Origin of the sequence: Bacillus sp. SRB_331 (genome assembly GCF_003264175.1) — a bacterium.
Taxonomy (GTDB): Bacteria; Bacillota; Bacilli; order Bacillales; family Bacillaceae_G; genus Bacillus_A; species Bacillus_A mycoides.
The window spans coordinates 1-113,147 of sequence record NZ_NADV01000029.1; the positions used below are offsets into that span (position 1 = coordinate 1).

134 protein-coding genes and 4 pseudogenes are annotated in these 113,147 nt (G+C 34.0%); 103 read left to right on the plus strand and 35 right to left on the minus strand.

Translation table 11 applies throughout. The annotated features are described in order from the left end of the window. The first annotated feature begins 535 nt into the window (after positions 1–535). The 6 genes from B5P42_RS18310 (at position 536) to B5P42_RS18335 (ending at position 5,878) form a co-directional block, all read left to right on the plus strand. On the plus strand, positions 536–1,396 hold the full coding sequence (locus B5P42_RS18310; protein WP_113734846.1) for a DegV family protein: 861 nt from the start codon (positions 536–538) through the stop codon (positions 1,394–1,396). Between the two features lie 286 nt (positions 1,397–1,682). After that, positions 1,683–3,308 (plus strand): M3 family metallopeptidase, encoded by a 1,626-nt coding sequence (locus B5P42_RS18315; RefSeq protein WP_113734847.1) that lies wholly within the window; start codon positions 1,683–1,685, stop codon positions 3,306–3,308. A 13-nt stretch (positions 3,309–3,321) separates the two neighbouring features. Further along, complete coding sequence (locus B5P42_RS18320) at positions 3,322–4,023, plus strand: 5'-methylthioadenosine/adenosylhomocysteine nucleosidase (protein WP_113734848.1); 702 nt, start codon at positions 3,322–3,324, stop codon at positions 4,021–4,023. Positions 4,024–4,052: 29 nt separating this feature from the next. Next, positions 4,053–4,727: an HAD family hydrolase gene (locus B5P42_RS18325; protein ID WP_113734849.1), complete on the plus strand. Its 675-nt coding sequence runs from the start codon at positions 4,053–4,055 to the stop codon at positions 4,725–4,727. A 97-nt stretch (positions 4,728–4,824) separates the two neighbouring features. Then, entirely contained in the window at positions 4,825–5,283 is a 459-nt protein-coding gene (locus B5P42_RS18330; protein ID WP_113735051.1) for a GNAT family N-acetyltransferase, read from the plus strand. A 97-nt stretch (positions 5,284–5,380) separates the two neighbouring features. Then, a complete protein-coding gene (locus B5P42_RS18335) occupies positions 5,381–5,878 on the plus strand; it encodes a DinB family protein (RefSeq protein ID WP_113734850.1) in 498 nt (165 codons plus the stop codon). A 44-nt stretch (positions 5,879–5,922) separates the two neighbouring features. Here the strand turns inward: B5P42_RS18335 and B5P42_RS18340 are convergent, their stop codons facing one another. Further along, on the minus strand, positions 5,923–6,339 hold the full coding sequence (locus B5P42_RS18340; protein WP_113734851.1) for a hypothetical protein: 417 nt from the start codon (positions 6,337–6,339) through the stop codon (positions 5,923–5,925). A gap of 121 nt (positions 6,340–6,460) precedes the next feature. Here B5P42_RS18340 and B5P42_RS18345 point away from each other — a divergent pair, with 121 nt between their 5' ends. From B5P42_RS18345 to B5P42_RS18355, 3 genes are all read left to right on the plus strand, one after another. Continuing rightward, positions 6,461–7,108 carry a response regulator transcription factor gene (locus B5P42_RS18345; protein WP_113734852.1) on the plus strand — a complete coding sequence of 216 codons (648 nt, stop codon included), beginning with the start codon at positions 6,461–6,463 and terminating at the stop codon, positions 7,106–7,108. After that, positions 7,101–8,477 (plus strand): sensor histidine kinase, encoded by a 1,377-nt coding sequence (locus B5P42_RS18350; RefSeq protein WP_113734853.1) that lies wholly within the window; start codon positions 7,101–7,103, stop codon positions 8,475–8,477. Before B5P42_RS18345 ends, B5P42_RS18350 begins: the two co-directional genes overlap by 8 nt. 136 nt (positions 8,478–8,613) lie before the next feature. Then, positions 8,614–10,410 (plus strand): Xaa-Pro dipeptidyl-peptidase, encoded by a 1,797-nt coding sequence (locus tag B5P42_RS18355; RefSeq protein ID WP_113734854.1) that lies wholly within the window; start codon positions 8,614–8,616, stop codon positions 10,408–10,410. 78 nt (positions 10,411–10,488) lie between these two features. Here B5P42_RS18355 and B5P42_RS18360 read toward each other — a convergent pair whose 3' ends face one another. Further along, the gene (locus B5P42_RS18360; RefSeq protein WP_113734855.1) at positions 10,489–10,767 is read right to left on the minus strand and encodes a hypothetical protein; all 279 of its coding nucleotides are present in this window, start codon (positions 10,765–10,767) and stop codon (positions 10,489–10,491) included. A gap of 203 nt (positions 10,768–10,970) precedes the next feature. On the opposite strand from B5P42_RS18360, the gene B5P42_RS18365 reads away from it, so the two are divergent. From B5P42_RS18365 to B5P42_RS18400, 8 genes are all read left to right on the plus strand, one after another. Continuing rightward, positions 10,971–11,732, plus strand: a complete 762-nt coding sequence (locus B5P42_RS18365) for a class I SAM-dependent methyltransferase (RefSeq protein ID WP_113734856.1) — start codon at positions 10,971–10,973, stop codon at positions 11,730–11,732. Positions 11,733–11,844: 112 nt separating this feature from the next. Continuing rightward, the gene (locus B5P42_RS18370) at positions 11,845–12,405 is read left to right on the plus strand and encodes an AAA family ATPase (protein WP_044444592.1); all 561 of its coding nucleotides are present in this window, start codon (positions 11,845–11,847) and stop codon (positions 12,403–12,405) included. Between the two features lie 143 nt (positions 12,406–12,548). Beyond that, a complete protein-coding gene (locus B5P42_RS18375) occupies positions 12,549–12,812 on the plus strand; it encodes a hypothetical protein (RefSeq protein ID WP_113734857.1) in 264 nt (87 codons plus the stop codon). Positions 12,813–13,006: 194 nt separating this feature from the next. Next, complete coding sequence (locus B5P42_RS18380) at positions 13,007–13,222, plus strand: hypothetical protein (protein WP_113734858.1); 216 nt, start codon at positions 13,007–13,009, stop codon at positions 13,220–13,222. Between the two features lie 209 nt (positions 13,223–13,431). Next, complete coding sequence (locus tag B5P42_RS18385; RefSeq protein ID WP_113734859.1) at positions 13,432–13,932, plus strand: transglycosylase SLT domain-containing protein; 501 nt, start codon at positions 13,432–13,434, stop codon at positions 13,930–13,932. A gap of 166 nt (positions 13,933–14,098) precedes the next feature. Further along, the gene (locus tag B5P42_RS18390) at positions 14,099–14,329 is read left to right on the plus strand and encodes a hypothetical protein (protein WP_000789035.1); all 231 of its coding nucleotides are present in this window, start codon (positions 14,099–14,101) and stop codon (positions 14,327–14,329) included. Between the two features lie 383 nt (positions 14,330–14,712). Further along, complete coding sequence (locus B5P42_RS18395) at positions 14,713–15,204, plus strand: ankyrin repeat domain-containing protein (protein ID WP_113734860.1); 492 nt, start codon at positions 14,713–14,715, stop codon at positions 15,202–15,204. Continuing rightward, on the plus strand, positions 15,201–15,797 hold the full coding sequence (locus tag B5P42_RS18400) for a DJ-1/PfpI family protein (protein WP_113734861.1): 597 nt from the start codon (positions 15,201–15,203) through the stop codon (positions 15,795–15,797). Before B5P42_RS18395 ends, B5P42_RS18400 begins: the two co-directional genes overlap by 4 nt. Positions 15,798–15,845: 48 nt before the next feature. Here B5P42_RS18400 and B5P42_RS18405 read toward each other — a convergent pair whose 3' ends face one another. Beyond that, on the minus strand, positions 15,846–16,772 hold the full coding sequence (locus B5P42_RS18405; RefSeq protein ID WP_002127781.1) for an aldo/keto reductase: 927 nt from the start codon (positions 16,770–16,772) through the stop codon (positions 15,846–15,848). A gap of 288 nt (positions 16,773–17,060) precedes the next feature. On the opposite strand from B5P42_RS18405, the gene B5P42_RS18410 reads away from it, so the two are divergent. The 8 genes and pseudogenes from B5P42_RS18410 to dltD all read left to right on the plus strand — a co-directional run bounded on the left by B5P42_RS18410 (position 17,061) and on the right by dltD (position 24,004). Beyond that, on the plus strand, positions 17,061–17,417 hold the full coding sequence (locus B5P42_RS18410; protein ID WP_002085024.1) for an FtsB family cell division protein: 357 nt from the start codon (positions 17,061–17,063) through the stop codon (positions 17,415–17,417). Then, positions 17,356–17,632: pseudogene (locus tag B5P42_RS33415) on the plus strand (hypothetical protein). The gene B5P42_RS18410 and the pseudogene B5P42_RS33415 overlap by 62 nt, the downstream one beginning before the upstream one ends. Before the next feature lie 88 nt (positions 17,633–17,720). Beyond that, complete coding sequence (locus tag B5P42_RS18415) at positions 17,721–18,047, plus strand: DUF3870 domain-containing protein (RefSeq protein ID WP_002012954.1); 327 nt, start codon at positions 17,721–17,723, stop codon at positions 18,045–18,047. 104 nt (positions 18,048–18,151) lie between these two features. Continuing rightward, on the plus strand, positions 18,152–19,213 hold the full coding sequence (locus tag B5P42_RS18420; protein ID WP_181458810.1) for a dipeptide epimerase: 1,062 nt from the start codon (positions 18,152–18,154) through the stop codon (positions 19,211–19,213). A 39-nt stretch (positions 19,214–19,252) separates the two neighbouring features. Continuing rightward, positions 19,253–20,254, plus strand: coding sequence for a C40 family peptidase (locus B5P42_RS18425; RefSeq protein WP_113734863.1), 1,002 nt, complete (start codon positions 19,253–19,255; stop codon positions 20,252–20,254). A 20-nt stretch (positions 20,255–20,274) separates the two neighbouring features. Continuing rightward, a complete protein-coding gene (locus B5P42_RS18430) occupies positions 20,275–21,897 on the plus strand; it encodes a peptide ABC transporter substrate-binding protein (protein WP_113734864.1) in 1,623 nt (540 codons plus the stop codon). Between the two features lie 113 nt (positions 21,898–22,010). Further along, positions 22,011–22,553: a GNAT family N-acetyltransferase gene (locus B5P42_RS18435; protein ID WP_113734865.1), complete on the plus strand. Its 543-nt coding sequence runs from the start codon at positions 22,011–22,013 to the stop codon at positions 22,551–22,553. Positions 22,554–22,822: 269 nt separating this feature from the next. Next, positions 22,823–24,004 carry a D-alanyl-lipoteichoic acid biosynthesis protein DltD gene (gene dltD, locus B5P42_RS18440; RefSeq protein ID WP_113734866.1) on the plus strand — a complete coding sequence of 394 codons (1,182 nt, stop codon included), beginning with the start codon at positions 22,823–22,825 and terminating at the stop codon, positions 24,002–24,004. Positions 24,005–24,045: 41 nt separating this feature from the next. Here dltD and B5P42_RS18445 read toward each other — a convergent pair whose 3' ends face one another. Further along, positions 24,046–24,270 carry a hypothetical protein gene (locus B5P42_RS18445; protein WP_002032598.1) on the minus strand — a complete coding sequence of 75 codons (225 nt, stop codon included), beginning with the start codon at positions 24,268–24,270 and terminating at the stop codon, positions 24,046–24,048. Between the two features lie 150 nt (positions 24,271–24,420). On the opposite strand from B5P42_RS18445, the gene B5P42_RS18450 reads away from it, so the two are divergent. Then, positions 24,421–24,921: a DinB family protein gene (locus tag B5P42_RS18450; RefSeq protein ID WP_113734867.1), complete on the plus strand. Its 501-nt coding sequence runs from the start codon at positions 24,421–24,423 to the stop codon at positions 24,919–24,921. A 26-nt stretch (positions 24,922–24,947) separates the two neighbouring features. Here the strand turns inward: B5P42_RS18450 and uptA are convergent, their stop codons facing one another. Both uptA and B5P42_RS18460 read right to left on the minus strand, forming a co-directional pair. Then, complete coding sequence (uptA, locus tag B5P42_RS18455; protein ID WP_113734868.1) at positions 24,948–25,553, minus strand: undecaprenyl phosphate transporter UptA; 606 nt, start codon at positions 25,551–25,553, stop codon at positions 24,948–24,950. A gap of 345 nt (positions 25,554–25,898) precedes the next feature. Then, a complete protein-coding gene (locus B5P42_RS18460) occupies positions 25,899–26,663 on the minus strand; it encodes a DUF1836 domain-containing protein (protein WP_113710029.1) in 765 nt (254 codons plus the stop codon). 257 nt (positions 26,664–26,920) lie between these two features. On the opposite strand from B5P42_RS18460, the gene B5P42_RS18465 reads away from it, so the two are divergent. The 3 genes from B5P42_RS18465 to B5P42_RS18475 all read left to right on the plus strand — a co-directional run bounded on the left by B5P42_RS18465 (position 26,921) and on the right by B5P42_RS18475 (position 28,503). Beyond that, complete coding sequence (locus tag B5P42_RS18465) at positions 26,921–27,370, plus strand: hypothetical protein (protein ID WP_002032604.1); 450 nt, start codon at positions 26,921–26,923, stop codon at positions 27,368–27,370. Continuing rightward, positions 27,358–27,666, plus strand: coding sequence for a YxcD family protein (locus B5P42_RS18470; RefSeq protein WP_000447767.1), 309 nt, complete (start codon positions 27,358–27,360; stop codon positions 27,664–27,666). The genes B5P42_RS18465 and B5P42_RS18470 overlap by 13 nt, the downstream gene beginning before the upstream one ends. Positions 27,667–28,029: 363 nt before the next feature. Next, positions 28,030–28,503 carry a hypothetical protein gene (locus B5P42_RS18475; RefSeq protein WP_070143396.1) on the plus strand — a complete coding sequence of 158 codons (474 nt, stop codon included), beginning with the start codon at positions 28,030–28,032 and terminating at the stop codon, positions 28,501–28,503. 106 nt (positions 28,504–28,609) lie between these two features. Here the strand turns inward: B5P42_RS18475 and B5P42_RS18480 are convergent, their stop codons facing one another. The 4 genes from B5P42_RS18480 to B5P42_RS18495 form a co-directional block, all read right to left on the minus strand. Continuing rightward, positions 28,610–29,845 carry an NAD(P)/FAD-dependent oxidoreductase gene (locus tag B5P42_RS18480; protein WP_113734869.1) on the minus strand — a complete coding sequence of 412 codons (1,236 nt, stop codon included), beginning with the start codon at positions 29,843–29,845 and terminating at the stop codon, positions 28,610–28,612. Then, positions 29,842–30,174, minus strand: a complete 333-nt coding sequence (locus tag B5P42_RS18485) for a (2Fe-2S)-binding protein (RefSeq protein WP_113734870.1) — start codon at positions 30,172–30,174, stop codon at positions 29,842–29,844. The genes B5P42_RS18480 and B5P42_RS18485 overlap by 4 nt, the downstream gene beginning before the upstream one ends. After that, a complete protein-coding gene (locus B5P42_RS18490) occupies positions 30,171–30,443 on the minus strand; it encodes a (2Fe-2S)-binding protein (RefSeq protein WP_002012972.1) in 273 nt (90 codons plus the stop codon). Before B5P42_RS18490 ends, B5P42_RS18485 begins: the two co-directional genes overlap by 4 nt. A 73-nt stretch (positions 30,444–30,516) precedes the next feature. Further along, positions 30,517–32,178 carry a sigma-54 interaction domain-containing protein gene (locus B5P42_RS18495; RefSeq protein WP_113734871.1) on the minus strand — a complete coding sequence of 554 codons (1,662 nt, stop codon included), beginning with the start codon at positions 32,176–32,178 and terminating at the stop codon, positions 30,517–30,519. Positions 32,179–32,360: 182 nt separating this feature from the next. On the opposite strand from B5P42_RS18495, the gene B5P42_RS18500 reads away from it, so the two are divergent. From B5P42_RS18500 to B5P42_RS18530, 7 genes are all read left to right on the plus strand, one after another. Then, positions 32,361–33,536 carry an NAD(P)/FAD-dependent oxidoreductase gene (locus B5P42_RS18500; RefSeq protein WP_113734872.1) on the plus strand — a complete coding sequence of 392 codons (1,176 nt, stop codon included), beginning with the start codon at positions 32,361–32,363 and terminating at the stop codon, positions 33,534–33,536. Further along, complete coding sequence (locus tag B5P42_RS18505; protein ID WP_113734873.1) at positions 33,533–34,570, plus strand: proline racemase family protein; 1,038 nt, start codon at positions 33,533–33,535, stop codon at positions 34,568–34,570. Before B5P42_RS18500 ends, B5P42_RS18505 begins: the two co-directional genes overlap by 4 nt. Next, positions 34,567–35,508: a proline racemase family protein gene (locus tag B5P42_RS18510; RefSeq protein ID WP_113734874.1), complete on the plus strand. Its 942-nt coding sequence runs from the start codon at positions 34,567–34,569 to the stop codon at positions 35,506–35,508. The genes B5P42_RS18505 and B5P42_RS18510 overlap by 4 nt, the downstream gene beginning before the upstream one ends. 23 nt (positions 35,509–35,531) lie before the next feature. After that, a complete protein-coding gene (gene dapA, locus B5P42_RS18515) occupies positions 35,532–36,428 on the plus strand; it encodes a 4-hydroxy-tetrahydrodipicolinate synthase (RefSeq protein ID WP_113734875.1) in 897 nt (298 codons plus the stop codon). Positions 36,429–36,446: 18 nt separating this feature from the next. Then, the gene (locus B5P42_RS18520) at positions 36,447–37,931 is read left to right on the plus strand and encodes an aldehyde dehydrogenase family protein (RefSeq protein ID WP_061675061.1); all 1,485 of its coding nucleotides are present in this window, start codon (positions 36,447–36,449) and stop codon (positions 37,929–37,931) included. Between the two features lie 132 nt (positions 37,932–38,063). Next, on the plus strand, positions 38,064–39,554 hold the full coding sequence (locus B5P42_RS18525; RefSeq protein WP_002012982.1) for an alanine/glycine:cation symporter family protein: 1,491 nt from the start codon (positions 38,064–38,066) through the stop codon (positions 39,552–39,554). Positions 39,555–39,679: 125 nt separating this feature from the next. Then, positions 39,680–40,045, plus strand: a complete 366-nt coding sequence (locus B5P42_RS18530) for a carboxymuconolactone decarboxylase family protein (RefSeq protein ID WP_002085063.1) — start codon at positions 39,680–39,682, stop codon at positions 40,043–40,045. Positions 40,046–40,099: 54 nt separating this feature from the next. On the opposite strand, the gene B5P42_RS18535 is transcribed toward B5P42_RS18530, so the two are convergent. Continuing rightward, positions 40,100–40,372 (minus strand): P-loop NTPase family protein, encoded by a 273-nt coding sequence (locus B5P42_RS18535; RefSeq protein WP_002012986.1) that lies wholly within the window; start codon positions 40,370–40,372, stop codon positions 40,100–40,102. A gap of 91 nt (positions 40,373–40,463) precedes the next feature. Beyond that, positions 40,464–41,099 carry an HD domain-containing protein gene (locus tag B5P42_RS18540; RefSeq protein ID WP_113735052.1) on the minus strand — a complete coding sequence of 212 codons (636 nt, stop codon included), beginning with the start codon at positions 41,097–41,099 and terminating at the stop codon, positions 40,464–40,466. Between the two features lie 136 nt (positions 41,100–41,235). Here B5P42_RS18540 and B5P42_RS18545 point away from each other — a divergent pair, with 136 nt between their 5' ends. The 4 genes from B5P42_RS18545 to ppaC all read left to right on the plus strand — a co-directional run bounded on the left by B5P42_RS18545 (position 41,236) and on the right by ppaC (position 44,688). Further along, positions 41,236–41,739, plus strand: a complete 504-nt coding sequence (locus tag B5P42_RS18545; protein WP_113734876.1) for a GNAT family N-acetyltransferase — start codon at positions 41,236–41,238, stop codon at positions 41,737–41,739. A gap of 263 nt (positions 41,740–42,002) precedes the next feature. Further along, on the plus strand, positions 42,003–42,518 hold the full coding sequence (locus tag B5P42_RS18550) for a DinB family protein (RefSeq protein ID WP_113734877.1): 516 nt from the start codon (positions 42,003–42,005) through the stop codon (positions 42,516–42,518). A 423-nt stretch (positions 42,519–42,941) separates the two neighbouring features. Next, on the plus strand, positions 42,942–43,607 hold the full coding sequence (locus tag B5P42_RS18555) for a lytic polysaccharide monooxygenase (RefSeq protein ID WP_113734878.1): 666 nt from the start codon (positions 42,942–42,944) through the stop codon (positions 43,605–43,607). 151 nt (positions 43,608–43,758) lie between these two features. Then, complete coding sequence (gene ppaC / locus B5P42_RS18560) at positions 43,759–44,688, plus strand: manganese-dependent inorganic pyrophosphatase (RefSeq protein WP_113734879.1); 930 nt, start codon at positions 43,759–43,761, stop codon at positions 44,686–44,688. 131 nt (positions 44,689–44,819) lie between these two features. On the opposite strand, the gene B5P42_RS18565 is transcribed toward ppaC, so the two are convergent. Continuing rightward, a complete protein-coding gene (locus B5P42_RS18565) occupies positions 44,820–45,008 on the minus strand; it encodes a DUF4017 family protein (RefSeq protein WP_113734880.1) in 189 nt (62 codons plus the stop codon). 318 nt (positions 45,009–45,326) lie between these two features. Between B5P42_RS18565 and B5P42_RS18570 the strand changes: the two genes are divergently transcribed. Together B5P42_RS18570 and B5P42_RS18575 are read left to right on the plus strand one after the other, a co-directional pair. After that, positions 45,327–45,776 (plus strand): DUF6884 domain-containing protein, encoded by a 450-nt coding sequence (locus tag B5P42_RS18570; protein ID WP_113734881.1) that lies wholly within the window; start codon positions 45,327–45,329, stop codon positions 45,774–45,776. Positions 45,777–45,906: 130 nt separating this feature from the next. Beyond that, positions 45,907–46,092 carry a hypothetical protein gene (locus tag B5P42_RS18575; protein WP_113734882.1) on the plus strand — a complete coding sequence of 62 codons (186 nt, stop codon included), beginning with the start codon at positions 45,907–45,909 and terminating at the stop codon, positions 46,090–46,092. 53 nt (positions 46,093–46,145) lie between these two features. Here B5P42_RS18575 and B5P42_RS18580 read toward each other — a convergent pair whose 3' ends face one another. The 4 genes from B5P42_RS18580 to B5P42_RS32060 form a co-directional block, all read right to left on the minus strand. Beyond that, positions 46,146–46,598, minus strand: coding sequence for a hypothetical protein (locus B5P42_RS18580; RefSeq protein WP_113734883.1), 453 nt, complete (start codon positions 46,596–46,598; stop codon positions 46,146–46,148). Between the two features lie 136 nt (positions 46,599–46,734). Then, positions 46,735–47,091: a cytoplasmic protein gene (locus B5P42_RS18585; RefSeq protein WP_113734884.1), complete on the minus strand. Its 357-nt coding sequence runs from the start codon at positions 47,089–47,091 to the stop codon at positions 46,735–46,737. 129 nt (positions 47,092–47,220) lie between these two features. After that, positions 47,221–47,844 carry an acetylglutamate kinase gene (locus B5P42_RS18590; RefSeq protein WP_113734885.1) on the minus strand — a complete coding sequence of 208 codons (624 nt, stop codon included), beginning with the start codon at positions 47,842–47,844 and terminating at the stop codon, positions 47,221–47,223. 696 nt (positions 47,845–48,540) lie between these two features. Further along, positions 48,541–48,702, minus strand: a complete 162-nt coding sequence (locus B5P42_RS32060) for a hypothetical protein (RefSeq protein ID WP_087947399.1) — start codon at positions 48,700–48,702, stop codon at positions 48,541–48,543. Positions 48,703–49,018: 316 nt separating this feature from the next. Here B5P42_RS32060 and recQ point away from each other — a divergent pair, with 316 nt between their 5' ends. Continuing rightward, entirely contained in the window at positions 49,019–51,136 is a 2,118-nt protein-coding gene (recQ, locus tag B5P42_RS18595; protein WP_113734886.1) for a DNA helicase RecQ, read from the plus strand. Between the two features lie 25 nt (positions 51,137–51,161). Continuing rightward, entirely contained in the window at positions 51,162–51,545 is a 384-nt protein-coding gene (locus tag B5P42_RS18600) for a gamma-glutamylcyclotransferase family protein (protein ID WP_113734887.1), read from the plus strand. 144 nt (positions 51,546–51,689) lie between these two features. Here B5P42_RS18600 and B5P42_RS18605 read toward each other — a convergent pair. Next, positions 51,690–52,094: pseudogene (locus B5P42_RS18605) on the minus strand (IS6 family transposase); the annotation flags it as partial. Positions 52,095–52,192: 98 nt separating this feature from the next. On the opposite strand from B5P42_RS18605, the gene B5P42_RS18610 reads away from it, so the two are divergent. From B5P42_RS18610 to B5P42_RS18620, 3 genes are read left to right on the plus strand one after another with little or no spacing between them, the layout of a single operon-like run. Continuing rightward, positions 52,193–52,699, plus strand: coding sequence for an FMN-binding protein (locus B5P42_RS18610; RefSeq protein ID WP_113734888.1), 507 nt, complete (start codon positions 52,193–52,195; stop codon positions 52,697–52,699). Beyond that, positions 52,692–53,627 (plus strand): FAD:protein FMN transferase, encoded by a 936-nt coding sequence (locus B5P42_RS18615; protein WP_113734889.1) that lies wholly within the window; start codon positions 52,692–52,694, stop codon positions 53,625–53,627. The genes B5P42_RS18610 and B5P42_RS18615 overlap by 8 nt, the downstream gene beginning before the upstream one ends. Continuing rightward, positions 53,614–54,534 (plus strand): RnfABCDGE type electron transport complex subunit D, encoded by a 921-nt coding sequence (locus B5P42_RS18620; RefSeq protein WP_113734890.1) that lies wholly within the window; start codon positions 53,614–53,616, stop codon positions 54,532–54,534. The genes B5P42_RS18615 and B5P42_RS18620 overlap by 14 nt, the downstream gene beginning before the upstream one ends. 102 nt (positions 54,535–54,636) lie before the next feature. Here the strand turns inward: B5P42_RS18620 and B5P42_RS18625 are convergent, their stop codons facing one another. Next, complete coding sequence (locus tag B5P42_RS18625; RefSeq protein ID WP_113734891.1) at positions 54,637–55,893, minus strand: sensor histidine kinase; 1,257 nt, start codon at positions 55,891–55,893, stop codon at positions 54,637–54,639. Further along, positions 55,886–56,570: pseudogene (locus B5P42_RS18630) on the minus strand (response regulator transcription factor). Before B5P42_RS18630 ends, B5P42_RS18625 begins: the two are co-directional and overlap by 8 nt. Positions 56,571–57,065: 495 nt before the next feature. On the opposite strand from B5P42_RS18630, the gene B5P42_RS18635 reads away from it, so the two are divergent. The 10 genes and pseudogenes from B5P42_RS18635 to B5P42_RS32285 all read left to right on the plus strand — a co-directional run bounded on the left by B5P42_RS18635 (position 57,066) and on the right by B5P42_RS32285 (position 66,240). Further along, positions 57,066–57,653, plus strand: a complete 588-nt coding sequence (locus tag B5P42_RS18635) for a hypothetical protein (RefSeq protein WP_113734892.1) — start codon at positions 57,066–57,068, stop codon at positions 57,651–57,653. A 439-nt stretch (positions 57,654–58,092) separates the two neighbouring features. Continuing rightward, a complete protein-coding gene (locus B5P42_RS18640; protein ID WP_113734893.1) occupies positions 58,093–58,509 on the plus strand; it encodes a DUF1259 domain-containing protein in 417 nt (138 codons plus the stop codon). Between the two features lie 428 nt (positions 58,510–58,937). After that, positions 58,938–59,681: pseudogene (locus B5P42_RS18645) on the plus strand (class I SAM-dependent methyltransferase). 117 nt (positions 59,682–59,798) lie between these two features. Next, on the plus strand, positions 59,799–61,868 hold the full coding sequence (locus B5P42_RS18650; RefSeq protein WP_113734894.1) for a HelD family protein: 2,070 nt from the start codon (positions 59,799–59,801) through the stop codon (positions 61,866–61,868). An 86-nt stretch (positions 61,869–61,954) separates the two neighbouring features. Beyond that, on the plus strand, positions 61,955–62,287 hold the full coding sequence (locus B5P42_RS18655) for a DUF952 domain-containing protein (RefSeq protein ID WP_113734895.1): 333 nt from the start codon (positions 61,955–61,957) through the stop codon (positions 62,285–62,287). A 188-nt stretch (positions 62,288–62,475) separates the two neighbouring features. Further along, entirely contained in the window at positions 62,476–62,823 is a 348-nt protein-coding gene (locus B5P42_RS18660) for a PadR family transcriptional regulator (RefSeq protein WP_113734896.1), read from the plus strand. Further along, positions 62,810–63,817, plus strand: coding sequence for an HAAS signaling domain-containing protein (locus B5P42_RS18665; RefSeq protein ID WP_113734897.1), 1,008 nt, complete (start codon positions 62,810–62,812; stop codon positions 63,815–63,817). Before B5P42_RS18660 ends, B5P42_RS18665 begins: the two co-directional genes overlap by 14 nt. Positions 63,818–63,878: 61 nt before the next feature. Next, positions 63,879–64,391, plus strand: coding sequence for a GNAT family N-acetyltransferase (locus tag B5P42_RS18670; RefSeq protein ID WP_002147366.1), 513 nt, complete (start codon positions 63,879–63,881; stop codon positions 64,389–64,391). Between the two features lie 157 nt (positions 64,392–64,548). After that, a complete protein-coding gene (locus B5P42_RS18675; protein WP_088033576.1) occupies positions 64,549–65,334 on the plus strand; it encodes a serine hydrolase in 786 nt (261 codons plus the stop codon). A 780-nt stretch (positions 65,335–66,114) separates the two neighbouring features. Beyond that, a complete protein-coding gene (locus B5P42_RS32285; protein ID WP_258397517.1) occupies positions 66,115–66,240 on the plus strand; it encodes a hypothetical protein in 126 nt (41 codons plus the stop codon). Positions 66,241–66,388: 148 nt separating this feature from the next. On the opposite strand, the gene B5P42_RS18680 is transcribed toward B5P42_RS32285, so the two are convergent. Further along, positions 66,389–67,171, minus strand: a complete 783-nt coding sequence (locus B5P42_RS18680) for a collagen-like protein (RefSeq protein ID WP_113734898.1) — start codon at positions 67,169–67,171, stop codon at positions 66,389–66,391. Between the two features lie 298 nt (positions 67,172–67,469). Between B5P42_RS18680 and B5P42_RS18685 the strand changes: the two genes are divergently transcribed. The 9 genes from B5P42_RS18685 to B5P42_RS18725 all read left to right on the plus strand — a co-directional run bounded on the left by B5P42_RS18685 (position 67,470) and on the right by B5P42_RS18725 (position 73,282). Further along, positions 67,470–67,886 (plus strand): GNAT family N-acetyltransferase, encoded by a 417-nt coding sequence (locus B5P42_RS18685; protein WP_113734899.1) that lies wholly within the window; start codon positions 67,470–67,472, stop codon positions 67,884–67,886. A 35-nt stretch (positions 67,887–67,921) separates the two neighbouring features. Further along, positions 67,922–68,326 (plus strand): GNAT family N-acetyltransferase, encoded by a 405-nt coding sequence (locus tag B5P42_RS18690; RefSeq protein WP_113734900.1) that lies wholly within the window; start codon positions 67,922–67,924, stop codon positions 68,324–68,326. A 15-nt stretch (positions 68,327–68,341) separates the two neighbouring features. Next, positions 68,342–68,695 carry an MmcQ/YjbR family DNA-binding protein gene (locus tag B5P42_RS18695; protein WP_000994618.1) on the plus strand — a complete coding sequence of 118 codons (354 nt, stop codon included), beginning with the start codon at positions 68,342–68,344 and terminating at the stop codon, positions 68,693–68,695. Between the two features lie 92 nt (positions 68,696–68,787). Next, positions 68,788–69,174 (plus strand): ribosomal maturation YjgA family protein, encoded by a 387-nt coding sequence (locus tag B5P42_RS18700; protein ID WP_088033584.1) that lies wholly within the window; start codon positions 68,788–68,790, stop codon positions 69,172–69,174. A 26-nt stretch (positions 69,175–69,200) separates the two neighbouring features. Beyond that, entirely contained in the window at positions 69,201–70,124 is a 924-nt protein-coding gene (locus B5P42_RS18705) for a phosphotransferase enzyme family protein (protein WP_113734901.1), read from the plus strand. A 1-nt stretch (position 70,125) separates the two neighbouring features. Continuing rightward, positions 70,126–70,632, plus strand: a complete 507-nt coding sequence (locus tag B5P42_RS18710) for a DNA topology modulation protein (RefSeq protein WP_113734902.1) — start codon at positions 70,126–70,128, stop codon at positions 70,630–70,632. A gap of 59 nt (positions 70,633–70,691) precedes the next feature. Beyond that, the gene (locus B5P42_RS18715) at positions 70,692–71,369 is read left to right on the plus strand and encodes a formylglycine-generating enzyme family protein (protein ID WP_070139392.1); all 678 of its coding nucleotides are present in this window, start codon (positions 70,692–70,694) and stop codon (positions 71,367–71,369) included. Positions 71,370–71,444: 75 nt separating this feature from the next. Beyond that, on the plus strand, positions 71,445–72,647 hold the full coding sequence (locus tag B5P42_RS18720) for a macrolide family glycosyltransferase (protein WP_113734903.1): 1,203 nt from the start codon (positions 71,445–71,447) through the stop codon (positions 72,645–72,647). A gap of 104 nt (positions 72,648–72,751) precedes the next feature. Then, positions 72,752–73,282 (plus strand): phosphatase, encoded by a 531-nt coding sequence (locus B5P42_RS18725; protein ID WP_113734904.1) that lies wholly within the window; start codon positions 72,752–72,754, stop codon positions 73,280–73,282. A gap of 148 nt (positions 73,283–73,430) precedes the next feature. Here the strand turns inward: B5P42_RS18725 and B5P42_RS18730 are convergent, their stop codons facing one another. From B5P42_RS18730 to B5P42_RS18740, 3 genes are all read right to left on the minus strand, one after another. Then, entirely contained in the window at positions 73,431–73,865 is a 435-nt protein-coding gene (locus B5P42_RS18730) for a GNAT family N-acetyltransferase (protein WP_113734905.1), read from the minus strand. Positions 73,866–73,970: 105 nt separating this feature from the next. Further along, positions 73,971–74,633 carry a ribose 5-phosphate isomerase A gene (gene rpiA / locus B5P42_RS18735; RefSeq protein ID WP_002136714.1) on the minus strand — a complete coding sequence of 221 codons (663 nt, stop codon included), beginning with the start codon at positions 74,631–74,633 and terminating at the stop codon, positions 73,971–73,973. A 4-nt stretch (positions 74,634–74,637) separates the two neighbouring features. Then, on the minus strand, positions 74,638–74,958 hold the full coding sequence (locus B5P42_RS18740; RefSeq protein ID WP_001125405.1) for a 2Fe-2S iron-sulfur cluster-binding protein: 321 nt from the start codon (positions 74,956–74,958) through the stop codon (positions 74,638–74,640). A gap of 143 nt (positions 74,959–75,101) precedes the next feature. Here B5P42_RS18740 and B5P42_RS18745 point away from each other — a divergent pair, with 143 nt between their 5' ends. Both B5P42_RS18745 and clpP read left to right on the plus strand, forming a co-directional pair. Next, positions 75,102–75,788 (plus strand): RNA polymerase subunit sigma-70, encoded by a 687-nt coding sequence (locus B5P42_RS18745; protein ID WP_113734906.1) that lies wholly within the window; start codon positions 75,102–75,104, stop codon positions 75,786–75,788. A 20-nt stretch (positions 75,789–75,808) separates the two neighbouring features. Next, complete coding sequence (gene clpP / locus B5P42_RS18750) at positions 75,809–76,390, plus strand: ATP-dependent Clp endopeptidase proteolytic subunit ClpP (protein ID WP_113734907.1); 582 nt, start codon at positions 75,809–75,811, stop codon at positions 76,388–76,390. Between the two features lie 53 nt (positions 76,391–76,443). On the opposite strand, the gene B5P42_RS18755 is transcribed toward clpP, so the two are convergent. Next, the gene (locus B5P42_RS18755; protein WP_002085124.1) at positions 76,444–77,301 is read right to left on the minus strand and encodes a glycine betaine ABC transporter substrate-binding protein; all 858 of its coding nucleotides are present in this window, start codon (positions 77,299–77,301) and stop codon (positions 76,444–76,446) included. A gap of 173 nt (positions 77,302–77,474) precedes the next feature. Here B5P42_RS18755 and B5P42_RS18760 point away from each other — a divergent pair, with 173 nt between their 5' ends. Both B5P42_RS18760 and B5P42_RS18765 read left to right on the plus strand, forming a co-directional pair. After that, on the plus strand, positions 77,475–78,680 hold the full coding sequence (locus tag B5P42_RS18760; RefSeq protein WP_113734908.1) for a quaternary amine ABC transporter ATP-binding protein: 1,206 nt from the start codon (positions 77,475–77,477) through the stop codon (positions 78,678–78,680). Beyond that, a complete protein-coding gene (locus B5P42_RS18765) occupies positions 78,673–79,509 on the plus strand; it encodes an ABC transporter permease (protein WP_002127727.1) in 837 nt (278 codons plus the stop codon). The genes B5P42_RS18760 and B5P42_RS18765 overlap by 8 nt, the downstream gene beginning before the upstream one ends. 47 nt (positions 79,510–79,556) lie before the next feature. Here B5P42_RS18765 and B5P42_RS18770 read toward each other — a convergent pair whose 3' ends face one another. Continuing rightward, positions 79,557–79,784, minus strand: coding sequence for a hypothetical protein (locus B5P42_RS18770; RefSeq protein WP_113734909.1), 228 nt, complete (start codon positions 79,782–79,784; stop codon positions 79,557–79,559). A gap of 228 nt (positions 79,785–80,012) precedes the next feature. Here B5P42_RS18770 and B5P42_RS18775 point away from each other — a divergent pair, with 228 nt between their 5' ends. The 7 genes from B5P42_RS18775 (at position 80,013) to B5P42_RS18805 (ending at position 83,489) form a co-directional block, all read left to right on the plus strand. Further along, complete coding sequence (locus tag B5P42_RS18775; protein ID WP_088033600.1) at positions 80,013–80,186, plus strand: glycine zipper domain-containing protein; 174 nt, start codon at positions 80,013–80,015, stop codon at positions 80,184–80,186. Between the two features lie 100 nt (positions 80,187–80,286). Continuing rightward, positions 80,287–80,778 carry an HIT family protein gene (locus B5P42_RS18780; protein WP_113734910.1) on the plus strand — a complete coding sequence of 164 codons (492 nt, stop codon included), beginning with the start codon at positions 80,287–80,289 and terminating at the stop codon, positions 80,776–80,778. Beyond that, positions 80,756–81,586 (plus strand): PP2C family serine/threonine-protein phosphatase, encoded by an 831-nt coding sequence (locus B5P42_RS18785; protein ID WP_113734911.1) that lies wholly within the window; start codon positions 80,756–80,758, stop codon positions 81,584–81,586. Before B5P42_RS18780 ends, B5P42_RS18785 begins: the two co-directional genes overlap by 23 nt. A gap of 69 nt (positions 81,587–81,655) precedes the next feature. Next, positions 81,656–81,979 (plus strand): DUF4181 domain-containing protein, encoded by a 324-nt coding sequence (locus B5P42_RS18790; protein ID WP_088033605.1) that lies wholly within the window; start codon positions 81,656–81,658, stop codon positions 81,977–81,979. Positions 81,980–82,007: 28 nt separating this feature from the next. Continuing rightward, positions 82,008–82,448, plus strand: coding sequence for an NUDIX domain-containing protein (locus B5P42_RS18795; RefSeq protein WP_113734912.1), 441 nt, complete (start codon positions 82,008–82,010; stop codon positions 82,446–82,448). Positions 82,449–82,467: 19 nt separating this feature from the next. Continuing rightward, positions 82,468–82,848, plus strand: a complete 381-nt coding sequence (locus tag B5P42_RS18800) for a DUF4181 domain-containing protein (protein WP_088033609.1) — start codon at positions 82,468–82,470, stop codon at positions 82,846–82,848. 44 nt (positions 82,849–82,892) lie between these two features. Further along, entirely contained in the window at positions 82,893–83,489 is a 597-nt protein-coding gene (locus B5P42_RS18805) for a uridine kinase family protein (protein WP_113734913.1), read from the plus strand. A 35-nt stretch (positions 83,490–83,524) separates the two neighbouring features. Here B5P42_RS18805 and B5P42_RS18810 read toward each other — a convergent pair whose 3' ends face one another. Continuing rightward, positions 83,525–84,034 (minus strand): GrpB family protein, encoded by a 510-nt coding sequence (locus B5P42_RS18810; RefSeq protein ID WP_088033613.1) that lies wholly within the window; start codon positions 84,032–84,034, stop codon positions 83,525–83,527. 41 nt (positions 84,035–84,075) lie between these two features. Continuing rightward, the gene (locus B5P42_RS18815; protein WP_220089396.1) at positions 84,076–84,921 is read right to left on the minus strand and encodes an oxidoreductase; all 846 of its coding nucleotides are present in this window, start codon (positions 84,919–84,921) and stop codon (positions 84,076–84,078) included. Positions 84,922–85,138: 217 nt separating this feature from the next. On the opposite strand from B5P42_RS18815, the gene B5P42_RS18820 reads away from it, so the two are divergent. The 5 genes from B5P42_RS18820 (at position 85,139) to lpdA (ending at position 90,460) form a co-directional block, all read left to right on the plus strand. Further along, positions 85,139–85,618: a DinB family protein gene (locus B5P42_RS18820; protein ID WP_002085139.1), complete on the plus strand. Its 480-nt coding sequence runs from the start codon at positions 85,139–85,141 to the stop codon at positions 85,616–85,618. Positions 85,619–85,787: 169 nt separating this feature from the next. Beyond that, positions 85,788–86,786, plus strand: a complete 999-nt coding sequence (gene acoA, locus B5P42_RS18825; RefSeq protein WP_016091510.1) for an acetoin:2,6-dichlorophenolindophenol oxidoreductase subunit alpha — start codon at positions 85,788–85,790, stop codon at positions 86,784–86,786. 17 nt (positions 86,787–86,803) lie between these two features. Beyond that, entirely contained in the window at positions 86,804–87,838 is a 1,035-nt protein-coding gene (acoB, locus tag B5P42_RS18830) for an acetoin:2,6-dichlorophenolindophenol oxidoreductase subunit beta (RefSeq protein WP_002168235.1), read from the plus strand. 27 nt (positions 87,839–87,865) lie between these two features. Next, positions 87,866–89,065 carry a dihydrolipoamide acetyltransferase family protein gene (locus tag B5P42_RS18835; RefSeq protein WP_113734915.1) on the plus strand — a complete coding sequence of 400 codons (1,200 nt, stop codon included), beginning with the start codon at positions 87,866–87,868 and terminating at the stop codon, positions 89,063–89,065. A 15-nt stretch (positions 89,066–89,080) separates the two neighbouring features. Next, positions 89,081–90,460, plus strand: a complete 1,380-nt coding sequence (lpdA, locus tag B5P42_RS18840; RefSeq protein WP_113734916.1) for a dihydrolipoyl dehydrogenase — start codon at positions 89,081–89,083, stop codon at positions 90,458–90,460. Positions 90,461–90,628: 168 nt separating this feature from the next. Here the strand turns inward: lpdA and B5P42_RS18845 are convergent, their stop codons facing one another. Then, positions 90,629–91,222: a hypothetical protein gene (locus B5P42_RS18845; protein ID WP_085311497.1), complete on the minus strand. Its 594-nt coding sequence runs from the start codon at positions 91,220–91,222 to the stop codon at positions 90,629–90,631. 220 nt (positions 91,223–91,442) lie between these two features. On the opposite strand from B5P42_RS18845, the gene B5P42_RS18850 reads away from it, so the two are divergent. After that, the gene (locus tag B5P42_RS18850) at positions 91,443–92,099 is read left to right on the plus strand and encodes a DUF4085 family protein (protein WP_113734917.1); all 657 of its coding nucleotides are present in this window, start codon (positions 91,443–91,445) and stop codon (positions 92,097–92,099) included. A 49-nt stretch (positions 92,100–92,148) separates the two neighbouring features. Here B5P42_RS18850 and B5P42_RS18855 read toward each other — a convergent pair whose 3' ends face one another. Then, the gene (locus tag B5P42_RS18855; protein ID WP_060751402.1) at positions 92,149–92,640 is read right to left on the minus strand and encodes a hypothetical protein; all 492 of its coding nucleotides are present in this window, start codon (positions 92,638–92,640) and stop codon (positions 92,149–92,151) included. 251 nt (positions 92,641–92,891) lie between these two features. Here B5P42_RS18855 and B5P42_RS18860 point away from each other — a divergent pair, with 251 nt between their 5' ends. From B5P42_RS18860 to B5P42_RS18885, 6 genes are all read left to right on the plus strand, one after another. Next, positions 92,892–93,662 carry a DeoR/GlpR family DNA-binding transcription regulator gene (locus B5P42_RS18860; protein ID WP_113734918.1) on the plus strand — a complete coding sequence of 257 codons (771 nt, stop codon included), beginning with the start codon at positions 92,892–92,894 and terminating at the stop codon, positions 93,660–93,662. Between the two features lie 12 nt (positions 93,663–93,674). Continuing rightward, a complete protein-coding gene (locus B5P42_RS18865) occupies positions 93,675–94,271 on the plus strand; it encodes a GNAT family N-acetyltransferase (protein ID WP_113734919.1) in 597 nt (198 codons plus the stop codon). Continuing rightward, positions 94,244–94,582, plus strand: a complete 339-nt coding sequence (locus tag B5P42_RS18870; RefSeq protein WP_002127705.1) for an NIPSNAP family protein — start codon at positions 94,244–94,246, stop codon at positions 94,580–94,582. Before B5P42_RS18865 ends, B5P42_RS18870 begins: the two co-directional genes overlap by 28 nt. Before the next feature lie 314 nt (positions 94,583–94,896). After that, the gene (locus B5P42_RS18875; protein ID WP_113734920.1) at positions 94,897–96,747 is read left to right on the plus strand and encodes a sigma-54-dependent Fis family transcriptional regulator; all 1,851 of its coding nucleotides are present in this window, start codon (positions 94,897–94,899) and stop codon (positions 96,745–96,747) included. A 115-nt stretch (positions 96,748–96,862) separates the two neighbouring features. Further along, positions 96,863–97,108 (plus strand): DUF3977 family protein, encoded by a 246-nt coding sequence (locus tag B5P42_RS18880; RefSeq protein WP_000873838.1) that lies wholly within the window; start codon positions 96,863–96,865, stop codon positions 97,106–97,108. Between the two features lie 21 nt (positions 97,109–97,129). Continuing rightward, positions 97,130–97,369, plus strand: coding sequence for a DUF3953 domain-containing protein (locus B5P42_RS18885; protein WP_113734921.1), 240 nt, complete (start codon positions 97,130–97,132; stop codon positions 97,367–97,369). Positions 97,370–97,416: 47 nt separating this feature from the next. On the opposite strand, the gene B5P42_RS18890 is transcribed toward B5P42_RS18885, so the two are convergent. Then, positions 97,417–98,028, minus strand: a complete 612-nt coding sequence (locus B5P42_RS18890; RefSeq protein WP_016101297.1) for a TetR/AcrR family transcriptional regulator — start codon at positions 98,026–98,028, stop codon at positions 97,417–97,419. A 159-nt stretch (positions 98,029–98,187) separates the two neighbouring features. On the opposite strand from B5P42_RS18890, the gene kynU reads away from it, so the two are divergent. The 5 genes from kynU to B5P42_RS18915 all read left to right on the plus strand — a co-directional run bounded on the left by kynU (position 98,188) and on the right by B5P42_RS18915 (position 102,678). Then, positions 98,188–99,474: a kynureninase gene (kynU, locus tag B5P42_RS18895; RefSeq protein ID WP_107886815.1), complete on the plus strand. Its 1,287-nt coding sequence runs from the start codon at positions 98,188–98,190 to the stop codon at positions 99,472–99,474. Between the two features lie 2 nt (positions 99,475–99,476). Continuing rightward, positions 99,477–100,106: an arylformamidase gene (gene kynB, locus B5P42_RS18900; protein ID WP_113734922.1), complete on the plus strand. Its 630-nt coding sequence runs from the start codon at positions 99,477–99,479 to the stop codon at positions 100,104–100,106. Positions 100,107–100,139: 33 nt separating this feature from the next. Continuing rightward, a complete protein-coding gene (kynA, locus tag B5P42_RS18905; RefSeq protein ID WP_044444363.1) occupies positions 100,140–100,979 on the plus strand; it encodes a tryptophan 2,3-dioxygenase in 840 nt (279 codons plus the stop codon). Between the two features lie 125 nt (positions 100,980–101,104). After that, positions 101,105–102,022, plus strand: a complete 918-nt coding sequence (locus tag B5P42_RS18910) for a serine hydrolase domain-containing protein (protein WP_113734923.1) — start codon at positions 101,105–101,107, stop codon at positions 102,020–102,022. Between the two features lie 20 nt (positions 102,023–102,042). Beyond that, the gene (locus B5P42_RS18915; protein WP_113734924.1) at positions 102,043–102,678 is read left to right on the plus strand and encodes a Pr6Pr family membrane protein; all 636 of its coding nucleotides are present in this window, start codon (positions 102,043–102,045) and stop codon (positions 102,676–102,678) included. 55 nt (positions 102,679–102,733) lie between these two features. On the opposite strand, the gene B5P42_RS18920 is transcribed toward B5P42_RS18915, so the two are convergent. Beyond that, positions 102,734–103,066, minus strand: a complete 333-nt coding sequence (locus B5P42_RS18920; protein ID WP_113734925.1) for a DUF3889 domain-containing protein — start codon at positions 103,064–103,066, stop codon at positions 102,734–102,736. A 145-nt stretch (positions 103,067–103,211) separates the two neighbouring features. On the opposite strand from B5P42_RS18920, the gene sleB reads away from it, so the two are divergent. From sleB to B5P42_RS18950, 6 genes are all read left to right on the plus strand, one after another. Continuing rightward, positions 103,212–103,991 (plus strand): spore cortex-lytic enzyme, encoded by a 780-nt coding sequence (sleB, locus tag B5P42_RS18925; RefSeq protein WP_002013086.1) that lies wholly within the window; start codon positions 103,212–103,214, stop codon positions 103,989–103,991. Between the two features lie 15 nt (positions 103,992–104,006). Continuing rightward, entirely contained in the window at positions 104,007–105,347 is a 1,341-nt protein-coding gene (ypeB, locus tag B5P42_RS18930; protein WP_002032722.1) for a germination protein YpeB, read from the plus strand. Between the two features lie 26 nt (positions 105,348–105,373). After that, complete coding sequence (locus tag B5P42_RS18935) at positions 105,374–105,970, plus strand: YhcN/YlaJ family sporulation lipoprotein (RefSeq protein WP_002085166.1); 597 nt, start codon at positions 105,374–105,376, stop codon at positions 105,968–105,970. Positions 105,971–106,074: 104 nt separating this feature from the next. Further along, on the plus strand, positions 106,075–106,431 hold the full coding sequence (locus B5P42_RS18940) for a hypothetical protein (RefSeq protein ID WP_002165674.1): 357 nt from the start codon (positions 106,075–106,077) through the stop codon (positions 106,429–106,431). 27 nt (positions 106,432–106,458) lie between these two features. Further along, entirely contained in the window at positions 106,459–106,950 is a 492-nt protein-coding gene (locus tag B5P42_RS18945; RefSeq protein ID WP_113734926.1) for a GNAT family N-acetyltransferase, read from the plus strand. A gap of 172 nt (positions 106,951–107,122) precedes the next feature. Next, positions 107,123–107,659, plus strand: coding sequence for a DUF1697 domain-containing protein (locus B5P42_RS18950; protein WP_060751415.1), 537 nt, complete (start codon positions 107,123–107,125; stop codon positions 107,657–107,659). A gap of 41 nt (positions 107,660–107,700) precedes the next feature. On the opposite strand, the gene B5P42_RS18955 is transcribed toward B5P42_RS18950, so the two are convergent. After that, positions 107,701–108,105: a hypothetical protein gene (locus B5P42_RS18955; RefSeq protein WP_002168244.1), complete on the minus strand. Its 405-nt coding sequence runs from the start codon at positions 108,103–108,105 to the stop codon at positions 107,701–107,703. Positions 108,106–108,314: 209 nt separating this feature from the next. On the opposite strand from B5P42_RS18955, the gene B5P42_RS18960 reads away from it, so the two are divergent. After that, a complete protein-coding gene (locus B5P42_RS18960; protein ID WP_002013097.1) occupies positions 108,315–109,484 on the plus strand; it encodes a ParM/StbA family protein in 1,170 nt (389 codons plus the stop codon). A gap of 11 nt (positions 109,485–109,495) precedes the next feature. Further along, entirely contained in the window at positions 109,496–109,831 is a 336-nt protein-coding gene (locus tag B5P42_RS18965) for a hypothetical protein (RefSeq protein ID WP_002085171.1), read from the plus strand. 279 nt (positions 109,832–110,110) lie between these two features. On the opposite strand, the gene mleBCA is transcribed toward B5P42_RS18965, so the two are convergent. After that, complete coding sequence (gene mleBCA, locus B5P42_RS18970; protein ID WP_113734927.1) at positions 110,111–110,968, minus strand: BCA family alpha/beta fold macrolide esterase; 858 nt, start codon at positions 110,966–110,968, stop codon at positions 110,111–110,113. 236 nt (positions 110,969–111,204) lie between these two features. Between mleBCA and B5P42_RS18975 the strand changes: the two genes are divergently transcribed. Next, positions 111,205–112,131, plus strand: a complete 927-nt coding sequence (locus B5P42_RS18975; protein ID WP_113734928.1) for an NADP-dependent oxidoreductase — start codon at positions 111,205–111,207, stop codon at positions 112,129–112,131. A gap of 61 nt (positions 112,132–112,192) precedes the next feature. Here B5P42_RS18975 and B5P42_RS18980 read toward each other — a convergent pair whose 3' ends face one another. Continuing rightward, a complete protein-coding gene (locus tag B5P42_RS18980) occupies positions 112,193–112,897 on the minus strand; it encodes a class I SAM-dependent methyltransferase (RefSeq protein ID WP_113734929.1) in 705 nt (234 codons plus the stop codon). Positions 112,898–113,147 lie beyond the last annotated feature (250 nt).

A 113,147-nucleotide genomic window follows, 5' to 3' on the forward strand; every position in this document is an offset into this window, starting at 1 on the left:
ATGTTCAAATCCTTCTCCAAATTTTATTAGCTTTACTAGTAAAATTAAATATTCTATAAAATATTTAACCTGTTTTTTATATATGCTGCTTCTTAGTGATAAATATTCACTGTTTTAATTCTAGTACAGGCTATAAATATTAATCATAACTGGACTAATATTTAACATTGCCTAAATAATAATGTAAACAAACAATGTGATGGAAAATAAAGTTTGGTTATTTTTTTAAAAATTTAAAAGCCGTTTCCTTTATTGGATTGGGCTTTTAAATTTTAAATAGTATAAATTTGAAAAGAATATATTGAATTAAAAAATAAAATATATAAATGCAAAATAATCATAAAATCATTTGTGTTATAGAAAGAATAATAAATAGTTAAAATAGAATGATTTTTAGTAAAGGTTCAAGTTTTGAAGAATAGTGCATACAATATAAAGTGTTTTCCTTTCTTCATTTAAGTTTTACGTATATAATTTAAAAGTACTATTTTTATTTTATTTTTTTATATATTTATAACAGAATAGAGGTTTAAAAATGAGTGTTAAAATCATTACGGATAGTGCGGCGGATTTACCGGTAGAATTGCTGCAGGCATATGATATTGATTTAATTCCACTCCGTGTATATGATGAAGCAGAAACAGAGTATTTAGATGGGGTTACATTAAAATCAGTTACTTTATTGCAAAAAATGAGAGAAGGCGCTGTTTATAGAACGTCATTGCCTTCACTTGAAACTTTCCAAGAAAAATTTGTTTCTTATGCAAAAGAAGGTAATCCTTGTATATATTTAGCTTTCTCATCTGAACTGTCTGGTACATATCAATCGTCAGTTCTCATTAAAGAAGAAGTGAAAGAAACATACACTGATTTAGATTTAGAAATTATTGATACAAAATGTGCCTCACTCGGTCAAGGTATTGTCGTATTAGAAGCTGCAAAAATGGCAAAAGAGGGCGCATCAAAAGAAGAAATATTAAACCGTGTCGCTTTTCTAATGAACCATATGGAACATATCTTCACTGTAGCTGACTTGCAGTACCTAGTGAGAGGTGGGCGTTTAAGTAAAGTAGCTGGTTTTATCGGTGGTTTATTAAACATTAAGCCGATCTTAAATGTGGATGAAGGAAAACTTGTACCACTTGAAAAGGTAAGAGGGAAAAAGAAAGTATTAAGCCGAATTGTTGATATTATGGAAGAGCGCGGGAAAGACCTTAAAGGTCAAACAATCGGTATGACTCACGGTGATGATTTAGAAACTGCCGAAGCATTAAAAGCATTAATTACTGAAAGATTCGGCTGTGAAGTATTTATCGTAAATACAATTGGAGCAGCAATCGGAGCGCATACCGGACCAGGTGCGTTAACGTTGTTCTTCTTAAATGAAGTAGAGTAAAGGATTGATCTTTTGATCAATCCTTTTTTTATTCTATTATAATTGTTTTTTGCGAATGAAAAATATGTAAATTTATATTAGTTAGTAACCTATACGAACCTAGAAATTCCCTAGAAGAAGTAGTAATACTTACAACTTATATAAATAGGAGGAAATAGAAAATTGAAATATCAAATTACATTCATATAAGTTTGAATATTTCAAGATATTAAAATTTAGATAGTTAATATATAATAGTGAAGAGAGTGGTTTTTTGTAACTATTTGTAAAAAAAGGGGGGTGCAAAATGAATAAAATAATACAAGCCCAATCTCAATCTCAATGGGATTTGGACAGGCTATATCCTCAAGAACAAAACTTCAAGTTTTCTATAGAAACGATAGAAAGATTAAAAATTGAATATAAAACAAAAAAAGATACAGTAACTCTTTCACAACTTATTCAAGCTATCGAAAAGGCGGAATATTATTTGTATTGCCGTTCTACTGAAGAGGATGCACAACCTGAAAATGCTTTACTAAGTGTAAAAATAAATCAATTAAAGAAAGAAGTTCAGCTATTAATAGAAGCTAGTAAGCAACAAGATATTAATACTAATAATTTAAGTATTAAACTAATAGAAAATGAACTTAAAGCTTGGGAAGATATGTACATACAATTACGGAATAAATTAGAAATAACACATGATAAAGAGACTTTATCTTTTGGACAAGCGAATTATGTTGCGATGAATAGTGATGATCATAATGAAAGGTTAAAAGTATTCGATTCTCTTACAAATGCTTTGAATAAGGAAAAAGAAATCTTTGCTACTGTATTGAATCAAATAGGAAGATTACGTAACACAAAGAGTAATGAATTAGAAAGGAGAGCAGTTTTAACTCAATCCCTTCAAATGAATGGCATTTCAGAAGTTGTATTATCACAAATGTGGGATGCAACGGGATCTAAACTTGATAAGCTAGTAAGTGCTTTAAACGCGTATAAAAAAGGTAATGATTCAATTACATGGCATGAAATCATGACATTAAAAGAAAGTAATGAGACCGTTATTCCTTTTTCAGTAGGAGTACAAAACATATATGATGCATTTGAAAATATAGATGAAGAATTGGCAAAGTTCGCGCGGAATGCGATAGCGAATGGCTGGGTAGATGCTGAACCGAGAGATAATAAACCGCCGGGTGGATTTTGTGCTCCTTTTTTCAGTGAAAAAGAATCCCGTATTTCAATGCGTTATGATGGAACAATTGATAGTGTAAGAGTACTTGCTCATGAATTAGGACATGCTTGGCATTTTTATGTTATGAGTTTGGAACAATCTACTTCATTTTTAGATAATTATCTGCCAATGAGTACAGCAGAATCAGCGTCTATTTTCTTTGAGATGGTGCTTGTAGATCACTTAATAAAAACAGCAGAATGTACAGAGATGAAAAAGTCATTGCTTAGCTGGAAAATTAGAAATAGCTTTAATTATGTTATGGCAATTCGTGCATCGTTTCAGTTTGAGAAGAAGTTTTATGAAGAATGCAAGGAAGGTCCTTTAAGTGCTGATGAAATTGAGAAATTATCTATAGCCGCGCAAGAAAAGGCATACGGGAATGCACTAACAGAATATCAGCCGTTTGTTTGGATGAAATACGTTCAGTTTTATATAGAAGACGTTCCTTTTTACAATTATCCATACACATTTGGGTATTTAGCGAGTTTTAGTTTAATTGAAATAGCAAAGGAAAATAAAAATGCATTTCATTTGAGGTATAAAGAGTTTTTACGAGAAACAGGAAAGACCCCAGTTGAAGAATTGATGAAAAAACATTTTGATATTGATCTAACAGAGTATGAATTTTGGAATAAGGCTTTTATGCAAATTCATAAAGATATTGATGAATATTTGCAAATTAATTAAGGGGACTACATATATGAACAGAATCGGTATTATCGGAGCAATGCAAATTGAAATAGACTTACTTTTAGAAAAACTACATATAAAAGAGGAACATACTATTGCGGGAATACCTTTTTATAAAGGAAACTTCATGGATACAGAAATTATTATTACGCGATGTGGTGTAGGAAAGGTAAATGCCGCCGCATGTACACAAATTTTAATTAATAAATTTGATGTGAATTCTATCATTAATACAGGTGTTGCGGGTGGATTACATCCGGATGTGAAAATTGGCGATCTAGTTATTTCTACAAATGTTACGCATCATGATGTTAATAAAAATCAAATGAAGAATCTATTTCCGTTTCAAGAAGCGTTTCATGCAAGCGAGGGATTAAGAGATTTAGCCCGAAAAGCTGTTAATAGTAGTAGTTTAAATATTACTGTTCATGAAGGAAGAATCGTCAGCGGAGAATGCTTCGTCGAGGATTCAAAATTAAAGGAGCAATTAGTCACTGAATATGCACCTCATTGTACAGAAATGGAAGGAGCAGCAATTGGACATGTTGCTTATATAAATGACATACCGTTTCTCGTTTTGAGATGTATTTCTGACAGTGCAGATGATTTAGCGCAAGTTTCATATGATGATTTCGCGAAAACCGCAGCGAATTATTGTTCAGAAATTATTGTGGAGATGCTTAAAAATATTTCGAGTAAAGCTGTATTGTAGTTCATAAGTAAAGAATGGGAGAGAATATCATGTTACAAGCACTAATTTTCGATATGGATGGAACTTTATTTCAAACAGATAAAATTTTAGAGTTATCACTAGATGATACATTTGATCATTTACGGTCACTACAATTATGGGATACGATAACGCCAATTGATAAATATCGTGAAATTATGGGTGTACCTTTACCTAAAGTTTGGGAAGCTTTATTACCTAATCACTCTAATGAAGTAAGGGAACAAACAGATGCATATTTTTTAGAAAGACTAATTGAAAATATAAAGAGCGGAAATGGTACTTTATATCCGAATGTAAAGGAAGTTTTTAGTTTTATAAAAGAAAATAATTGTTCCATTTACATTGCTAGTAATGGTTTAACGGAATATTTACAGGCAATCGTATCTTATTATGATTTAGACCAATGGGTTACGGAAACATTCAGTATTGAACAAATACACTCGCTAAATAAAGGTGACTTAGTTAAAGGTATTTTGAAGAAGTATGATATAAAAGAGGCAGCGGTAGTTGGGGATCGTTTATCGGATATTAATGCGGCAAAAGATAATGGTTTAATTGCGATTGGATGTAATTTTGATTTTGCACAAGAAGATGAGCTTGCTCATGCTGATTTAGTAATTGATGATTTAATGGAACTGAAGGGGATATTACCAGAATTGAAGAATACGTACATAACAAAATGAATAAGTTCACATTCAAATGAATGCTCAGGATAATATATTCTTGGGCATTTTTATTTTTCAAAAAGATACATTTGGATAGAGAAAGTGGGAGATTAAGCTGGAAGATATACAAATAAAACAAATTGGAGATCCGCTAAAATATGAGGTCAATCACCTTGTCCAGGAAAGTAAAGAAGAAGGATTTAACTTCTTAATAAAACTAATAAATGAATATGAAAGTAAAAGAAATACATTTAGTAAAACAGGTGAATGTTTATATGGAATCTTTCGAGGGGATACGTTAATTGGAATCGGGGGATTAAATCAAGATCCGTATACGAAAGATAATAAGATTGGCCGATTAAGAAGGTTTTACATTGCAAAAGATTACCGGCGGAAAGGATTAGGAAGGTTACTGTTAGGGAGAATCTTAAGCGATGCAAAAATCTATTTTACTATTGTTGTCTTATATACAGATACAGAACAGGGGGATCAATTTTATACTTCGAGTGGATTTGCGAAAGGGAAAATGTATGTAGGAACAAGCCATTATCTAAACTTAGATAAAAGGATATAGTGAATTATTATTTGACCCCGAAGGGAACGTTTGTTCTGCATTATGCAGATTTATGGTATAATTTATTTGAATCTACTATTAGAATGGGGATTAGATGATGGGAGAAAATAAAATTATTAATGATTTTAAAGATTATTCAATATGGATAACCACATTGAAAGGTATGAATGACGAATTGTGGACAGCGCCAATATCAGAGGGGAAATGGGCTATTGGTGAGATTGTATCTCATATTATGAATTGGGATGACTATCTTTTACATGAGACATTATCATCAGTGAGAGATGGACAGGGAATGGAGTTCCCTGACTTTGATACATATAATAAACAAGCCTCTAATTATGCAAAATCAGGTATATCTAAGATAAAACTTCTTGAAGAAGCACAAGCTAAAAGAGATTTACTTGTTCAAGAGCTTAACCGACTGTCTATTGGAAAGCTAAAGGAACATTTAACTGCCAATGGAGTATCATATTGTCCTCATACTGGAATGCCGTACTCTCTAATATATATTATTAAAGAATTCGTAGATCACGATAACCATCACAAAAGGCAGATTATTAATTTTTTAAATGAAAATCAAGTTGTTAACTGATAAAGAAAGATCCCGCGAATGATACTTGCGGGATCTTTAATTAATTATAATTTAACATTCATTTGTTTCAATAAAGCTTTCGGATCACCTTTTACATAATAAAAATGTGGATTATTCTCATCATCGTAAAGCATAATGTAAGGTTTTTCGTTAAGTGGGAGAAGGATGAGTACTTCATCAATTGTTGTATGTAACCATTGATTTGTAATAGGAACAGGTTTCGATAATGGGATTTTTATCATATGTCCATCTTTCGGAACGACGTTTAAGTTTTTGAACGGGCCAGTAATGGATTTAGCATATTGAACAGCTTCTTTTTGAATAGCTGGATCTAAAGATTGTTTTTGAACGACCATTTCTTTTTTACAATCAAATACTTCAATTTGTTTATTTGTATTTGCGAACGCATTTGTTGATAATAAAAAGAAGAGAAGAGTAATGACTCCTATTTTTTTGAACATGAAACAACACCTCACACTTACTATACCCTCAAACGTTGTAAATATTTTTATGTCACATTGATGTAACAAAGAAGTTGTATGATAAAATTGATATTTGTTTATAAGTAACGGAGGAATTGTAATGAAAGTATTAATTGCGGATGATGAACAAGATATGCTGAAAATTTTAAAAGCGTATTTTGAAAAAGAAGGCTTCGAAGTTTTATTAGCAAAGGATGGAGAGGAAGCACTTCAAATATTTTATGATGAGAAAATTGACTTAGCTATTTTAGACTGGATGATGCCGAAAAGTAGTGGTATTACTGTCTGTCAGGAAATAAAAAAGAATTCGAGTGTAAAAGTATTAATGCTTACTGCGAAAAGTGAAAGTGAAGATGAATTAGCAGCTCTTCAAAGTGGGGCAGATGAGTATGTGAAAAAACCATTTCACCCAGGAGTGCTAATTACGCGAGCGAAAAAGCTTGTACAGCATGAAGATGTTATTCAAGTTCAAGATTTTAAAATAGATTTCACTAAAAATAAAGTATATAAAAACGAGAAAGAATTAGATATTACAAAGACAGAATTACAATTAATAAAATGTTTTTTAAATCATAAAGGCACGATTTTAACGCGGAAAAAGTTGTTAGATATCGTTTGGGGATTTGATTATTTTGGGGAAGAGCGAACGGTTGATACGCATGTAAGAAGGTTGCGTAAAAAAATAGGAGAAAATATTATAAAGACACATCGCGGTTTAGGATACAGTTTGGAGGAAGAGTGTGAATAAACTCGGTAAAAAGTTATTTTTCAGCATCTCTTTAACAGTCATCCTTATTTTTTCCATCTCTTTATTATTAATTAACTATTTTTTACCAAAATATAATGTGCACAAAACACGCGAAAGCTTAGAAGGCATTACAGCGCAAATCCAGTCAATACCGCGTAAAGAACTGGATGATGCTATAAATTATATTGAAAATGAAGGTAATGTTACGATTGCGTACACATCAATAAATAGTTCAGAAGATGCTATTAATGAAGAATTACGCATGCAACTTACAAAAAAGAGAGTTGCATTGAATAAACTTTGGATTACAAAAGAAGAAATTACGAAAGTGAAGAACCTCGGACAATCGAATAAAATATATGATCAAGAAAAGATAAAATCTAGTTTTTTTGCGAAATACATTGCGAAAGATGATATGTTGATTTTAGTAGGAGTTTCTATCGCACATTCAAATGAAGTAATTAAAACGCTTAACTCATTTTATTTATACATTTTGGGATTCTCACTATTTCTTATTATCGTGCTCGTCTGGATTTTTTCAAAAACAATCACTACACCACTGAATGAATTGAGTGATGTCGCAGAAGATATTTCACGTCTGAAATTTAAACGGACGAAAGTTAAAACGAATGATGAAATAGGTGATTTAGCAAATAGTATAAACATTATGAGTGATAAATTACATGAAGCACATCAAGATTTAACAGATCGAAATGACCACTTAAAACGATTTATGGGCGATGTAACTCATGAATTAAAAACACCAATCGCATTAGTAAAAGCATATTCTATGGGAATAAAAGACGGTTTAGATGATGGCACATATGTTGATACAATCATTAAACAAACAGATCAAATTTCAAATTTAATTGAAGAGTTATTGCGATTTTCTAAACTAGAAAGAGATATTTTACAAAAAGAAGAATTCCCTATTGAACCACTAGTACAAAGTATAATAGATAAGCATAAGATTGAACTGGAGTCGAAAGAACTCAAGTTGCAAGTGAACTATAGTGTTGGTGACACGATTGTTTATGCTGATTTAAATAAAATGAGAATGGTCTTTCAAAATTTAATTTCTAATGCGATAAAATATACAACGAATCAAAATATAAAAATCATATTAGAAGAGAAAAATGGCATTGTGTATTTTCAAATTCAAAATGGTATTGCTGCTGAGGGAATTAAAGAGATAGATAAAATTTGGGAGCCTTTTTACGTATTAGAGTCTTCTCGCAGTAAAGAAAAATCAGGTACTGGATTAGGATTAGCGATTGTAAAAAGTATATTAGAAAGACATGGTTTTGAATACGGAGTTTCGGCAGAAGATGGAGAAATACAATTTTATATGTATATAGATAGGAACTAATTGTTATTAGTTCCTTTTCTATTATCTTGAAAGATTCGAATGTTTTACAAATTTCTCAACTTTCTACGAAATATAAACTGAATTTTCTGCATTTTTAATGTATAGTAAAAGAAGGAATATATGGGGAGGGAAGGGCATGAAGAAAAAGAAAATAGCAATTACACTATCGACTATATTATCTTTAACCATTACTTCAGGAGTTTCTAGTATGACTGCACATGCAGAAAAAAATGAAGGGAGCTCCGTAAAAGACAAAAATGTTATGTTAAATGGTCAAATTTCAGAGGGTTTAATGTCAAATACGAAAATTGAATTAGAAAATGGGATGACGAAGCCAATCTATTCACTTGATGAAGCCATCGTAGAAAATCTATTTGTAGAGACAGAAGTTGATAGTGATCGTGATGGTAAAAAAGATCGTGTATCAGTAAAGGTTATGCGTCCAAAGACGAACTCAGATGTGAAAGTCCCCGTTATTTATGAAATGAGTCCATATCGATCAGGATTAAAAGATGTTCCTGTTTATAATGTTGATGAAGAATTGTATGCGTATGAAGGAAAACCGTATGGGGCAGTTAATCTTGGGTCGTATGGTAATTATTATGTTCCGAGAGGATATGCAGTTATTTTAGGCGAAAGTATCGGAACTGGAAAATCAGATGGATGTCCGACAACTGGAGATGAACAAGAAATACTAGGGACGAAGTCTGTCATTGATTGGGTCAATGGGCGTGCGAAAGCATATACAGAGGATGGTAAGGAAGTAAATGCAAATTGGTCTTCGGGAAATGTAGGAATGACAGGAGTTTCTTACAATGGTACGTTACCGAATGCTGTCGCAACGACAGGAGTGGAAGGGTTAAAAACAATTATTCCAATCGCAGCGATTAGTAGCTGGTATGATTATTATCGTGCAAATGGGGCGGTTATTGCGCCAGGTGGATATCAGGGAGAAGATACAGATAATATGGCAGAAGCAGTACTAACAAGAAAGAACCCTGAAGTTTGCGGGCAAATTATTAAAGAACTAACAGCTGGACAAGATCGTAAAACAGGCGATTATAACGATTTTTGGGATAAACGTAACTATGTAAAAGATGTTAAGAATGTGAAGGCTAGTGTGTTTGTTGTTCACGGTTTAAATGATTGGAATGTAAAAACGAAGCAGTTCGCACAGTGGTGGGAAGCTCTTGGCAAAAATAATGTTCCTCGTAAAATGTGGTTGCATCAAGGTGGACATGGCGGAACATCAAGTAATAACTGGCAACAAACGCAAAATAAATGGTTCGATTATTGGTTATATGGAATTGAAAATGGAATTATGACTGAACCGATGGTAGATGTACAACGTGAAAATAAATCGTGGCAAAAAATAAAAAATTGGCCAGATCCAGCAGCTGTACCATCAAAAGTCCGTATGTATTTAAGTAATAAAGCAGTCAATCTACCATTAAGTATGGGATCAGTAAACAATGTTTTCTCATTAGTAGATGATGCTAAAATAAAGTCAAATCAACTAGTAGAAAACCCTGAGTTAGAAATAGCGAATCGATTAGTATATACAATGCCTGTACTGCAAAAAGATATGCGAATAAGTGGTACGCCTAAAATTTCAATAACAGGAAATATTGATCGATCTGTTTCAAATTTAACAGCTTTACTCGTTGATTATGGCGGAGCGAGGCCTGAAATTGTAACGAGAGGTTGGATGGATCCGCAAAACTTAAATAGTATAGAAAATTCAACAGCGATTCAACCTGGTAAAGATTACACATTTACATGGGACATGCAGCCAGATGATTACGTATTTAAAGCAGGGCATCAAATGGGAATCGTTTTAATCGCAAGTGATTACGATTATACAATTAGACCGAAAGCAGGAACGAAGCTAACTGTGAAATTGAGTGAAGTGACATTGCCGATTGTGAAATAAATAGTTTTTGATAAAGAGCTTACTATAGTAAGCTCTTTAAATTTTGAAATAGAAATGCCTACAAACATAGGGAGTGTATTATGCATTTCTATTGGTAGATATAATAATGTTTACAACAAATAAAAAAATTGCATTAATGATTAAAAGGCCACTAAAGGTAAAAGCGGCAAAATCTCCAGCTAATCCATCTCCTACTTTTTCTCCAATTACGTGCATAGTGGCAAAGAAAACAATGGGGGAAGAAAGAATGAAAATACCACTGGCTATTTTCCATATTCGTTTATACTGCTTTGCTATAAAGAAAATTAGAACATTAATAGCGATAAGAAGAAAAAGAAATCCAATTAATGAATTCATCATATCCTCCTTTCAGTATAAGTCTGAATTTTGGTTTCTATATGTTCATTTTGAAGGGAATATTATACAATATGATTATATTCTATGGAAAGCGAGTGATATATTATGACAGTCAGCTCTTTCGAATTCTCATTAAAATTTGAGGTACGGAAAGATTAAGTAAATTAGAATCTTCCGTACACATAAAACGGAGGAGAAAATAAATGTTTAGTTTTTATAGTACACTTTGTACAGAACTATATGATTTTACAAAACCTGTCGGTTATTCTTTAAATGGTGATATTGAGTATTACCAAGAACGTTTAAATAATTGTGGGGGAAGAATTCTCGAAGCGGCAGTAGGATCAGGGCGTGTCATTATTCCACTTCTTGAAGTTGGATTTAAAGTTGATGGGATAGATTATTCACCTGAAATGCTAGATTCTTGCCGTAAGCGTTGTAAAGAGAGAGGCTTAAACCCTAATTTATACCAAGGAAGCTTACAACAATTTTCATTACCATATAAATATGAGGCGATAATAATTCCTACCGGATCCTTTTGTTTAATTGAAAATCGTGATGATTCTATAAACGCCTTGAAATGTTTTTATGAACATCTTAATCTAGGTGGTCGTTTAATTGTAGATCTTGCGCTTCCATATGACTGGAAGACGGGTGAGATTCATACATCGACTTTTTCCTTGCCAAGCGGGGACGGAATTACATTAGAAAATAAATCAATTGAAATAGATTGGCTTAACCAAGTAACTGTATCATATTTAAAATATGAAAAATGGAGTAAAGGACAGTTAGTACAAACTGAACTACAACGTTTTGCAATGCGGTGGTATGGAATAGAAGAGTTTAAACTCCTTTTAGAAAGTATAGGTTTCACTGACATTACTTGCTCTGCTGACTATGTTTATGAAAAGCAACCGTCAAATGCAGAACAAATTATTACTTTTGAAGCTGTACGAAAGGAATAATATAGGAATTATTCATGAAAATAAGGCAATCGACACAACATCGACTGCCTTATTTTCAATGTTAGGATATGTTTTATTTCATTGTTTATAGAGGAAAATCGGAGGAAAACAAATGAAATTCATCTTAATATTTGGCCCGCAAGCAGTCGGGAAAATGACAGTCGGACAAGAATTAGCGAAACTAACAGATTTGAAAATTTTTCATAATCACATGACCATTGATTTAGTAAGTCCATTTTTTGATTACAGTACAAAGGAAGCAAAAAGATTAGTAAGTTTGTTTCGTAATGAAATATTTGAAGAAGTGTCTAAAAGTGATTTATACGGAATGATTTTTACATATGTATGGGCATTTGACCTTCAATCGGATTGGGAGTACATAAACCATGTAGTAAGTATTTTTGAATCAAAAGGCGCAGCAGTATATTTTGTAGAGCTCGAGGCAGAATTAGATGAAAGATTAGAGCGGAATAAAAGTCCACATAGACTAGAGCATAAACCGAAAAAAAGAGACATTGAATGGTCTGAAAAAAATTTAAAAGAAACGATGAAAAAACATAGATTAAATTCATTTCATGATGAAATTGAAAAAGAAGAGTACATAAAAATTAATAATACTCATTTGAGTGCTAAAGAAGTAGCTGTAATGATTAAGGAAAAATTCCGATTGTAAAATACTTAAATACTGTTACGTTTTCATTGCCCAAGCATTCTCCTACTAACTACATATACTATTTATATTAAGGACGGTCACTAATTTATTGAGAAACCGTCATTTATATATAAATGACAACTTTGGAAGGAGGTAAGAAAAAATTGGAAAATGAACAGCCAGGAAGAATTGAAAATCAAGTGTATTCTAATCGAGTCGTAAGATCAGAATTTGATAAGCATTGGGAAACTTGTATTTCAAAAAGTGGTTATGTAATCTATGTAGCGACAAGTGATCATGCTGAAGTAATAGTTTTACTTTCAGATGGTTCAAGTAAATTATTAATCTTCGAAAAAGGCGGTAAAGTAATAGTAGGTGGTGGTGGAACAAGCCATTATAGTAAACCGCATATTGCAAAAAACATTTAATGTAAAAATGATAATCGAGAAGACGCTGGTAACCTTATAGTCTTTAATTTGTATATAGAGATGTTAATCATAAAGTAAGTTTTCGTTTTAGATTCTGGCGTTTTTTGTAACAAAAATAAGATAAAAAAGATCTTTAACGTATAAAGGTCTTTTTTGTTTTATTCACAAATAAAATTAATGGAGGTGAGCTAATAATGAAAAATAGTGGAGTAACCTATGTTCTTTCGGGAATTCTCCTATTCGGTCTTACATATATAACTTCCGCAATTTACGCGGGTTCATTAGAAATGTGGGATAGACCAAGCGGAAAATTCTTTACTGCATTTTATGAAATCCAAGGTACAATTTTATCAGTAATTTCAATTTGTTTTATTATAGTAGGGATATACTGTATACATAAAAAAGTGTAGTGAAAAACAATCAGCCTTTCATGTACTATACATGAAAGGCTGATTGTTTTTATGTGTTGAAGGAGTCTTTTAGAAGAATTGTAGTTTTTAGATTGATAGTTAAAACTGTAACAGTTTATGTATAATTAATATCATTTTGTCAAATGAATGTCACATAAAAGTCTTATAGTGTATATAGAAAGTGAAACATATACAAAGCAGGAGATGAAATGATGAAAAAGGCACTACAATATATATTCATATTATTTACGTTAGTTACTTTAAGTTATGTAATTTATATTAACTATGAAAAGCAGAAAGAGATTAAAAATAATAAACAAGTAATTAGTGAAGTTGCAAAGAGGTATGGTATTCCAGAGTGGATACCATTATCTATTGCTGATCATGAAACAAAATTTGATCGAAAAGCGATAGGGGATAACGGAACATCTTTCGGATTATTCCAATTACATCGTGGTGGATTAGCACCAGCGCAATTATCGGAAGAGAGTTTAGTGGATTCGCGTATAAATACAACGATAGCAATTTCAAGTATGGTCAAATCGTATGAACGTGGTGTGAAAAAAGGACTGCAGGATTGGGAGTTGCTTAAATATGTTGCTAATACATCAGGGTGGCCAGGAAACTTAGGGGGAGAATGGACAGATAATAATACGACATATAATAAAGGGCTAGAACAATCATATCAATTATATAAAAAAGAGAAGTAGATATAAAAAGGCATTTTCAATTTGGGGAAATGTCTTTTTTATGTTATAGTATAAAAGTGTTTGGACGTTATGTTATTTCGATATATCTTCAAATTTGTTATGTAGTATTTTTATATTAAATAACTACTAAAATCATTTTTTTATATAAGGAGTAAGAAGTAGGGATATGAAAAATATAGATTTTATACTAGAAAGTGATGAAACATTAAAACCGTCAGAACGATTAGTACTATTATTATTAGAGAAGCATAGAATGTTATATACGAACGATCTATTAGCTCTTTCAAATTTATCATATAAAACATTAACAGATTCACTAACAGCACTCGTTTTAAAGTCTTATGTTTTAAAGGATACAGGTAAGGGAAGAAGGCAGAATTGTTATAGATTAGTATGATAAGAGTACTGCTATAGATTCTTGCTATATATGTGTTTTTCAAATGTAAGGATAAATTTCATTTTTATTTTCAAATGATAAAAAACTATTAATTTAAGTAAATAGCCGGTTTTGATATGTAAAGAGTGCATGGCTGCTAAATATATAATTTCATTTCATTTTTATTAATGTTTATTAGTTGTAAGTGAAAATGATATTTTTTAAATAATTATAAAAATGAAATTCAAAAACAATCTACTCATTAGAGTGGATTGTTTTTTTATTAGGATAACGAATTATAAAAATAATATTATTATGTAAACTTAATTATTTAGAAAGGAACATGTGATTATTAATGGAATTTATTAAGGGGTACTTAATATTTGTATACATGGAGGTTCATTATGGAACAAATCATATCAATATCACAAGCAGTCATAAGAGGGGAAAAAGAAAAGGTAGTAGAAATCATTAATACGGATCCAAGTGTTGTTAACGAATTTAGTGAAGATGGCTGGACACCGCTTCATTTAGCAGCTTATTTTGGACAGAAAGAATTAGCAAGCTTCCTTTTAGAACAGGGTGCAGATATACATATTAGAGCAAAAAACGAAAATGAAAATACACCTCTTCAAGCAGCAATTGCGAATAAGCAAAGTGAGCTTGTAGCTTTCTTAATTGAAAAGGGATCAGATGTGAATGCTGTGCAAAGTGGTGGCTGGACAGGACTTCATGAAGCAGCGTTATTAGGAAATGAAGAAATCATTATATTACTTCTTGAAAATGGTGCTAATAAAATGATTAAGAAAAATGATGGGAAAACGGCATATGATATTGCTTTAGAAAAAGGGCATGAATCCCTATTACATCATTTGCAAGAGGAAGTGAGCTTATGATTAGCCACTGGAATGTAGGGATTTTTCTTTTTAATGAAGTGGAAGTGTTAGATTTTGCGGGTCCATTTGAAGTTTTTTCCGTTACAGCAACAAGTGAAGGTCAACCATTTACAGTTCATACTGTTAGTCAAGATGGAGAAATGATTACAGCGAGAAATGGATTAAAGGTACAACCGGACTATAGTATCGAAAACTTGCCTCCAGTTGATATTTTAATTATTCCTGGTGGGTTAGGTGCTAGAGAAAACGAAATGAAAAATGAAATAATAACAAATTGGATCCGCGAGCAAATGAAAGAAGTAAAGTTAATGACTTCTGTTTGTACCGGTGCGCTTTTACTTGCGAAAGCTGGATTACTCGATGGCTTCAAAGCGACAACACATTGGGCAAGTATTGAAAGTTTTAGAAATGATTTTCCGAATGTGGAAGTATTAGAAAATGTAAAGTTTGTAGATGAGGGGCATATTATTACGTCTGGTGGAATTTCAGCCGGAATTAATATGTCATTTCATATTGTGAAAAATTTGTTGGGTGCTCGGGTTGCTGAAGAAACAGCGAAGAGAATGGAATATGATATAGATTTAAAATATTAAAAGTAAAACAAGACGAGCAGTTGGATATTTCCAGCTGCTCGTCTTGTTTTATATTGACTGAATATGCGCTAATTCCTCATCTGTAAGAATCGGACGGATAGACGAGTCTGCATTTTCTTTCGCTTGTTTTTCTGTTTTTGCGCCAGGAATTGCGACCGATACCGCTGGATGAGTGAGGACATAACGAAGTGCAAGTTGCCCTAAGGTTTGATTTTCATTTGAGAGTAATCGTAGTTTCTCTACTTTTTGTAAATCTTCTTGAAACCACTTTTCTTTTGGCCATTCTTTGCGTAAATCTCCGTCAAGAAAAGTTGTTTTATTTGTAAATTTTCCAGTTAATATCCCCATTTTTAAAGGGCCGCGTATAACAGCTCCTAAATTGTTCTCCTGTAGGTAGGGCAGTATGTCGTTTTCTGGTTTTCGGTTTAATATGTTGTAATCAAGTTGCACAACATCAATTTCATTGTTTTTATTGAAGTGTTTTATATATTGTATGTCGTGAGTTGAAACACCAACAGCTCTTACTTTTCCGTCCCGTTTTAATATTTCAAATGCTCGTAAAAATGCTTCTGTTTCTTCTTGTTTATCCCACCAAATGTGACAGAAATAAACATCAATATAATCTGTTTCTAGGCGCAGTAAGCTAGTTTCAAATACTGCGATCACTTTTTCTGCAGTATTATAAACAGGCTCTCCACTTGGATCATAGTGATGCCCAATTAAACCGCCTTTCGTTGATAAAACGATATTATTACGGTGCTCTCTTATCGCTTGAGTTACTAACCTTTCACTATGTCCTAATCCGTATACATCAGCAGTATCAATAAAGTTTACGCCACATTCAATTGCTTTCTTCATAGCGGTTATAGATTGTTTGTCGTTAACAGGACCCCATTCATCGCCGCCAATCGCCCACGCTCCAAAGCCAATTTCAGAAACAGTAATTCCAGTTTTACCTAATGTACGGTAGTGCATCATTTTTCCTCCTTGTAAGCATGTTATAACATCGGTATGCAAAACTAGAATTTATATGTGTAAAAATGTTTTCTACAATTGGGGAAAAAGAATAACATAAACTACTATTTTATAGCAGCATAAATAAAAATTCTCATTTTAAATACAGAGATGTCGTCGAACGCTATCTCTAATTGGTTAATTTGTGAGATTTTTTTGTGAAGGAGGTTATTTTATAAGAATAGAATTTAAGTTAGTAAGAGATCGTGCCTATGGTAGTGAGAAAATATGGGTTAGGGGGATTTGAAAATGAGGAAACTCAAAAGAGTCAATGTTCCTAATATACCAGAGCAACTATCACAGCCTAACGACAAGCGAACTATAAATAAGAAGAAGTTAAGGCGTTTTATTTTCATGTTCATTTTTATTGCTGCTACTACTTTGTACGTTCAATATATTTTAACGAAACAACAAGAAGTAATTAATGGCAAAAAAAATACAATAACAAATCAAAAAAAACAATTAGTTTCTTTAAAGAAAGATCAAGGTTCTTTAAAGACTAACATTGAGAATTTAACCGATAATGAAGAAGAGATTTTAAAGTTTGCTAGAAAAGAGTATCAATTTTCTAAGTCAAACGAAACAATATTCGTATTGCCAAAGTGAAGTGGTGGAACAGTTAGCGATAGCTAACTGTTTTTTGATGTATGAGGGAAAAAGTTGTTTGTAGTGTGAATGTCATGGTACAAGGAGCAATGACATATTGTAAAAATGAGAAGTTTGAGCCAATTTTAATTGTTTCAAGAGATTTTTATAATTATGGAATATATGTCAAAATAAATATTGTTAAAATTCTGTCAATTGTATATAATACAAGGTAAGCGGATACATTTTTTAATCAACGTTGAGTTAACAGCTTATACGTCTGTTAAGAAAACCGTTATCCTCGTATAAGAAAGGAAGATAGCTGTGTACGCTTCAAATACAATTTACGTCGTAGGGGATGCGAAAGCACCTCAAAATAATCCCATTACCGAAAAGTTCAAAAGTTATTTTGTAGCATTTGTACTTGAGAAGGATACAGGGGAAATTGTAGATGCAGATTGCTCAGCCACAATTGCATTAACATCTCAATTTGTTAAATATTTGTTTCTACATAAAAATATTAATGACCCAGCATTAGTAACAGAAATAAAAAATCGATACTTCGGTTCATCTCAAAAGGCGCTACTTGTAGCGCTAAAGGATGCACAGAAAAAATATAATCAGATTGCTGCTTTGTCTACCCATTCATAGACAAAATCCAGCCGTAAGAATCTTCTTATGGCTGGATTTTTTTGTTTCGCATTAACGGAAAAGCCACCCGGATATTTAAGTATCACTCTATAAACAATGAAAGGATGAACAAAATGAAAATTACCGATGTGAAGGTAAACCGCCGACATGTAAAGCTTCATACACCGTTTAAAACTGCGCTTCGCACTGTAACGGAAATCGAAAGTATAGATGTGTTTATTCATACGGATGAAGGAATTGTAGGAAAAGGAGCTGCTGCAGCAACACCGGTTATTACAGGTGATTTTGCCAACGGGATTGAGGAAGCAATATTAGGGCCAATTCGCTCCGTATTAGTTGATAAAGATGTGCTGCAATTTCAAACGTTATTGTTACACATTCAAATGAGCTGTATAGGAAATACAAGTGCGAAAGCGGCGGTAGATATGGCTTTATACGATGTATATTGTCGATTTCACAACATACCGTTATACGCATTACTGGGTGGGAAGAAAGAGATTCATACTGATATTACAGTAAGTGTGGATGAGCCTTTATTAATGGCAAAAGAAGCGAAAAAGCATATCGAAAAGGGATTCCAAACATTAAAAATTAAGGTGGGTAAAGAGGCACATTTAGATTTAGAACGCATAGAGGCAATTCGAAATGTAGTACCAAAGAATACGACGTTACGTTTAGATGCAAATCAAGGATGGAAACCGAAAGAAGCGGTTTCTATTATTAGAGAAATGGAGAATAGAAATTTAAATATAGAATTTGTAGAACAACCAGTTCATGCAAAAGATTGGGAAGGATTAAAGTACGTGAAGGACAATGTACAAACGCCTATTATGGCAGATGAAAGTATGTTTTCGGCAAGCGATGCATTAAAGATTGTCCAAGGAGGATATGCAGACCTACTTAATATTAAATTAATGAAATGCGGCGGCATACGAGAAGCATGGAAAATTGCAGATATTGCGGAAGTAGCAGGTGTGAAATGTATGGTTGGAAGTATGATGGAACCTTCACTTTCAGTTAGCGCTGTTGCCCATTTAGCTGCGGCACATCCGAATATTCATTACTTTGATCTTGATGCACCGTTATGGTTAGTAGAAGAGCCAGAAGGGATGACTTACACTGGTCCAAAGGTAAACCTGCATTCTATAGTGAATATACAATCTTAGAAGTAGTACCTAGTAAACTATCTTATAAGGGGGATATATATGAAAAAAGTAGGAACTGCATTTTTAACAACTTTATTTATATTTTCATCGTTTACTTCGGTGAATGCTGAAGAGAAGAAGGATAGTAAAGCATTTATAGATGTATCTGCTGCAACGTTATGGACTGCACCAGATTCATTACGACCAATTGATGCACCGAGTGCGACAAATCCAGTTGATTTATGGAAGTGGACGAAATCAATGACGCTAGATGAGAAGCTTTGGTTAACGAGTGCAAATAAATTAGAAACGCAAGCGCTACTCGGTCAAGAAGTAACAGTAATTGATAAAAAAGGTGATTGGGTAAAAGTACTAGTGCACGGACAGCCAACGCCGCGAAATGAAGAAGGGTATCCAGGGTGGATGCCTGAAAAACAATTAACGTATAATCAGGAATTTGCAGATAAAACAAACGAACCTTTCGTATTAATAACGAAACCGACAGCAATTGTATATATTAACCCTTCTGAAAAACATAAATCGCTAGAAGTCAGTTATAATACGCGTTTACCGCTATTAAGTGAAGATACGATCTCATACCGCGTATTGTTGCCAAATGGTCAGAAGGCGTGGCTACGGAAAAATGATGGAACTGTTTACCATTCTCAAAATGATATTCCGACTCCAACCGCTGATGACTTAATAAACACCGGAAAAATGTTTTTAGGATTACCGTATATATGGGCTGGTACAAGTGGTTTTGGATTTGATTGCTCTGGATTTACACATACGATTTATAAATCACATGGCATTACAATACCGAGGGATTCTGGGCCACAATCAAAAGCAGGAATTGCGGTTGATAAAGAAAACCTACAAAAGGGCGATTTAATATTCTTTGCACATAATCAAGGAAAAGGTAGTGTTCATCACGTTGCCATGTATATTGGTGATGGAAATATGATTCACTCTCCAAAGGCTGAAAGATCGGTAGAAATTATACCGCTAAATACACCAGGATATATAGAAGAATACGCCGGTGCTCGTCGTTACTTACCTTAAAAAAGATAGGGGGGCTTTATATGAAAAAGGTTGTTCGCTACTCATTAGTTAGTACTCTACTTGTATCTTCATTTTTAGTAGGCTGTGCTAAAGAAAAAACAGCTACAAAGCCGAAAGATGAGAAGAAAGTATTACAACTACTAGAAACGGGTGAAATTCCATCATTAAATTCAGGGAAAGTAACAGATGCGGTATCATTTAACGTTTTGAATAACGTAATGGAAGGGTTATTCCGTTTATCGAAAAATGATGAAGTGATTCAAGCGGGAGCACAAAAATATGAAGTGAGTAAAGATGGTAAGACATATACATTCCACTTACGTGATGCGAAATGGTCTAACGGAGATTCAGTAACAGCTCATGATTACGTATATGCTTGGAAGCAACTTATAAATCCAGATACAGCCTCTCAATATGCATATATCGCGTACGATGTGAAAAATGCGGAGAAGATAAATAAGAAACAATTAGGCTTAGAAGAATTAGGTGTGAAAGCAAAGGATGATAAAACGTTCGTTGTAGAGCTGGAACATCCTGTACCGTATTTTACGAAGCTACTCATTTTACCATCTTTCTATCCAATTAATGAAAAATATGCGAAGGAGCAAGGTGATAAATACGGGTTAGAGGCAAATAAAGCGATATATAATGGGCCGTTTACATTATCAGAGTGGAAGCACGAAGCGAGCTTTACAATGAAGAAAAACGATAAATATTGGGATAAAAAAGAAGTGAAATTAGATGAAGTAAACTACCAAATTGTTAAAGAAATTTCAACTTCGGTAAATTTATATGAGACAGATAAAGTAGATAGAGCTGTCATTTCAACAGAATTCGTAGATAAATATAAAAACAATAAAGAGCTAAAACAATATACAGATCCGGTTATGTACTTCTTCCGTTTTAATGAAAATGTACCGATTCTTAAAAATAAAAATGCAAGGCTTGCGCTAAGTACAGTGTTTGATAAGAAAGGGCTTGCGACTTCATTTTTAAATGACGGATCAGTTGCTGCGAATTATTACGTACCAAAAGGATTTTTAAAAGGCCCAGATAAGAAAGATTTTAGAAGTACGGCAGGTGAGTTTAATAAGACTGATGTAAAACAAGCGAAAGAATATTGGGAAAAGGCGAAGCAAGAGACAGGCACAAATGAAGTGACGTTAGAACTATTAAACTATGACTTAGAAAACTTTAAAAAAGTAGGCGAATATGTTAAAGAGCAGCTTGAGAAAAACTTACCAGGGCTAAAAGTAAATGTGAAATTACAACCACATACTCAAAAACTAGCGTTAGAGAAGAAAAAAGAATACGAAATGTCGTTATCACGTTGGTTACCTGATTATCCAGATCCAATGACATACTTAGAAATTTTCCTTTCGGGAAGTACCGTAAATAATACCGGATATACAAATCCAGAGTATGACGCGTTAATTAAGAAGATTAAAACAGAATTAGGTAATGATGAAAAAGCTCGTTGGAAGGCATTGCAAGATGCTGAAAAAGTACTCCTTGATGATGCAGTAATCGCACCAGTATTCCAGCGCGGTCTATCTTACTTACAAAAACCGTACGTAAAAGATTTATATGTTCACCAATTTGGTCCAGCAACAAGTTTGAAATGGGCGGACGTACAAAAGTAAAGAAAGAGAAAAAACAGACTTCACGTATGTGATAGTCTGTTTTTTCTTAGTTAAAGCCAATGATAGTTCATGGTATAATTTAGTAGTCTATAAACAGTATTAGGAGGGGCACTATGTCTGTATTTGTAAAGGGGAAAGTAATACATACGAAAAGATTGGTGATGAGAAAACCGAATATAGAAGATGTTGATCAATTGTATAACATATTAAAAAAAGAAGCGGTTGGTCAATGGCTTGCTAAATCAAGAGGTATGTCAATAAATGAAACTAAAGATTATATGAGTCAACTTATATTGCATTGGGAACAGTATGATTTTGGTGTATGGCTGTTATTCAAAAATGAAACAGGCCAGCTATTAGGACATTGTGGTTTAAGAAAGGTAAATGAAACAGGGGAAACAGAAATTATGTATCTCCTTGATCCAGAGTATTGGAGGAATGGATATGCATCAGAAGCAGCAGAAGCAGCAGAAGCTTCCATTCAATATGCAACAGAGACGATGAATTTAAAAAGAATAATTGCTAGGGTTAAAGTAGCTAATGAGAATTCGAAAAAACTTTTACGAAAGCTAGGCTTTACATATACTCAAGATGTTGATCATGGTGGGCGTTTATTATCATATTTTGAACTTAATACATCATCGGATGAATTATAGACATTTTATGTGTTTTTTCACTGCTTAAAAATAAAATTATTACTAAAATTCCAGTGTGAAATTTATGTAGAATCTTGTATAATTAACATGTTTCTTTGGAAACACTTTCGTGCTCTATAAGTATATAACTTAATAGTCCAAAGAAAGGGAATACATACATGTAAATAATAGATAAATAGAATGGAACATGTATAGAGAAAAAGGAGAGAAATGATGACGTGTCAAAAACAAGGGTTACAATTTAATAGTACTAGAAAGAGGAATAGCAGATGAAGATGAAGCATGCTTTTGGCCCTATTATTTTAGCGTGTCTACTCTTTTTCATTGTACTGCTTATCCCATCTAAAAGTTTAATATCACTTATTAGCGATAAGAAAGTTGAAGATGCGGCAACTTCCTTGCAAAAAGAGAAATTACAAAGTGTTTTTTTACAGCAAAAAATGTTAGAGAATTCGCAGTATTTACCGATGTATGGTTCATCAGAATTTTTACGAATGGATGCATATCATCCGTCTAATTATTTTAAAGTAAATCCGGCAGGCTTTACTCCATTTTTAATAGGGACTGGTGGTACGCAAAGCTTGGCTCATATTTTAAATATGACGTCTACAATGGATGAATTAGAAGGTAAAAAGGTAGTCTTTGTTCTTTCACCACAATGGTTTACAAAAACCGGTGTATCACAAGGGGATTTTACAAATAATTTCTCTAAACAACAAGCCTATCACTTTATTTTTAATGACGAAATAAATCCTGAAATGAAGAAAAAAATCGCGAAGCGTTTATTAGATTACAAAGTTGTTCGTAAAGATGCGATATTAAGTAGTTCGCTAGAAAGTATTGTATATAACGATACAAAACATAACATAAAAGGTGGATTAGCTAAACCGCTAGCGTATATGTATCGGAACATTTTAGATCATCGAGATTTATTTAACTCTCTATTTAAGATCGAACCGATGAAAGAGAAAACGAATATGGGATTACGTTCGCTTTCTTGGGAAGATGCACGTAAACATGCGGAGCAAGAAGGTAAAGTGGGATCCACAACAAATACATTCGGAATTGAAAATCCGTATTACTATAAACATAATTTAAAGAAAAAATTAAAAGGTTTAAAAAACTTTAGAGCAAATGAATCGTATGATGATTCACCAGAATATGATGACTTACAAATTGTTTTAGATCTTTTCAAAGAAAAAAATATAAAACCACTCTTTATTTCTGTGCCTGTAAACGGACCGTGGTATGATTACGCTGGTTTCCCGAAAGAACGTCGTGATGTGTATTATAATAAGGTTCGCGAGCAAGTCGAGAAAGCGGGATACCCAGTAGTCGATTTTTCTAGCCATGAATATGATAAGTATTTCTTAAAAGATACGATTCATTTAGGCTGGAAAGGCTGGATTTATTTTGATGAAGCAGTGCAGAAGTTTTACTCTGAGAAATAACAACTTAGAAACAGGAATGGCAATTAAGCCGTTCCTGTTTTTTAGTATAAAGGATTTTGGTGTGGGCAATTTGGAAAGGCGTGTATATCTTGAATTTGTCTAAAATCATAATGTTTCATGGCGAACTGAGCTTGGTAAAGGTATTCATAAACAAATAATTGATTATTTTGTACGCCACATAAAACGCCGGAAGTTCCTTGCCCATTAATAAGAGAAACACCAACAGGGCGTCCGATTAAGTATGGTACTTTTTGCTGCCAATGCATAGGGGGATTACTCCTTTTTGAGTTACTATACGTATTTTATGGCGGAATTGTTGCTTATCCATGTAAATCTTAGACTGGAGGGTTTTAATATAATAGCTAGAAGTTATTAATATGAATGAATAGTTAGTGTGGAAGAGGAAGGAATAAATTATGGAGAAGGAATGTATTCTAGAAGAAAAGTTAAGTTTAATAGAATGGTGTCAAACATTGAAGTGTATAACTAGTGATGTATGGTTTGAACCTTTTAGAGAAGGTTCATGGGGAATTGCGGATGTGATTTCACATTTAGTCGTTTGGGATGAGTTTTTAATGAAGTTTAGAATTCCATACTTTATAAGTGGACAATCAGTACCCAATGTTCCAACAGGTGTTGAGGAAATGAATGAGGGTGCAATAAAATATGCGAGATCCGGTATTTCAAAAGAAGAACTAATAGATCAGTTTATATCCACCCGTAAACAATTAGTTGATCAAATGAATCAAATTCCTGCCCAGAATTTTAAAGATGATTACCAATTCGGCACGAAAAGAGTGAGATTAAACAATTATTTTTCATCACTCATTCAACATGATTTAAAACATAAAGAAGAAATTATACAATTTATAAAAGATAATCAAGTTAATAATAAAAACCGCTATAATTTCGATTGAATTAATAGCGGTTTTTATTTAGAAATTTAAGCGAGTTTTTTACGTTTTTTTGACCATTTTTTTATCATGAAATATAAAATAATAAGAACAACCCCGCCAACAGCGAACGATTTCACATATGGTCCAGCAACGTCATTTATATTACCCCAGTTTTCTCCAAGTTTTTCACCTAAATAAATGAAAATGATAGACCAAGGAATAATCGCAAGTCCTGTTAAAGTAATGAAGCGTGAAATTGGCATTTTTGTAATCCCGGCAGGAATTGAAATCGCATGGCGAACAACAGGAATAAAACGTGCAGTGAAAATTACGCCAGTTCCGTAACGATTAAACCAATCTTCAGCAGCATCCATTTGTTTTTTATGTATGAAAATATACTTACCGTAACGTTCTAATACAGGGCGACCACCATATCGACCAATCCAGTAAACAAAGATTTGGGCAATAACACCACCAATTGTACCGAATATAACTGCGCCTACAAATGAGATACTACCATTGAATACTAAGTATCCGGCATAAGCAAGGACAATCTCACTTGGAATAATTTCAATCATAAGTCCGAGCATAATGCCCCAATAACCTAATCCTTCAAAAAATGTTAATACTGAGTGAATAAAACTACTTAACATTGTTGCACCTTCTAATTTATGAATTTTGAATATAAGCCCCTTTATTTAACAACATAAAAGGTTCACTATATGTAGATTATACCTTATTTATATAGGGGATTGCCATTTCAATTCTTTTATGTCTCTCATAAGTATTATAGTAAAGGATATAAGCCATGTTTTCATGAAGAGATAATGAAAAGATTATTAAAAATTTCTCATATATTAGTGAGAATAAAGGTGTCTACATAAAACTTTTTTAGTCTCCGAAAAAGTTCATGAAGGGCAATTTCGAATTTCATGTGAGCTTAATAGTACAAAAGATATATTGATATAAAAAAACAGGAGCAAATCTGCTCCTGTTTTTTAAGGTTTCACATCTAAATTTTGTAAAAATAACGTTGCTGAAACGTAACGTTTTGCTAGCATTTGTACATAAGCGGTATGTACAGAAAGTGTGGCGATAATAATAGCGTTACGAATTGCTTCGCGTTGTTCGTTATTAATTTGATCGAACTTACTTGCTATTTTATCAGCCTTTTCTTTTACGATATTTTCGATCGTATGAATTGTATCAGTAGCATTTAGTTGTAAGCAATTCCCTTGATTCAGTTCTTCAAATAAAGAAGAATAAGCTACATATAAATGAAGAGGATTAATTAAATCATCACTTCGATCGGCCGGGTCATTTACGATGAGTCGTAATAGTTTGCGAATAGATTCAAAATCAAGCGCTGTTTTTAAATCTTCGACAATGAATAGTAATGCTGCTTGTTCGATTGAGTATTTCTTCCCTTTTTGAGGGGAGCCAATCATTTCTTTTATATCTCGTTTCACCCAGTTTTGCATAGCAGTTACAGAGAAGCTCGTATTTTCAATCTGATTGCCAAGCGCAACTATTTCATTTAAAGAAAAACCGACGTCCGTATCGTCAATCTTAATCAGTTTTTCAAAAATAGGTGAAAGTGCGGTTGTAATAAAAGCTGTGACGCTTTGTCCGCTTTCAATATCTTTTTTATGTGACTTTGCCCAAGCTTCTTGTAAAATACCGAGAGGCTTTTTCGTATTCCATCCTCTTAGTGATAGAAGGAGGGTTGCCATTTCGTTTCGTGTGAGATGAAATGTTTCCATCTTTTCACCTCCAAAATTATAAAAAGTTCTTATGAACTTATAATATGTTTTGTTTCATTTAAAGTCAATTCCGTTTTGCTTAATTTTTCCTATGTCATGAAATTGTCGTAAGTAAATAATGCTTGCATATTTCGACAAAAGTTCATATAATAAGTTCATAAGAACCTTTAAAATGGTTTTAAAATAAATCTATCATTCTGAATTTACTAGAAAGGTAGATTTCACATATATCTATATAAAAGGAGAATGGATATAATATGTTGAAAAAACTTGTAGCAGTAATGACAGCATTCATGGTTATCTTTGGGGCTAGTAGCTTTATGTTCGTAGATCATGCGGCAGCGAAAAGTTACAAATCTGGTAAAAAATCATATACACCAAGTTCAGGTCAAAAGTCAAAAGTTGATTTAAACAAAAAAGATTCTAATGTGAATTCACAAAAAACGACAACTGATTCAAAAACAAAAGCAACAAACACAGCGCCAAAAAGTAATAAAGGTGGCTTTATGAAAGGCTTATTACTAGGTGGTCTTGGTGGTTTACTAATGGGTAGCTTATTTGCAAATATGGGAGCTCTTGGTTCTGTATTAGCGTTTATGGTAAATATGCTAGTAATGGCTGGTATCGTAATGTTAGCAGTTCGTGCATTTAAATACTTCAAAGATCAACGTAAGAAAAAGGCAGATGAAGTAGCATGGAAACAATAAAAATTTCTGAACAAGAACTTATAAATGCGCTTTGCGTATATATCGCTGAAAAAAGACAAGTTGGTCCAGAAGAAGTTTCAGTTGAACTAATGTATGATGATGACTACGGTTTCTCTGCAGAAGTAGAGGTAAATGGTCGCCAGCAAATTTTAATTCAAGCAAACTTAATCGAAGCACTACGCTTGTTGCTTGATCGAGAATACAACGTCAATTCATTTGCAGCAAGATTGCAACTTGAATTAGATGATGAAGAAGGCATTTACGCATTAGCGAAATTTAATAATAATGAACAATAAAACTGTTAGAGCTGTATGCTCTAACAGTTTTTTTATTTGGATTAATATTGCTAGTATGTTTCTTCTTTTAGAATAAAATCCAGTATTTCATGTGTCTTCAATTTAGTATTTGCATCATTTTATCTATCTAATCCAAAGTTGGCTATCCAAATAAATAATAATTTTGACATAAAACGACTTTTATTTATCTATTCGACGAATTGCGACAAATAAATCACAACTATATTTGATATGATATTTCAGAAATCTAATATTTTATTATTCAAAGCGAGGTAGAAGAGTGATGGTGTAATTTTTATTAGGTTAAGTCCTATTGATTTTTAAAATACAGTTGATTAATACATTAGAAAAGAAGGCGTAGTAATGATATTTTTTATGTTAGCTATTAGTGTAGGATTAATATTCTTTGTTCATTATATAACGAAACAAATGTTTAAATACGAAGCAAATCACCTAAGTTCAAAAAAACGCTTTTTAATAAATCTTTTGCAATTTGTTAGATTTGCACCAGTAATTGTATTACTTGTAATATGCATACTGGTATTAACAACTTTGCACACGAAAACAGGTATTCGACTATCTCATGCATGGTATGCTGCGCAATTTTGGGCTTATTATACGTTTTTGTATTGTATTTATATGATAACTAGGAAAAAACTGCTTCTTTTTTCAATGGTTATATCCTTAATTATGGCCATTTATTACACTCCGTTGTTCCACTTTGAAAACCAATTTATAGGATTGTATGTAATTGTCGCTGATATTTGCGGAATTTTAATGTTTATAAATTTATGGATGTCGATATCGAAAGTTTTAGTCGGAATGAAAAATAGGTAATACCTTTGGTTCCTGTAATTGACGTAATAGAAATACTAGATGTAGTACAAAAATTATAAAAAAGGCGGTGGAAATGAATCCACCGCCTTTTTTATATGCTAGTATTTCACGCTTTCATTTGTTGATTTTCTTCAAATGATTGAAAATCACGCCAAATCTCATTCATCTTTTGTCTACCAACATCAACCATCGGATTAAACTGAATCGCAGCTTGTTGACGCACAGTGTGGACATTTTGAATTGCTTGTTGCAAGTGTTGTTCAACCGAATTGGATGTTTGAATTGCTTGCTTCACGATTGAATATCCAGCGACTGTTCCTTGTGCCATCGCGATTTTCCCGCTTTCAATTCCAGTAATATTTCCAGCTACAAATAAACCTGGAAGAGGGGTTTCCATTTCTTCTGAATGAAGTGGAACATGGCCGCCTAATTCCGGAATGTAATGGAAAGGGCATCCTGCTACAGCGGCAAGCTCAGCAAGAGGGTATAAGCCACCGGCAATACAAACGAAGTCCGCCTCATATATCTCTTCTGATCCGTTAATAATATTCCCTTTAGAGTCAATGTTAGCAACACGAACACCTTCAACTTGTTCCGCTCCGATAATCTCAAGTGCAGCTTTACGAAGATGAAGCGGCGTCCCGTTTATTTTCATGCCGCTATTTGGATAAAATGTTAATCCAGCTTTTCGAATCCAATCATATTTCATAAAACGGCTACCTATACGTAGGAAGGGAGATGGGGCGAGGTGAGCCGCATTTAAGAGTGAGTTTAAAACTTCTTCTGGTTCACCGGCCTTTTGGCTTAATTCGCTTTTTTCAGGGAGTACAATATGATCCACTGTGATTCCAGCTAATTGCAATTCGTTTAAAATGGCGAATGACAAAATATTAGCACCGATAATGATTCCTTTTTTACCAACTTGAACGCGGTGAACATTTGTCATAACTTGAGCTGCGCCAATTGACATAACCCCTGGAAGTGTCCAGCCGGGTAGGGGAATAGAATACTCCGCAGCCCCAGTAGCAATTAGTACGAACGGTGCTTCTAGCGTACCGATATTTGTATGCACGAACCAAGACCGCTCATCTTCATCTAAGTTATATACGGAAACACCGCACCGAATATCGACTGAAAGGGATGTTGCTTCTTCATGAAGGCGCTTTGATTCTTCTATTCCGTTCCACCATTCCCCAGTAGGCTCTTGATGCAACTGTCCTAACAATCTCCCGCCCGGCTTCATAAATTCATCAATAACAAGTACGTTAAGTCCAAAACGTGCACAAGAGATGGAAGCTGATAATCCTGCTGGTCCTGCACCAATAATAATTACATCGATCATCGCTTTTTCACCATCGCTCTCACGACATTTGGATGTTGTTTTCCGCTTTCAACAACCATATCGTTTTCAACTACAGTTAAGCAAGCTCGTACATTCGTTTGATTGTTTACAGTCACGCGGCATTCAGAACAATGCCCGATATTACAATAAATACCTCGCGGAGTTCCGCTATCTTCATGCACTCTTAACGTTCTTATTCCGTTTGCAAGTAGAGCAGCCGCTATCGTTTCATGTCCATATGCTTCATATTGTTGACCATTAAATTGAAAATTGATACGCTGACTACTATTTAAACTACCTAAAATAGGGTGATGTGTAATTCTACTCATTGATTGTCACCTACCGCTCCAAAAGTAACTGCACGCACTGGCGGTTGATATTTTAATGGAATTTCATTTTGGGATATGTTAGGATTCGCATTTTCTACCATTCGTTCTATCGTCATTCTACATGTTCTACCGCCGCAAAAACCCATACCAGCACGTGTTCTTAGTTTTAGCTCACGAGCTGAGCAATTATATTCAGCAATTGTCGATTGAAGTTGTCCGTATGTAACTTCTTCACAACGACAAACAATTAAGTTCTCTTTATTCGTCATATGTATTCCTCCTCTAGTTCGGTTTACATAAATTATTATGCAAAAACTATGCCAATATAGAGGAGGAGAGGGATTATTGTAACCCCAGTCTTTTTAAACGGTTATATAAAGTGGCCCTTGTTACGCCAAGGTGTTTCGCACATTCTAATTTATTACCATCTAAAATGCGTAAAGCTCTTTCAATTACCTTTTTCTCGTGCTCATCCATTTCTTCTTGTAAAGAAAGAATCGTATTATTGTTGCTGAGTAATAGGGATTGAGCTGTATGATTGTCTAAAGTTTCATTTGTATGAAATGGTAAATATTCTTGTTTAATAATGCCGTCTGTCGCAAATACGACGAGTCTTTCAACTACGTTTCGGAGCTCGCGAATATTACCAGGCCAATTGTAATGAAGTAGTTCATGCATAATATTTGAAGGTAAGTCTCGAATAGGCCTGTTATAGTTTATTGAAAAATCGTTTAAAAAGTAGTACGTCAATTCGATAATATCCTCTCGTCTTTCGCGCAGCGGTGGAATAAGCAAGCTAACTACATTTAAGCGATAGTATAAATCTTCTCGGAAAGTTCCTTTTCTCATTTCTTCTTGTAAATCACGGTTTGTAGCAGCGATAATGCGGAAATCAATATTGATTTCTTTTTCTCCACCAACTCGGTAATACTTTCGTTCTTGCAGTACACGTAAAAGCTTCACTTGCATATCGAGCGGCATTTCGCCTATTTCATCGAGGAATAAAGTACCGCCTTGTGCAAGTTCTATTTTACCTTTCTTACCTTTACTATTTGCACCAGAAAACGCCCCGCGCTCGTAACCAAATAATTCACTTTCAAATAACGCTTCTGGGATTGCGCCGCAGTTAATTGAAATGAAAGGGGCATTTGCTGTTTCGCTTGCTTCATGAATCGCTTTCGCAAACACTTCTTTTCCAACTCCGCTTTCTCCGAGTATTAAAACCGTGGATTTCACTGAACAAACCTTTCTAGCTAATTGAATCGTTCTTTGTATAACAGGGCTTTTTCCATTCATCGCAAGGAAAGGATCGGATGTATCTTTATATTTTGCTACTTCTTGTTCTAAACGGTGCATTTCATGCGACATATTAAATAGTTTTTCATTTAATACGACTTGATTTGTAACATCCGTTTCTGAAACGACTGCTCCAATAATTTTATCGTTGCAATAAACTGGGTTTGAATTAATTAATACGAACAAATCTGGACGTGGCTGATGGAACTGAGCAATTATGCTTTTTCCGTCATGTAATGATTGCAGAATTTCTAAATCTTTATAATCAAAAAAACGGGTGATGGGTTGTCCGATAATTTCATTATGGTTCACTGAAAAAATCTTTTCAGCGCCATCTGTCCAAGTACGAACGCATTCTTTATCGTCGATGACTGTAACAGAAGAATCAGACGTTTGAATAACAGTGTTATAAAAAGCTAGTAGATCATTGTAAGACGTATAAAGAAATGGAATCATTTGTTGAGCAGTTACACAGCATATAGGATCTAGATTTTCGTTCACAATTACAACTGCCGAATTGTTAGAAAAAGCTTCGATTAACGTAGTGAAAGAGTCCTCTTCATAAATAACTGCGCAACTACATTCTTCAGTAGATGAAGGAAGGTAATAAAAATTTTTACCTTCCTGTTTCATGTGCTGAATGGTGCTTGTACGATCAATTGATAAAATTTTTATAAACTCTTTTATTGTTGGAAATGAAAATGTCATAGTGTCCTCCTGGTATGTATAAAAATTTAGACAGTGATAAAGAAATAATACACCTATTTACGATAAATTTAAAATATTTTTACAAATAAAAATTATTTCATATAAATAGTTCTGTATGTAGAGTTGGCACACCAATTGCATAAATAGAAAGTGAGAGATTTAGGAGAAAGGAGGGGTGCTATGTGAGACACTGTGACGTTTTAATAATAGGCGGTGGTATTATAGGATGTTCTATCGCTTATTACACATCAAAATACGGAAGAGACGTAACAATCATTGAAAAAGGGGAATTTGTCAGTGGAACGTCTTCACGGTGTGACGGGAACATTTTGGCGATTGATAAAGACCCAGGGTTTGATAGTCAAATGTCGTTAGTAAGTCAAAATTTAGTAACTGAATTAAGTGAAGAATTGGAGCACTCATTTGAATATAGAGCGCCAGGAAGCATTCTCGTTTGTGAATCAGACGAAGAGATGGAGGCAGCGCAGCAATGGGTAAATCGTCAAAAAGAGGCTGGTTTACCATTTCGAATGCTTGATAGGCAAGATATAAAAGAAGAATCACCATTTTTTGCAGATGATTTATTAGGCGGTTTAGAATGTGCAACGGATTCAACTGTAAATCCATATCTTCTTGCTTTTTCACTTCTTGCAGAATCGAAGAAATTTGGTACAAAAGCTTTTAATCATACAGAAGTTAAAGAAGTGAAAAGAGATATAGACGGCTCCTTTATTGTAGAAACGACAAATGGAACGTTTACTGCGAAACAAGTTGTAAACGCAGCCGGTGTGTGGGCTCCTAAAATTGGGCAGATGTTAGATGTGGATATCCCAATCGAACCGAGAAAAGGGCATATTATTGTAGCTTCAAGGCAACAACACGTAGGTTGCCGTAAAGTAATGGAATTTGGTTATTTAATTTCTAAATTTGGTGGAAAACGAAAAGTGGATGCTTTAACTGAAAAGTATGGGGTGGCACTTGTATTTGAACCGACAGAAAGCCAAAATTTTTTAATTGGTAGTAGTAGAGAGTTTGTAGGTTTTCATACGAAGATAAATAACGAGGTTATTAAATGTATTGCGAATAGAGCAATTCGTTTTTATCCGAAAATGGCAGATATGATGGTGATTCGTTCATATGCTGGATTACGCCCGTGGACAGAAGATCATTTGCCGATAATTTCACGAGTGGAACATATTCCGAATTATTTTATTGCAGCAGGACATGAAGGTGATGGAATTAGTCTTGCGGCAGTTACTGGGAAAGTGATTGAAGAGTTATTAAATGAAAAAGAAACAATCATTCCTATTGAACCACTTCGTTTGAGTCGTTTTACAGAAAGGGTGTTAAACGGATGAGGTCACAAAGAGTCTTTACGACGATTGATACACATACGGGCGGGAATCCAACGAGGACATTAATTAGCGGACTTCCTAAGTTAATTGGAGAGACGATGGCAGAGAAGATGTTACATATGAAAAAGGAGTATGACTGGATTCGTAAATTGTTAATGAATGAGCCACGTGGTCATGATGTAATGTCAGGGGCACTATTAACAGATCCGTGTCATCCTGAAGCTGATATAGGTGTTATATACATAGAGACGGGTGGATATTTGCCGATGTGTGGCCACGATACAATTGGTGTATGTACAGCTTTAGTTGAATCAGGTTTAATTCCAGTAGTTGAACCGATTACTTCCTTAAAGCTAGATACGCCAGCTGGCTTAGTTGAAGTAGATATTTCTGTTCAAGATGGGAAAGCGAAAGAAGTCTCTTTCTGTAACATACCAGCTTTTTTACTGAAAAATATTTCTGTACACGTCGAAGAAGTTGGAACTGTAGAGGCTGATATTGCGTATGGAGGTAATTTTTATGCCATTATCGATGCGAAGGCAGTTGGTCTAGAGCTAGTGCCAGAAAATGCTTCTACAATCATTGATAAGGCGATTCATATTAGAAATACAATTAATGAGAAATTTGAAATCATTCATCCAGAGTATTCGTTTATAAGAGGATTAACACATATTGAATTTTACACAGATCCTACTCATGAAAGTGCGCATGTGAAAAATACAGTTGTTGTTCCACCAGGGGGAATTGATCGATCTCCATGTGGTACAGGAACATCAGCGAAGTTAGCTGTATTATACGCTCATAAAAAAATTGACATCGATGAAGAATTTGTTCATGAGAGTATTGTGGGTTCTCTATTTAAAGGGTGTGTCATGAATACAACATATGTCGAAAATATTGAAGCTGTAGTAACGAAAATTACGGGATCAGCTTGGCTTATGGGCATGCATAGATTTTTTTACAATGAAAAGGATCCACTTAAAGAAGGCTTTTTGCTAATTCCGCCGATGGAACATGAAACGGAGGATGTAAAATGAGCATTCAAAAAATGTATACAGCAGTAGACGTACACGTAGCTGGCGAAGCATTTCGTGTAATTAAAGACCTACCATGCAAATACTACTACAGTTTGGAGCAATTAAATGAACAATTTTCAGGCGATTTAGCAGAAGAAATGAAACTCTTATTAAATGAACCACGTGGTTTTATCGGCTTAAATGGATGTATTGTCGTTCCTTCTATTCATAATGAAGTGGATGCAGCTGTATTATTTTTTAATCATGAAGGATCCATTCCTCTTCATTATGGAGGTATTGTCGCGGTAATAACGATGTTACTAGAAAGTGGATATTTAAAAAAGAGAGAGTCTAATCAATACAAAATTGAAACGCTATCTGGAATATTTTCAGTCCATGCCTATGTAGAGGATGATGAAGTTATATCTGTCTCGTTTGAAAGCAAACTATGCTATATGATTGAGGAAAATTTAAAGGTTGGTAATATAAGTTACGCTCTCATACAAGCAGATAAAGTATATGCAGTTGTAGACAAGGATACGTATTCGCCAGAAATCTGTATTGAAAACATCTCTGAACTAAAAAAATGGGGTGAAGCTACACTTCAAGCTATACAAAAACAGTCACTTATAAAAAGACTTATTTTAGTAGATTCTACGCAAAAAGAAAAGAACCATATAAAGTCGATTACATTTCATGAAGATAACTTTATAGTACGTTCACCAGGTTTTGTTTCTACTATTGTGTCTTATGTTCATACATTATTTAAAAATGATTATATAGCGGATAAACCTTTTAAAAATGAAAGTATTTTTAATAGCTTTATAACAGTAGAAAAAGTGAAAAAAGAAGAACTCGGATACATTTTTCGATTTGAAAGTAGAGGGTTTATTACAGGTATGCAAACATTTATATTAGATCCTACTGATCCGTTTCCAACAGGTTTCTTATTAAAATAATATGTTAAAGGGAGAGAATAAAGATGCAAAAAATTAAAGGGGCATTTCCAGTATTAATAACACCGATGGATGAATTTCAAGAGATTGATTGGAAAGGCGTAAAACAAAACGTAAACTACTTTATTGAGCAAAAGGTAGCTGGAATTATTATTAATGGAAGTACAGGGGAATTTGTTAGTTTATCAAAAGAAGAACGATTTAACATGGTAGAAACAGTATTAAAAGAAGTTGATAGCCGTATTCCTGTCATTGTTGGAACTGCTGCAGAGACGACGAAAGAAACGATTGAATATACGAAACATGCAGAAGCGCACGGAGCGGATTGCGCATTAATTATAAACTCTTACTATTGTAAACCGAAGGAAGAGGAGATTTATTTTCATTTTAAAGAAATCTCAAACGCTGTAAATATACCAATTATGCTATACAATAACCCATTTACTTCTGGTGTTGATATGAGCACAGAGTTAATGCTCCGTATTGGAAAAGAGTGTGAAAATGTTACACATATTAAAGAATCTAGCGGAGATATTCGAAAAGCGAGAGATTTAGTAAGACAAGGTGAAGGTGCTTTCCAAGTCTTCTGCGGATCTGAAGATTTAGTTATGGAATCTTATTTAGTTGGTGCATCGGGATGGGTTTCAGTAGCCGGAAATACCGTTCCAGGACTCGTTACGAAAATGTATGAGCATTTTCAAAATGGTGAATTAGAAAAAGCGTGGGAAATGAACGATGCTATTTTACCTCTTTGTGAGTTTCTTGAAGGATCAGGAAAGTATGTGCAAATCGTTAAACGTTCAATGGAATTACATGGGCAAGTCGGAGGACCTTCACGTTATCCGAGATTAGGATTAACTGAAGAAGAAGATCAAAAGCTTCAAGCTATTCTACTAGAAATTGCAGCTCATGCAGCTGTTTAAATAAGGAGGAGAGTATATATGTTAACGACAAACATTGAGCTGAAACCAAAAGTGAAAGCGTTTTTAAATGAAGAAATTAAAATGTTTATTAATGGTGAATTTGTTTCTTCAATAAGTGGAAAGACGTTTGAAACATACAATCCAGCAACAGAAGATGTTCTAGCAGTCGTATGTGAAGCGCAAGAAGAAGATGTTGATGTCGCAGTAAAAGCGGCAAGATTTGCTTTTGAATCAGGCCCGTGGGCAGAGATGACTACTGCTGAAAGAGCACACCTTATTTATAAATTAGCAGATTTAATTGAAGAGCATAGAGAAGAATTAGCACAGCTGGAAGCTTTAGATAATGGAAAACCATATCAAGTAGCACTTGATGATGATATTTCAGCGACTGTAGAAAATTACCGCTATTACGCGGGATGGGCTACAAAAATTATTGGTCAAACCATTCCAATTTCAAAAGACTATTTAAATTACACACGCCATGAACCGGTTGGCGTTGTAGGTCAAATTATCCCGTGGAATTTTCCGCTCGTTATGTCTTCTTGGAAAATGGGAGCCGCTCTTGCGACGGGTTGTACGATTGTATTAAAACCAGCAGAGCAAACACCTTTATCTTTACTATATACAGCGAAGCTTTTTAAAGAAGCTGGTTTTCCAAACGGTGTCGTAAACTTTGTACCAGGTTTCGGTCCTGAAGCAGGATCGGCAATTGTAAACCATCATGATATTGATAAAGTAGCTTTCACAGGTTCAACAGTTACAGGGAAATATATTATGCGTCAATCTGCAGAAACAATTAAACATGTAACGTTAGAACTTGGTGGTAAGTCACCAAACATCATTTTAGAAGACGCTGACTTAGAAGAAGCGATTAACGGTGCGTTCCAAGGCATTATGTATAATCATGGTCAAAATTGTAGCGCAGGATCTCGAGTTTTCGTTCATCGGAAACATTATGAAACAGTCGTAAATGAACTTGTAAAAATGGCGAATGACGTGAAGCTAGGGGCAGGTATGGAGGCGGAAACTGAAATGGGACCGCTCGTATCTAAAAAACAACAAGAGCGTGTGCTAAATTACATTGAACAAGGAAAATCTGAAGGTGCTACTGTTGCAGCTGGTGGTAAACGTGCATTTGAAAAAGGTTATTTTGTACAGCCAACAGTATTCACAAATGTTACAGACGATATGACAATCGTTAAGGAAGAAATTTTCGGACCAGTTGTCGTTGTACTCCCGTTCGATTCGACAGAAGAAGTAATTGAAAGAGCAAATCGCTCGTCTTACGGGCTTGCTGCGGGCGTATGGACACAAAATATTAAAACAGGGCATCAAGTGGCCAATAAATTAAAGGCAGGAACAGTGTGGATTAATGATTATAACTTAGAAAATGCTGCTGCACCATTTGGTGGATATAAGCAATCTGGTATCGGACGTGAATTAGGTTCATACGCCCTTGATAACTATACAGAAGTGAAAAGTGTTTGGGTAAATATAAAGTAATAGAGAGTCTAACTGTTAATAAATAGAGGGATGAAATAATGAGAGATGCGGACAACTGGAAGGTTTAATAATAGTTGTCCGTTTTCTTATATATAAAATTGCTTTTTCAAAAGAATTATAAGGGGGATTTGGATGGAGCAGTTAGTAGAATGGTTAGTAGGGCAAGTTTGGAGTATTGGCTTAGTTGTTTTCGCATTAGGAGCAGGAGTGTATTTCACAATTGCAACTCGTTTTTTACAAATTCGCTATTTTAAGGAGATGATTAAACTATTATTTGAAGGGAAGAGTTCGGAGACTGGGATATCATCCTTTCAAGCATTTTGTTTGGCGTTATCAGGTAGGGTTGGAATTGGTAATATCGCAGGAGTAGCGACAGCTATCGCTTTCGGCGGACCTGGAGCTGTATTTTGGATGTGGGTGATGGCATTATTAGGAGCAGCTAGTGCATTTGTTGAATCAACATTAGCACAAGTATATAAAAGTAAAGTAGGCAATGAATACCGTGGTGGTACGCCATATTTCATTGAGAAAGGCTTGAAAATGAAATGGTTTGCGGTCATTGTAGCGGTCGTTGTAACACTATCATATGGCGTTTTATTACCAGGTATTCAATCGAGTAGTATCGCAGTTGGATTTGAAAATTCTAATGGTATTAGCAAATATATAACTGGTATATTGTTAGTCGTATTATTAGCAGCTATCATTTTTGGTGGCGTAAAGAGAATTGCGGGCGTTTCTCAAATGCTAGTTCCATTTATGGCAATTGGTTATGTAATTGTTACATGTATCGTATTAATTGCGAATGTAACGGAAATTCCAAGTATGTTTGCTTTAATTTTCTCAAGTGCTTTTGGTGTAAATGAAATGTTTGGCGGCATTGTCGGCGCAGCTATTGCATGGGGAGTAAAGCGTGCTGTATTTTCAAACGTCGCTGGTGTTGGGGAAGCGACATATAGCTCCGCTGCTGCTGAAGTATCACATCCTGCAAAACAAGGGCTAGTTCAAGCGTTTTCTGTATATATTGATACCATTGTAGTATGTACAGCGACAGCTCTTATGATATTAATAACAGGTATGTATAATGTAATACCTGAAGGGAAAAGCGCTATTGTAAAGAATATAGGGAATGTAGATGCAGGTCCAATCTATACACAACAAGCAGTTGAAACTGTTATGACAGGATTTGGTCCAATATTTATTTCAATCGCAATCTTCTTCTTTGCATTTACAACTTTACTCGCGTACTACTATATCGCTGAAACGACACTCACTTATTTAGATCGTGACCTCAAATATAGCTGGTTAAAACCAGTTTTGAAAATTGGGTTTTTAATTATGGTTTACATCGGTAGCGTAGAATCAGCGTCGCTATTATGGAACCTTGGAGATTTAGGAATCGGTAGTATGGCATGGTTAAACTTAATCGCGATTCTATTATTAAGTAAAACGGCATTAAAAGTGTTAAAAGACTATGAAACGCAGAAAAAAGAAGGGAAAGATCCAGTGTTTGATCCTAAAAATGTGGGAATTGAAGGTTTAACATTTTGGGAAGAAAGAAGTAAAGAGGTTGAAAGGAAAAATTCTAAAGAAAAAGTGTCAGTAGATAATGGGCTGAAACTGTAGAGGTGCAAATTTAAAAGTGAAATAAACTGAAAATTCTTTCTATTTTTCAAAGTAAATATTTGTATATGTCCTTCATTTTATCTCATACTAAAGTAAGTGTGAATAAAATGAATGGAGGATATACGATGGAAAATCAACAATATGGCTCTATAAATGATGTATTACTTGATTATAAAGAAGGTATAGGGAATTTTACGCAACAAATCCCTGAAATTGCAGAAACATATAACGCTTTTACACAAGCATGTTTTCAGGAGGGTACATTAACTAAAAGAGAAAAGCAGCTCATTGCATTAGGGATTAGTTTAGCAACACAAGACGAATATTGTACGATTTATCATACGAAGGGCTGTATTGACCAAGGATGTTCTGATAAAGAAATTTTAGAAGCTTGTGGTGTTTCAGCCGCGTTTGCTGGGGGAGCTGCAATGAGTCAGGCAGTAACCTTAGTACAAGAATGTCTGGTGGAATTGAAACATCAAAGTCATTAAACAAGAAAAAGCCCTCCTTAAAATATTCTTTTAAGGGGGGCTTTCTAGTTTAGTCTAATTTTTTTGAAAGAGTTTCAATTGTTTCATATAGTCGATAGCTTTTGTTTTATTACTCTGTTTAGAAACATAGTGTGCCTCGTTTAAATCTCTATAAAAACTATTAAATATTTCTTCAGAAAGTATGCCGTCAGAGATAGCTTTTTTTACTGCACAGTGTGGTTCATTTGTATGCGAACAATTAGAAAATTTACATTTCCGAGATATACCCGCAATATCTTCATATCCAAAATCAAAGTTACCTTTATGTTCTATCAAGTCAAATCCCATTTTACTAATAATTATTCCCTCCGATTTTGAAAGAGTTTTTTAGAATCATACATACAAATTCTATCGTTTTTAAGTTGTGTTTATTTTAATATTATATATTTTTATAAATCGATATCTCTATATTAGGGAGAAGTGTGTATATGCTCTTACCAATTAAAGATTCTAATTCTTTCTTAATTGCATAGAATCCCTTCCAATGTAAAGAAGTATGAGAGGTTGTGCCATGACGTAAACCAACTGAAATCAATCTTTTTTCAAGAGTAGTAAAGCCTTCCGCATCAGCAAGTGCGTCACAAAGGGTAATCACCTTATTGTATAAGTCGTAGTCACTGTTTTCATTCAATATTTCAATTAATCGGCTTTCCATATAATCAGGAACAATGCTCCACTCTGCCGCGATATCTAAATGCTCATTTTTGCAAGGAAATGAATGCGTCACACATATAATGGCGTTTCCTGTATACCCTAAATCATTCATATACATATAACCATCATAGGAATGAATAACAGATTTAGTAAAACCTTTATATCTTCCTATGTCATGCAGGAGGGCAGCGTTGTATGCTATATCAGCATCTAGGTCGTACCCATTATTAATAAGTTCAACAACTATCTTTTCAGTTGCAAGGGCAACATTACTTGAATGTTCGAACCATGGACCTGGGTTTTGTTCATATGCCCAATCCAGCAATTCTCTCGCGTATGTCCTGTCTAAAATGTATTTCATAAAGTCATCCTTTCCCCAAAAAATCATATCTTAAATAAATTCATCTTACTATTCAGTTATTCCTTCTTTAATTTTTTCTCTAATAATTAGTGATAATATACAAATATATATTGAGCGAACAAAAGGGGGAAAAGTAATGCGGAATTTAGTAATTGAAGAAATTAAGCAACTAGAAAATGATATTGAAGAGCTTTTTAAACTTTTGAAAACTGTAGTAGATGATGGGGCGTCAATTGGTTTTTTACCTCCACTGGAACAAAAAGAAGCAACAAATTATTGGCAAACTGTATTAGCACCAGAAGTGATATTGTATGTTGCTAAAATAAACAATGAAATGGCAGGAAGCATTCAATTACATCTAGTTACAAAGCCTAATGGGATCCATAGAGCCGAAATTTGTAAGTTAATGACTCATCCAAACTTTAGACGTAATGGCATTGGACGTTCACTTATGCAAAAAGCAGAGGAACGGGCAAAGCAAGAAAAAAGGTCTCTTTTATTGTTAGATACTAGAGAAGGAGATCCTTCCAATAGATTGTACAAATCATTAGATTATCAAGAAGTTGGAAAAATACCGGAATATGCAATTTCTCCGAATGGTGAGTTAGATGCAACGGTAATTTATTATAAAATGATTTAGTTTTTTATTTGAAAAGGGAGATAATTTCAAACGACATATTTGTTATTATGTCTGTGTGTTGATTAAAAAAAGATTGATAATTTAAAATAAAGTTTGATAAATCCCTGTATAATAGTTTCTTTCTTTTGACCCTTTACCTTCATCTGGAATGTTTAATTTAAAGGGCCAGTCTGTAGAGAATTTTAACAGTTTTTTTAGATTTTGATTTTGTTGAAGTCTTTGGTGAGTATTAAATGTTAATCTAAAAGATGGAGGGTGTTGTGATGTTAAAACTGTTTCAATATAACTGGCAAGTTCGTGATGAGTGGTTTACATTGTGCGAAGACATGCCGGATGAAGAACTAGTAAAGAAACGGGTCGGTGGGTTCGGCAGTATCCTGCATACCCTATTTCACATTGTAGATGTGGAATATATGTGGATCTTAGGGTTGCGTGGTGAATCATTGCTTGAGGAGCCATTGTTTGAAGAGTATGCCAGTTTACAAAAAGTGAAAAATCTTTCAGCTCAATACCACGAGAAAGTGAAGCCATTTGTGACCTCTTGGACAAATGAAATGGATTCTCGGAAACTTTCAAAAGCTGACTTCAATGAAGAGCCGATTAGCTCAAGAGACGCATCAATTAGGCGCCGAGTCATTGAATGTACACACGGAGAGATAATACGTCATGTCATTGTCCACGAAATCCACCATATCGGCCAGTTATCTATATGGGCACGTGAAATAGGAAAGGAGCCAGTTTCCGCAAACCTGAGAGGGAGAGGGCTATTTGATAACTAGACTACCTTTGCCAATTTCGTAATTGTACGCTTTAATGGCACAAGTATCAAGAAATGATCAATCTTTTTCAAAATCCACTTTTTCTATTTATTATTTTATCTAGGTTTATAGAGTTAATTTAATCAAACTTTTTTCAAAGCTACACTGTGATATATAATTGTAAGTAATCACTAACCACTTTAACGCCGTTTGTATTTTCAGACGGTGTTATAAGTATGTAACAATAAAACGACAAAATAAATAATAGATTTGATAACTGGTAATTAAAATGTGAAGAATAATTGATATTTTTGTAGCTAAACGAATTTGAGAAAGTTTTTAGAGGGTTCTTTTAGTAATGCTCCTCCACTTATAATGGATGTAGAGAAGATGACTAGGCAACTATAGTTATTTTCGTTTCATTTTTGGGAAGGGGATGAAAGAATGAAAAAGACAAGTTTACAAAAGATGAAAAAGGTTATGTTAAGTGGTGGGATATTACTTACGGGATTATTAACATTTGGATTTTCAGAAAAGGCTTCAGCTCATGGGTATGTGGAATCACCAGCGAGCCGATCTTATTTATGTAAGCAAGGGGTAAATGTAAATTGCGGTCCAGTTCAATATGAACCACAAAGTGTAGAAGGAATAGGCGGGTTTCCGCAATTAGGGCCTTCTGATGGACAAATTGCAGGTGCTGGTCATTTTCCTGCTTTAGACGCTCAATCAGTAGATAGGTGGAAGAAAGTTACGTTAAACGGCGGGACGAATACATTCAAGTGGAAACTAACGGCTCCTCATAGTACGAAAGAATGGAAATACTACATTACAAAGAAGGATTGGAATCCAAATATGCATTTAACAAGGTCTAGTTTAGATTTAGTGCCGTTCTATGTGAAAAATGATGGCGGAGTTAGACCGGGGACAACAGTAACGCATGAAGCAAATGTACCAACTGATCGTAGTGGCTACCATCTTATTTTAGCTGTTTGGGAGATTGCAGACACTGGAAATGCGTTTTATCAAGTTATTGATGTGAACCTTGTGAATAATGGTTTAAATTCCAATTTTGCGTTTAACAATGTAGTGCAAGTTCCTACACTATTTTAAATTAAATATACATTTTGATCATCTAATTCATTTTAGATGATTTTTTTTATGAAAAATATAGAAGAAACTGCAATTATTTATAAAAAAATGTGTCTAAAATATTGTCATATTTGCTTCTTTAAGATATCCTTTTCATGAAGAGGTGGAAAACATGGAAAAAGTACTAGTTTTCGGGCATAAAAACCCAGATACAGATGCAATTTGTTCTGCGATTGCTTATGCAGAATTGAAAAAAGAATTAGGAATGAATGCTGAGCCTGTACGTTTAGGCGAAATCAGTGGTGAAACTCAATTTGCGTTAGACTCTTTTAAAGTAGAAGGACCGCGTTTTGTTGAGACAGTAGCAAACGAAGTGGACAACGTTATTTTAGTTGACCATAACGAGCGTCAACAAAGTGCTAACGATATCGAATCTGTTCGTGTGTTAGAAGTTATTGACCATCACCGTATTGCTAACTTTGAAACAAGCGATCCTATTTACTACCGTTGTGAGCCAGTTGGATGTACAGCTACAATCTTAAACAAAATGTACAAAGAAAATGGCGTTACAATTCGTAAAGAAGTTGCTGGTTTAATGTTATCTGCAATCATTTCAGATTCTTTACTATTCAAATCTCCAACTTGCACAGAACAAGACGTAGCAGCAGCTCGTGAATTAGCGGAAATCGCTGGTGTAGATGCAGATAGCTACGGCTTAGAAATGTTAAAAGCTGGTGCTGACTTAAGCGGAAAAACAATGGAGCAATTAATCTCTCTTGACGCTAAAGAATTCCAAATGGGTAACGCGAAAGTTGAAATCGCACAAGTAAACGCTGTTGATACAAACGATGTTCTTGTACACCAAGCGGAACTTGAAAAAGTTATCTCTGCAGTAGTAGAAGAAAAAGGTTTAGACCTATTCTTATTCGTTGTAACTGATATCTTAACTAACGATTCTGTCGGTCTTGCGATCGGTAAAGAAGCAAACGTTGTTGAGAAAGCATACAACGTAACATTACAAAACAACACGGCTACTTTAAAAGGTGTTGTATCTCGTAAAAAACAAATCGTTCCTGTATTAACAGAAACATTCCAAGCTTAATATTATTGGGTATGGATAAACAGAAAGGACAAGTAGTCGGATTGGCTACTTGTCTTTTTTTATTATAAAATTACAGACGAGCCTATTAGATGGAAATAAAAAAGGATAGCAATAGCTATCCTACTTATCGTTTATTCATAAGATCGTTTCTTATTTATATAAAATGTAATAATAGCAGCAATAATGAAAATAGGTATTGCGTACGCTTGCCCAACAAAGAATTTCCAACCTACAGTATTATAGCCCTCAGATGCTGGAATGATAATCGCAATGATACAAACAATAATATAAGCTAATAATGCTGGGAGTATATTTCTCATAGTTGTTCACCTCCTTTTAATAATACATTTATATATTGTACTATTAAATAGCGATTGGGAGATTAAGTGTACTTGTTTTTACAAAATCTTTACAAATTCACTAAAGGATGAGGTGTCTGCATGCTGTATGAAAGTGACTTTAGTACGGTGTGTTTATGTAATAATACATATGCTTAATAGATTATTCTAAATAAATTAAACCAATTATAGAAGATAATATAATTTTTTCTTTCAATATTAGTATATAGTATTCTGTAAAAAAATGTACTGAAAAATTGATATTTAATAAGAAATATAGAAGCGGGGTAAGAAATAGCGATGAAAAGGTTATGCATAATTCCATGCGGAAAGAAGAAGGTTTGGGATAATTACCTAGATTACGGAGAGGCAGAGGCAAAAGATGTATATATTAGTCCATTCGGAAAAGCATGTCAGGCGTATGCAACTGAGTTTTTCGAGAACTGGGTTATATTATCAGCAAAGCATGGATTTTTAAGACCAAATGATATTGTAAAGGAAAACTATGATCTTGCATTTGATTCAAAGAGTGATGAGGTTATTAGTATTGAACAATTAAAGCAACAGATGATTGATAAAGATTTACTTCAGTTTGAAGAGATCGTCTTACTTGCGGGAAAGAAGCATAAAAAAGTAGTGACGAAGCTATATCCAGAAGAAATCATTACATATCCATTAGAAGATTGTAAAGGAATTGGGTATATGTTGCAGAGATTGAAGGGGGCTGTGGAAGGGCAGCAGGAAATATAGGCATGAATTAGTACTTGATTCAAATTATATCACATTTATACATTTAAAATAGACTATTAAACAAGCCTTTTTACGCTTTTAAACATAGAATATGATGAATTCTAATATTGTATTAGGGGGAATCATATTCATGTGTAATAATTGTGGTTGTAGACGTAGAGATTGTAATAGATTTTGGGATGATTTAATGTTTGGTAGATGTAGACGCAGAGATTTTGATGATTGTGGTTGTAGACGTAAACGTGACTGTGATTGTGATGATTGCCGTCGCAATCGTAAACGTGACGACGATGATGACAAATGCCGTAAGTGGTAATTTTCTTTGAAAGAGTACTTTGAAGTAAAGTACTCTTTTTTTGTATGAACCTTTTAAATTCCTTTTTGAACGGATTTCTTTTCAATTCCCCATGAATCTTGTTTTATTATTTTTAAAGCTACATTCGTACCATTAGATTCTGTATAAAAGATATATCCGTGGTTTGATTTAACGTAAGTTGAAGGTTCACTTGTGCAATCTTGTGAACAAGATTTATTGATGAGCTCAATTAATGATAGTTCGCCCGGATCGGTTTTACTTGCATCTATTACGATATCAAGGCTCGTTTTACGATAACCTTGTAAGTTTACATGAAAAGTGTTTTCAATTTCTCCTGTAATGCTAGTATTCATGACTTCAACTGAATTTTTCTTTTCTTGAAGAAATCCGTTTTCATAAAGTAATTTTGTATATCCAAGCCATGCGATTAAAACTAGCATGAAAAACATACCAGACATTTTTAGTGTTCGAAGCCGTTTACTAACAATTGTTTCTGAGTATTTCATTCAGTCTAATCCTCCAATGTTTTTAATTTAAAGTATGCCTGGGTACATACATTTAGAAGAGGATGAAAGGTAACGAGTTCTTGATTCAAAAAAGAAAACATCAAAAATTAGATGCTTTCTTTTTGAATGATTATTGTTATCTGTTAGTTACTTGTTTCATAAGAGGTCTTATTTCTTTATCAGGTGGTTTTTTATCATAGGCATCAACGTAAGAAAAGTAATAATTTAAGTTTCTAAGAAGTCCTTTTCCTATTTTAGCGCTTAAGAAAGGGAATACTTGTCCGGTATAATCATCGAGAGATTTACAGTAGTATTTTTCATCTAAATATATGCTGTATTTACATGTTAGTTCTACTAATGAGTTACCTTCATCATCAAATACTTCCTTAGAATCAATAATGTCTATTAATGCGAATTTTTCATTCAGATAAACTTTCTTCTTTTTCTCGTGTTTATTTGTGAGGATAAATACGAGACCAATGGCGTTAATCAAACTATTTCCTCCTATAAAAAACGGATATTAATAAAATATATCGATATACGTTAAATGTAAAGAGGAGTGGTGAAATATCATTGATAGAAAACTAAATAAGCCGATTTGTTTTTTCAAATCGGCTTATTTTTATTGAAATACTTGCGGAAATTGTTTTACGATTGCATCTGTTATAGTATCAGCCATTTCTAATGCTTCTTTTTCAATTTTATCGTAAAGTTTTACTCCTGCTTCATAATCTTTATTTAGGAAGGCAAGTGCTTCTGCTTTTGTTAGTGCTAAATGTTCATAAAACATTTTTCTAAATTCATCTTTATCTATATATGGGTTGATACTGTTAAGAAATTCAGCAATTTCATCCCCGTTAGCGTACCATTTTTTTTCAATAGCGGCAGCTGCGTTTTGATCACCAGCTTTTGCGACTTTCACAAGATCAGCTGCAATTACTAAATGGTCTTTAATTAATGCACTATATTTTTTTACTGCATTTTCTCCGTAGAATGGTTCAAGTGATAGCCCCATGTGTGTTGCATTTTGTAGAAGACGTCCAACAGTAACGTTTACGTCTGGCAAGTTAAAGATGATGCCTATAATGGCTAATCGCGTCCAAGTGACGTGTTGTTCCCATAAAGAACGCATATATCCTTTTAAAAAGTTTTCGTTTTTACTAACTCGGTAATTTCGTACAAATGAATCGAAGTTTCCATTAGTGATATGATAAGGGGAGTAATATGATTGCCAATAAGTATACATAAATAGTTACACTCCTTTGAACATGTATATCTCACAATATGATAAATGTTATTTTTAAGTTACGTGTCCAAGAGTTTTTGGAGAGTTGAAAAAGGAGAAAGTTGAAGGTGAATAAAAAACATGATTATGATATATATGAATCAAAAGAATTTTAAAGTAATAGAGGTCCTGCAAGGGAAATTGCAGGACCTCAAAAGGGTATTGCCGAGATGTCGGACTCGACTACGTAATATTAACATAAAATTTTTTCAAAATAACCTGGTAAATGTGTCCAAATGAGAAGGGTACTTTTTAATAAAGTCAAAGGGATCTGCTTCCCGCAGCAGATCCCTTTAACTAGATAATGTTGATGAGCAAAGACTCATCTAGAGTACCTTCATAGTAACAAATGAAATTCACTTTGTGTATTGAGAAAAAATGAATTGCTCGTATGAATGTAGCGGATTTATATTTTGCTTTTTGGAATTATAATCATTTGTGGAGAGCGGAATAGGGTTCTAAAATGGAGAAAAGACTTTTCAACCAGGCTACGATACATTGCAATATGTAAGGATAAAAAAGACCTGCTAATTTAAGCAGGTCAACATAAGGGGTTTATCTAACAGATTATTATATATGGTAACAACTGTATTGTAGTAAGTCTATAAGTTATATGTTGAGAAAATTTGTTTGAATGATATATATTTGGCACATGTATTAACGTTTAAAAAGTTGAGAAAGGAAATTCATAAGCTTGCTATAAGAAAATAAGGGCTGATACTTATAAAATGATTCATATTTCCACGCATCATTATTAGAAAATTGGAGTTTTTCATTTGACTCTTTAGGCTTGATGGAACTATTGTAACTACGTTTCATAATTTAACCTCCTCAAATTCACATGTATACGATTAGTAGTATTCTAGGAAGGCGAATAAAATGAATATTTATATTGAAATTCTTTCTTCTTGTATACTAGATTTGTGTTTTATATGTTGTAAAACGTAGAAAGCAACTAAAACGCCGATACTAATTAATATCCTTAACGAAGAGAAACTTAGAATAATGAAAAAGGATGGCGAGAATCAGTTTGATGATAGATTATATATAACTCTTTCATTCAGCACTTTCATGACGCATAAGTGATGATATAATAGGAATAGATGAAAGATATAGAAAAGCAGGTGACTCTTTTTTGTTTACAAAAGCACAAGAACTTTTAGCGTCTTATTTCGGCTATTCGTCATTCCGAAGAGGACAAGATGAAACAATTAAAAATGTATTAGATGGGAAAGATACAGTTTGTATTATGCCAACGGGCGGTGGTAAGTCAATTTGTTATCAAATTCCCGCATTAGTATTCGAAGGAACGACATTAGTTATATCACCTTTGATTTCACTTATGAAAGATCAAGTAGATACATTAATACAAAACGGTATTTCCGCTACATATATTAATAGTTCTATTTCTATTACAGAAGCGAATCAACGAATTCAATTGGCGAAACAAGGACATTACAAATTGCTTTACGTGGCGCCTGAGCGTCTTGATTCTATGGAGTTTGTTGACCAACTTATCGATATGAAAATTCCAATGATTGCGATTGATGAGGCACACTGTATTTCGCAGTGGGGTCATGATTTCCGTCCAAGTTATTTACATATACATCGCATATTAGATTATCTTCCAGAAAAACCGCTCGTTTTAGCTTTAACGGCAACGGCAACACCACAAGTACGTGATGATATTTGTAGCACGCTTGAAATTAATCAAGAAAATACAATTATGACAACGTTCGAGCGCGAGAACTTATCATTTTCAGTAATTAAAGGACAGGATCGTAATGCGTATTTAGCAGATTATATTCGTCAAAATCAGAAGGAATCTGGGATTATATATGCAGCTACAAGAAAAGTAGTCGATCAGTTATATGAAGATCTAGGGAAAGCAGGAGTTTCTGTATCGAAATATCATGCAGGTATGAGCGATCACGATCGAAATGAACAGCAAGAACTCTTTTTACGAGATGAAATCAGTGTGATGGTAGCGACATCTGCGTTCGGGATGGGGATTGATAAATCGAATATTCGTTACGTTATTCATTATCAACTTCCGAAAAATATGGAAAGTTACTATCAAGAGGCGGGACGTTCTGGTCGTGACGGGTTAGATAGTGAATGTATTTTGTTATATTCTTCTCAAGATGTGCAAGTGCAACGCTTTTTAATTGATCAATCAACTGGAGAATCACGTTTTTCAAATGAACTAGAAAAATTGCAAAATATGACCGATTACTGTCATACAGAACAATGTTTACAATCATTTATTTTGCAATACTTTGGAGAAGAACCGAAGGAAGATTGCGGCCGTTGTGGTAATTGTACGGACGACCGTGAAAGTATTGATGTAACGAGAGAATCACAAATGGTTCTATCTTGTATGATCAGGACGAACCAACGATTCGGAAAACAAATGATTGCACAAGTATTAACTGGATCGAAAAATAAGAAAGTCATTGAATTTAATTTTCATACTTTGCCAACGTACGGTCTTTTATCAAACCGTAGTGTAAAAGAAGTCAGTGAGTTTATTGAGTTTTTAATTTCAGACGAGTTGATTGCAGTTGAACATGGTACATATCCGACATTAAAAGTAACGGAAAAAGGGAAAGAAGCACTACTTGGTAAAGTGAATGTTTTACGCAAAGAACGAGTAGAAACGAGACAAATTGTTCAAGACCATCCTTTATTTGAAGTGCTTCGTGAAGTGCGTAAAGAAATTGCGCAAGGAGAAGGTGTACCACCGTTTGTTATTTTCTCTGACCAAACGTTAAAAGATATGTGTGCGAAAATGCCACAAAGTGATTCCGAACTCCTAACTGTAAAAGGAATAGGAGAACACAAACTTGTGAAGTACGGGTCTTACTTCTTACAAGCAGTTCAGCACTTTATTGAAGATAATCCAAACTATGCTGAATCAATTAAGACTGAAGTTGTTTCAGAGCGTAAAAAATCAGGAAAAGCGTCAGCGAATTCTCATTTAGAAACGTATGAAATGTATAAACAAGGTATTGACCTAAGTGAGATTGCAAAAGAACGTGATCTATCAAGACAAACAATCGAAAACCATTTAATTCGCTCTTTTGAGGATGGAATGGAAGTAGATTGGCAAAGTTTTGTACCAAAAGAGTATGAATCTCTTATAGAAACTGCTGTACAAAATGCAGAAGGTGGTCTGAAATCTATTAAAGAACAGCTTCCAAATGAAGTGAGTTACTTTATGATCCGTGCTTATTTACAAATAAGAAAGTAGAGACATATAAAGGGGATAGGGATTTATGTATCATGTTTTCGTTTATGGCACGTTAAGAAAAGAGCAAACGAACGCTCATTATATGCAAGGTGCAACATGCATCGCAGACGAAGCATGGACGTATGGCAAATTATTTGATACAAATGAAGGATACCCTGCAATGATTTGTTCAAATGAGGAAAAGGTGTATGGAGAAGTTTACGAAGTAAATGATGATGTTCTGCAAAAGTTAGATGAACTTGAAGAATACACTGGTAATGCAGAAACAGATTTATATGACCGGATTACGCAATCAGTCTTTTTTGCGGATAGAGAAATAAATGTTTATGTATATGTTGCGCAAAATGAACGGATGTTACAGAAACTTATTATTTCTGGTAATTGGATAGAGTATCAAAGAGAGAAATAAAATATTTATAGTTATATGTAATGTAAAACCTGGATGGTGGAAATTTAAGTAAATCTACTATCTAGGTTTTTTATTATGGATTTTATTTTAAAATTCTAACTATTGTTGAAATATGTGAATTATAGGAAGTTGATAAGGGGGCTTTTAGTAGGGATTAGATATTTCATTTCGCACCTGTACTAGGGTTTCTACGCCAGAAAGAATGGATGTAGCTGTATCAAAGTATCTGAATCCTAACATAGAACGGATTCGCTTCTTTATAAAGCGATGAGCTTGTTCTACTATGTTATCCAAATACTTTTGTTGTTTAAGTCGCATACCATCAGGTATGCTTTTTTCTTTTTTTAACTGTGCAATTGCTATAGGATAAGCTGGATTCTTATCGACTTTTATAACAAGAGACTTAGAGATATGAATAGACTGCAAAGCTTTCTTGAAAAAGCGCTTTGCAGCCTTCTAGTCTCTTGTTTTACTTAGGGAAAAATTGGTCGTGTTTCCTTTCGAATCAACAGCATGATATAAATATATCCATTGTCCTTTTATTTTTACTAGGGAGAAGTTTTTAAAACTTTTTTAAAAATAGCCATGTAAAATTAGGAATAGAGATTCAAATATTTTTATTTATAATGATGCTGGAGGTCATGAGGATGGCTAAAATAGGAAATAAAATGATTACACTATGCACAGTTGCTGTAGGAATGATTTATACAGCAGGATATATTGCTACGGAACCTTCAAAGGCAGAGGTAGAACAGGCTTCCAAAAATATAACTGCATCTATGCCACAATCAAAGGGGGCTGCTAGTACTGCCGATAGTACAGCTAAAAATATTAGGAGTATTTATAAAGATGGAACATATTATGGCCAAGGAACAAATCACATCGGTTCAGTAGCAGTAGTGGTTACAATTCAAAAAGACAAAATTACATCAGTGAAAATCACAGACTGTACCACTTCTTATTCTCAATCTTATATTGATGAATTACCTCAACAAGTCCTAAATCGGCAAAGTACGGATGTAGATGTGGTTTCTGGAGCAACAAGAAGCACAGAAGATTTTCAAGAAGCGGTTCAGGATGCTTTATTACAGGCGAAGCAAACTACTGTATCTTATAATAAACAAAATACAGAAAGTGTGACAGGTAATGTCTAATCATATTAGAAAAGCATATGAGCAATCCGCACTTTGTATGGGGACAATTATTCATATTAAAATAGCCACATCATGCACAGAAACATATATAAAAGAAAAAATGAAAAGGGCATTTCAAGCGTTCTACTCTGTAGAAGAAGTATGTAGTCGCTTCCATCATCAAAGTGAGCTCAAACGTTTGTCTATGCAAAGTGGTAAAGCTATGCAAGTCAGTTCTATTCTTTTTGAAGCCATTCGTTTTGCATGGCAAGTAGCTGATTTAACGCAAGGAATATTTGATCCAACGTTAGGCCATACACTTGAGAAATACGGATTTAATCGTCATTACTTAACGGGAGAAGAAATTATTTCACCTCTAGCTACGAAAGAGCCTGTTAGTTATCAAGATGTGATTTTAGATGAAGAAAAACGGACTATTTTGTTAAAAAAACCGCTTTTGTTCGATTTAGGTGCTGTAGCAAAGGGATTAGCAATTGATTTGGCAGTCCAAGAACTACGTGATTTTGAAGGTTTTGTCATCAACGCTGGCGGAGATCTTTTTGCTAGCGGTACGAATGAAAGGAGCGAACCATGGGTCATTGGTATTCAGCATCCTTTCCAAAAGGAGAAAACAATTTGTAATGTCCAGCTGACCGATAAGGCCGTTTGCACTTCTGGTAGCTATGAGCGAAAAAGTTCTGTTCGTATGAATGAGCATCATATCATACATCCACATTTAGGGACGTCTCAATCTGATATAGTAAGCTGTACTGTAATCGCACCTTTTACGATGATGGCAGATGCTTTTTCAACAGCAGCTTTTCTATTAGGCAAAAAAGAAGGGGGAGCGCTACTGCAAAATGTTGATCTTGAAGGTATATGGATTACCTCTTCTTTAGACATAAATATGACACAAGGAATGGAGGAATATTTGAATGGACATGGATAAAAAAGTAAACGTAATGCGTGAGGCGGGGCATAAATATATTCGTACATCAAAAGGATATGTTATCGTGGATGAAACAAGAGAAAGCATGCGAAAAAAACAAAGTCATAAACCTTTTATGAATCCTAAAAGATACGTCTTGGTTATGCTGCTTTTATTAATGATAGTAGCGCAGATAAATGCGGCTGATCATATAGGCCTTGTTCATGCAGGGATCGCAGTTGTAACTGCAATATTCATAGATACCGTACTCTATATGCCCAAAAAACGAAAGTTCGTATTTCCTGAAGGGGCCGCTATAACAGGGTTGATTGTGGCGCTCGTATTAAGTCCAATGGTTTCATCGTATATTTCTGCATTAACAGCAGCAATTGCAATTGCATCAAAGCACCTATTTACCGTTAAGAAAAAACCTGTTTTTAATCCTGCAGCTTTCGGATTACTTGTCACAGCAGTTTTGTTCTCAAGCGGACAAAACTGGTGGGGAGGACTATCTATGCTTCCTGTTTGGTGTATTATGTTTGTCTGTATCGCGGGATTTTTTGTAACAAAGAAAGTGAATAAATTCCCACAAATTTTTTCATTTTTAGGTGTTTATTTTCTTATTCTTCTGATTATGGGTATTGTAGGAATTGAACATGTAGGTGATATGCTAAGATTCCCTTATATAAATTCGACCTTATTCCTAGCGTTTTTTATGCTTACTGATCCGCCGACTTCCTTAGGTAAGTATAAAGATCAAATTATATTTGGCGTCATTGTAGCTGTAGCGAGTATAGTTTCTTATATGATATTTGGAGGATTAGTTTTTCTGTTAGTGGGCATATTGGTTGCAAATGGATGGAAAGCATGGAAAATTTCTAGAAATAAAAAAACAATAGGTGCGTCAGCGACTTCAACGGCGATTTAAAAAATAAAAGTGCTATCTTATTCATTTTTTTATAATTAGCTCTATATGAATAAAGGGTGTCAAGTTATAGGAAGAAAATCCTCTTGACACCCTTTATTTTAATTATAGTGGAAGTTTAATGATAATGCATGTCCCTTTATGCAATTCACTCTGGATTTTTATTTCGCCATTATGAGCTTCTGTAATCCAATTAGCTATAGACAAACCTAATCCTGTTCCGCCTTCAGAACATGTTCTGCTCTTATCACTGCGATAGAAGCGATCAAAAATGTGAGGCAGTTCTTCATTCGAAATACCGATACCGGTATCTTCTATTATGATGAAGACAAAACTTCCATCCTTGTTACAGGTGACTTTGATTTGTCCATTTTTGACATTATATTTTATGGCATTATCCATCAAAATAATGGGTAGTTGATGAATCCGTTCAGTATCTCCTTTATACATTAACTTTTCATCTATATCTGTAATAATAGAAATATTCCGCAACTCTGCAATGGGTTCAAATTGATGAATGATTGTACTGACTAACTCTCCTATTTGAAACTCCTTTTTTTGAATAAGTAGTTGATTCGAGTCTGTCTTTGCGAGAGTTAGTAAGTCCGATACAAGTTTATTCATCCTTTTTACTTCTTGCAGTACTTTGTAAATAGTCATACTTTCTTGTTCAATTGTATAGTGTGGATGACGGAATAATAATTCCAAGTGTGTCTGGATAACAGACAACGGTGTTCGCAGTTCATGGGAAGCATCCGCTGCAAATTGAGTTTGCTTTTCCCAGGATTGTTGAATTGGAACAAGTGAACGATTCGCTAAAAACCATCCTATAAGTAAAGAAATTACAAACCCTGCGAGGCAGCCTCCGATAGTCAATATGAGCAAATTTTGTAGTATAGTTACCTCTGTATCTATATTTAAGACAATCTCAATTGTATGGGCCGATTTTATCCCGATATCTTTTATGTAACTGGAAGAAGATTCAAACTTAAGGATACGATAACTATGGTTATTAATTGTTTGTGTCCGCAGTTTATTATCCTGAAACCGGGAAGGTGAAAAGGCATCGATATCAACAGAGAAGATTGCATTTTCTGGTATGCTTTTTATGAACTGTCCGTTTTTATCCCAAATCAAGTAAACAATTTTGCGTTCTGCTTCCCGTTTAGAATCATGTTCTTTAATAATATGATTCATACCTTCTTGCTGTATTTCTTTAGATACGCTGTAAATTTTTGAATCGATTTGTGCATAAATAATATGATTCATGTACATATACAAAATGATACCAAATATACATAAAATCAATGAAAAAACAACGGTGTTTAAAGTAACAAGTTGTATTTTTGTTTTTTTAAACATTCTGGTCATTTCCTTTGAATATAAACCCGACACCACGTACGGTATGAATGAATGATCGATCATGAAACACACTTAATTTTTTTCTAAGATAATGGACATATACATCTACAACACCAAGCCCTACGTCAGAATCTAAACCCCAAATGCGGCTAAAAATTTGATCGCGAATTAAGATTTGTTCTTTATTTCTTAAAAAATATTCAAGTAGTTCGTATTCCTTAATAGTCAAATGTAATTTGTGGTCGTCAATGTATCCGTCATGTTCATGTATGTGCAACCGGATAGGACCGTAGGAAACGTTTTGATCTCCAATTGTTCCTTTATCGCGTAACAGTACACGTATTCTTGCTAGTAACTCCGGTACTGCAAACGGTTTAATTAAGTAATCGTCTGCACCAACATCTAAACCTTTTACTCGGTCTTCTACACTATCCTTAGCAGTAAGAAGAAGAATAGGTGTTTTAATCGAAGCAGCACGTACTTCTTTCACAATTTCAAATCCATTTTTTTTCAGGTAGCATAATATCTAAAATAATGGCATCGTAAATATTTTGTTTCGCCATGAATAATCCTTCATCACCGGCTACAGAGAAATCAATTTCATATCCTTCTTCCTGTAAAATCGCTGTAATTCCTTCTAAAAGTGGCTGGTCATCTTCAATTACTAAAACTTTCATTATGTTCATCCGTTCTGTTAGGTTTTTAATATTACATATCTTATTATAAAAGATTCATGTGCCAAGGGTGAATATTTTATAATTTGGTTTTAAGGTGAAGCTGTAATTCAAGAGTTTTTCAAAGGGTGGTAGTAGTTTAGGATTATAAGTATAAGATGTGTTCTGTTATATTGATTATTAAGAAGAAAATTTTCAAAAGGGTGTTATGATAGCGAGGTTTGATTTGTTGTAAATTAGAACACGATATTAATGTGTCATATAAGATAAAAGTTGTTCTGAACTTTTATCTGTGTTTTCAAATATTCATGAACAAGTTCTAAAATACAGATATTCCAATATTTTTTAGCAAACATGATGTTCATAAACTGTATATGTAATTTAATGTTTATTTAAACGTTAGTTTTTATAATCCTTATCGTACAAATTTCTTAGAATGGTGTTGTGCGCCTTACATACTATTATTAACATGTAAATTAAGAAAAGGAGAATATAGTAGTGGATAGATACTCTTCTTTAAATGGTAAAAAACATAATTTTTTACTAAATTATATTTCTAATCGAAAAGAACGAAAAAGAGTTATGATCACATTTGGTGTTGTTGCTATACTATTTTTGATAGGTTTTTTATTTATCTCGTATTTTTATGAACAATGGTTAACAGAGAATATGCGTGGTTATAAAGGGACTTTCAAAAAAATGGGTTCTATTGCGCGAATTGGATTCTTTGTTACTTTATTAATATATCCTATTTTCTTATTATTAAAGTGGAAACCTTTTAGAAAGATAACTTTAGGGAAATTTGAACTAAAAACCTTATTACAATTTATAGGTAGATTGGTTAGACAATGGCATGTACCATCTGCTATCTTATCTACAGGTATTGTTTTACTACATGGTTATATGGCAATATTAAAGGGAATCAAGTGGGATTTTACTTATTTTTCAGGGGTTATAACTATTTTTGTTTTATTCCTTTTGATGTTTATGGGCTTGAAGAGATATAAAAAGAAAGATAAGAATTTGCATTTTAAAATAGCAATTGTTTTTTTTATTTTATTTATGTTACATACTATATTTGCATGAAAAGAGGTTATCTTTATTCGCGGTTGCCCCTACATTTTGAAAATCCTGAAGAATTTTTTAGCATATGTTATTATATAAAATAACTATAAAATGAATAACTTAAAAAAACGCGAATATTTAAAAGCTGCTATCTATACAGATGGCAGCTTTCGTCATTTTAGAGGGATTTTAATTTTTCTTCTCAATAAAAATATAAAAGGAGCGAGTAACAATGAATTCAGAAGGACAACATTATCAACCAAGAATAATGTTGCTAGCTTTTTTAATGTATAATGACAGGTTATATCAATTTCATATCAAGCGGATATATCGTCAATCCCTTATTTCCTTCCTTCTTTTTTGCATGCCTTATAAGTTTATAGCATATATACTTATACGATATATCATTCAATAAGGAAGGTATGGGAGTATCATTTTGAAATGAGAGAGGGTTATATATATGAATAATTTCAACTTTATTTGTGAACGATTTTCTAAAATTCTTAATGGGAAAAGCAACATAAATCAAAATGTTTGTTCTGTATCTTTACGTCGTAATATTAAAGTTTTTGTTCAGGGACGACCATCCACCTCTGTAATACCAGTGGAAGTACTATTTGAATCGTTAGACCAAAACGGCAATGCGCTAAACTTAGGAGAAATAGCTATTTTACAAGAAGAGATTCCTTCTTTTATGCAATCAATTGTTCAACAGGGGATTATTGTTAGTGCCTTACATAATCATTGGTTATATATGGAACCTTTAATTATGTATATTCATATTCAATCTGTGGAACCACCATTAAATTTCGCGGAAAAATTGACAAATTCTTTTTCAGTTTTAAGTAGTTATCCAGTTAATGATAGCCGAAGGTGAGGTTATGTAAACAGGTAAGACTCCTAACTAAGGGTGAATTTCTATTCTAATCGTGACTCCTAGATAATTAAATTTAATATGAAACTGTGTTGTATGTAACAAGAACATAATATAGGTCAGATAGAGAAATATATGCATATGTGTATGTTGCGCAAAATGAACGGATGATACAGATGCCAATCATTTTTTGTAATTGGATAGAGTATCAAAGAGAGAAATGATTAATAATCATATGTAGTGTAAAACCTGGGTAGTGGAATTTTAAATAAATCTACTATCTGGTTTTTTATTACGGTATTTTAATTTAAAATTCCGATTATTATGGTAATATGTAAAATATAGGTAGTTAAAAAGGGGACTTCTAGTGGGCATTAGAAATTTAGTTTCTCACCTGTAGTAGAAAAAACTATTAAAGGAGGAAAATGATAATGAACGAATTAAATGTGAAAGAATTTTACAAAAAACAATTTGAATTGCTAAATTACGATATAAATACAGAGAGTTGGCTTCAGCAAGTTGCTAAAGAGGTACAAGAGCAAGTTGGTCATCCATTTCACACGATGTTAGAACTTGGTGCAGGAAATGGTGGATTCGCAAGGGCGATGTCTAAGTTAAATGTAAAAATGACTACGGTTGAGCTTGTACCAGAGTTGGTTATGTTTGCCAAAGAACATTCTACTAATGACATTGCTATTCATTGTGCTGACTTTTATAAAATTAACTTTGAAGAAAAGTTTGATGTTGTTAGTTATTTAGACGGATTTGGTGTAGGAACAAATGATGAGCAATTGTTTCTACTAAAACGGATTAAAGATTGGATGTAGGAAGATGGATGTGCACTTATTGATATTTATCAACCTTTGTATTGGAAAAAGGTAAGTGGACAAGAAATGCCATTAAGTTCAGCTATGAGAAAATATGAATATGATAGTATAAATGAAAGAATGTTAGATCATTGGTGGAATCCTAATCAGCCTAATGAGATTGTAACACAGTCTTTACGTTGTTATACAGTTGAAGAGATTAGTGATTTATGTACTAAAGCAGGTTTAAGTATTGTAGGATTCTTCCCAGGGGGATCATTTGATTTTGAACAATGGAAATATAAAGAACTAGCAAGTTTAAATGAATGTTTGTCATATCGAATTAAAGTAAAGAAGAGTAGAGATTAATCTCTACTCTTTTATATTTTAGAAAATTCTTACTTAAACTATTGACTTTATGAATGGATTTTTAATACAATTGTATCTCGACTGAAAAAATTGGAACGGACAGGAGGGAATCATCAAATGAGTAACATATTTGAAGAAGAATTACAGAAAATGAAAGATATTTTATGTACGATGGATGAGCAATTAGAGCAACTTGAAAAAATCCCAGTTTATTATGGAGAAGATTTTAAAGAGCAAATTCTTGAAAGTATGAGGGAGTCTAATAGACAAAACTTACGTATCGGTGTGGAAGAGCCGTACTTTGGAAGATTAGACTTCCAGGAGGATGGCGAAGAAGATGTTATGCCGATTTACATCGGTAAAGTAGGGGTTTCAGATAAAGATACGATGAAACCGATGGTCATTGATTGGCGAGCACCTGTCGCTAGTATGTTTTATTCATTTACTGGTGGTGAAGAATTAGCATTTTATCATTCACCAGACGGATTAGTAGAAGGCGATGTTTATTTAAAACGAAACATTTCCATTCGAAAGAGAGAACTAGAACGTGTTGTTGATACATATGTAAAAGGAAATGAAGATGTCTCGCATGCTGATGATTTTCTTCTATATCGATTAGGTGAGAATAAAGATAATAAATTAAAAGATATCGTTTCGACTATACAATCGGAGCAAAATGATATTATTCGTGCGGAAAAAAACTTACCATTATTAATTCAAGGGGTTGCAGGGAGCGGAAAAACAACGATCGCTTTACATCGCCTTGCTTTTTTAATTTATGAATATCGTGAACAACTTGAAGCGGAGAGAATGATCGTATTCGCTCCAAACAGTTTGTTTTTAGACTATATTTCAAGTGTACTTCCTGAGTTAGGGGTAGGAAATATTAGTCAAACAACGTTTCCAGATTGGGCATTGCGTCTGCTAGAGGGTTCAGTGAAACTGAAGCAGACAGAAGAAAAATTGAAAGAAGCTTTCTCAATTAATCGCGATGAAAACAAGGTAATGCTAGGTAAATTAAAGGGTACGCTGGAATTTAAGGCGTTTATTGAAGAGAGAATGATTCAATTTGAAAATGACTTAGTTCCGACACAAGATTTTGAGGCATGGGATAAAGCTGTTATTCCAGTGGAAGACGTTAAAAAATGGATGCAGGTTGAATATAAACACTATCCATTAAAGAAAAGAAGAGAACGTTTAGTCGGCCGTATGAAGCGCTGGATTGAAATTGAGCTTAAAAAGTTTGGAGAAACAAACGAGAAAAAATTACTAAAAAAAGAAGCGACAAAGAGATTGAACACATATATGAATTTTTGGCCGAAAATGAGCCCGCTTTCACTATATAATTCAATGATAAAGAGTAAAGAAATACTCGAAGTATTACCTGAAGAACTTGTTCAAGAAACAGAAAAGAATTGTCGTAAAAAAGAAGTGTATGTAGAAGACTTACCAGCTTTAATTTACATACAACATCGCATAACAGGAATTGAAATTGGACAAAAGTTCCATCACGTCGTTATTGATGAAGCGCAAGATTTCTCGCCATTCCAAGTATATGTATTAAAAGAAATTACACTAGGTAATTCTTTCACTATATTAGGTGATTTATCTCAAGCGATTTATGATTATCAAGGAATTGAAGACTGGAATGCTTTTAAGGAAGTATTCCAAGAAACAGGTTATTATGAACTGACGAAAAGTTATCGTTCTACAAAAGAAATTATTGAATTTGCGAATGAAATAATAAAAAATGCAGAAATTCCTGTAGGACTTGCTACACCAGTTTTCCGTAGCGGTGAAGACGTGAAAGTAATTCGGGCAGAGGACCAATTTACTGAAGTTTTAAAGACATTACAGCATTTGCAAAAAGAAGATGTGAAAACAATTGCGGTAATTGGAAGAACAGATGATGAATGCCGTGATATATATGAGAAATTAACAAATGCAGGGTTGACTGTTAACGTCATTGAAGCAGATCAAAGTAAGTATGAAGGTGGCATTTCGGTAGTACCTGTATACTTGGCGAAAGGATTAGAATTTGATGCAGTACTTCTAATCGACGTTGATGAGGAGCATTACAAAAATACAAAACATGATGCGAAGTTATTGTATGTCGGATGTACAAGATCGCTTCATGATTTATGGATTTTCCATAGCCGGGAAGCTTCTCCGTTAATGAAGAGATAGGAATTTATAATAAATTCAAGAGGCTTTTCTAGTAATGAACAGAAGACCTCTTGTTTTTCTGTATAAAGATAAGGGGGGAAATGGAAATGATTACAAAAGTAATAACAAAAAGAAATTGGGAAATCGCAAAAACAACTGGAGAGATTAATGAAGCCTCACTTAAAAAAGAGGGGTTTATTCATTGTTCATTATTAGACCAAGCTTTAAAAGTTGCTCAAAAACATTTTAGTCACGAAGAAGATGTTTTATTACTTACAATTGATCCATCCCTAGTAAAAGCAGAAATAAAATATGAACTTGCTTCTAACGGTCAAGAATACCCGCATGTATACGGAGTAATTAATATTGAGGCAATTGTAGAGGTTGTCCCATTTTCTAAAGAAAAAGGAGAGTTTATATTACCAGAGGTACATAGTTAAAAGTATTAATGGTATTTAAGTTTGTTAGTAAGCTGCAAGAAAATAAGAAAAGCACAAATTATATAGTTTGTGCTTTTCTTATTTTCTGATTTTTATAAAAAAAGATTGTTTTGTCACAACTATACTGTACGATACATAGTATAAAACATATACTGTATGACATATAGTAATGCAAATGAGGTGGGTAAATGGATACTTTATTAAATTCATTAATTACTGAGCTAAGAAGAGGGACGTTGACATTAGCAGTTTTAAGCCAATTAAGAACACCGCAGTATGGTTATTCACTTGTCCAGTTATTGGAGCAATCAGGAATCATGATAGATCAAAGTACTTTATATCCACTACTTCGCCGATTAGAAAAGCAGGAGCTAGTGACGAGTAGTTGGGATAAAACGGAGAGTAGACCTCGTAAGTATTATGTTTTAAGTGAATATGGATTAGATATATTTTTGCAATTGAAAAAGGAATGGATAAAGGATTCGAAAGAACTTTATAACCTATTAAAGGAGGAGGACGAGAATGAGTTTGATTGATATGTACGTCCAAGAAGTTTCGAAGAGATTACCTGAAAAAAATCGTGAAGATATTACGCTTGAGCTACGGTCGACAATAGAGGATATGTTACCTGATGATTATAATGAGGAAGATGTAAAGAGCGTTCTCGAAAAATTGGGGAGTCCGGTCTCATTGGCTAGTGGGTATTTGGATAGACCGATGCATTTAATTGGACCACGTTATTTTGATGTATATACGACGTTATTAAAAATGATTATACCAATTGCAGCTGTTATCGCACTCATTGCAATGGTTGCAGAAAATTTTATAGGCTATAGTGGTGATCAAGCAGTATTAGATGTTATTTTAAAATTGATAGGTAAAGGCATTGGGGAAATTGTCGAAGTAGGCCTCCATGTATTTTTCTGGTTGACACTTGTATTTGCTATTTTAGAAAGAACAGATAAAGACAAAGGTACCCAACCGTTGACGACAAGTTTAAAAAAATGGACTCCTGATGATTTGAAAAATATCTCGTATGTTCCAAAGAAAAAGTCGATCTCGAAGTTTGAAGTTTTTGGAGGTTTAATGTGGACAGCAATATGGGCTACAATGTATTTTTATGCGAATCATCTTGTAGGCGTATATAATGGTACGGAAAACGGACTGAAGTTTATCGCGCCAACGTTTAATCAAGATGTTTTACTTCAATATTGGCCAATTATTTTGCTTATGATCGTTTTCGAAATAGGTATATCACTTTATAAGTTAATACAAGGACAATGGACGCAAAGGTTGGCAATTGGGAATGCTATTCTTCAAGTAGCTGGAACAATAGTATTCATTGTAATTGTAGTAAATCCGCATTTATTTAACGAAGGATTTATTACGTATGTGGCAAATGAGTTTACTATTTCCCCAGAGGGATTTAAAACGTGGTTAGTTGGCGGTGGAATTTTCATTTACACTTTGTCTGCTGCGATTAATATATTTGATGGTTTCCGAAAAGCTAGTATTCGTATGTGGAAATGAATCAGAAATTCCGATAATATGAAACCATTTAGAAGATAACCATTATGAAAGGAAGAAAACAATGATAAGGGAAGCAACAAAAAAAGATTTAGCATGTATTTTAGATATTTATAATGATGCGATAGTTTATACAACAGCTGTATATGCGTATAAACCTGTAACCCTTGAAAATAGAATAGATTGGTATGAACAAAAAAAGGCTGATGGCTATCCAATTTTCGTATACGAACTAGATAATAAAGTAGTAGGATTTGCGACATTCGGCCCATTTAGAGCGTGGCCTGCCTACAAATATTCAATTGAACATTCTGTGTATGTTGATAAGGAATATAGAAAAAATGGTATTGGGTCCTCTTTGATGGAAGAATTAATCACATTTGCAAAAGAAAGAGAATATATGACGTTAATTGCTGGAATTGATGCGGAAAACGAGAAAAGTATTGCCTTGCATCAAAATTATGGATTTGTTCATGCCGGAACAATACAAAAAGCTGGTTATAAGTTTAATAGATGGCTGGATTTAGCCTTTTATCAATTGGAGCTTAACGGGCCTGAAAATCCTATAGAAGAATAGAAGCTTTTCGTGAAAATGTATGTTTTTAGGTAGCAAGGAGTAGGTCTTGTTACCTTTTTCTTATTGTCATAACAAATATAATCTGTCAAAAAAGGTTTTTTATATTCTATATTGAATTATTAGAAGGTGATATAACGATGTGAAAAGAGGAATGGAAATGGATACTGTCATTCGAAAAATGAAAGAGATACAATCTGGTCATGTAGGAGTAGCTATTTATTCCACAAAAAACGAACGTATAGTTGCTTCATATAATGGTGAATTATATATTCCTTTAGCATCGGCAGCAAAAGTAGTAATTGGATTTGTAGTAGCACAAATGGTAAAGGGAAACAAATGTAATTGGAATGATATACTTCATCATGTTAAATTTAATCCACATGAAGATAGTGCACAGTTATATCCACATCTACAAGGAAGAAGTACTTTAACACTTAGTAAAGCAGTAGAAGTGATGATAGCTTGTCACGACAGTTATATTGCAAAGTCAATTGTTATGCACTGCGGAGGATGGGAAACTGTCAGAGAAAATCTTTTAACGTACTTTTCAAAGATTCATATACAGGAAAACCCTAGAGATGAGCAAAATGTCGGAGAGTTAAATCAAGTTCTTTCACTTTTAGTACATATTTTTCAAGGGTATAAAGCAGAACCAGAATTATGGGAACCCATTATTAGTGGAATGGTAAGACAACAAGGTGATTATGAAGGGATACCGTATTATCATTTAGCTCATATGACAGGTGGTTTATCCACCGCTACAATAAATATTGGTATAATAGGAATGTTTCATGAATTTCCGTTTCTTTATGTAATTGGGGGAAGAGATTTACCTAATCGATTTGATAATAAAGAGGTTGATGAAACAATTCTAGAAGCTTTGAAGTGCTTATATAAAGAATATAAGATGACAAGTCAACCAAACGTTGTAACCGATAATTGAATAAAAACGTTATTTGCGCGACACGTTTCCTCATAAGTGTGCAAACACGAAATAGGAGGGTTATCAATTTGATAACAACAACTGATTGACTGAAAGTAGGAATGAAAGCCGTCAGGTTGAGCTGAAACTACTTATCTGATACTCCTACATGCAAGGCATGATAGTAGTCACAAATTGTATGAAGCTAGGTGAAGTCGGCTGAACAAAACCTAAGTGAGAAATCATATGGTGATGGATAAGTCGGGATGCTACAAAATATCTATGGTGAGAATGTCCGACAAAGGACTGGCGAACTTGTGAATGTACGGGTCTAAACGTTTAATACATCAGAAATGTGTATGTCGTCAACGACGACGTTATCTACCGAAAAGTAAGAGTAAATAGTATGAAATTCGGAACATCCAACGATGAGGGTGTAAAGATAACAGACTTAAAGCAAGCATCTAAGGATATATGTATAGCTAAGTCAATTGGAACGTGGTAAGCAAGAAACTGTCATCAACGCCTACTAGCGGACAGGTGCATATAAGGTTCTAACGAACCGAAATTGCTTCATTCTTGTGAAGGTGGGGACATAGTACCGAAGAAGCATGTAATAAATGTGGAGGGATAGTCCCTAGTCTTGTTCTTTGAAAACTAAATCAATTAGATGTAACTCACAGGATCGAGTAAGATGATGTGACCTTTCGTAAGAAAGGGGAATTAATACGTTGGTGAGTACAACATTGTTTGTAATCTAGTTGCTTTAGTATAGAAGAATAAGATGGGGCGCTGTATGCGATGAAAGTCGCACGTACAGTGTTAAGCGGGGGAAAAGATGGAGATAACTTCAAAGTCTTACCTATCGCAACTAATAGCAGGGAGGGGAATAGTGCACCTAAAGGAGTATACCGTTTACAAAAGTGAATCGCTCATATGTATCGGGACTATAAAGGAATGCGCTCAGCATATGGGAGTGTCTGGTGATTTCTAACATAAAAAGAGAGCACAAAGGCTCTCCTTAATGGTTTTGTGATCCGCCAGTAAAACGAAAAGCTTCAAGTACTTCAATACATTAGAAATTTTGTGAACATGAAGGACAAGGTCCACCAGTAGGTTGGAATACAACATTATCAACAAAAGCTGTTGCACCTTCTCCACCTGTAGCAATATTTTGGAAAGCAACACATGCTGTAGTCACACCAGGAGGTATACACACAACAAGAATATAATGTTGGAAAAGAGATTGCGGTTGATTCCCAACAGGTATAATATGTGGAATATTTAATGAACCAAGAGTTGTAGCGAGAGGAGGACATCCGTGTCCAAGTTCTGGAAAAGATACAGAAGCTATAAGAAATGCATTATCCCTTACATCCGCAGCGAAAGAAAGTGTAAAACAACAACCTTCGCCAACATCAACCGATTGATTAATACTTCCACCTGGTTCAATTGACGCAGCTAAGAGACTAAGTGTCCCATTTGAAAGAATACGACCACTATGGGCATTTGGAAAACCTACTTCTGTAACCTCTCCAGCTGGATTCCAACCAGGAACTGGATCGCCTACTACTGCTGGTTCATCAAATCCAGGGTTATCAAGAATATTAGTGCATGGACAACATCCTACTGCTGTTGGACCTGTTGGACCTGTTGGACCTGTTGGACCTGTTGGACTTGTTGGACCTGTTGGACCTGTTGGACCTGTTGGACTTGTTGGACCTGTTGGACCTGTTGGACCCGTTGGACCCGTTGGACCTGTTGGACCCGTTGGACCCGTTGGACCAATTTCAGGTGGAGGCAAAGGGGGACCGAAACATTCGCACGGAATATGAAAATTCTTTTTAAATTTACTCATTTTTACACCATCCTTATCATTCACCTAATTACACTATATAGTTTATTAATTAGCTAACACGCGCGTATAAGCAAAAAGCCTTTAAAAATAAAAATAAGCATATGCCCTTATGTCACAGATATAAATCTATTCCATTAATTGCTAGTTATATCGTCATAAGTTATGCAAGAACAGGGTATGTATCGATGCCGGAGTTAATTAGTTTTTCAAGTTTTGTTACATATGGTGGATTTGTGTGGATTAGTCTATTGAAATAAAAATATGTAAATATTATAAGAATTGAAAGGAAGAAGTACATATGAAACGTATAGAGAACGGTACTCGCACTGAAGGCGAATACATAAAAAATAAAGTAATTCAATATAACATGTCCATATTAACAGATGAAGTAAAGCAACTGATGGAACAAGTAAACCTCGTAGTGAAAGATGAGGAAGGAAAAATCTTTGGCGGGGTAACAGGAACGATGTATTTTTATCATCTTCATATCGACTTTTTATGGGTTGATGAATCAGTTCGTCATGACGGCTATGGCAGTCAATTGTTACATAGAATTGAAGACATTGCGAAGGAAAAAGGATGTAGACTCATATTACTAGATTCATTTAGTTTCCAAGCACCAGAATTTTATAAAAAGCACGGATACCGAGAATATGGTGTCGTTGAAGATCATCCGAAAGGGCATAGTCAACACTTTTTAGAAAAGAGATTATAATAATATTATGTATACTAGTTGGTGGGAGAAAGAATATGTACACGTATAAATTACAACATGAACAACCAATCTGTGCAGAGAAAATAAAGCAGCTTTACGATTCTGTTGGTTGGTGGCCAGAAAGAAAAGAAATTGATATTGAAAAAATGTTAAAGAATAGTATAGCAATTGGAGTATGGGAAGAAAATGAATTAATTGGATTTGCTAGAGTCGTTTCAGATGGTGTTTTTCGAGCGTACATAGAAGATGTTGTCGTACATGAGAGTGTAAGAAACAAGGGAATTGGTGAGAAGATGCTTACAATGTTACTTCAAGAGGTATCCGATATTGATATTGTTAGTCTATTTTGCGGCGAGAAACTAATAAAGTTTTATGGTGAACAGCAATTTAAAGCGACGAAGCAAATTGTGATGCATCGTAATCAAATAGTGAAAGAATAAGAGGTGCCAATTAGAATGAATGCAACAAGAGCATATTGTTTATCGAAAAGAAAAGCGACAGAAGATTCTCCAGATGGCTGGAGTGCAACATGTATGAGGTTAAATAATAAAATATTTGCGATAGTGAATCATGAAGAAGGTGAAAAAGCTGCGATTACATTAAAATGTGATCCAGAACTTTCTTTACGAATAAGAGAAGATTACCCAGAAACAATAATTCCTGGATATCATATGAATAAAAAGCATTGGAATACAGTGTACATACATAAGGATGTAGGACAAGAACAAATTAATAAAATGATAGATTGGTCGTATGATTTAGTATTACAATCATTTTCAAAGAAAAAGCAGCAAGAGTTATTGGATTAAATACAAAGTGAATTCGACTATAAATAGCTAGTAAAATGATTATATTTTACTAGCTATTTGCAGTTTTACATTATATATTAGGGGATTTTGAAATGAATACGAAACGAAATAGATTACTATATGCGGTGTTTACTATAGTTGTTATTATGTTAGGTCTTAGTTCAAGAAAGTTTGCTTTTGCGTTACCAGATTTATTAAATGATTACTTAGGTGATGCTTTATGGGCACTAATGATTTTCACGGGATTCGGATTTTTGTTTCCTAAAATAGAAACGAAGAAATTAACTTTTATTAGTTTGATATTTTGCTACGGGATTGAAATTAGCCAATTGTACCATGCACCTTGGATTGATAATATTCGTGCAACGACGATAGGTGGACTCGTTTTAGGTTACGGATTTTTGTGGAGTGATGTAGTTGCTTATACAATTGGTGTTGGAGTGGGAATGCTTTGTGAGTTTATTTTACGGAAGAAATAAGTGAATTTTAAAAGGGGTATTTGTATATGGAGGATATATTAGAAATTGCAAAGTATTGGTTTCAAGATAAAAATCTCGCAGCTACTGTAATTCAACCGAAAGTAACGAAAATTCATTGTAATAATAAAACGTATATTTTAAAAGAAAAAGGATCCATCAAGCAGCTTCTAAATGAATTAAATCTATTGGAGCAGCTGTATGAAAAAGGAATTAAGGTACAAAGAGTAGTAGAAACGGAAAATGACGAAAAGTATGTATTATATAAAGAAAAATATTATTGCTTATATGAGTATTTTGCCGGAAGTGTTTTAGAAATAAAAGATACGAACAAGCTGACAGGGCTAGCAAGCACAATTGGAGAAGAAATAGCTACTCTACATAAAGCACTAAATTCAATGGATAGTGCTAACGAGCTAATAAAAAGGGATTTGTATAAAGTGGTATACGGATGGGCTTTGCCGATCTTAGAAAAGAATGAGCATGTTCATCAGGATGTAATTCAAAAAATGGATCAAATACATACAACTTTCAAGGAAACGGTTCACTCATTACCGAAACAAATTATTCATCGCGATATGCACTTATCAAATGTAATCTTTAGAGAAAGTGATTTTCAAGGGTTTATCGATTTTGAGCTTCTAGAAGAAAACGTTAGAGTATTCGATTTATGCTATTGCTGTACAAGTATTTTAAGTGAGATATTTAGTGATGAAACATTAAGAGGGAAATGGTTACAAATTGTAAGTGAAATTTTTAAAGGATATTATAAGCAAAACATTTTAACGAGAGCAGAACTACAATCAATTTGGTATGTAATGCTTTCAATTCAAATTATATTTATTACTTATTTTGTTCAGTTAAAAGATTTACTAAAGTTAAATGAAGAGATGTTTTTATGGATTTTTGCTAATAAAGAAGCTATTGAAGAATCTATAGAAAGATCGTACTAATATGAAAAAAATTATATTAATAGGTTCTGGTGGTTCAGGAAAATCTACATTAGCAAGGCAGTTAGGAAATAAACTAAAAATACAGGTGTATCATCTTGATGCGTTATTTTGGAAACCGAATTGGGTAGGTGTTCCGAGGGAGGAACAAAGAACAGTTCAAAATGACTTAATTAAAGAAGAAAAGTGGATTATTGATGGGAATTATGGCGGGACAATGGACATAAGAATTAACGCAGCTGATACAATTATTTTTCTTGATATTCATAGAACAATATGTGTTTATCGTGCTTTTAAAAGAATTGTGCAATATCGGAATAAAACAAGACCGGATATGGGCGCCGGATGTGAAGAAAGGTTTGACTTGCAATTTTTTAAATGGATTTGGGAATACCCTAAGTCGAAAAGACCTGCAATTTTAAAAAGACTCGATCAATTCAATAAGGATAAAAGAATTATTATTTTAAAAACACCAAATGAGGTTCAACGATTCATAAAGGAAGTGCAGTAAGTATAAATTGGTGCATTAAAAACATTAAATTATGTTCCATTTTGAATGGAGGAATAATATTGAATGAAATAATTCGCTTGATTGATTCTTATATGGTAAAAATCCCAGCAGGGGAGATAGTTTTAAGAGACGATCGAATTAAAAGAGAATGGAAGGCCCAAATTAAGCCGTTTCTTCTTGCACAATATACTGTAACGATGGAATTATATTATACTGTTATAAATGAATCATCAAATTCTTTTCTAGGCAATCATAAACCCGTTGTTAATATTTCTTGGAATGATGTGATTATGTTTTGTAATTTACTTTCAAAAAAAGCGGGATTAAAAGAATATTATTCTATTAGTGATGGCGGTCAAAAGGTTAGTTGTAATGTAGAGTCCAACGGCTACCGATTACCTTCTGAGGCAGAGTGGCAATATGCATGTAAAGCAGGGACTACTGGGTATACATATGGAGAACTTGATAAGATAGCTTGGTATAATAAAAACTCGGATGGGAAAATTCATGAGGTCGGTAAAAAAGAACCGAATGCATGGGGAGTATATGATATGTTAGGGAACGTTTGGGAATGGTGTTATGATTTGTATGATGAAAAGGTATATGGATCGTACCGAATTTTCCGAGGCGGTAGCTGGGCTGAAGAAGCGAGAGGGTGCGGTGCTACTTGTCGCCGCCGTAGCCATCCTACATTTCATATAGATGATCTTGGGTTTAGGCTTGCTAGGTCCATTTAGAAGAGATAGGAGTATGGGAAGTGCCTATACTCCTAATGACAACATAGAAATCATTTAACTTAAGGAGTGTTTACATTGGCACGTGTTTTATTCATTAATGCTGGATCGGAAGGTCATATTAATCCAACAATTAAAGTTGTAGAAGAACTTATTTCCCGCGGTGAAGATGTAGTTTATTTTTCAATAGAAGCTTTCAGGGAGCGTATTGAAAAAACTGGAGCTACTGTACGAACAATTGACGACCAAAAGTTTATAAAAGCTTTTCTTTCCGGTGGCCGAAATTATTTACCAGAAAGAATAAATGGTCTTTTACATACAGCAGATGTTATTATACCAAGTGTTCTTGCACAAATTGAAGGAGAACATTTTGATTACATCATTCACGATTCTATGTTTGGCTGTGGACATCTAATTGCTCAAATTCTTAAGCTGCCAGCAATTAATTCATGTACATCTTTTGCGCAGGATGAAAAATCAATTAAACAAATGTTAGACCATCTTTCTAAAAGTATCCCAATGGAAGTAAATAATAGAATACATACTGATTTTCAAAACTTAACAATAGGAATTAAAGAAAAATATGGTGTTGAAATTAAATCACCTTATGAAGTTTTCTGTAATCCTGCACCACTTACAATTGTTTATACAACTAGGGAGTTCCAACCTTTTGGAAAAACTTTTGATGAATCATATAAATTTGTGGGACCATCTATTTCCACACAATTAAGAAAAGAAAACTTCGATTTTACTGCAATCGAAGGAAAAAGTCCGATTTATATTTCACTAGGTACGGTTTTTAACGAGTCCATTACGTTCTATAAACTTTGTTTTAAAACTTTTGAGAATACCGATTATACTATTGTTATGTCTATCGGTGAAAAGACTAAAATAAGTGATTTAGGTGAGATTCCTAAAAACTTCATTGTGAAAAATTATGTTCCACAAATTGAGGTACTTACATATACAAAATTATTTATTACACACGGTGGAATGAATAGTACACATGAAGGACTTTATAATGGGGTTCCACTAATTGTAATTCCGCAAAGTGCGGATCAGCCAGTAATCGCAAAGCAAGTTGAGAATCTAGGAGCAGGGGTTACATTACAAATGCAAGGGCTAACTGAGAGTCGACTACGTGAAAGTGTGGATTTTGTGTTAGGTGAATCATCATTTAAAGAAGCTGCGTTGAATATGAAGGAATCTTTCCGAAAATTCGGTGGGGATAAGCAAGCTGCTGATGAGGTATTCAAGTTTAAAAGTCAGTATGATATGTAATTTTAAATCTAAACGTAAATATGAGGGGGAATGTCTATATTACATGCTATAGGCATTTTTCTATTATATAAACGATTTCATGTTATATGAAGGAAGGGGATTATATGGAAAGAATAAAAAAGATTAAAGTGAATTTTGAGGATATGAGCGCAACACCATTTTTTCAAGTGCAAACAAATTACAGAATTAGGTTTGGTACAGAGTCGATTGAAAATAATCTGAAACTATTACGAGAACTATTGGGTGAAATATTTAAAGAAAATGATAGAATCGATGTTTCATTTATTTCAGGTTATATAGCGTACGATAAGAGTAAGAGAACTTATGAAAAAACAAGGATAGGCAAGTTTGTTGAAATTCAAAACTGGAAAGAAACACAAATAACAGATGATGATCTTGAAAATACAGTAATATTTACTACGATAAAAGGTGTACATAAAGATGAAGTATACAAGTATTGCAAGTATGTCGTTAATGGTGGTCAGCAAGCGTATATTTCTTTTTATAACGATACTTATTTGTTATATATAAATTCAGATGTAATTGATATTATTTCAGCAGATGCAAGTTTAATAGAAAAATTAAAAATCCATTATAGTGAAGAATATGATAAGTTTTATGAAACAAACGAATAGGATACCCTGTTTACCCTGCATTAACGGGCAGTAAGACTCCAACTTCAAAAATCAGCTGTGGAGATCAACTGTCCGTAAAAGCCCGATTGGTGTGGGCTAATAATCAGTGGGGATTAACAAAACCCCCATTGATTAAAGTTTCACTTTATTATGCCAATACTTTCGTCATAAGTATATGTGCAATTCCATCTTCCATAAATACGTCGGAAGAAGTTTGATAGCCTAATTTTTCATAAAACCCTTCAGCTTGTGTTTGACCGTGTAGTTTCACTTTGTTTGCTTCTTTGTTACGAGCAATCTCTTCTAACTTTTGAATGATTACTTTGCCTAATCCGTATTTGCGATAGTCTTTTAAAATACAAATCCTTTCTAGTTTACCCATTCCGTCAACGAATCGTATACGGCCAGTTCCTACAGGAAGTTCATTATAATAAACTAATATATGTTTGCATGCCTCGCCAATTTGGTCATATGTATCGAATTCATCTTCAAGTGGGACACCTTGTTCTTTTACAAAGACTTCTTTTCGAATGTGAAAGGCAGTTTCTAAATCTGTAAGTTCTGTTATGAGTTTGGATTGCAAATTGTTCAGCCCTTTCTAGTGTGATATGAATGTGTTTTCATAGTATATCATACTGTAATGCTATAAAAGAAAAAACTGACTTGCAAAAGTCAGCCTTTAAAATGCTTAATATTCTTTTATACCGTTTTTTGTTCCGATGATCGCTTTGCTCGTCATATTGATAAATAATCCTGTTTCAACTACACCGGTAATCATCTTTAACTCTGTATGTGTATCATTTGGATTCAATATTTTGTTTGGAAAAATACAATCAATAATTAAATTGCCGTTATCAGTTATAAATGGTCCGCCATCTTTCATACGTAAACGCGTTTCGCATCCTAAAGATTGAATTCTCTTTTCAGTTTGCTTCCAAGAGAAGGGGATGATTTCAATAGGAAGTGGAAAGGTACCTAAATGTGAAACGAGTTTGGATTCATCTGCAATAATAATAAGTTCTTTAGAGGAGGTGGCAACAATCTTTTCGCGAAGTAATGCACCACCACCACCTTTTATTAATTGTAAATCATTATTGATTTCATCTGCTCCATCAATTGTGAGATCAAGTATATCAATTTCATTTAAAGAGATTAGCGGAATAGATAATTGTTTTGCTAATACTTCAGTTTCTTTTGATGTCGGTGCAGCTTGAATAGATAACCCTTCTTGTACACGGTGACCTAACTTTTGTATCGTCCAATATACGGTTGAACCCGTACCAAGTCCAATCGTCATACCATCTCTTACAAAGCCAGCAGCATATTCGCCTGCAAGCTGTTTTAAATTCATCATTTTACTCCGCTGGGCGTGGTCCAGCATCTAAACCGGAATTTTCAACTGTAAGTATAGGGCGAACGGTAATATCTTTATGTACACGCATTTGGCACGATAATCGTAAGTGGTCTTCAATTCCTTTTTCCGTAATAGCTTGTTTTTCATCATTTGTCGCCTCACAAAAATCACCTGCAATGACTTCAACTCTACAAGTTGTACATCTTGCTTTGCCACCGCAACGATGAAGAATGTGTACACCGTTATCTTCAAGTGCTAATACTAATTTCGTTCCTTCTTTAATATCGAAAGTTCCGGTACCTTCAACTGTTAATTTTGGCAAATTGATTCCTCCTCATGTAAAATGCTATATAACATATTTATGACCCGTATTCATGAACATAAACATAAAATTAATTATAAGCCCCGTAACTTTTTTATTTGTTCAATCGTTTATTAAGTAAGCGCTGAAAAGGAGTGGTTATTTTGTGCACAAAAGTAACTCAGGTTTTAAAGGATCATATCGATATGAATCATTCAAATATAAATTTTTTAATTACACATTATGCAGAGGTAAAAAGATACTGTACGTTTTTGACGAAAAACAAATGGGATGGGGAAGACCTTGCCCAAGAAGCAATTTGCAAAGTTCTTCAAAAGTATAGTGAGAAGGAAATTTGTATAACGCTTCTGTATAAAATTGCTCGAAATCAATGGTTAGATCAAATGAAATCAAAATCCGTTCAAGAAAAGTTAGAACAGCAAAATACATTTGAAGAACCACATGGGAAAATTGCAGATTTGCATGAAATGGTAGGGAAAGTATTGTCTTCGTTAAATGTGCAACAATCCGTAATTTTATTATTGAAGGATGTTTTTCAGTATAGTATCGCGGATATTGCTAAAGTATGTTCGGTATCAGAAGGCGCAGTGAAAGCATCTTTATTTAGGAGTAGAAATAGGCTGAAAACTGTAAATGAAGAAGGCATTGAAATAGTGGAGTACACGGAAGATGTTGAAATCGTTGTAACTTCTATTCGAGAAGAAAGACCTGAATTGTTGACGAAACTTCTCCCAACAATAGATTTCACTAAGTTACCATCAATACAACCAGTGTTATTCTTCAGTATGAAACAATCTTCTTCTTACAGTTGTATGCTTAATGCGGCATAAAACAGATGGAGGGATTTATAATGAGTGTAATTCCTTACGTAATAGAACAAACGAAATTAGGAGAACGCTCCTATGATATATATTCAAGATTATTAAAAGACCGAATTATTATGATTGGTTCAGAAATTAACGATCAAGTTGCAAGCAGTGTAGTAGCACAATTATTGTTTTTAGAAGCGGAAGATGCAGAAAAAGATATATTCCTGTATATCAATAGTCCGGGTGGTTCAACGACAGCGGGATTTGCAATATTAGATACGATGAACCTTATTAAACCAGATGTGCAAACACTTTGTATGGGCTTTGCGGCATCATTTGGTGCGCTTTTACTATTAGCTGGCGCAAAAGGAAAAAGATTTGCGCTCCCTAACAGTGAAATCATGATTCATCAACCGCTCGGCGGTGTAAAAGGGCAAGCAACGGAGATTGAAATTACAGCAAAAAGAATATTAAAGTTAAAACATGATATTAACAAAATTATATCTGATCGAACAGGGCAACCAGTAGAAAAGGTAGCTCATGATACAGAAAGAGATTATTTTATGACGGCAGTAGAAGCGAAGGAATATGGAATTGTTGATGCAGTTGTTGAGAAAAAATAACGTAAAACAGGCTAGAGAATATACTAAATTCTCTAGCCTGTTTTTGTCATTCTTTATTCTTTTATCCATTCATCAACTAAAGCTTGATTCTTTTTTATCCATTTTCGAGCAGCTTCTTCTGGATCTTTCGTTTTATTTAACATGACCATTAACGTACCAAGTTGTTCATCGTTCATTTTCCATTGATCAAAGTATTTCACAATATCCGGATGATCTTTTTCGAAACCTTTACGAACTGAGTAATAAATGTCATCTTTTTCACCATATACTTTCTTAGGGTCTTTTAAATATTTTAAGTCAAATTCTGAAAAGCCCCAATGAGGATTCCAAAGCGTAACAGCAATTGGTTTCTTTTTCGTATATGCCTTCTTTAGTTCGCTCATCATCGCAGCTTCTGAAGATTGGACAAGTTTTAGTTTTATATCATATTCCTTCATTGCTTTATTCGTTAAATTCATTAGGCTACTACCAGGTTCAATCCCAACAATTTTATTATCTAGCTCATCTTTATGTGCATTTAAATCTTCAATACTGTTAACGTTTTTCACATAAGAAGGGACGACTAAACCAAGCCCAGTACCTTCATACCATTTTGATTTTAAGACGAAGTCATCTTTGTAACGGGCATTTAATGGTTTATCCGTAACAGGAAGCCATACTTCTAGATTCGCATCAACATCACCACGTGCGACGCCAGTCCATATCGCAGCTTTTTCTAAATACATGAGTTCAACTTTATAGCCTTTTTCTTCTAATAAAACTTTCCACATATTTGCGGTTGCAATATTTTCTTTCCAACTTGTTACACCAAGTTTAATTTTTCCTTTCGAATTTGCATTTGTTGCATTACAAGAAGTGAAAATCATACTAATAAATAGTAACAGACTTATAATCCATATTTTTTTTCGCATTCAAAACCTCCTGTGAAGCTTTTGCTTTTTATAAATTAATCTATAAGTGAACCTTCTTATTATGAACGGAAACAAGAATTTTTAAAGAAATCTTATATATGTCATTTTTATGTAATATTTCTCTGTAAAATCGCAACACTATGTAAATAGATGGGTAGAAAAGGAGTAGTGACATGGATAATACAAAGGTACGTGTTGAAAATGTAACAAAAGTCTTTGGGAAACATCCGCAACGAGCGCTTACCTTATTAAAAGAAGGAAAAAGCAAATCGGAAATTTTAAAGGAGACAGGAATGAACGTTGGTGTGAAAAAGGCAACGTTTGAAGTATACACTGGAGAAATTTTCGTTATTATGGGTTTGTCTGGTAGTGGGAAATCAACGCTAGTTCGAATGCTAAATCAATTAATCAAACCGACAGCCGGGCATATATACATAGATGGTGAAGACATCGCAACGATGGGAAAAGAAGAATTGCGAAGAGTAAGAAGGACGAAAATGAGTATGGTTTTTCAGAAGTTTGCTTTATTTCCACATCGTACGGTAATACAAAACGTTGCGTACGGGTTAGAAATTCAAGGAGTTCCAGTAGAGGAACGAGAAAATAAGGCGTTAGAATCGCTACAGTTAGTAGGACTCGATCATCATAAAGATAATTACCCTAGTCAACTTAGTGGTGGTATGCAGCAGCGTGTTGGAATTGCAAGGGCACTAACGAATAATCCAGATGTATTACTAATGGACGAGTCATTTAGTGCATTAGATCCACTAATTCGAAAAGAAATGCAAGATGAATTGTTAGAGTTACAAGATAAAATGGAAAAAACAATTATTTTTATTACACATGATTTAGATGAAGCTCTTCGAATTGGTGATCGTATCGCATTAATGAAAGATGGAGAAATTGTCCAAATTGGAACACCGGAAGAAATTATGATGAGCCCTGCAAATGAATTTGTAGAGAAATTCGTGGCGGATGTGAATTTAGGAAAAGTAATTACGGCAGAATCTATTTTAAAAAGACCAGAAACGTTATTAATCGATCGTGGGCCGCGTGTAGCTCTGCAAATTATGAGAAATGCAGGTGTTTCTACGGTATATGTTGTGAACAAAAAGTATGAGTTTTTAGGTATTTTAACAGCGGATGATGCAAGTAAAGCAATGAAAAAACAATGGCCAATTGCTGATTTATTACTTAATGATATTCCACACGTTTATCTAGATACATTACTGGAAGAAACGTATGCAAAAATGGCGGAGATGAAATATCCATTACCCGTAATTGATGAAAAGAAAAGGTTGAGAGGAATTATTAAACGTGAAAGTGTCATTCAAGCTCTTGCAGGTAACATTGAGGAAGAGGGGAAAGACGATGAATAATATTCCGCGCATTCCATTAGGCGAATGGGTCGATTCATTTGTTGCAAGTTTATACGAGCACTTTGAAGGCTTGTTCCGAGGATTCTCCTATATTATCGGTGGATTTGTTGATTTACTCACTAATTTTTTAACAATAATACCAGCCATAGTGATGATTATCATCTTATGTTTCCTCATTTGGTACACAACGAGGAAATTATCTTTAGTCATTTTTACGCTCATCGGATTATTATTTATTTTAAATATTAACTACTGGGCACAAACGATGCAAACATTAGCGCTCGTACTTACGTCAGTTATTATTTCAATTATTATCGGAATTCCCATTGGCATTTTAGCATCTCAAAATGAACGTTTCTCAAAATTTTTAAAACCGACATTAGATTTTATGCAAACAATGCCGGCATTCGTCTATCTCATTCCCGCGATAACATTTTTTGGAGTAGGCGTCGTACCAGGCATTATTGCTTCCGTTATTTTTGCTATGCCACCGACAATCAGATTTACAGACTTAGGAATTAGACAAGTTCCAGAAGATTTAATTGAAGCTGCGAATGCGTTTGGCTCTACCGCATCACAAAAATTATTTAAAGTACAATTACCGCTCGCAACCGGAACGATCATGGCTGGCGTGAATCAAAGTATTATGCTTTCGTTATCAATGGTTGTAACAGCTTCACTTGTAGGAGCGCCAGGACTTGGCGTCGATGTATATCGCTCTGTAACACAAGTAAATATCGGAATGGGATTTGAAGCTGGACTAGCTATCGTCGTGATTGCGATTATATTAGATCGAATTACGCAAGGGTTTTATACAAAAAGAAAATAATTCAAAAAACACACTTTATACTAAAAAGTGTGTTTTTTGAATTCGAATTACATCAGAACAATAACAGGACCTCCAGCTGGTGCACAAACTTGGGTTTGCTGTTGTTCCATTGATGTTATTAAATGATTGTTTTCTTCGATTAAAAAGATCAATTTAGTTAATTGGCTTGCAATGCGCTGCATCATGTATTGCGACTCATAATGCAGTGTATTCCTTGCAGTATGGGGCGAGTAAACATATTGATGATTTAAATTTGGATTCCAATGAGAATACATATGAATTGTTCCTCCTTAGATGAATTACTGGTCTTTCTTATAGTAAATGCCTATGTATATTTAATGGTTTCTTGAAAAATTTTTCATAATAAGAGGAGTATGTACGGAGAATGGAAAAGTAATATATTTAAAGTTTAAAGTACATTTTTGGGAAATATTCAAGAGGAATAGCGAGTACATAATAATATTTCCACGTTTATGTAAATAGATATTATATAGGGAGAAATGATGGGAGGAGATGCAATTTTGTCTATAAATAAAAAAAGAAATGATGCTATGACAATTGGTGTCGCTATAGGTGTTGTAATCGGCGTAGTTCCTGGTGTATTTACTGATAATATAGCAATCGGAATAGCGATTGGGATTGCAGTTGGAATGGGGATTACGCTTTTGAAGAAATAATGAGTTGTAGATTATTTTAATGTGATCTCATTTTAAGAGATTGAATTTTCGGAATATAAAACCTATTTTTCCTTTTTTTATGATATTATATATGAAAAGGATGGTGATGGATATGTCAATAAACAATCAAGTAGAAAAAAACTGCTTCATTTGCGAAAAACATAAAGGAAACATTATAGTTCAAGGCGGTGCTATTTATGAAGATGATCTCATATACGTTGGACATGTCCATTGGGATACAGAAGAAACATATCTTGGTTACGTAATGATTGATATAAAGAGACATGTACCTGGTCTCGCTGAATTAACTGAAGATGAGGCAAAGGCATTCGGACTGATAACAAGTAGAGTAAGTAAAGCGCTTAAAGAAAGCAAAGGTGCAGAACATATTTACAGTTTCGTTTCAGGTAATGGTGTACCACATTTGCATATGCACATTATTCCGCGTTATCCAAATACACCAAAAGAGTTTCGGTCACCGACTGAAGTAGCAAATTGGACTGGTGCACCACATGGAGATTCAGAGGAAATAAAAAAACTATGTGAAAGAATACGAAAGTATATGGTAAATGAGTATGCATACAACAAATAATACACAATATTCATGGGTTGGAAATACGGAAATGTGTTTAGGAGAAATCTCAGTTAAGCAATATGGTGACATTGTACTTGGTAAATACGGCGGGAATATAAGTGCCGGAGCAAAAAAGAATGAAGACGGTGTGTTAGTTTGGTCAAATGGTGATTGGGAATTCGCTGTTATATTAGATGGACATAATAGTGCAGAAAGTGTTGAATTGGTAGTACATACAATCGAAAAAGAATATGAAAATATAAAAGCGATTATGAAAGAATCAATTGAAACCGTATTTCAATCTGTTGAAAATTATATACTTACAATATTTCAATCCCCCTCATTTAAAGAAAAGTGCGAAAGGGTAAAAGGTGAAACTGCTTGCTTACTATGTGTAAGAAAAGAAAACTATATATGGTGGCTTTCCATAGGGGATTGCTTAATTTATGTATTTCATGAAGAGTTACATAAATTAGGACAATATGCATTAAATCAACGTCATTTTTACGAATGGATTGGTAATGTAAATACATTTGATTTGCCAGTTCCTTGCTATTCATCAGGAATTCGTGAATTACGTACTGGTAACAATCGAATTGTAATGGTGACAGATGGGGTATTAGAATGTGGGGAACGCCGTTATGAAACACCATTAAATCTATATAACGATATGAATGAAAAAAATATAGAGCTTAAAGAAAATGTTCACAATGTTTTAGAACACGTTCATCATCAATTTGGGCGAGATAGTGCGACAATAATTAGTTGGGATGTTGAAAACAAAGAGGATTCTACGTATCCTAGTGATCAGCCGGATAAAAGGTAAAAGGAGGAGACATCACTGCTTTTAGTTAAAGGAATTTTATTAATAGTATGGATTATATTTTTAGTTGTTTTGGAAAAAGTAGTGAGAAAAAAATTAAATATACCGAAACAAACTGATTGGAATAGTAAATATGTAAACACCTCTCATAAATGGGGCACTAGGGTTCTTATCATTTGTTATATAATTGTTACGATGATATGTGCCACTTTAAATCCTATTTATATTAGTAATTTACCCATTTTATTTTTAATAACTTTATACTGCTTTCAATCATATATGGAATGGAAATTTGATAAAGAATCAAGGGAATATGTCATTTCTTTAGGAACGGTTCCATTATTAATAATAACAGGAATTATGCTTAATCTTTTCTTTTATAGCTATTGGATTTAATCATATGTGGAATGAATGGAGAGACAAAATGAAAATGCCTAAATTACGCGTTGAAGCAATGATTTTAAATGAAGATCATTCTAAAGTACTTGTTCAATGTGATGAGAACCAATCATTTTATCGTTTTCCAGGTGGCTCTATTGAATTTGGTGAAACAGCAAAAGAAGCAATAATTCGAGAGTTACTAGAAGAATACGATTTGAAAGTTGATGTTCAAGAGTTAGCAATTGTAAGTGAGCATATTTTTGAGTGGAAGAACGAAAAAGGACATCACTGTACATTGCTACATTGGGGAACTGTTGAAGAGATAATTACAAATGAAATAAGACATAAAGAACATGCGGATATTATATTAATATGGAAAAGTATAGAAGAATTAAAATCGAAGCCAACATACCCTGAAGGGATTGTAAGTTATTTAGAAGAGAATAACCGTAAAATAGTCCACTTTATTTCTAAAAATAAATAAAGTAATAGGAGGGATAACAATGGATACCTCTACAATTTTGATTATTATTATTGGACTGGGTATAGGTGGTTACTTTTTAGAACAGTTTTTAAGAAGAAAATTGAATATGGAGAAAAGAGGCTTATTTGGATATAAGCATGTGAATAGTTTACATGTAAAATTAGAAATAGGGCTTATTATTATTTATGTAATAGGTAGTTGTTATTATATGTTTAAATTTGAAAACTCTAAAATGGCTTATGTCATGTTCACTTATTTAGGAATATCATGGACTTTAAGAGCAGGGATGGAATGGAAGTATGATAGAGAATCAAAAGAATATATTCTTTCGATAACGGGATTGGTTGCATTTATATTGATGCTCTCAATACTATTTTATTTCGTTCCACCTGCAACATAAAACTTTAATAGTAGAATTTAAGAGATATAAGGGGATCAATTAGGTTGAATTTAAACGTAATTTTAAAATGGGCTCATGAAAAATGTAAAGAGCAATCACTTATAATAATAGGTATTGATGGTTGTGGCGGTGCAGGAAAAAGTACGTTAGCTAGTAAAATAAAAAGTAAATTTTCCACTGTAACGATTGTTCATATGGATGATTTTTATTTACCATGTGCACAAATTGTAAATGAACATCCTACGAATAAATCAATTGGTGCAGATTTTGATTGGAAACGCCTTTTACAAGAAGTTTTAGATTCGATTAGTAATGGCGTTGAAGGCTGTTTTAAACGTTATGATTGGGAAACGGATTCTTTAGCGGAAGCTCATATTGTCCCTGCAAACGGAATTGTTATTATAGAAGGTGTATATGCAACACGTCAGGAGCTGGCTGAAGTGTATGATTTGAAAATATGGGTGAATTGCCCTCGTGAAACACGGATAAAAAGAGGGATTGCTAGAGACGGGGAAACAGCGCGTGATATGTGGGAAAACAATTGGATGGTTGCTGAAGATATGTATGTAGAAAGTCATAAGCCACATGAATTGGCAGATTTTATTATTGAAGGCACAAATAATGAGATAACTAATAAATAAGAAACCATTTACTGCTAAATGGTTTCTTATTTAATTTATGCATTTATTTTTGCTACAATGGATGTAATGAAATTTGTTTTATCCTCTGCATATTGATGTTTATCATTAGGATTAGCTCGTGAAAGTTGAATCTTTAACTGTTCATACTGTATACGAGAAGTTTTGTTGTCTATTAAGTAATCTCTGAATTGTAATTGTTCTATTAAATATTTGTTCCTTTGTTCATACATATGAATTTGATGAGTTCGTGGTTCGCCTTTATTAAAATAGTATCTTTCAGGCAGTACATCCTTTCTGTATTTATAGTTTAGTAGTTCTAACTTTTTAATACATTTTAAACCGTTCTTATAATCTTCTAGTTCAATTGCTATATCAATAATTGGCTTTGCACTTAAATATGGAATTGAAGTACTTCCAATATGGTGTATTGCTAAAATATGTTCACCAATTTGTTCCTCAATGAATTGTTTCTCTTTTATAAACTCAATTTCCCATTCTTCAGTCCAGGGAACTAAAAATACTTTTCCATACGGTAAACCTAACATTTAATTAGCACCTCTTTCAAAATGGTTATCAATAAAGGTAATTACATTTTCTTAAAGCTTTTCAAAACAAGGTACTCCCACAATCTCCAAGGAAGAATCTTCTTCACAAAAATCATAAATTTTACACCTTTTCCAATTGGATATCGTAAATTAGTACGCTTTGCTTCAGCAATTTCAACAATTTTATTGGCAACATCTATCGGATTACCAAGTGTATCGCTACCACTATTAATATGTTTTTGTATTTTATCCATATATTCTTTGTATGGAGAGATAGTATCAGATTGGTTTTCAGCTAGTTGTTTACCAACTTCCCATATGTTTGTGTTATAAGAACCTGGTTCAAGTAAAGCAACATCTATTCCGAAAGGTTTTACTTCTAAGCGAAGTGATTCACTCCAGCCTTCTAATGCATATTTGGAAGAAACATACGGGGATAAGCCAGGGAATCCAACTTGGCCACTAATACTGCTTATATTAATGATTTTTCCACTTTTTTGCTCTCTCATATATGGTAAAACCAGCTGAGTGATTGATATAGCTCCGAAAAGGTTCGTTTCAAATTGTTTACGATATTCCTCTACTGGAATTTCTTCTACAAAGCCTCCATTTGCATATCCTGCATTGTTTATGAGTAGGTCAACTCTATTAATTTCTTTTAAAAACAATTGGAAATTATGTGTAGAATTTTGATCTGTTATATCTAATTGTTGAACTTTTATGTTTTGTTGTAATTTGAGTTTAGTAGCTTGAGCTAGTAAGTCTACTTGTTTCTCAAGATTGCGCATTGTAGCGATAACTAAATAATCTTTTTTTGCGAGTTCAAGTGTCGTTAATAGCCCGAATCCACTTGATGCTCCTGTAATAATCGCGATTTTTTTATTCATTGGTCGCTCGCTTTCTTTTTCTTTTATCATAACGAGTTATAGGAATAAAATCTATTAATCATGCATGTTGTTTTAATAAGATTATATGATAAAGTGCTTTTGTTTTTTCATTTATATATGTATTGGAATGATTTTAAAAAGGGAATTGTGTAGACTCAGCGTATATAGAGAAGTAAGTATTGTCTTAAAATAAATCTTTTTAACGGGGGGAAGCAAAGTGTTCCATGTGAAAGATGTTTTAGCAGATCAGTTATTAGCAAATGCGAATGATCCCAGTTGGTATATTCCATTTTCAGATGCAGTTAAGGATTTATCTGAGAGAGAAGCTTTCTGGAAACCGAATGAAGAGTGTAATAGTATAGCTGAAATTGTACAACATTTACTGTATTGGAATACGACGTGGCAAACTAGGTACAAAGAATCAAATGTTAATGCTGTGCCCGCTATTGGTGATAATAACAAAAGTTTTATGCTTTCAGATAATCAAACATTTGAAGAGTTAAGAGAAAAACTATTAGAGAAACTGTTACAATGGCAAAGTCTCATAAATGAAGACAAGGTTGAAAGTGATGTAATTGGATTTCCTGTATCTGCGAAGTGGTGGGAAGTATTAGCTAATGTAACGACTCATAACGCGTATCACATTGGTCAAATTATTTACATTCGGAAATTACAGAAGAGTTTTGATAATGAATAAGATAATAATTCTCAAATTAGGTGAACAAAAGTGGACAAAACGAGACAGATGTCTCATTTTGTCCACTTTTTTATTATGAAAGAAAAGAGAAAACCTATTAAATCAGGGATTAGAATTTGGCACAGTACTTGCAATATAAAAGATGAACAAGAAAATAGGAGGGCTGGACATGTTAAAAACAACTGAAAGTAAAGGGAATGAAATTACGAAAGAACAAGCTCGTTGGATGTATGAAAAAATGTTAGAGATTCGTAAGTTTGAAGACAAGGTGCATGAATTGTTCGCGCAAGGCGTTCTGCCAGGTTTCGTTCATCTATACGCTGGTGAAGAAGCGGTAGCAGTTGGTGTATGTGCCCACTTAACAGATAGTGACAGTATTACAAGTACGCATAGAGGTCACGGCCATTGTATCGCAAAAGGTTGTGATTTAAATGGCATGATGGCCGAACTTTTTGGGAAAGCGACAGGCTTATGTAAAGGTAAAGGTGGTTCAATGCATATTGCCGATTTAGATAAAGGAATGCTTGGTGCAAATGGGATTGTAGGCGGAGGTTTTCCACTTGCTTGCGGTTCAGCATTAACAGCTAAATATAAAGGAACGAAAGATGTAAGTGTTTGCTTCTTCGGTGACGGAGCAAATAATGAAGGAACATTCCATGAAGGGGTTAATTTAGCAGCGATTTGGAAGTTACCAGTTATTTTTATCGCAGAAAATAACGGTTACGGTGAAGCAACAACATTTGAATATGCGTCAAGTTGTGATTCCATTGCAGATCGAGCGAAAGCTTACAATATTCCAGGTGTTCAAGTAGATGGAAAAGATTTACTTGCAGTGTATAAAGCGGCGGAAGAAGCAGTAGAACGTGCGCGTAATGGCGGTGGTCCAACAATAATTGAATGTATGACATATCGTAATTACGGTCATTTCGAAGGTGAAGCGCAAACATATAAAACTTCAGAAGAAAAAGAAGAACATTTAAATGAAAAAGATGCGATTGTGAATTTCCGTAAGCATTTAATTCATGAAGCTTTATTAACAGAATCTGAACTTGTGGATATGGAAAAGGCAGTAGATGAAGCAGTGCAACAATCAATTGAATTTAGTGAAAATAGTCCATATCCGGAAGATGAAGAATTATTAAAAGATGTATACGTTTCTTACAAATAAGAGGAGGGTGAAAAATAATGACTAGAACAGTAAGTATGTCAACTGCAATTAATGAAGCGATGAAAATATCAATGCGTCGTGATGAAAATGTAATTTTAATCGGAGAAGATGTTGCAGGCGGTGCACAAGTGGATCACTTGCAAGATGATGAAGCATGGGGCGGTGTACTCGGTGTTACGAAAGGACTTGTACAAGAATTTGGTCGAAATCGTATTTTAGATACTCCAATTTCAGAAGCGGGTTATATGGGAGCGGCGATGGCAGCTGCTGCAACAGGTTTACGTCCGATAGCTGAATTAATGTTTAATGATTTTATCGGTAGTTGTCTTGATCAAGTATTAAACCAAGGTGCAAAGTTCCGCTATATGTTCGGTGGAAAAGCGAAAGTGCCAGTTACAGTACGTACGATGCACGGTGCTGGATTTAGCGCAGCGGCACAGCATTCACAAAGTTTATATGCGTTATTTACGAGCATTCCAGGTATAAAAGTTGTCGTTCCTTCCACTCCTTATGACGCAAAAGGCTTATTATTAGCGGCAATTGAAGATGACGATCCAGTAATCTTCTTTGAAGATAAAACACTTTACAATATGAAAGGCGAAGTACCAGAAGGGTACTATACAATTCCTTTAGGAAAAGCAGATATTAAACGTGAAGGTTCTGATGTAACAATCGTTGCAATTGGAAAACAAGTTCATACAGCACTTGCAGCTGCAAAGCAATTATCGGAAAAAGGACTCGAAGTAGAAGTAATCGATCCACGTTCTTTATCACCGCTGGATGAAGATACGATTTTAGCATCTGTTGAAAAAACGAATCGCCTGATTGTTATTGACGAAGCAAATCCAAGATGTAGTATCGCAACAGATATTGCGGCAATTGTAGCGGATAAAGGATTCGATTTGTTAGATGCACCTATTAAACGAATTACAGCACCACATACACCAGTTCCGTTTTCGCCACCACTTGAAAAGTTATATTTACCAACGCCGGAGAAAGTAATTGAAACTGTATCAGAAATGATCGGAGACCAATCTTTATTACATGTGTAATGAAACGATGAGAAGGGAGAGAGAAACATGGCTGTAGAAGTTGTAATGCCGAAGTTAGGTATGGCGATGAAAGAAGGTATTATTACGAGCTGGAATATTAAAGCAGGTGATAATGTAGAAAAAGGTGAACTAATTGCTAGTATTAACTCGGAAAAAATCGAAACTGAAATAGAAGCACCAGCTGATGGAACTGTTCTTGATATAGCTGTAAGTGAAGATGAGGGAGTGCCGCCGGGTACTGTAATTTGCTACATCGGTAAACCGGACGAAAAAGTAGAAGTTCATGAAAACATACATGTTGTAGAAGAAAAAGCATCTAATCCAGAACCTAAAAAGGTACAACATCCAGAACCATATGCGATAGATGTGACGAAGCAAAGAGTTAAAATATCTCCAGTAGCAAAGAAAATTGCAAAAACTGAAAATCTCGATATTAGATCATTAATTGGTACAGGAGCTGGCGGAAGAATTACAAAGGTAGATGTATTAAAGGCGCTTGAAGAAAGAGTAGCAATTCCAGAAGTACTTGAACAAGAAGAAAGTAAAGTCATTCCTATTACTGGTATGCGAAAAGCAATTGCGAACCGTATGCATGCAAGCTTACAAAATAGTGCGCAATTAACATTAACGATGAAAGTAGATGTTACAGATTTAGTTGCTTTACATAAAGAAATAGCGGAAGTTGTACAAAAACGATACGATAACAAACTAACTATTACTGATTTCGTTTCTCGTGCTGTTGTATTAGCGCTTAGAGAGCATAAAGAAATGAACAGCGCGTATATAAATGATGCCATTCATCAATTTGAACATGTTCATTTAGGTATGGCGGTCGCGTTAGAAAAAGGATTAGTCGTTCCAGCTATTCGCTTTGCTAATAATCTATCTTTAGTAGAGTTATCTAAAGAGATTAAAAATGTGGCACAAAAGGCACGAGCAGGCAGTTTAAGTAGTGATGATATGCAAGGGACAACATTTACAATTAGTAATTTAGGTAGCTTCGGTATTGAATATTTTACGCCAGTATTAAATACACCTGAAACTGGTATTTTAGGTGTAGGTGCAATTGAACATGTTCCTGTATATAAAGGGAAAAAATTAAGAAAAGGAAGTATGTTACCTTTAAGTTTAACATTCGATCATCGTGTACTAGACGGTGCACCAGCAGCTGCATTTTTACGCACAATTAAAGAGTATTTAGAAGAGCCTGTAACAATTCTTTTATAAAGAGAAGGTGAGAAAATGAGTAATTTAGTTGTTATTGGGGGCGGACCTGCTGGTTATGTAGCGGCAATTACCGCGGCTCAAAATGGAAAAGATGTCACTCTTATTGATGAAGCTGATCTTGGCGGGACTTGTTTAAATGTCGGTTGTATGCCTACGAAATCATTGTTAGAAAGTGCGGAAGTACATGACATTGTGAGAAAAGCGAATAATTATGGAGTTACACTTAACGAAGGAAGTATATCAATTGATTGGAAGCAAATACAGGCGAGGAAATCACAAATCGTAACGCAGCTCGTACAAGGAATCCAATATTTAATGAAGAAAAATAAAATAAAAGTTATACAAGGTAAAGCGAAATTTGAAACGGATCACCGTATGCGAGTTACACACGGTGATAAAGAAGAGGTAGTAGATGGAGAACAGTTCATTATAGCGGCAGGATCAGAAGCAACTGAATTACCTTTTGCTCCATTTGATGGGAAGTGGATTTTAAATAGTAGTCATGCAATGTCCCTAGAAAATATACCAAAATCATTATTAATCGTTGGTGGTGGTGTAATAGGTTGCGAGTTTGCAAGCATTTATAGTCGTCTTGGAACAAAAGTTACGATTGTTGAAATGGCATCGCAATTATTACCTGATGAAGATGAAGATATCGCACAAATTTTAAGGGAGAAACTAGAAAATGATGGCGTAAAAATATTTACAGGAGCGGCTTTAAAAGGATTAAATAATTATAAGAAGCAGGCTTCATTTGAATATGAAGGAAGTATCCAAGAAGCCAACCCGGAATTCATTCTCGTTTCTGTAGGTCGAAAACCACGTGTACAAGAATTAGCTTTAGAAAAAGCAGGCATTCAATTTTCAAATAAAGGAATTCCTGTGAATGAACATATGCAAACAAACAGATCACATATTTACGCAGCGGGTGATGTGATTGGTGGAATACAGCTTGCTCACGTTGCCTTCCATGAAGGAACGACAGCGGCATTACACGCGAGCGGAGAAGATGTGAAAGTAAACTATCATGCTGTACCTCGCTGTATTTATACAGCTCCAGAAATTGCTAGTGTCGGTTTAACAGAAAAAGGAGCAAGAGAGCAATACGGTGACATCCTCATCGGAGAATTCGCATTTACAGCGAACGGAAAAGCGCTTATTATTGGAGAACAAACGGGGAAAGTAAAAGTTATTGTGGAACCTAAATATCAAGAAATTGTAGGGATTTCTATTATCGGTCCTCGTGCAACCGAACTAATTGGGCAAGGAACGGTGATGATTCATACAGAAGTAACCGCTGATATAATGAGAGATTATATTGCAGCACATCCAACTTTATCTGAAGCAATCCATGAAGCATTATTGCAGGCGGTAGGACATGCTGTACATGCTTGAAGGTAAAAAGACCAGTCTAATATGACTGGTCTTTTTAGTAAATAATATTTAAGTAGCAATATGTATAAAAAGATACTAGAAAAATCACTATACTCTCATGTTTTTTTAATCGATGAGAGTATAGTGATTTTGAAACTTCTTCACTTATTTAATTGAAATGCGCTGTTACTATTTAATTTCAATAGCTGAAGTAATATCGTTCCAATCTGCAGCTAAATTAGCAGTTTGACCATACCAATCAGAGTGTCTAAAGGAGACACCTTTTCCATATCCTTGAGTTGAAGAATGTTCCCATAGCGTTGTTGAATAACTTGCAGAAGGTGAAGCTGTACTTACAGAAGAAATTCTGTCGTTCCAGCTAGAAGATAGGTTTTTAAAGCCACTGCTCCAATAAATATACTGTCCACCTTTATTTTGATGCTCATAAAAATCGGTACTACCAGCACCACTACCTAAAGGGTTAATTTGATTTTTAAGTGCCTTTTTATCCTTTTCAATAAAAGCATTCAATGTTTCTCTGCTAGTAAAGCCATAAGCTAACCAATCTCCATTTTCATTTTGCTTAGGTAGTACCATAGTAATTTGGATGTCTTTTTTTGATTGATCGCTTAATTTTGTGAATGAATTAACATTCTTTTCATCAACTTTTAAATAATCAAATGATTTAATTGTATTATCTTTTTCTGCAGCACTTACTACTCCTAATCCTCCAGTTAATGCAAAACCTGCTACTAATGTCCCTGCTACTAATTTCTTCAACATATAACCATCCCTTTTTGTTTAGATTTTTGTACAGGTAAAACTTGTACATGTAAAATGTATTCTAATTTCGTATTTTTGTAAATATTCTGAAGTTTTAGAAATAATAGGCGGAATATTTACAGTTTTGCATTTATTCTTTAGAAAAAATAGCTATTGGAATGATATAATAAATAGATATATTGCTATTGTTGGATGTTAAAATATTTTAGGAGGAAAGCCATTGAAGTATTTCAATAAAGATTGGTATAAAGAAATGCAAGTATCTGGATTTTTAATTTTCTCAGAAACATTAGAAGAATGGGAAGAGATTTTGCGAGAGAGCGAAAAGGTAGGAATGGATTATAAGAAAAGTTTGAGAGAAGACGTGGAAGAAAAGAAAGAAGATTTATTAAAGTTTCTACCTAAGTCACTACATCCATACATTCGTGACAATACAATTAAGTCAGAATACCCATCAGTAAAGTTAAAGAAACTTATGCTTGATTGTACAGAAGATTATGAGAAAAGAATGAATGATTTAGAACAAGCTTATATAGATAATTATAATGCTATAAAAGAAAAGCTCGCGCAGAATGTCGTTCAACTACATGAATACTCACTACATGACAGTGTAGTCAAATCAGTAGAGAGAAGATCAAAAGATACGCTAATTATTACTTTAGATTGCAGTGGTACTTTCAGTGAATTTGACAAACTGGAAGTAACTTTTACAGGCGTAACGAAATGTTCTATTCCGGAAAATTTTGAAGGTGCTTGGTGGTTATGTCATGAAATAGATCTTACTAATGAAGGTTTCGAATTGGGTGTTTTATTTGATTGCCCATTTGAAGAAGTGACGATTTGTGCAAAAGATGTATTGCTTGAGAAAAGTAACTAGTAAACTTTATAACTTTACAAACAAAAAAACAGTCTTATATGACTGTTTTTTATTTAGATGCTAAATTATCAAGTTTCCAATATGTATCTGTTAACGGCGCAGCTTTGCTATCTATGTATAAATACATATTATTTAAATCTTTTGGAGAAGTTTTCATATTAAATACAATGTCGGTAGTTAAAGAAAACTCAGATGGAACCTTTTTAGCATTTTCATTTTGTATAAATTCACCTTCGTATTTTTCACCCGTTTTTTCATCTTTTATGAAATATTTTATTTCTGAAAGATCTATCGTTTGTCCGTCAGCACGAGCATTATTTATAGTAACGCGAGCTGTGAGACGCCACTCTTTGTCTATTTTATCGAATTTTGCATTTTCAACAGTTGCTCTATAGTATTCGTTTTTAAATATTTCCCCATAGTGCATTGCATTCTTTTCAAAAGCGCTCTTTTCTTGTTTTGGTGCAGTATTTCCACTACATCCTGCCATTATTCCTGTAAATAATAATGCTGTACAAGTTACTTTAATTATAGATTTCATAGTAATCCCTTTCTGTATTTAAAAGTAAAACATAGGAATAATTTTACATCAATAGGAAGGTAAATGGAAGTATGTTTGTGGAATATGCAAATATACATTTATTTCGTTTTCAAGTTAATGGAATAGAAAGAGGGAGAAAAACTGTATAAAGCTGAATAAATAAGAATTGAAAATATTGTAATACAGAAAAAGCATGCATATAATTAAAATAAAGATTAAATTTCTGAATCTTCAATAATGGTGGTGATAACATGTTCACTGAAGAGCGTAGAGAGAAAATTTTAGAGTTACTTAAGAAAGATGGAAGAGTAATCGCAAAGGATCTTGCGGAAAGTTTTGATATGTCTATTGATTCTATAAGAAGAGATTTGTCTATTATGGAGAAGGATGGTTTATTAAAAAGAACGCACGGAGGTGCAGTTGAACTTACGCGAGTGAGAAACTTAGCTGCCGAACCATCGAAACGTTATCGTGATAGTTCAATAGATGAAGATGCGATTGCGAAAGTTGCTGTATCCTACATACAAGAAGGAGATTCCGTTTTTATTGGCGGGGCTTCCATTCATTATGCCATGTTAAAGTATTTACCTGAAACATCATTTACAGTTATTACGAATGCTTTAGAAATTGCTAGTAAGTTACGGGAATATAAGAACATTGATACGTACTTAATTGGTGGAAAAGTGAAACCATCAGGAAATATGACAGATACACTGGCCTCTGAATTGATAAGTAGATTCTCTATTGATCTTTATTTCTCTACAGGTGGCGGTATTTCATTGATTGGTATAAGTACTGCGACACCGGAAGTTGCTTATTTTGGAAAAACAGTAAGTAAAATTGCTAGAAGAAATATTTGTTTAGCTCCTCATAATAAACTTGGAATAGACTGCTTTATAAAAGGAGAGTCACTAATAGAAATTGACCTTATAATAACAGATGAAGGGGCTAGTAAAGAAACGATTCAACAATTTGAGAAACAAGGTAAAGAAATTTTAATAGCGTCAATAGACCTCATTTAAAAGGAGTTTGAAATGATTATAAAAGGACAAGAGTTTCATATGAATGGATTAACTTATACAGTTCGTTCTGCAGTTCAAACGGATGCTGAACAGTTATCAGAAATTAGAGTTCAGATCGATGGCGAAACTGAAAATATGGATAGAGAAGCTGGAGAGGGGTTTATTGATAAGATAGGGTTTCAAAAAATAGTAAAAACAGATAGTGAAGAGATGAAGAATCTTTTTTTAGTTGCAGAAGTGCACAACCGAATCGTAGGATTTTCGAGATGTGAAGGATCAAATTTGAAGAGATTATCCCATAAAGTAGAGTTTGGTGTTTGTATTTTAAGAGAGTTTTGGGGATATGGAATGGGTAAGAGTCTATTGCAACAATCTATTCAGTGGGCTGATGAAAATGAAGTGAAAAAGATATCATTGCAAGTGTTAGAGACAAATGAAAAAGCCATCCAACTTTATAAAAAATTAGGTTTGGAGGTAGAAGGTATTCTAAAAAATGATAAAAAACTGTCGGATGGTAAGTATTATAATACGGTAGTAATGGGAAGGTTTACTGATACTTTTCATAAAAGAGGTGAAGAAGTATGTTTTACAGAAGGAAATACTATGTAGTAAAAAATGAATTCATAGAAATATTTAATGATCATTTCAATGATACTAATTTACCTAATCAAATAAAATATGGTTCTCGTTTAATAGGACGCTGGATGAAAGATAATAATGATGGTACGACTGAAGTATTTGCAATATGGGAATATGATAGTTATGAACAGTATAAAGAAATTGAATCAAAAATTAGAAGCGACAAGATACATGTTAAAAGAATACATGATTGGTATGAAAAACATGGCGGGAAAGAATATGTTTTACAGGAGTACATATTAGAGTTAAAAAATGAAGAGTTAGTATGTACTGTAAAGTGATAGAGGGATGAGGAATAATGGGAATTAAAACAAAATTATATTTTAGTTTAGCATCCACCATTTTATTTGCAATAGCGTTGATAGTTTTCTTTATAAACGGCAATCCACAAAAGTGGTTTTGGTTATGTATTTTCTTTGCGTCCATTATACAAAATATAGTTCTACTAAAAAAGAATAAAGAAGTTCATTAAGATATTCAAATTATTAACATATTTGTGTCATCTTTCTAGTTTTATTGAAAACGCTTTTATTCAGTTTTATAATAAAAGTATGTTTTATAAATCTCCAAAACAATTAATAGGGGAGATGATACAATGTTAGCTTCACCGTTTTACTTACATACATGGAAAAAGTTTGTTGATGAAGGAGTCCTTGATTCGAACCGTATAAACGAAAGAATTTCAGAGTCATGGCATCGATGTAAACAAGCAAATGTGAATCCTCACATGAATAAAGGTCAGAAAATTTTGTCTTCTGATATTTTTCAGGATCAAAAGAAAAAGAGTGAAATCTTCCTTGATATAGCAATACCTCAAATACAAAATATGAGAAAAACCATTGATGAACTGCAAATGATGGCATTATTAATTGATCCAAATGGTTATGTTCTATCATTAAGTGGGAATCAGCAAACGTTGAAACGAGCGAAACATATTAATTTTATTGAAGGTGTGAAATGGACGGAAGCAGCTGTTGGTACAAATGCGATAGGAACAGCGTTAGAGATTGAAGAGGCTATTATGATAAGTGGTACAGAGCATTATTCTGTCGCATCTCATAGCTGGAGCTGTGCGGCCTCTCCGATTCATAATGATGATGGGAAATTAATTGGTGTTCTAGATTTCTCCTGTCCAATTGAGTTTTCACATCCATATATGCTTGGAATGGTAACTTCGATCGCGCATGCGATTGAACGTGAATGTGGTATTCGAGTACATCAAAATGAACTGCATTTAATCCATCGTTTTTTAGATGTAATTGACAGTGATGAACAAGTTGTTATTTGTAACCATCGTGATGTTATCGTTTCTGCGAGCAAGAGGGTTCGTGAACGAGTATGTAATTGGTCACGAATGAAACTTGAAGATTTAATGCACAATGGATTGAAACCTAAATTAGAGGTACCGGTATATAGTAATGATAGAATGATTGGGAAATGTATTTACTTAAAGGAAAATAAACAAGAAAATTTATTTTCTACTTACCCGTTTATAAACGGAATTACTTTCCCTGGAGTTATTGGGACAAGCAGCGTATTTCAACATACTTTAGAAGAAATTAAGCTTGTTTCACCAACTGACGCTAGTGTATATGTATGTGGTGAAACAGGTGTAGGGAAAGAATATGTAGCGAGAGCGATTCATGAAAATAGTCCAAGAAAAAATGGTCCTTTTATAGCTGTTAACTGCGGTTCATTACCGAAAGAATTAATGGAAAGTGAATTATTCGGTTATGCTGAAGGTGCATTTACAGGTGCGCGGCGCCAAGGATATAAAGGGAAATTCGAACAAGCAGACGGAGGAACAATATTTTTAGATGAAATTGGTGACGTGCCGCCAGAGATGCAAGTGGCATTATTGCGTGTTTTGCAAGAACGAACAGTAACCCCAATTGGTAGTTCAAAAGAGGTACCAGTAAATATTCGTATTATTACTGCGACACATAAAGATTTACTACGATTAGTAGAAGAAGGGAAATTCCGTCAAGATTTATATTATCGTTTACATGTTTATCCGCTATATGTTCCGTCGTTAATAGAAAGAAAAGAGGATATTCCGTACTTCATACAACATTTTTGTGAACGAAAGGATTGGAATGTTGTATTTCCAAAGAGTATTTGTAATCAATTTTCACAGCATACATGGCCCGGAAATATTCGAGAATTATTAAATGTATTAGAACGCATATACATTTTGTCGCAAGGACGGGAAATATGCGAAAAACAAATCTCTTTTTTATTACAAACAATGATGGGAAATCAACATCAACTTGAATTGCAAGCAGAAAATAAAACAGAGCATACATTAAATTTCCGTGAAAAAATACAGCGTGATAGCATGATTGAAGCGCTAGAAAAGACGAATGGAAATGTTTCGTTAGCTGCAAAACTATTAGATGTGCCACGCAGTACATTTTATAAACGTATGCAAAAATTCAGGCTATAAAAGTAGATTTTTGTAATCTACTTTTTCTTTATGGGCTCACGTTCTGTCGGAATGTGCGCTTGCCAGGGAAATAATAGAATAATTAGAAAGAAGATTTCCTGAAGGGGGTTAGCATGTGAAGTATATTGAAATTGGAATCGGGAATAGGTGGTTCATTCGAACGGAAACCGAAAATAAAGATGGAACTGAATTCGAGGAACGAGGAATTATTAAACCAATTTATTTTGAGTCTTTATATGTACGGATTTGGTTTCGGAAAACGTGTTTTATTTTTGATACGAAAGAGGGCTTTAAGAAAGTAAGAAAAAGTAGAGCTGAGTATAAGTTTATTGTTGGAATGGTGAGTAGGTTAAAACAATAGAATCACACAGGGGGTGTTTTTATGATTAGAATTATCACATTCATACTCGCTTTTATTATAATGGGCTATTCTATTTACAGTTGGAATGATGATTCGAAGCAAAGTATGCTCATTTTACAATTACTTTTAGGTTTTATGCTTGCCGGTATGGGGATACACAACGTTAAGAAGGATGAAATAGAGAATAAGAATATGGGGCTTTTGCTATTACTTACATCACTTTTTTGTATTATTGTATCGTTAATAAAATATTTTAAATAAACCGTTACTAAGCATATTGAGTAACGGTTTTTTGAAGTTATAATGTGCTATTTATATAACCCCGTCGTATACATTACCGTTAAAGTATGTACAATTTCTTCTAATTCTAGTTCTTTATCATTTTGCACGATTGTCCAAAGAAACGTTTCATTCATAGAGAACCAGCCGCATGCGACAATCTCTTTATTTAACTCAGTTCGTACTAATTCATTTTCCTGGGAATGGGTAATGTCTTGTATAATCCGTGTTACAAAGCGTTCGCGAATCTCATCCCATTTTTGACGTATTTCTTTTGAGGTTCTTATTGCTTCTTCAACAACTTGTAATATAGCTCTTTCTTCTTGTGCTAACTGTAAAAAAGCGCGCACTTGATTCTGAATCATATCTCGTGCTTCGACCTTTGTTTGAGGGGAAAAAGAGCGATCAGCAATATCATAAAAGCGATTCATAACATCTTCCATCAAAACGACGAGGAGAGCATCTTTGTTTTTAAAATATACATATGCTGTTCCATAACCAGTTTCTGCATGTTTAATAATTTGCGTGATTGTAGTTTTCTGAAATCCGTTTTTTATAAACATAGTATAACCGGAATGTAATAGTTTCTTTTTTGTTTCTAAGGAGCGGTGTTTTCTTGTTGAAAGAGTAGAATTTTTCAAGGAATCACCTCTTTATACTGAAATATCTGAAAATATAATTATATTGTAAAAGAAGTTTGTATATAAAGTCAACTGACATAATATCATTGACGTTATATCAATTTAAGTGATATATTTCAATTAGTTAGAATAAAAAGAAAATTAAAAGAAGGTGACACCATGTATAAAGAACCATTTCAACCAACTTATGAGTATGCGCTTGAATGTGATAAACATGATGAACTGAAAGATTTTCAATCTGAATTTTATAAAAAAGAAGGAACAATATATTTAGATGGTAACTCTTTAGGGTTGCTTTCAAAAAGAGCAGAGAAATCGTTACTTACCTTGCTAGATTCATGGAAAGAGTTTGGGATTGATGGATGGACTGAAGGTGAGCATCCATGGTTTTTCCTTTCGGAGAAATTGGGTGAATTGACAGCACCTCTTATTGGATCTTTACCGGAAGAAACGATTGTAACCGGTTCCACGACTGCGAATATACATCAAGTTATTGCGACGTTTTATGAGCCAAAAGGAATACGAACAAAAATTCTTGCGGATGAATTAACTTTTCCGTCAGATATTTATGCACTTCAGAGTCAAATTCGTTTAAAAGGCTTAGATCCAGATGAACATTTAGTACGAGTGAAAAGTCGAGATGGAAGAACACTTTCTGAAGATGATATTATTCATGCGATGACCGATGATATCGCTTTAATATTATTGCCTTCTGTACTATATAGGAGTGGACAAATTCTTGATATGAAGCGATTAACAGCTGAAGCTCATAAACGTGGTATTCATATCGGTTTTGATTTATGTCATTCAATCGGCTCCATTCCGCATCATTTTAAAGAGTGGGATGTAGATTTCGCTGTATGGTGTAATTATAAATATTTAAATGCAGGTCCTGGTGGTGTTGCAGGCCTTTATGTAAATAATAAACACTTTAATAGACTCCCAGGATTATCTGGTTGGTTTAGTTCTAGAAAAGATAAGCAATTTGATATGGAGCATTCATTAACTGCGGCTGACCATGCTGGAGCTTATCAGATAGGGACACCTCACGTATTAAGTACTGCACCATTAATCGGTTCTCTTGAAATTTTTAAAGAAGCTGGTATTGAGAAGTTACGTGAAAAATCATTACATATTACGAGATATATGCTTGATTTAATTGAACATGAATTAAAAGGCTTTGAATTTACAATTGGAAATCCATTAGAGGATGAAAAACGAGGCGGGCATATTTATTTAGAACATGCTGAGGCGGCGCGTATTTGTAAAGCGTTAAAAGCAAATGGGGTTATTCCAGACTTTAGAGCTCCAAATGGAGTTAGACTTGCGCCTGTTGCTTTATACAATACGTATGAGGAAGTATGGAACTCTGTACAGATTTTAAAGAAAATTATGAAAAATGACGAATATAAAAACTTTGAAAATAAGCGAGAGGTTGTGGCGTAAGCATGAAAATATCGCAGTGGATTGATATTTCACAACCGCTAAATAATGATATCGCGACATGGCCAGGGGATACACCGTTCTCGTATGAAGTTTCATGGTCAAAAGAAAACAGTGGTTCAGTAAATGTCGGAAAGTTAACGATGAGTATCCATACAGGTACTCATATTGATGCACCTTTTCATTTTGATAATGACGGTAAGAAAGTGTTGGATTTAGATATTCAAGTTTATGTTGGCCCAGCGCGAATCATTGACGTTTCTAATCTTGAAAGCATCGGGAAAAAGGAATTAGAAAACTTTCATTTAGAAGGTGTAGAACGATTGTTATTACGTACATCTTCACATGGTAAAGCAAATGAATTCCCAGATGTAATCCCGCATTTACGCACAGATATTGCAGCCTTTCTTTCTGAAAAGGGAATTCGTTTAATCGGGGTGGACGTACCATCTGTTGATCCTTTAGATGATAAAGAACTAGCAGCACATCATCAATTATTTAAACATGGAATTCACATTTTAGAAAATGTCCTACTCGATCACGTAGTAGACGGCGATTACGAACTTATTGCATTACCACTTGCATTAACAGATGCGGATGGGAGTCCAGTTCGAGCTGTTATTAGACCAATATAAGTAGAAATGAACACAAAGGGGCGTTTGGCTAATATGAAAGAAAATGAAAAGGTAATTATGGAAAAAGGGATTCATACGGATTTTAAGGAGAATATGACGTACGGAGAGTATTTACAGCTAGATAGCTTATTATCTAGTCAACAAAGATTATCAGATCATCATGATGAAATGTTATTTATCGTTATCCACCAAGCGAGTGAGCTTTGGATGAAACTAATTTTACATGAATTGAATGCTGCAATTGAATCTATTAAACAAGATAAATTACCACCAGCTTTTAAAATGTTAGCACGTGTATCAAAAATTCAGTCGCAAATTATTCAATCTTGGGATATTCTTGCGACATTAACGCCATCAGAATATATTGAGTTTCGTGATTCACTTGGTCAGGCTTCAGGTTTTCAATCGTATCAATATCGAATGATTGAATATGCACTTGGTTATAAAACACCACATGCATTAAAGATTTATGAAAAGGACCCAGAATTACATGCTCGTCTTCATAAAGCACTTCATGCACCAAGTTTGTATGATGTGGCGATACAAGCGCTTGTTAAAGAAGGATTCCCAATTCATAAAGATGTGTTAAATCGTGATATTACGCAGCCTTACGAAGAGGATGCAACTGTAGAAGCGGCTTGGATAGAAGTATATGCGGACGTGCAGAAATATTGGGATTTATATCAGCTTGCAGAGAAATTAATCGATATTGAAGACTGGCTACAACAATGGCGTTTCCGTCATATGAAAACGGTAGAACGAATTATTGGTCATAAAATGGGAACAGGTGGCTCTTCTGGCGTATCTTATTTAAAGCGAGTGCTTGATCAATGCTTCTTCCCAGAGCTTTGGAACGTTCGAACGAAATTATAAAAATAAACTTGTCAGCTATTAAATGCTGGCAAGTTTATTTTTTGTTTTAATAACAAATATGATTTAATAGAGAGAACGAGATGAACTACAAATATTACATAACCATTTAGATGGAGGAAGATTTCTTGAATTTCGAGCAATTACAAAATAAATTTGAAAAGAAAAAGGTTAATACATTTCTTGTTTATCAAAAGGGGGAATTAACGACTGAGTACTATAAAACGATAGACTGTGCAAATGAATTATTTAAAATTAATTCGATTACAAAAAGTATCGTATCTATATTAATTGGTATCGCAATTGATAAAGGATTTATAAATAATATACATACACCAATCACAACATGGATTCCAAATGTGCCGGAGGAAAAGAGGGAACTAACGCTGTATCATTTATTAACGATGACAACAGGAGAAGATTGGAAAGAGTTCGGAAATGGGGTTGTTTTCCCAAATGATTTTGTGGAATCAGACAATTGGGTGCAATACATTTTAGAAAAGCCGCTTATTGAAGAAATGGGTACGAAAATGAATTATAATTCAGGTTCTTCTCACTTACTTAGTTACATCATTCAACAAGCAACTGGAATGTCGACGGAGCAGTTCGCGAAAAAGTATTTATTTGAGCCGTTAAACATTACGGAGTATGAGTGGCAACAAGACCCGCAAGGTATATATGTTGGCGGATTTGGTATGAAAATGAAATCTATAGATTTATTAAAATTAGGAAAAGTATGTTTGCACAATGGATATTGGAAGGGTAATGAAATCGTATCATCGAAATGGTTAGAAGAATCAAATATAGCTCTATTCGAAACGTATGAACATGTCGGAGCATATGGATATCACTGGTGGGTATTAAATAACGAAAGATTTCACATACCGTATTGTATGTATTTTGCTATGGGATACGGAGGGCAATACATTATTATCATTCCGCAGTTAGAGCTCGTAGCTGTAATTAGTAGTCACATGCCAAAACGTGGCCTCGTACCATTAAAGTTATTTATAGAACATATAAAAGAGAATTCCAATCATAAATAAGTAGAGAAATGAGGTTTTTTATGAGAAGTGCAAAAATGATAGCGATTTATAGACTGTTATTAAGTCTTCTAGCGTTTAGTGCACTTATTACTCAATTTGTTACAAGGGCACAAGTGAAACCGTTCAATCCAGTTAACTTTTTTAGTTTCTTCACAATTGAAAGTAATATTTTAGTTGCGGTAATTCTACTATTTAGTAGTTTGGGGACAGCTCTATTTGGACGTTCCGAGCAGTTTGGATTTCTTCGCGGTGCAGCTACAGTATACATACTGACAACAGGACTTTTTTATTTTCTGTTATTAAGGGGATTAGAAGAGTCACTTCAAACACCGATACCGTGGGTAAATACTGTGCTTCATTACATCATGCCGTTAGCGATGATTTTAGATTGGGTTATAAATCCACCTACGAAGACCATTACATGGAAACAGGCTGCGAGTTGGCTTGTTTTCCCGCTTTTATATGTTGTCTATAGCTTAATACGCGGGCCATTCGTGAATTGGTACCCATATCCGTTTTTAGATCCGAGAATAGGTGGATATGGGAGAGTATTTTTATATAGTATAGGGATATCCGTTGTTATTGGAGCTATTTGCGGATTAGTAAAAATGTTAGGGAATCGATCTTTGCATATAAAAAATAATCCTCCTTATTAAGGAAGAAGTACATAAAGAAACCTCTGTCTGTATGTAAAGACGGAGGTTTTTTGTTTTACCGACTTGTCTTCTGAAAGGACATCTTTAAAAATTCCTCTGTTTTCGTATCAAACTCTACATCCACAAAAACACCATACTCTTTTCCACCCTCACGTAGCCATAATTTAAACTTTTCAACTGTTATTTGAACAGTTTTTGGTTGTCTACCTATATGAAGGTAATCGATAATCTCAGCTTTCGGATATTGTTCTTTCGTTTTTTGAACGGCTAGTTTACCCCATTTTGCATATGGCGGCTGTGCGTGAACAATAGATGGATCGGTATGTATATTTGAACATGTTGTTATTAAAAAAAATATAAATGCTGTACGTAAGAAGAATCGCTTCATAATAAGCTCCTTTTATTCTTTTTGTATATTGTTTACATATTTCTTCAAGCATATAAGTTTGGATTTTTTTGTCTTCTTTACATAAAAGCGAGGGTTTTACAAAACATAACCATGAAATCATTTCCGTAATTAAGGAGGGAAATACATGCGTCAAAAAGCTGTTTTTAAGATAGCGATTTTGCTTGTCTTTATCGGGCTATCTTTAATGGTAAGTAGTATACAGACCAAAAATGTGGAAGCCTTTTCTAATCAAGTGATTCAAAGAGGGGCATCTGGAGAAGATGTCATTGAACTGCAAACTCGTTTGAAATATAACGGATTTTATACGGGGAAAGTTGATGGTGTTTTCGGATGGGGTACATATTGGGCGCTTCGAAACTTTCAGCAAAAATTCGGATTGCCAGTTGATGGTTTAGCGGGTGCTAAAACGAAGCAAATGCTTGTAAAGGCAACGAAGTATGATAAGTCGACCGCTAATAAAGATACTACAACTAATAAAGGGAACAGTGGTGGAGGTACACAGGAAAATAAGCCGCCAAAAAGTACAGGGACAAATGTTCCAAACGGTTATTCTCAAAATGACATTCAGTTAATGGCAAACGCTGTATACGGAGAATCCCGTGGTGAGCCGTATTTAGGACAAGTTGCAGTAGCTGCGGTTATTTTAAACCGTGTCACAAGTGCATCATTTCCAAATACTGTTTCAGGAGTAATCTTTGAGCCGAGAGCATTTACAGCAGTAGCAGATGGACAAATATATTTAACGCCAAATGAAAATGCGAAAAAAGCCGTATTAGATGCGATCAATGGATGGGACCCAACTGGGAATGCATTATATTATTTCAACCCAGATACTGCGACAAGTAAATGGATTTGGACTCGTCCGCAAATTAAAAAAATTGGTAAGCATATTTTCTGTAAATAGAGCGGAGGTGGAAACATGTTACGAGGTATTATCATCGTATTGTTAACAGTAGGTGTAGTCGGAACAGGGTATTGGGGCTATAAAGAGCATCAAGAGAAAAATGCAGTATTAATTCGAGCGGAAAATAGTTATCAGCGTGCGTTTCATGATTTAGCATATGAAGTTGATTTATTACACGATAAAATTGGAACAACACTGGCGATGAATTCACGTTCCTCATTATCGCCAGCTTTAGTAGATGTATGGCGTTTAACATCAGAGGCTCGTTCTGATGTAGGACAATTACCTTTAACATTAATGCCATTTAATAAAACGGAAGAGTTCCTTGCGAATATCGGTGATTTTAGTTATCGTGCAGCGGTTCGTGATTTAGAAAAAGATCCGTTAAATGATCAAGAATATAAAACGTTACAAGGTTTATATTCAAATGCAGCAAATATACAAGATGAACTGAGAAAAGTGCAGCATCTTGTATTGAAAAATAATCTTCGCTGGATGGATGTAGAAATGGCTCTTGCGTCAAACCAAGATCCAGCAGATAACACAATTATCGATGGATTAAAGACGGTAGAAAAGAATGTAACATCATACTCGTCCACAAACTTTGGACCGACTTTTACAAGTGCACAAAAGAATAAAAAAGGCGGATTTGAAGCAAAAGGAAAGGCGATTTCGAAAGCGGAAGCGGAAAAAATCGCGAAATCATTTTTAAACTTAAAAGGGAATGAAAAAGTAGAAGTTGAGAAAAGTGGAAAAGGTGCAAAAGAATCATTCTACAGTGTGAAAATTCAAGATCCAGCAACGAACAATGAGTATTATATGGATATTACCGGAAAAGGTGGATATCCAATTTGGGTAATGAACAACCGAGAAATTAAAGAGCAAAAAATCAGTTTAAATGATGCAGGAAGTAAAGGATTAACATTTTTAAAGGATCACAAGTTTACAAATATGGAGCTGTTTGATAGTTCTCAATATGATAATATCGGTGTGTTTACGTACGTTGTAAATGAAAATGGAGTGCGTATTTATCCAGAAGCAATCCAAATGAAAATTGCTTTAGATGATGGGTCGATTGTTGGTTTTTCCGCAAAGGAATATTTAGCATCACATCAAAAACGAACGATTCCGAGTGCGAAGCTAACCGCTGCTGAGGCGAGAAAGAAAATTAACCCCGATGTAAAAGTTATGGAAGAACGTAAAGCTGTAGTAGTAAACGACTTGCATAATGAAGTACTTTGTTATGAATATATTGGTACTTTAGGGAAAGATACGTACCAAATTTTCATTAACGCAAATAGCGGTGCAGAAGAAAAAGTGAAGAAGATGCAAGCTGTTGAGAAAATTTATGATTAAACATCAATGATAAAGTGGTGAAAATAATGAAAATCATTATATATATGTTAATGCTTTGTTTCGTTATTACTGGATGTAGCATTGGAAAAAAAGACAATCCTAATGAAAAGCCAGAACAAAAAAATGTCTCGATGAAAAATGTTACGTATACAAATAAATCAAATAAGCCAAATGAAAAAGCAGCTGATCATCTGGCATCTTTAGCTGCAAGTATACCTGGTGTAAACGATGCGACAGCAGTAGTAGTTGGGAAGTATGCTGTTGTAGGTATTGATGTGAAAGCGAAACTTGATCGAACTCGCGTTGAGTCAATTAAGTATTCTGTTGCAGAGAGTTTGAAGAATGACCCAAACGGTGCAAATGCAGTCGTTGTAGCAGATGTTGATACGTATGAAAGACTAAAACAAATAGGCAAGCAAATTAAAAAAGGTAAAACTGGTGAAGGCATACTTGATGAATTAGCAGCAATTGTTGGGCGAGTAATGCCGCAAGTTCCAAATGATATGATTGAAAATAGAGAAACGAATCCGATTAAAGATAATGATAAACAATTACCAAAAGATGAAGAACAAGAACTACGAAAAGAACAAGAAGATCAGTCAAATAACCATTTGAAAAAATAGTGAAAACCCCGTACTAAATTGTACGGGGTTTTTCTGTAAGATTAAATATTCAGTTTATTTTTAAGGGAATATATGGTTTAATAATGAGGGGAGGGACAACCGTTATGATGAAAAAAAGCGCACTCATATTAGGTAGTTTATGCATAGGTTTTAGTATGACAGCGTGTGACCAGAAGAAAGAAGTGAAGAAGAAAACAGCTATGTCTTCTACTATAACGGAAAATAAAAAGCAAGAGACCATTAATATAAATCATTTCTCAAATATTAATGAAGGAATGACTTATTTAGAAGTGAAAGATTTAATCGGTTTTGAAGGGGATTTACTCATAGAAGAAGGAGAAGAACATTCTACACGAATTAAGCAAATTTTTGCTTGGAAAGGAAACGATCCAAAATCATTTGCTGAAATTACATTTTTGGATGGAAAAGTGCATTCTAAAACACAGCAAGGTTTAAGTTAATAACTTGAAGGAGTGGGAGAGTTAAACATGAACATACATACAGGGGAAATACAATTAGTTCCATATAAGGAGCAGTATAAAGAGATAATACAATCATTTACTTTACCAAGTGAACAAGTTCAATTTACGGCGAATCCAGGTGAATTACTGGAGAAAGCGAAAAATGATCGAACGAAAAATGTAGTTGTTATTTTAGACTATAACGGAGTACCTGTCGGTGTATTTATATTACAAACAGGTGATAGGGTACAGGAGTTTACAGAAAATAAGGATGCCATACTTTTAACTTCTTTTTCCGTTAATCACAATAAACAAAATAAGGGATATGCTAAAAAATCATTGGCGTTATTACAAGACTTTGTAAAATATTATTATCCAGTAAAAAATGAAGTGATTCTTGCTGTAAATGAAAAAAACATTCCGGCACAAAAGTTATATGAGAAAGTTGGATTTCAAGATAAAGGGTTTAGAAGAATGGGACCAATTGGACAACAATTCATATTACATTTATACCTATAAGGAGATAATGAGATAACAAAGCTTACTCTTGAAAAAAATCATGTAGTAAGTTTTTTAATTTGAGATATTTTCCGTACATGATATGTTAGATGTATTAAAGTAAGTATTCGAGAAGCATGAAGGTGCAAAACAATTCGATTGTTAAGCATTTAAATACGTGAGGGGTAATCATATGACAATTTATATTGCACTACTACGGGGAATTAATGTAGGTGGACATAAAGTAATCAAAATGGCAGATTTGAAAATAATGTTTGAATCAATAGGGTTAAAAAGAGTGAAAACATATATTCAAAGTGGAAATGTAGTGTTTGAGTCAGAAGAAGAGATAAGTTTTTTAAAGGAACGAATTGAATGTGAAATTAAGAACGTTTTTGATTTCAATGTTCCAGTCATGTTACGAGCAAATGATGAATTTATTAATATTATTAAAAAGTGTCCTTACGAGACCCATTCGTTATTAGAAGGAGAAAGTGTACATGTGGCCTTTTTAGCTAATCCACTTTCTGAAGAAGACAATAAGCGGTTACTTATGTACAAAAGTGACATAGAAGATTGCCATATCGAAGGAAGAGTAGTGTATTTATTTTTCAAAAAAAGCATTCGTAATTCTAAACTAATGAACCAGTTTCAAAAATTACATACGCCAGCTACAGTAAGGAACTGGCGGACTGTGAATAAGCTGAAAGCAATAGCAGAAGGTATTTAAACATAAAAAAGTGGTTTTCTGCATTTAGAAAACCACTTTTTTTATTTATATTGTTTGGCGACAATGAGTTCAACAATAGGGAAAATAAGAAAGGAAGAACAGAGTGCAATAAAGAGTGGAAGGTTTTTTACACCATCCAAATTGGAACCCATAGAAAATCCTTCCGAGCAGAGTAATATAAGGAACATAACACCTACAAGCACAAAATATGCGATTTTAAAGCTTTTATATGTAATTTGTTGTCCCATCTCATCTTGACTTTCTTTCGATACTCCGTTTGGATCTCCCCATGTAATATGATTAATTAAATTACTAAGTATTAAAGAAGCAGCGAAAATTGTCCCACCAAAAATTGAACCTTCAGTTATGTATTTGTATGTGCCATGTACAAGTATAGCGATTAAAGATAAAGTTATGATTACAAAAATAATTTTTTTAGTATTCAATATATAATTGCACCTCCACTTTTGTAAAAAACTCTTTACATCCATAGTATAAAATTGGAAAAGTTTTATGTCAAACGTTTTTTACATATGAAGTGAATGTTTATGATATTTTGTTTAAAGGATGAAGAAAAAATTACATTACATTTGAATGTAAAAGAATGGGCTCGCATATATTTGGAAGGGATGTCAGATTAATTTAGGGGGTAGTTATGTCTATTCTTTTAAAAGCTGGTGCAGATGCAGGAAATAATGGTTTGAAGTTAATGGTGAAAGGGCAGGAACCTATTTTTATTCCGAGTATTTATTCCTTATATATAGGTGAGTCTACGGGGTTGTTAGATGAGGGTGAAGTTTCATCGTCAGAATTAGAGAATCACATTGATGTGACCATTAGTTCTCCATCGCTAATGTTAAATAATGTACGATACATCGTTGGAGAAAAAGTGATTCAAGATCAATTAAAAGGTACTGAAGTGGAGAAAAAATCAAATAAATCTACTGATGAGTTAATGGTCATTACAATCCTTTCAGGTTTAGCGATAAGTGCTATGCGTCAAAGCCCTACTTCAAGTCATATTAATATTCGTTATGATTTATCTGTTGCTCTTCCAATGCAACTTATTACACAGGAAATTGCTGCTGAAAATGCGAAACGGTATATGGGTAATCACAAGGTCATATTCCATTATCCAAATGGACGCGATGTTACGATTAATGTTTCTATTGAGTTTTGTAAATGTCTACCTGAAGGAGCTTCTGGGACGTGGGGGATTGTATATGATGAGGAAGGAAATGTTGTGAAACATAAAATAGAATGTGAACAAAATCAAGTTTCAGAAATTGATTTTGTAGATAAAACTTTATTGTCTTTTGATATTGGCGCGGGGACAACGGAAGAAGTTGTTTCATTAGGGGTAAATTTCCGTCCGCAATTAAGTAAAGGATTATCGTACGGTGTAAAAGAAACGTTACTACAAATTATTACGAGATGGAATCGGAAATATCCTACGAAAACAATTGATAGCATTACAGAATTTAACCAAATTTATTTAAATGAAAAGCACCCAAGAAATGCATTGTTAGTTGAGGAATCGCAGCCAGCATTTTTAGGTTTAGCAGCACGTGTCGCAACGGATATTATTAACAAAATTGATGATATGAAAGACGATCCATATGTATTTATTTATGGTGGGGGCGCAGTTATTATTAAAAATAGCTTAAAAATGATTTTGAAACAAAAAGGACGCTTGAAAAATGTGATCTTTGTAGATAACCCGTTATTCACCAATGCTCGTGGGTTATTAGTATATACATGCTCGCCAAAATATAGAGAGCATAAGCAAAAAGAGTTAGGGTTTACAAACTTAACGATAAGTTAGTTGGTGGAAGTATGCGATCTAGGCGATATAAACGTGGTGATCGAGTGAAAATTAATATTAATAAATCAGTATCGCCTGAAATGATTGCTTGGCTTAATAAACAATCTAATCCAACTAATTTCTTTTTCTTTGCGGCCCAGCAATTATTTAAACAAGTAGGAGATATTGATGTATCAAAAACCTTGCCAAGTAGCCATGTTTTTTCTTTATATATAGAACCATCATCTCTATTAAAAGTTGAAATGAATCCATTTAAACACGTACCACTAGAAAATAGTAAATCCACCGAAAATGTAAAAAAAAAATCGTGGGAATCTGTTGACCAGTTAGATTGTCCATTTTTTTAAGCATAGAAAAATATAGGTAGAGCCCATCACTATACATACGAATGCAGTGATGGGTTTTTGATATTGTATCGTAATCTTTATAAAGTGAAACTATAATCAGTGGGGTTTTGTTCATCCCCCACTGATTATTAGCCTTCACCAATCGGGCGTTTACGGGCAGTTTATCTCCCACCTAATTTCTTTGCTTCAGCTGAATTTTGAGGTGGGAGTTTTACTGCCCACAAATAGCGGGATAAATAGAAGGGGCAAAACAATTTGTGCCCCTTCTAATAGTTGTTCTTATCTTATACGGGATATATGTTCTGAAACTGCTTTAATAATTTTATCCCAGTCATCGGGATGATTCTCATGTCCTGTACCTTCAAGGGGTAATAGCTTTGAGTTCGGAATTTCATCAATAAGTGCGAGTCCATGTTCAAGTGGAAGAGCTGTATCGTCCGTACCATGAATTACTAAAGTAGGTACTAGTAACGACTTTAGTATACCTTCATAAGAATCATCACCTGTAAGGAGGGCGTGATTAAACATACTTAATAGATTGTTAGCACGTTCTATTTCTTGCTTTACTTGTTTTAAAGTTCTTGCTTCATCAAATATACGCTTTGATCCACAGAGTAGACGTGATCCTGTAATTAAATATTTCGCTATAACATCTTTATTTGTCCAATCTAAATTTGCACCATTAGCATGATGTGTCAAAATTCTTTCATCCATTGGAGGCAAATCACGAGTATTGTTATCAGATCCAATAACGCTTGTTGCTAGTAATGTTAAGGTCAAAATTCTTTCTGGGTGTTTTACTGCAGCAATTTGAGCAATCATACCTCCTAATGACATGCCAAAAAGGTGTGCCTTGTCAATATGATACGCATCGAGTACTCCGATTGCATCTTCAGCCATATCTGCTACAGTGTAATTGGAAGTCCCAGGCTCATATGTAACAGAACGCCCAACATCACGGTTATCATAGCGAATGACAAACCTTCCAGTGCTAGCCAACCTTTCACAAAATTCTTCATCCCAATAAACCATCGAACACGTAGCTCCCATAATTAATAATATTGCTGGGTTATTAGGATTTCCAAAGCTTTCTGTACATATATCAATACCGTTTACTTTGAAAACTTGTTCACTCATAGCACACTCTCCGTTTCATTTAAAGGTCATTAATAAATAAAGAGAAATATAACTTTGGGTGTTTCTTAGGCGTAAATTAGATTGTATTTAAGTGAAATAAATGTTTTTTGCACTCATGATGCTTAATTAGTAGAGTAGCATAAATATCACCTCCAAATATATTTATTTTCATTCAAGGCGAAAAATTTTGAAAAATAATTGTTTGTTATTAAAATAAACAGCAAGGGGGAGAGGAAATGAAATCAATTGTTATTGATCAATATGGTAGTGTTGAAGAATTACAAGAAAGACAAGTTCCAAAACCAGTTGTTAAATGTAATGAAGTATTAATACGTATACACGCAACATCTGTCAATCCTGTTGATTGGAAAATAAGAAAGGGAGACTTACAAGAAAAGTTGCGATTTTCATTTCCAATTACATTAGGATTAGATGTTGCTGGAATAGTTGAAGAAGTTGGAGAAGATGTGAATCATTTTAAAATAGGAGATAAAGTGTTTACGAAACCTGAAAATATAGGGAAAGGTTCTTATTCTGAATACATTACAGTGAAATCAAATTTAGTAGCGCAAATGCCTAATAATCTTAATTTTGAAGAAGCAGCATCTATACCTCTTGCAGGACTAACAGCTTGGCAAAGTCTTGTTGATTACGCACAAATAAAAGAAAATGACCGAGTATTAATTCATGCTGGAGCGGGCGGAGTAGGGAGTTTTGCAATTCAAATCGCAAAATCATTTGGGGCCTTTGTCGCAACAACTGCAAGTAGTAAAAATGAAGAGTTTTTAAAGTATTTAGGAGCTGACCTTGTTATTGATTATAAAAAAGATAAATTTGAAGAGCTACTATCAGATTATGATATTGTGTTAGATACAATCGGCGGAGAAGTACAAGAAAAAAGTTTTCAAATTATTAAATCTGGTGGTGTTCTAGTTTCTATCGTTCATGAACCACGTCATGAAGTAAAGGGCATAAAATCAGGGTTTTTATGGTTGAAACCAAGCGGGAAGCAATTGGACGAATTATCTGTTTTGATTGAGCATGGAAAAATTAAACCTATCATCAGTAAGGTTGTTCCGTTTAATGAAGAAGGAATTAGAGAAGCTCATATTTTAAGTGAAAGTCAGCATGTTAGAGGGAAAATTGTAATTACGATGGAATGATATTTACATAAATATACGAGTGGTGACTATAAAAAATAAAAATTGTCACCACTCATATAAACTACAATTTTTGCACGACAAAAGTAATCGCATTCGTATTTAATTGAATGTGTTTACCGTTTCGTACAATATCATACGCTAAATTTTTTATTTCAACTTTTACTTCTTTCCATTCGTTATAAACGCTTTTTAGTGTACGTATCATTCCTTCCGTAGAAAGGTTAATTTCAATTAAAGCATCTAATTCTTCTCCTGTTTCTAAATCTATTTCTTGAATGTTAGAGTGAACGATTAAACAATTGATACCGCCACTCTTTGTCCCCTTTTTCATAGTGTGAAGCACTTTTTTAAAATCGTCTATTGATCTAACATGTTCTAAACTTGATACTGCAACGATGTAGTCATAAGTATTAGGAGCAATATAGTAGTCTTCAATTGCTGCTTGTTCCGTTTTTATGTATTCAAATATACCATATTCTTTGCTATAAACTTGTAACTTCATTAAAGCCGAATCAAGTAGATCAACACAAGTAACAGTGCCGCCACTATTCATAATTTTTTGTGCAATCGGAATACTGTTTCTACCGACACCAGAGCCAAGGTCAAGTATTTGTAGGTCTTTCTGTCCTTCAAAATAGTTCAGCATGCCCATAACTGTTTTAACAGGTTTATACAGCCAAGATCCTGCTTCGAATAATTTATATTGTTCATAGCAAAGATCGTGATACTTTTTCTCTTCTTGTCTTATGTAATCGATTCTGTTCATAGTGATTGACCTCAATTCATTAAAGATACATATAAAGTTCGATAAAAATATAGGTAAACCTTTTGTTGGATTGGCATAAAAAAGATGTACTGTGAAAAAACGAAAGCCTTCTCACATTGCTCGAAAATAGCATATAACTATGAGGAGGAAGAAGTATATGATGTTTTATGTGAAAATGTATTGCGAGTATATGAAGGGAGTGAAAAGTATAAGCGATTTAAAGAGAAACCGAAAGTGACATAATGGTGTG

Excerpts from the sequence above, each read along its gene's own strand:
- B5P42_RS18310 (WP_113734846.1), top strand. The coding sequence starts at position 536 with ATGAGTGTTAAAATCATTACGGATAGTGCGGCGGATTTACCGGTAGAA.
- B5P42_RS18315 (WP_113734847.1), top strand. The coding sequence starts at position 1,683 with ATGAATAAAATAATACAAGCCCAATCTCAATCTCAATGGGATTTGGAC.
- B5P42_RS18320 (WP_113734848.1), top strand. The coding sequence starts at position 3,322 with ATGAACAGAATCGGTATTATCGGAGCAATGCAAATTGAAATAGACTTA.
- B5P42_RS18325 (WP_113734849.1), top strand. The coding sequence starts at position 4,053 with ATGTTACAAGCACTAATTTTCGATATGGATGGAACTTTATTTCAAACA.
- B5P42_RS18335 (WP_113734850.1), top strand. The coding sequence starts at position 5,381 with ATGGGAGAAAATAAAATTATTAATGATTTTAAAGATTATTCAATATGG.
- B5P42_RS18340 (WP_113734851.1), bottom strand. The coding sequence starts at position 6,339 with ATGTTCAAAAAAATAGGAGTCATTACTCTTCTCTTCTTTTTATTATCA.
- B5P42_RS18345 (WP_113734852.1), top strand. The coding sequence starts at position 6,461 with ATGAAAGTATTAATTGCGGATGATGAACAAGATATGCTGAAAATTTTA.
- B5P42_RS18355 (WP_113734854.1), top strand. The coding sequence starts at position 8,614 with ATGAAGAAAAAGAAAATAGCAATTACACTATCGACTATATTATCTTTA.
- B5P42_RS18360 (WP_113734855.1), bottom strand. The coding sequence starts at position 10,767 with ATGAATTCATTAATTGGATTTCTTTTTCTTCTTATCGCTATTAATGTT.
- B5P42_RS18365 (WP_113734856.1), top strand. The coding sequence starts at position 10,971 with ATGTTTAGTTTTTATAGTACACTTTGTACAGAACTATATGATTTTACA.
- B5P42_RS18370 (WP_044444592.1), top strand. The coding sequence starts at position 11,845 with ATGAAATTCATCTTAATATTTGGCCCGCAAGCAGTCGGGAAAATGACA.
- B5P42_RS18380 (WP_113734858.1), top strand. The coding sequence starts at position 13,007 with ATGAAAAATAGTGGAGTAACCTATGTTCTTTCGGGAATTCTCCTATTC.
- B5P42_RS18385 (WP_113734859.1), top strand. The coding sequence starts at position 13,432 with ATGATGAAAAAGGCACTACAATATATATTCATATTATTTACGTTAGTT.
- B5P42_RS18390 (WP_000789035.1), top strand. The coding sequence starts at position 14,099 with ATGAAAAATATAGATTTTATACTAGAAAGTGATGAAACATTAAAACCG.
- B5P42_RS18395 (WP_113734860.1), top strand. The coding sequence starts at position 14,713 with ATGGAACAAATCATATCAATATCACAAGCAGTCATAAGAGGGGAAAAA.
- B5P42_RS18400 (WP_113734861.1), top strand. The coding sequence starts at position 15,201 with ATGATTAGCCACTGGAATGTAGGGATTTTTCTTTTTAATGAAGTGGAA.
- B5P42_RS18405 (WP_002127781.1), bottom strand. The coding sequence starts at position 16,772 with ATGCACTACCGTACATTAGGTAAAACTGGAATTACTGTTTCTGAAATT.
- B5P42_RS18410 (WP_002085024.1), top strand. The coding sequence starts at position 17,061 with ATGAGGAAACTCAAAAGAGTCAATGTTCCTAATATACCAGAGCAACTA.
- B5P42_RS18420 (WP_181458810.1), top strand. The coding sequence starts at position 18,152 with ATGAACAAAATGAAAATTACCGATGTGAAGGTAAACCGCCGACATGTA.
- B5P42_RS18425 (WP_113734863.1), top strand. The coding sequence starts at position 19,253 with ATGAAAAAAGTAGGAACTGCATTTTTAACAACTTTATTTATATTTTCA.
- B5P42_RS18430 (WP_113734864.1), top strand. The coding sequence starts at position 20,275 with ATGAAAAAGGTTGTTCGCTACTCATTAGTTAGTACTCTACTTGTATCT.
- B5P42_RS18435 (WP_113734865.1), top strand. The coding sequence starts at position 22,011 with ATGTCTGTATTTGTAAAGGGGAAAGTAATACATACGAAAAGATTGGTG.
- dltD (WP_113734866.1), top strand. The coding sequence starts at position 22,823 with ATGAAGATGAAGCATGCTTTTGGCCCTATTATTTTAGCGTGTCTACTC.
- B5P42_RS18445 (WP_002032598.1), bottom strand. The coding sequence starts at position 24,270 with ATGCATTGGCAGCAAAAAGTACCATACTTAATCGGACGCCCTGTTGGT.
- B5P42_RS18450 (WP_113734867.1), top strand. The coding sequence starts at position 24,421 with ATGGAGAAGGAATGTATTCTAGAAGAAAAGTTAAGTTTAATAGAATGG.
- uptA (WP_113734868.1), bottom strand. The coding sequence starts at position 25,553 with ATGTTAAGTAGTTTTATTCACTCAGTATTAACATTTTTTGAAGGATTA.
- B5P42_RS18460 (WP_113710029.1), bottom strand. The coding sequence starts at position 26,663 with ATGGAAACATTTCATCTCACACGAAACGAAATGGCAACCCTCCTTCTA.
- B5P42_RS18465 (WP_002032604.1), top strand. The coding sequence starts at position 26,921 with ATGTTGAAAAAACTTGTAGCAGTAATGACAGCATTCATGGTTATCTTT.
- B5P42_RS18470 (WP_000447767.1), top strand. The coding sequence starts at position 27,358 with ATGGAAACAATAAAAATTTCTGAACAAGAACTTATAAATGCGCTTTGC.
- B5P42_RS18475 (WP_070143396.1), top strand. The coding sequence starts at position 28,030 with ATGATATTTTTTATGTTAGCTATTAGTGTAGGATTAATATTCTTTGTT.
- B5P42_RS18480 (WP_113734869.1), bottom strand. The coding sequence starts at position 29,845 with ATGATCGATGTAATTATTATTGGTGCAGGACCAGCAGGATTATCAGCT.
- B5P42_RS18485 (WP_113734870.1), bottom strand. The coding sequence starts at position 30,174 with ATGAGTAGAATTACACATCACCCTATTTTAGGTAGTTTAAATAGTAGT.
- B5P42_RS18490 (WP_002012972.1), bottom strand. The coding sequence starts at position 30,443 with ATGACGAATAAAGAGAACTTAATTGTTTGTCGTTGTGAAGAAGTTACA.
- B5P42_RS18495 (WP_113734871.1), bottom strand. The coding sequence starts at position 32,178 with ATGACATTTTCATTTCCAACAATAAAAGAGTTTATAAAAATTTTATCA.
- B5P42_RS18505 (WP_113734873.1), top strand. The coding sequence starts at position 33,533 with ATGAGGTCACAAAGAGTCTTTACGACGATTGATACACATACGGGCGGG.
- B5P42_RS18510 (WP_113734874.1), top strand. The coding sequence starts at position 34,567 with ATGAGCATTCAAAAAATGTATACAGCAGTAGACGTACACGTAGCTGGC.
- dapA (WP_113734875.1), top strand. The coding sequence starts at position 35,532 with ATGCAAAAAATTAAAGGGGCATTTCCAGTATTAATAACACCGATGGAT.
- B5P42_RS18520 (WP_061675061.1), top strand. The coding sequence starts at position 36,447 with ATGTTAACGACAAACATTGAGCTGAAACCAAAAGTGAAAGCGTTTTTA.
- B5P42_RS18525 (WP_002012982.1), top strand. The coding sequence starts at position 38,064 with ATGGAGCAGTTAGTAGAATGGTTAGTAGGGCAAGTTTGGAGTATTGGC.
- B5P42_RS18530 (WP_002085063.1), top strand. The coding sequence starts at position 39,680 with ATGGAAAATCAACAATATGGCTCTATAAATGATGTATTACTTGATTAT.
- B5P42_RS18535 (WP_002012986.1), bottom strand. The coding sequence starts at position 40,372 with ATGGGATTTGACTTGATAGAACATAAAGGTAACTTTGATTTTGGATAT.
- B5P42_RS18540 (WP_113735052.1), bottom strand. The coding sequence starts at position 41,099 with ATGAAATACATTTTAGACAGGACATACGCGAGAGAATTGCTGGATTGG.
- B5P42_RS18545 (WP_113734876.1), top strand. The coding sequence starts at position 41,236 with ATGCGGAATTTAGTAATTGAAGAAATTAAGCAACTAGAAAATGATATT.
- B5P42_RS18550 (WP_113734877.1), top strand. The coding sequence starts at position 42,003 with ATGTTAAAACTGTTTCAATATAACTGGCAAGTTCGTGATGAGTGGTTT.
- B5P42_RS18555 (WP_113734878.1), top strand. The coding sequence starts at position 42,942 with ATGAAAAAGACAAGTTTACAAAAGATGAAAAAGGTTATGTTAAGTGGT.
- ppaC (WP_113734879.1), top strand. The coding sequence starts at position 43,759 with ATGGAAAAAGTACTAGTTTTCGGGCATAAAAACCCAGATACAGATGCA.
- B5P42_RS18565 (WP_113734880.1), bottom strand. The coding sequence starts at position 45,008 with ATGAGAAATATACTCCCAGCATTATTAGCTTATATTATTGTTTGTATC.
- B5P42_RS18570 (WP_113734881.1), top strand. The coding sequence starts at position 45,327 with ATGAAAAGGTTATGCATAATTCCATGCGGAAAGAAGAAGGTTTGGGAT.
- B5P42_RS18575 (WP_113734882.1), top strand. The coding sequence starts at position 45,907 with ATGTGTAATAATTGTGGTTGTAGACGTAGAGATTGTAATAGATTTTGG.
- B5P42_RS18580 (WP_113734883.1), bottom strand. The coding sequence starts at position 46,598 with ATGAAATACTCAGAAACAATTGTTAGTAAACGGCTTCGAACACTAAAA.
- B5P42_RS18590 (WP_113734885.1), bottom strand. The coding sequence starts at position 47,844 with ATGTATACTTATTGGCAATCATATTACTCCCCTTATCATATCACTAAT.
- B5P42_RS32060 (WP_087947399.1), bottom strand. The coding sequence starts at position 48,702 with ATGAAACGTAGTTACAATAGTTCCATCAAGCCTAAAGAGTCAAATGAA.
- B5P42_RS18600 (WP_113734887.1), top strand. The coding sequence starts at position 51,162 with ATGTATCATGTTTTCGTTTATGGCACGTTAAGAAAAGAGCAAACGAAC.
- B5P42_RS18610 (WP_113734888.1), top strand. The coding sequence starts at position 52,193 with ATGGCTAAAATAGGAAATAAAATGATTACACTATGCACAGTTGCTGTA.
- B5P42_RS18615 (WP_113734889.1), top strand. The coding sequence starts at position 52,692 with ATGTCTAATCATATTAGAAAAGCATATGAGCAATCCGCACTTTGTATG.
- B5P42_RS18620 (WP_113734890.1), top strand. The coding sequence starts at position 53,614 with ATGGACATGGATAAAAAAGTAAACGTAATGCGTGAGGCGGGGCATAAA.
- B5P42_RS18625 (WP_113734891.1), bottom strand. The coding sequence starts at position 55,893 with ATGTTTAAAAAAACAAAAATACAACTTGTTACTTTAAACACCGTTGTT.
- B5P42_RS18640 (WP_113734893.1), top strand. The coding sequence starts at position 58,093 with ATGAATAATTTCAACTTTATTTGTGAACGATTTTCTAAAATTCTTAAT.
- B5P42_RS18650 (WP_113734894.1), top strand. The coding sequence starts at position 59,799 with ATGAGTAACATATTTGAAGAAGAATTACAGAAAATGAAAGATATTTTA.
- B5P42_RS18655 (WP_113734895.1), top strand. The coding sequence starts at position 61,955 with ATGATTACAAAAGTAATAACAAAAAGAAATTGGGAAATCGCAAAAACA.
- B5P42_RS18660 (WP_113734896.1), top strand. The coding sequence starts at position 62,476 with ATGGATACTTTATTAAATTCATTAATTACTGAGCTAAGAAGAGGGACG.
- B5P42_RS18665 (WP_113734897.1), top strand. The coding sequence starts at position 62,810 with ATGAGTTTGATTGATATGTACGTCCAAGAAGTTTCGAAGAGATTACCT.
- B5P42_RS18670 (WP_002147366.1), top strand. The coding sequence starts at position 63,879 with ATGATAAGGGAAGCAACAAAAAAAGATTTAGCATGTATTTTAGATATT.
- B5P42_RS18675 (WP_088033576.1), top strand. The coding sequence starts at position 64,549 with ATGGATACTGTCATTCGAAAAATGAAAGAGATACAATCTGGTCATGTA.
- B5P42_RS32285 (WP_258397517.1), top strand. The coding sequence starts at position 66,115 with ATGAAAGTCGCACGTACAGTGTTAAGCGGGGGAAAAGATGGAGATAAC.
- B5P42_RS18680 (WP_113734898.1), bottom strand. The coding sequence starts at position 67,171 with ATGAGTAAATTTAAAAAGAATTTTCATATTCCGTGCGAATGTTTCGGT.
- B5P42_RS18685 (WP_113734899.1), top strand. The coding sequence starts at position 67,470 with ATGAAACGTATAGAGAACGGTACTCGCACTGAAGGCGAATACATAAAA.
- B5P42_RS18690 (WP_113734900.1), top strand. The coding sequence starts at position 67,922 with ATGTACACGTATAAATTACAACATGAACAACCAATCTGTGCAGAGAAA.
- B5P42_RS18695 (WP_000994618.1), top strand. The coding sequence starts at position 68,342 with ATGAATGCAACAAGAGCATATTGTTTATCGAAAAGAAAAGCGACAGAA.
- B5P42_RS18700 (WP_088033584.1), top strand. The coding sequence starts at position 68,788 with ATGAATACGAAACGAAATAGATTACTATATGCGGTGTTTACTATAGTT.
- B5P42_RS18705 (WP_113734901.1), top strand. The coding sequence starts at position 69,201 with ATGGAGGATATATTAGAAATTGCAAAGTATTGGTTTCAAGATAAAAAT.
- B5P42_RS18710 (WP_113734902.1), top strand. The coding sequence starts at position 70,126 with ATGAAAAAAATTATATTAATAGGTTCTGGTGGTTCAGGAAAATCTACA.
- B5P42_RS18725 (WP_113734904.1), top strand. The coding sequence starts at position 72,752 with ATGGAAAGAATAAAAAAGATTAAAGTGAATTTTGAGGATATGAGCGCA.
- rpiA (WP_002136714.1), bottom strand. The coding sequence starts at position 74,633 with ATGAATTTAAAACAGCTTGCAGGCGAATATGCTGCTGGCTTTGTAAGA.
- clpP (WP_113734907.1), top strand. The coding sequence starts at position 75,809 with ATGAGTGTAATTCCTTACGTAATAGAACAAACGAAATTAGGAGAACGC.
- B5P42_RS18755 (WP_002085124.1), bottom strand. The coding sequence starts at position 77,301 with ATGCGAAAAAAAATATGGATTATAAGTCTGTTACTATTTATTAGTATG.
- B5P42_RS18760 (WP_113734908.1), top strand. The coding sequence starts at position 77,475 with ATGGATAATACAAAGGTACGTGTTGAAAATGTAACAAAAGTCTTTGGG.
- B5P42_RS18765 (WP_002127727.1), top strand. The coding sequence starts at position 78,673 with ATGAATAATATTCCGCGCATTCCATTAGGCGAATGGGTCGATTCATTT.
- B5P42_RS18770 (WP_113734909.1), bottom strand. The coding sequence starts at position 79,784 with ATGTATTCTCATTGGAATCCAAATTTAAATCATCAATATGTTTACTCG.
- B5P42_RS18775 (WP_088033600.1), top strand. The coding sequence starts at position 80,013 with ATGGGAGGAGATGCAATTTTGTCTATAAATAAAAAAAGAAATGATGCT.
- B5P42_RS18780 (WP_113734910.1), top strand. The coding sequence starts at position 80,287 with ATGGTGATGGATATGTCAATAAACAATCAAGTAGAAAAAAACTGCTTC.
- B5P42_RS18785 (WP_113734911.1), top strand. The coding sequence starts at position 80,756 with ATGAGTATGCATACAACAAATAATACACAATATTCATGGGTTGGAAAT.
- B5P42_RS18795 (WP_113734912.1), top strand. The coding sequence starts at position 82,008 with ATGAAAATGCCTAAATTACGCGTTGAAGCAATGATTTTAAATGAAGAT.
- B5P42_RS18800 (WP_088033609.1), top strand. The coding sequence starts at position 82,468 with ATGGATACCTCTACAATTTTGATTATTATTATTGGACTGGGTATAGGT.
- B5P42_RS18810 (WP_088033613.1), bottom strand. The coding sequence starts at position 84,034 with ATGTTAGGTTTACCGTATGGAAAAGTATTTTTAGTTCCCTGGACTGAA.
- B5P42_RS18815 (WP_220089396.1), bottom strand. The coding sequence starts at position 84,921 with ATGAATAAAAAAATCGCGATTATTACAGGAGCATCAAGTGGATTCGGG.
- acoA (WP_016091510.1), top strand. The coding sequence starts at position 85,788 with ATGTTAAAAACAACTGAAAGTAAAGGGAATGAAATTACGAAAGAACAA.
- acoB (WP_002168235.1), top strand. The coding sequence starts at position 86,804 with ATGACTAGAACAGTAAGTATGTCAACTGCAATTAATGAAGCGATGAAA.
- B5P42_RS18835 (WP_113734915.1), top strand. The coding sequence starts at position 87,866 with ATGGCTGTAGAAGTTGTAATGCCGAAGTTAGGTATGGCGATGAAAGAA.
- lpdA (WP_113734916.1), top strand. The coding sequence starts at position 89,081 with ATGAGTAATTTAGTTGTTATTGGGGGCGGACCTGCTGGTTATGTAGCG.
- B5P42_RS18845 (WP_085311497.1), bottom strand. The coding sequence starts at position 91,222 with ATGTTGAAGAAATTAGTAGCAGGGACATTAGTAGCAGGTTTTGCATTA.
- B5P42_RS18855 (WP_060751402.1), bottom strand. The coding sequence starts at position 92,640 with ATGAAATCTATAATTAAAGTAACTTGTACAGCATTATTATTTACAGGA.
- B5P42_RS18860 (WP_113734918.1), top strand. The coding sequence starts at position 92,892 with ATGTTCACTGAAGAGCGTAGAGAGAAAATTTTAGAGTTACTTAAGAAA.
- B5P42_RS18865 (WP_113734919.1), top strand. The coding sequence starts at position 93,675 with ATGATTATAAAAGGACAAGAGTTTCATATGAATGGATTAACTTATACA.
- B5P42_RS18870 (WP_002127705.1), top strand. The coding sequence starts at position 94,244 with ATGTTTTACAGAAGGAAATACTATGTAGTAAAAAATGAATTCATAGAA.
- B5P42_RS18875 (WP_113734920.1), top strand. The coding sequence starts at position 94,897 with ATGTTAGCTTCACCGTTTTACTTACATACATGGAAAAAGTTTGTTGAT.
- B5P42_RS18885 (WP_113734921.1), top strand. The coding sequence starts at position 97,130 with ATGATTAGAATTATCACATTCATACTCGCTTTTATTATAATGGGCTAT.
- kynU (WP_107886815.1), top strand. The coding sequence starts at position 98,188 with ATGTATAAAGAACCATTTCAACCAACTTATGAGTATGCGCTTGAATGT.
- kynB (WP_113734922.1), top strand. The coding sequence starts at position 99,477 with ATGAAAATATCGCAGTGGATTGATATTTCACAACCGCTAAATAATGAT.
- kynA (WP_044444363.1), top strand. The coding sequence starts at position 100,140 with ATGAAAGAAAATGAAAAGGTAATTATGGAAAAAGGGATTCATACGGAT.
- B5P42_RS18915 (WP_113734924.1), top strand. The coding sequence starts at position 102,043 with ATGAGAAGTGCAAAAATGATAGCGATTTATAGACTGTTATTAAGTCTT.
- B5P42_RS18920 (WP_113734925.1), bottom strand. The coding sequence starts at position 103,066 with ATGAAGCGATTCTTCTTACGTACAGCATTTATATTTTTTTTAATAACA.
- sleB (WP_002013086.1), top strand. The coding sequence starts at position 103,212 with ATGCGTCAAAAAGCTGTTTTTAAGATAGCGATTTTGCTTGTCTTTATC.
- ypeB (WP_002032722.1), top strand. The coding sequence starts at position 104,007 with ATGTTACGAGGTATTATCATCGTATTGTTAACAGTAGGTGTAGTCGGA.
- B5P42_RS18935 (WP_002085166.1), top strand. The coding sequence starts at position 105,374 with ATGAAAATCATTATATATATGTTAATGCTTTGTTTCGTTATTACTGGA.
- B5P42_RS18940 (WP_002165674.1), top strand. The coding sequence starts at position 106,075 with ATGATGAAAAAAAGCGCACTCATATTAGGTAGTTTATGCATAGGTTTT.
- B5P42_RS18945 (WP_113734926.1), top strand. The coding sequence starts at position 106,459 with ATGAACATACATACAGGGGAAATACAATTAGTTCCATATAAGGAGCAG.
- B5P42_RS18950 (WP_060751415.1), top strand. The coding sequence starts at position 107,123 with ATGACAATTTATATTGCACTACTACGGGGAATTAATGTAGGTGGACAT.
- B5P42_RS18960 (WP_002013097.1), top strand. The coding sequence starts at position 108,315 with ATGTCTATTCTTTTAAAAGCTGGTGCAGATGCAGGAAATAATGGTTTG.
- B5P42_RS18965 (WP_002085171.1), top strand. The coding sequence starts at position 109,496 with ATGCGATCTAGGCGATATAAACGTGGTGATCGAGTGAAAATTAATATT.
- mleBCA (WP_113734927.1), bottom strand. The coding sequence starts at position 110,968 with ATGAGTGAACAAGTTTTCAAAGTAAACGGTATTGATATATGTACAGAA.
- B5P42_RS18975 (WP_113734928.1), top strand. The coding sequence starts at position 111,205 with ATGAAATCAATTGTTATTGATCAATATGGTAGTGTTGAAGAATTACAA.
- B5P42_RS18980 (WP_113734929.1), bottom strand. The coding sequence starts at position 112,897 with ATGAACAGAATCGATTACATAAGACAAGAAGAGAAAAAGTATCACGAT.